The sequence below is a fragment of the Paraburkholderia sp. J69-1 genome (genome assembly GCF_905220255.1).
Taxonomy (GTDB): domain Bacteria; phylum Pseudomonadota; class Gammaproteobacteria; order Burkholderiales; family Burkholderiaceae; genus Paraburkholderia.
On sequence record NZ_CAJMZG010000002.1, the window covers coordinates 1 to 113953 of the forward strand.

The window sequence follows — 113953 nt, forward strand, 5'->3', positions numbered from 1 at the left end:
TATTTGGCGACGATGCTCAATGAGTCGCCACGTAAAACGCCATAGTTTTGCGCAGCCCTGTATAACGCGCCCAGCTTTCGACCGATCGACGCTGATCGCATCCCATCGACATCATCGACTCCATCACGCCTTATGGACGAAAACCGACGCCCAATCAAATCGCGCTCCAACACGGCCATTGTCGCGCTGGCGAAATTCCTGGCTGGCACGAGCGTGACGCCCAACCAGATTTCCGTCGCGAGCGCCGTGTTCGCAGCGATCGGCGCAATTGCGCTGCTGAGAATCGACAGCGTCATCGGCATGATCGTGGCGATTGTCTGCATCCAGTTGCGGCTGCTGTGCAATGTCATCGACGGACTGGTCGCCGTCGAAGGCGGTAAGAAATCGATCGTCGGGGCGATCTATAACGAATTCCCGGACCGCGTCGCGGACAGCGTGTTGCTGGTCGCGGCCGGCTATGGCGTGGGCCTGCCGTCGCTTGGCTGGGCCGCTGCGCTTTTTGCGGCGCTGACCGCGTATGTGCGCGTGTTCGGCGGTTCGGTGGGCGTGCCGCAGCGTTTCATCGGGCCGATGGCCAAGCAGCATCGCATGGCCTTGCTCACGCTCGCCTGCGTCGCGACGATCATCGAAATCGCGCTGCATCGGCATCCTGTTTGTTTGATTGCGGCGCTGTTCATTGTCGCGGCGGGCAGCGCGCTCACGTGCGTGACGCGTACGCGTGCGCTCGTGCAGGATCTTCACCGGATCACGGAGGAAAAGACTCATGCGTAACGTCATGCAGCGCTGGTTGCTGGGCGTCGTGCGTCTCGTGGTGGGCGCACGCGGGCGCTACGCGAGCACGCCGCCAACGGCCCAGCAGACGATCTATTTCGCCAATCATTCGAGTCACGTGGATACGCTTGCCATTCTGGCGGCGTTGCCGCCCGATCTGCGCGCGAGCGTGCGCCCTGCCGCAGCGCGCGATTACTGGGACGCTTCGCCCATGCGCCGCTTTATCGCGAATCGTGTGTTGGGTGTGGTGTATGTGACGCGCAAAAGCGCCGAAGGCGAAGACCCGCTGCAACTCGTGCGCGATGCTTTGGCGTCGGGCTGGTCGATCATTATTTTTCCCGAAGGCACGCGCAGTCAGAACGGCGAAATCGGTCCGTTCAAAAGCGGGCTTTACTGGCTTTCGCGTGAGTTTCCCGAGGTGCAACTCGTTCCCGTGCATCTGTCCGATCTGATGCGCGCGATGCCCAAGGGCAAGCTGTTGCCGGTGCCGATCAACTGCAGCGTCTCGTTTGGCGATGCCGTGCCGGGCGCTGCCGAACTCGACAAGGAAACCTTCCTTGCCACGGCGCGCGACGCCGTGATCAAACTTCAAAATTCGGTACGGGGTTAAGGATGCCGCACGTTTTCTGGATCACGATCGTGGGCGTGGTCGCCCTGCTCTGTTTCTTTACCGTGGTGGGCGCCGTGCTGCGCATGAAATTCGGCACGGCCAATACGACCGTCACCAATATGAACCAGCGCATTGCTGCGTGGTGGGTCATGATTGCCGTGGTCACGGCGGCACTCTGGCTTGGGCCGTATGCCACGCTGTTCCTGTTTTTCATCTGCTCGTTTTTCGCACTGCGCGAATTCATTACGCTCACACCGACCAAGCCCGCCGATTACTGGTCGCTCGTACTGGCCTATTACGTTGCGCTGCCCGGCCAGTTTCTGCTGGTGGCGCTGCACTGGTACGGGTTGTTTGCGATCTTTATGCCGGTGTATATGTTCTTCGTGCTGTCCGCGTCGGAGGCTTTTTCGCAGGACACGGCTGAATTTCTCGAACGTAACGCCAAGATTCAATGGGCCTTGATGGTGTGCGTGTATTCGTTCAGTTACGCGCCCGCGCTGCTCCTGTTGCCGCTGCCGCATTACTTCGACAATAACGGGCCGCTGCTGCTGTTCTTCCTGCTGGTCGTGCAATCGAGCGACGTGTTCCAGTATGTTTGCGGCAAGCTCTGGGGCAAGCGCAAGCTTTCGCCGCTCGTCAGTCCTTCGAAAACCTGGGAAGGCCTGATTGGCGGCGGCGCACTCGCAATCGGTCTGGGCACCCTGCTGCACGGTCTTACGCCGTTCAATATCTGGCAGGCCGCGTTGATGTCGGCGGTCACGGTGATTGGCGGCTTTATCGGCGGGCTCGTGCTGTCGGCCGTCAAGCGCTCGATGGGCGCCAAGGACTGGGGCGTGATGATCGCCGGTCATGGCGGCATGCTCGATCGCATCGATTCCATCTGCTTCGCCGCGCCGATTTTCTTTCACCTCACGCGCTATTTCTTCGCGACGCCAACCTGACGAGCGTGGCCGGCGTTCGCGCTGCGCCGTTCCACGCGAAGCGCGCTTACAGGTTATAGACTGTATTTTGCATTTACAGCTTTAAGGTTGTATTTTGCATTTACAGTCTATAGACTGTAAGCGTTGCCTGCCCTGTCCCCACTGCCGGAGCTTCGCGTGGACTACCCGCTCAAGACCGTCAGCCAGTTACGCCCCTTGCTGCTAGCCTTTCGCAAGAAAGCCGGCCTGACCCAGCAACAGGTCGCGCAGCGGCTCGGCATTTCCCAGCAAAGCTACGCGGCCTTCGAAGCCAACCCCGCCACCGCAAGCGTCGAGCGGCTTTTTCGCGTATTGCGGCTGCTGGCCGTCGATATGCGGTTGGCCGCTGGCGCTGCGGAAGCCGAACCGGCTCAACGCAAGGTTGCGGTGAAAATGGCCGCGGTCAAAAAACCTGTTGCGAGAAAACCGGCGCTGAAAACCGCAGCGAAGAAAACAGCCGTCAAAAAAGCCGCCGTCAAAAAGACCGTTGCCCGTAAAAGCGCGCCTGCAAAGACAACGTCCCGCAAGCCCGCTGCCGCCAGGCCATCAAAGCGCGAGGACTGGTAAATGGCGCGCACCCGCCAGACGAACCGCCTCGACCTGTGGATGAACGGCCTGCCCGTCGGCTACTGGGAAATCGTGCGCGGGGTCGAACGGCTCGTCTATCTGCCCAGTTGGCTCGACGACGAACAGGGCCGGCCGCTCTCGCTTTCGCTGCCGTTTACGCCGGGCAACCAGCCCTTGCGCGGGCGGATCGTCACCGATTATTTCGACAACCTGCTGCCCGATAGCGAACGCATCCGCCGCCGCATCGCGGCCCGTTACCGCACGGCGGGCATTTCGCCGTTCGAACTGCTGGCCGTGCTCGGGCGCGATTGCGTCGGCGCATTGCAATTGCTGCCGGCGGGCGAAACGCCGGTCGGGCTCGAATCGATCGAAGGCAAGCCGCTGAACGAAGCCGCCATCGCCCGGCTGTTACGCGAGACCACCTCCACGCCGCAGTTCGGCGAGCACGGCGAGCACGGCGAACCGGTGGACGATCTGCGTCTGTCGATTGCCGGTGCACAGGAAAAAACGGCACTGTTGCGCCGTAACGGCCGCTGGCTGCTGCCTGCGGGCAGCACGCCCACCACGCACATTCTCAAGTTGCCGCTCGGTCTGGTCGGCAATATGCGCGCCGATATGCGCACCTCGGTGGAAAACGAATGGCTTTGCGCAACCATCGTCGCCGCCTTCGGGCTGCCGATCGCGCCCTGTGAAATCGCTCATTTCGAGGATATGAAGGCGCTGGTGGTCGAGCGTTTCGACCGGCGCCTCGCGCGCGACAAACGCTGGATCGTGCGTCTGCCGCAAGAGGATCTTTGCCAGGCCACGGGCACGCCCGGCCTCTCCAAATACGAAGCCGATGGCGGTCCCGGCATCGACGCGGTGATGGCCGTGCTGGGCGGATCGTCGCGCGCGGCGCAAGACCGGCGGCACTTTTTTCTCGCGCAGATCATTTTCTGGCTGCTTGCGGCTACCGACGGCCACGCCAAGAATTGCAGCATCGCGCATCTTCCCGGCAGCCGTTTCGCGGCCACGCCGCTCTATGACGTGCTGTCCGCGCATCCGATCATCGGACGCGGGCGCAACCAGGTCGCGGCGCAGCGCGCGAGTCTCGCGATGGCGGTGCGCGGGCGCAACGCGCATTACCGCATCGGGCAGATTTTTCCGCGTCACTGGATCGCGCAGGGTCAGCGCGTGGGATTTTCGGTCGAGCAGATCGAGGAGATGATGGCCACGGTTGCGCAGCAAACCGGGCGCGTCATCGACGAAGCCGCAGCGCAGCTTCCGGAAGATTTTCCGCTCGATATCGCCGATGCGATCTTTGCCGGCATGCGCAGTCAGGCGAGGATTCTGGCGGGTCCGGCCTGAAGCCAGCGCCAGGGTTGTTCGGGCAAAAACGCACAAAAACGCGCGGGGCGCCGCGCAAACGACGCCCCGCGCACTGCCGAGACTTTCGTCTCACTGGGCGATCACCTTAGTGATGACGCTTGGTCATATCCTTGGCGGCCTCCTTCATATCGCCATAGTTCTTGCGTGCTTCACCCGCGGCCTGCTGCACGTCGCCCTTGAGCTCACGTTGCGGGTTGTCAGTGGCGCGGCCTACCGCTTCGTTGACCTTGCCCTTGATCTTTTCTGCCGTGCCCTTCACCTGGTCCTTGTTCATGGTACGTCTCCACGTAAAAGCGACGGTGTGTCGCGACGATCGACATAGCGCACGCGCTGTGCCCGCGACTGGACCGCAAAGTCGAGTGTCCAGTAACTGAACGCCTTTGCGCGCCCTGCCACGCGCCCACGGGCTATTGCGGCCCGGGAACAATTCCCGATTGTGACGCTGGCCCCCATTCCTTATCGTGGCGTCCTGGCGTGTTCCGGCGATATTCCCGCTACCGGCGACCGCCCACTGGGCCTATTTACCGGCTTTCGCACGCGATCAACAGGAGTCAGCATGAGCGTTACCACTTCCACCCGCCTTCTCGACAACGACGTCTGGCAAGGCCGTCTCTTCACGGGCGAATGGCGCGAAGGCACATCGGCGGCCGATGTGCTCGAACCGGCGACGGGCGAGCGCCTCGCGCGCATCGGCATGGCCGACGCGGCCTTGATCGCGGCATCGTCGAAGGCGGCTTTCGAGGCGCAGCAGGCCTGGGCCGCGCTGCCCTACGACGCGCGCGCCGCCGTGCTGCGCCGTGCCGCACGCCTCGCCGAAGATGCCGCCGACGAGATCGCCAGCTGGATCGTGCGCGAAAGCGGCTCCACGCGCGGCAAGGCCGGATTCGAAACGCACGCCGCCATCAAGGCGCTGCACGAAGCCAGCGCGCTGCCGTCGCGTTCGGCGGGCGAAGTGCTGCCTTCGGTGCCCGGCCGACTGTCGCTGGCGCGCCGCCGCCCGCTGGGCGTGGTCGGCGTGATTTCGCCGTTCAACTTTCCGCTCTATCTGGCGATTCGCGCCGTGGCGCCGGCGCTCGCGCTCGGCAACGCCGTGGTGCTCAAACCGGACCCGCGCACCTCGATCTGCGGCGGTTTCAGCATCGCGCGTCTGTTCGAACTCGCCGGTCTGCCGGCGGGCGTGCTGCATGTGCTGCCCGGCGACGGCGCGGCGGGCGCGGCGCTCACGAGCGATCCGCATATCGCCATGATCCAGTTCACGGGCTCGACGGGCGCGGGCCGCAAGGTGGGCGAAGCGGCGGGCCGTCATCTCAAGAAGGTTTCGCTGGAACTGGGCGGCAAGAATTCGCTGATCGTGCTCGACGATGCCGATCTCGAACTCGCCGTCGCCAATACGGCCTGGGGCGCCTATCTGCATCAGGGCCAGATTTGCATGGCGACCGGCCGCGTGCTCGTGCAGCGCAAAATTTACGATCAATTCGTGCAAAAACTGGTGGCGAAGGCATCGAGCCTCACGGTCGGCAATCCGGCGACCGGCGATGTCGCGCTCGGGCCGATCATCAACGCGTCGCAGCGCGACCATATCGCCCGCGTGCTCGCCGATGCGCAGCAGGCCGGCGCGCGCGTGGAAACCGGCGGCGGCTATCGCGACCTCTTTTTCGAGCCGACCGTGCTGAGCGGCGTCACGCAAAGCAACCCCGCGTTCAACGAGGAAATCTTCGGGCCGGTGGCCGTGGTCGTGCCCTTCGACACCGACGAAGAAGCCATCGCGCTCGCCAATGATACGGAGTACGGATTGTCGATGGCCGTCGTTACCGCCGACGTGGGCCGCGCGCTGCGCATGGGCGAGCGTCTGCGCACGGGCTTGCTGCACATCAACGATCAGACCGTGAACGACGAAGTCATCAACCCGTTCGGCGGAGTGGGCGCGTCGGGTAACGGCACGAGCATCGGCGGCCCGGCCAACTGGGAAGAGTTTACCCAGTGGCAATGGCTGACCGTCAAGGGCGAAGCACCGCTCTACCCGATCTGAGGAGACAGACACACATGAGCACGACAACGCAAACTCAGGCGACGGGCCGCACGGTCACCGCCGCCGTCGCGCGCGCCAAGGGCGAGCCGTTCACGATCCAGAAGGCGCGCCTGCGCGGCCCGCAGGACGACGAAGTACTGGTGCGCGTGGTCGCCACCGGCCTGTGCCACACCGACCTGATCGTGCGCGACCAGTTCTATCCGGTGCCGCTGCCGGCCGTGCTGGGCCATGAAGGCGCGGGCGTGGTCGAGGAAGTCGGCCCGAACGTGAAGAACCTCAAGCCCGGCGATCACGTGGTACTGACCTACGGCGCGTGCGGACATTGCCAGCCCTGCGTGGGCGGCCACGGCGCGTATTGCAGCCACTTCTTCGGTTTGAACTTCGGCGGCGGCGATCTCGAAGGCCGTACCGCCATCGAGGATGAAGAAGGCCGTCCGCTGCACGATCACTTTTTTGCGCAGTCGTCGTTTGCGAGCCACGCGCTGGCCCGCGAAAACAACGCGATCAAGGTGCCGCACGACGCGCCGCTCGAACTGCTCGGGCCGCTCGGCTGCGGCATCCAGACCGGCGCGGGCGCGGTCATCAACTCGCTCAAGGTCACGCCGGGCAGCCGCTTTGCGAGCTTCGGCGCGGGCGCGGTGGGGTTGTCCGCCGTGATGGCGGCGCGCGTGGCGGGGGCATCGACGATCATCGCCGTCGATATCGTGCCGTCGCGGCTCGAACTGGCGAAGGAACTGGGCGCGACCCACACGGTCAACAGCCGCGAAGTCGATATGGTCGAGACGATCCGCGAGATCACTGGCGGCGGCGTGGATTTCGCGCTGGAGTCGACCGGGCATCCGCAGGTGCTGGCCGGGGCGATCGAAGCGCTCGGCACGCTGGGCGCGATCGGCGTGGTGGGCGCGCCGCCGCTGGGCACCAAGGGCGAGTTCGATATCAACAGCCTGCTGCTGAACGGGCGCACGATTCGCGGCATCGTCGAAGGCGATAGCGTGCCGCAGCGCTTTATTCCGCAACTGGTCGAGCTATATCAGCAAGGGCGTTTTCCGTTCGACAAGCTGGTGAAGTTCTATCCGCTCGAGAAAATCAACGAAGCCGCCGAGGACAGCACGCGCGGCGTCACCCTCAAGCCGATCCTGCGCTTCGCGCACGCCTGAGGCACGAGTGGCGACCCGGCGCGCTGCAGGGTGCGCGCCGGCTGCGGTATCCTCGCTCTAGCCGACGGGCCGGCGCATCGCCATCGCCCCGCACGGGCGGCATGGTGCCCTTTCAAAGGCGCCCTGCCGCCCGTCCTTGTCTGGCCTTTTGCCGCCGTCGCGAACCGCTGTGAAGCCCCTCGCCCCTTACCCATCGCATGAGATCGCCTGATCGGGAGCCTGCATGAAGAGCAAATCCGCATCCCGGTTCACCTCGGATCGCGCGGCGGACAGCGCCCTTGCGCAACTGCATGCGGTGCGCGAGCGCTTCGGCGGCGGCGAACAACTGCCGGCCGCACTCATGCCGGGCCTGCTGCCCGATCCGGTTGCGCGTTCGTGGGCGCGCTCGCGCGATGCGGGCGTGCGCCCCTGGCAGGCGCCCGAATACGAACTGCTCAAAAGCACCCGCAGCGCGCGCGAATCGCACGAAGACCGGCGGCTTTACAGCTGTGTCGTCGATGAAATCGAGCAGCTTTGGGACGCTTTCGGCGGCGACGACTGGACCATCTTCTGCGTGAATCCGCAAGGCACGGTGATCCACGCGCGCCACAGCCCCGCCTGCGACGACGACCTGATCCTGCCGATCATCGCCGGGCGCCGCATTCTCGAATCGCACATCGGCACCACCGCGCCTAGCTGTGTGCTGCACGAAGGCGTCGAAGTGACGATCGGAAACGGCCAGCATTATCTCGACGAATTCGAGCGCGTGTCCTGCCTCGCGGTGCCGCTTTTCGGGCTGCATGGCGAAGTGATCGGCGCGCTCGATCTGACCGGCACGGGGCAGCGCGATCTTTCGCAGGTCAAGGAGCAATTCAGGCTGGCGGCGCTGGCCGCCGAGCAGCGCCTCTTCGCGACCTTGCGCGGATGCCATCTGCTGCGCGTGCAGCACGATCCGCGCTGGCTCGCCACGCCGCTCGCGGGCGTGCTGGCCGTGGAAGAAGACGGCACGCTGCGCGCCGCGAGCCGCATGGCGCGGCGCATGTTCGCGCTGGAGCACGGCGCGCCCTTGCCTGCGCTCGCGTTGCGCGATCTGTTCGCCGATACGCCCGCCGCGCAATTGAGCCGCGTGCTGCGGCCGCAGCGCAACCCGCTGCGTTTTGCTCGCGCCGATGGCAGCCGTGTGTGGGTGCAATACGCGCGTGCGCCGCTCAATCGCAGCACGGCGCGGCGGATGGCAATGCCGCTCGCGACGGACGGCGATCTGGCGCCGGTCGCGCCGGTGAGTGCGGCACAGAACGGCTCGACGCTGGAAGAACAGACCTTGATCGCCGTGCAGAACGCCATGCACGAGCACGGCGGCAACGTGGCGGCGGTCGCGCGGCAACTGCGCGTGTCGCGCACGACGGTTTATGCGCGTCTGAAGCAGCTGCGCGAAACGGGGATGTTGGGTGAGGCGGAGTGAACGTCTACCACTTGCCTCGCATCATTGCCTCTTCCAGCATACCGAGCGTCAAGGACTGACCGCCAAGTGTCCCGCGCGCGCTCGCGCTGAATGGCGACTTCGCCACTGTGATGAAAAACTTGCCCAGGCCGAGTTTCGCTGATGGGTAATATTCGTCGATCGAGAAACCCGAAATATCGACTGAGAAAGTTTTTGCCCATTGTTCGATAAGTCGTGCGATGTTTTTCGGCTCCATATCGAGATCGTGATAGAGGTCGGTTTCGCGCGTCAAATCGAGCTTGCCGATGAGAGGCTCGCCCCTATTCTTCGCAATGAATACAGCGAGATTGTTCCAGACATCTGTCATTACAGGCGATCCTCTTGCTTCGCGAGTCTGTTATAGGAATTGATTGACCGGAAAATAATTGACGACACGTCTGAGGCCAGCAAAATCCAACCGACTCCCGGAATAGCTCGCCCAACAAATACACCGAGACTGCGTGTGAATTTGACTCGCAAAAGAACCAGACTTTTGAACGACGTGACCGTCGGCAAAATTTTGTTCTTCAACTCGTAAGGTAGCAGGCGCCGAGAAACCACGGAAGCGATGGATGTACCCTTTACAGCACCGGCAAATTTTCCACGAGTCGGTATGAAGCGTTGACCGATCAAGATCATTCCAACGCTCACAGCGTCATCAATTCCTAGTTCTTTACATGTTTCGTCGATCGCAATAAGGAAAAATAATTCCTCACGAGTGAGGCCGGTATGAATTCCATACGAGTAGCTGTTGCTCATGGATCGTAGATTGGCGAGAGGACGGGCAACGCTACCTCAAAGTGTTGTATCAAACAAGGAACAGGTGCCCTGTTTTCCATGCCCGACAAACTACCGTGCATCGAGGCATTCGTTTTCCGGAGACGATAACACTACAATCAGCTACCGACGTAAAAACCCCGCGCAGCCCAGCCCCAAAGAACCAGACCCACGCGGGGTTCGCACAGCACCACCACAACAACGATTAATCGTGCGCCATGGCGCGCTCGACGCTGATCTGCGACGGCATCATATTGACGTTCGCGTTATGCATGACCCACAGCGACAAGCCGACGATCACCGCAATCAGAAACGCCGTGCAAATGAAAATGCCGGTATTCGCACGCTGGCTGCGCGCCGCGCCGATATGCAGGAAATACACCAGTTGCACAACCAGTTGCGCCACGCACAGCACGACGATCGCCGTGAGCCCCTGCGCGGGCGGAATCACATGAACCATGACCACGCCGAACGAAGCGAGCGTCAGCACGAGCGAAAGCACCGTGCCGATCATGTAACCCTTGAGGTTGCCATGCGAACCGCCGTGCTGGTCATCGTGACCGGCAGAATGAGAGACGTGGGAATGACTCACAGCATGCCTCGCAGATAAACAAAGGTGAAAACGCAGATCCACACGAGATCCAGAAAGTGCCAGAAGAGGCTCAGGCACGCGAGGCGCCGGCGCACCGTGCCTGTGAGGCCGAACTTCCAGGTCTGATGCATCATGATCGCGATCCACAGCAGACCCGCGCTCACGTGCAGACCGTGCGTGCCGACCAGCGTGAAATACGCCGAGAGATACGCGCTCGTATGCGGGCCCGCGCCATCGGCAATGAGTTTGGCGAACTCGTTGATTTCCATGCCGACGAAGCCCGCGCCAAACGCGAACGTCACCGCAAGCCAGCCAATCACCTGCGCGCGGCGCTGCGCGTGCAGGCTCAGCATCGCCATGCCGAAGGTGACGCTGCTGGCGAGCAGCAGCAGCGTTTCGCCGAGCACGTACGAAAGCTCGAATAGTTGCTTCGCACCGGGACCGCCTGCTGTCGCGTTCGCGAGCACGCCGAAGGTGGCGAAGAGCGTCGCGAAGATGAGGCAGTCGCTCATCAGGTAGATCCAGAACCCCAGCGTGGTTTTGGTGCTGTCGTCGTGGCCATGGTCATGGCCGTGATGTGTCGTTGCAGCGTGAGCCATGACTTACGCGACCTCCTTGAATTCCAGTTCGCCAAGCTGCTGGAAGCGCGCGTTTTCGATGCGCTCGACTTCCGCCGCCGGAACCCAGTAATCGACATCCTGGTTGTAGCTGCGCGCGATAAAGGTGCCGATCATGCCGATCAGACCCAGCGCCGCGAACGGCCACATATGCCACACCGCCGCGAAGCCGAACACGAAGCTGAACATCGCGATGATGAAACCCGCGCCCGTGTTGCGCGGCATATGGATGTCCTCATAGTGCTGAGCCTGCACATAGGCGCTGCCCGCTTCCTTGTTGTCCCAGTGCTGTTCCATCGAGGTGATCTTCGGCAGCACGGCGAAGTTGTAGAACGGCGCGGGCGAAGCCGTCGACCATTCGAGGCTGCGGCCGTCCCACGGATCGCCGGTGATATCGCGGTTCAGATCGCGGTCGCGCACGCTCACATAAAGCTGCACGATCAGCGCCAGAATGCCGAGGCCGACGAACACCGCGCCCACCAGCGCCACCACCAGCCACATATGCCAGCCCGGCTCCGAATAGTGGTTCATACGGCGCGTCATGCCTTCGAAGCCCAGGATATAGAGCGGCGTGAACGCAAGCCAGTAACCGATCAGCCAGCACCAGAACGACACCTTGCCCCAGAACTCGTTGAGCGTGAAACCAAACACCTTCGGGAACCAGAAACTCACGCCCGCAAGACAGCCGAACACCACGCCGCCGATGATCACGTTATGAAAGTGCGCCACGAGGAACAGCGAGTTATGCAGCACGAAGTCCGCGCCCGGTACGGCCAGCAGCACGCCGGTCATCCCGCCCACGGCAAACGTCACCATGAAGCCGATGGTCCACAGCGTCGCGCTGTGATAGCGGATGCGGCCGCGATACATCGTGAACAGCCAGTTGAACAGCTTCACGCCGGTCGGGATCGAGATGATCGTCGTCATGATGCCGAAGAAGGCGTTGACGTTCGCGCCCGAACCCATCGTGAAGAAGTGATGCAGCCAGACGAAGAACGACAGAATGCCGATCGAAGACGTCGCGTACACCATCGACTTGTAGCCGAACAGCGGCTTGCCCGAAAACGTGGCGATGATTTCCGAGAACGCGCCGAACGCCGGCAGGATCAGGATGTACACCTCCGGATGGCCCCAGACCCAGATCAGGTTGATGTACATCATCGCGTTGCCGCCTAGCTCGTTCGTGAAGAAATGCATGTCGAGATAGCGGTCCATCGTGAGCAGCGCGAGCGTGCCGGTCAGCACCGGGAACACCGCAACGATCAGGATGTTGGTGATCAGCGCCGTCCACACGAACACCGGCATCATCATCAGTTTCATGCCCGGCGCACGCATGCGCAGGATCGTCACGATGAAGTTGATGCCCGAAAGCGTCGTGCCAAGCCCCGATATTTGCAAGGACCATATGTAGTAATCCATACCAACGGTCGGGCTGTAGCCCAGTTCCGAAAGCGGCGGATACGCCACCCAGCCCGTCGCCGCGAAGTCGCCGACGAACATCGACACCATCACCAGAATCGCGCCCACCACCGAAAGCCAGTACGACAGCGAATTGACGAACGGATAGGCCACGTCGCGCGCGCCGATTTGCAGCGGCACCACCACGTTCATCAAGCCGAGGATGAGCGGCGTGGCCACGAAGAAGATCATGATGACGCCGTGCGCCGTGAAGATCTGGTCGTAGTGATGCGGCGGCAGATAGCCGGCCGCGTCGTTATAGGCGATGGCCTGTTGCGCGCGCATCATGATCGCATCGGCGAAACCGCGCAGCAGCATCACGATCGCGAGAATGATGTACATGACGCCGATGCGCTTGTGATCGACCGAGGTCAGCCATTCGCGCCACAGATAGCCCCACTTGCCCGCGAGCGTGATCGCCACGAGCAGCGCCAGGCCGCCGAGCGCCACGACGGCGCCGGTGCCCATGATGATGGGCTCGTGCCAGGGAACGGCATCGAGCGTGAGTTTTCCGAACATGATGTGATTTACTCCGCTGCCAGAACGGCGGGCGCATGCGCCACGCTGCTATCGAATGTGAGCGCCGGAACGTTCGTACCGGTGCCGCAGATCGGGTTGCCGTGCACGTCGCGCATGTATTTGTCGACGACGCCTTCGAAAAGGCCCGGCGCGACGTTCGAGTACAGCGCGACCGGCGCTTTTTCTCCCGGCACCGCGAGCTGCTCGTAAGCGCCGCGGCTGAGCATCGCGGGCGAGGCCTTGGCGCGCGCGATCCAGGCGTCGAAATCGGCGCGGCTGGTGGCGAGCGTGTCGAAGTGCATGTCCGAGAAGCCCGGGCCGCTGAATGCCGCCGAGCGGCCCGCGTACGTGCCGGGCTGGTTCGCGATCAGATGCAGCTTCGTTTCCATGCCCGACATCGCGTAGACCTGGCTGCCCAGTTGCGGGATGAAGAACGAGTTCATCAGCGATTCGGCGGTCAGGCGGAACGACACCGGCGTATCGACGGGAATCGCCAGCTGGTTCACCGAGGCGACGCCGTAATCGGGATAGATGAACAGCCACTTCCAGTTGAGCGCCACGACATCGACGCGGATCGGCTTGACCTGCGATTCGATCGGCTTGTACGGATCGAGCGAGTGTGTCGTGCGCCAGATCAGCGCGCCGAGCGTGATGACGATGATGCAGGGAATCGTCCAGACGACGATTTCGATCGCGGTCGAGTGCGACCACTTCGGCGCGTAGGTGGCGCCCGTATTGGACGCGCGATAGCGCCACGCGAACCAGAGCGTGAGCGCGATCACCGGAATCACCACGAGCAGCATCAGCCCGAGCGCGATGAGGATGAGGTTTTTTTCCTGCATGCCGATGTCGCCTTTCGGGTCCATCAACACGGAACTGCAACCGCCGAGCAGCGCGAGTGCGCCGGCCGATGCGATGCTGGCGGCGCCGCGCAAGGCGGAAAGTCGGGATGAGCGTGGTGGTTGGGAAAGCGGCGGGCCGGCTTCGACGGCCGGTCCTCTTCGGATGGAGTGGGTGCGCATGTCGGGTTCCATGGTTGACGATCGCGCAAACCCATCCATACGTGCCCACATCGACTTCGCAGACAGCGCCGTCAGGACGCCGGGCAAAGAACCCTACATAGCCTATATGTATGGATTTACGCGCTTCGTGTCCGCATGCTAGAGTAAGACATGACACATACATCTGCGACAGAATGACGCGAAAAGACCGCATCGATCCGGACAAGATAGGCGCAGCTTCGGCGTGGGCCACGGCAATGCAGGACGGCGACGGGCCGCGCTATCTGCGTCTGGTCGACTTTATCGAGCGCGCCGTGGCCGACGGCACGCTCTCGCCCGGCGAGCGCGCCCCGGCGCAACGCACGCTGGCCGATCTGCTCGACGTGGATCTGACCACCATCACGCGCGGCTTCAACGAAGCGCGGCGGCGCGGGCTGATCGAGGCGCGCGGGCCGCTCGGCACCTTCATTGCCGCGCCGCGCGCGGAACTGGCGCAGCGTGTCGATCTGAGCATGAACATTCCGCCGCCGCCGCAAGGTCTGGACGCCGACGCGCTGCTGCGCGAAGGGCTCTCGCGCCTTTTGCTGCGCAGCGACGCCGATCTGCTGATGACGTACCACGTCGGCGGCGGTGCGGCGGCCGATTGCGCGGCGGGCGCGAAGTGGCTCGAACCGGTGCTGGGCGCGCTCGATCCCGCGCGTATCGTGGTCTGTCCGGGCGCGCAGGCGGCGCTGGCCGCGCTGATCCTCGCCTTCACCGCGCCCGCCGATGTGGTGCTGAGCGAGCCGCTGGTCTATCCGGGTCTGCCGCACGCCGTCGCGCAACTGGGCCGCCGCCTCGAAACCGTGGCGACGGACGCCGAAGGCATGCTGCCCGATGCGCTCGACGCCGCCTGCCGCCTGCACGGCGCGCGCGTGCTCTACCTGAACCCGACGCTGCAGAATCCCACCGCCACCACGCTTTCCGAAGCGCGCCGCCGCGATCTGCTGCGCGTGGCGCAGCGCCATGGCGTGCGTATCGTCGAAGACGATCCGTACTGGCGTTTCGCGCCCGACGCCCCGCCGCCGCTCGCGCGCCTCGCGCCCGCGCAGGTCTGCTATGTCTCGACGCTGTCCAAGACGCTCTCGCCCGGTTTGCGCACGGCCTTCCTGACGCTGCCCGACGCCGACACGCGCATGCGCGTGCTGGCCGCGCTGCGCTCGTTTTCGCTGATGGCCGCGCCGCTGACCAACGCGCTGGCGATGCAGTGGATCGAAGACGGCGTCGCCGACGATATTTTCCAGGGCGTGCGCGCGGAAGCGCAGGAGCGCCAGCGCATGGCGGCGCAACTGCTGGGCACGGCAGCGGGCGCGAACGCCGGGATTCACCTCTGGTACACCTTACCGGCTTACTGGCAGGCGCGCGAACTGGCGGCGGCGGCCAGCACCGAAGGCCTGGCCGTGGCGCCCTCGACGGCTTTCGAATGCGGCCATGGCGGCGCCAATGCCATTCGCATCTCGCTGGGCGCGACGGCCGAACGTGCGCGACTTCAGGCCGCGTTACGACGACTATCGACATTGCTGGCGAGCGACCGCAGCGCCCACGCGCAGGTGATCGTCTAAGGCGTGCACGCCACCCTGGCATCGCGCTTGCTTCCGTTTCCCCTCTGACCTGCCGCGCGCGTGGCTGACACATTGGCGCAGACGCTGTCACGCAGCGCCGGTACACTCGTCGAATCGATTTTCTGCATTGCGCCACCGGCGCTTATTTTTCGGGAGGATGGAAGATGGCCAACGACAAGATGCTGCAGCAGATGCGCGAGAAGCCCGGTTTCATCGCCGCGCTCGACCAGAGCGGCGGCTCCACGCCAGGCGCGCTGCGCCAGTACGGCATCCCGGAAAGCGACTATAGCGGCGACGCCGATATGTTCCGCCTGATGCACGAAATGCGCGTGCGCATCATCAGCGCGCCGGCTTTCACGGGCGAAAAGGTAATCGGTGCGATCCTGTTCGAGCAGACCATGGACGGCCAGGCGCACGGCAAGCCGGTCCCCGCGTTTCTCTGGGAAGACCGCGGCGTGGTGCCGTTCCTCAAGGTCGACAAAGGCCTGGAAAGCGAAGCCGACGGCGTGCGTCTCATGAAGCCGAATCCGGGCCTGGACGCGCTGCTCGATCGTGCGCAGAAGGCCGGGATCTTCGGCACCAAGATGCGTTCGGTGGTCGAGCGTGCATCGGCATCGGGCATCGCCGCGATCGCGCAACAGCAATTCGAAGTGGGCGAGCAGATCAGCGCCAAAGGCCTCGTGCCGATCCTCGAACCCGAAGTGTCGATCAAGGCCCCCGACAAGGCCGAAGCCGAAGCGCTGCTGCGCGACGCCCTGCTCAAGGGACTCGACGCCCTGCCCGCTTCGCGCAACGTCATGATCAAGCTGACGATTCCCGACACGCCCGACTTCTACAAGCCGCTGATCGATCACCCGCGCGTCGTGCGCGTGGTGGCGCTGTCGGGCGGCTATTCGCGTACCGATGCGTGCGCGCGCCTCGCGCACAACCACGGCATGATCGCGAGCTTCTCGCGCGCGCTGATCAACGACCTCACGAAGCAGATGAGCGACGCCGATTTCGACGCCACGCTGGCGGCGAGCATCGACGAAATCTATCGCGCATCGGTCCAGAAAAGCTGAGCGATCTTGCGAGCGATCAGACCGCCGCGCGCCCAGAAGACGAGGCAAGGATAGCTGGGGTCGAATCCCGGCTGTCCTTTTGCATGGCCGGTTATACTGTGCGCCATCCATAGCTCACCACGCGCACTGCCCATGATGCGCCTACTTTGCCTGCTGGTTTTGCTGCCCGGCCTCGTGCAACACGCAGCAGCGCAGCAGGCTCCCACGCAAGGGGACGACAAAAAGCTCCCCACCTATCTGTCCCAGAAATTCGGTCTGGCGAAGGAAAAAGCCGTGCAGATTTCGCAGGCGGTCACCACGGCTGCGGCGAAATACTCGCTGCCGCCGGCCGTGCTGCTCGCGATTATCTCGGTTGAATCGCGGTTTCACGAGAAGGCGCATGGCGGCAATAACGCCACCGGGCTGATGCAGGTCGTGCCGTCGGCGCACCGCAATCTGCTGCGCAATGTGAAAGATCTCACCGACCCCGACGTCAATATCGATGTGGGCTCATCGATTCTCTACGGCTACAAGCGCGCGGCCGGCGGCGATCTCGATGCGGCGATGAAGAACTACGGCGGCTCGAAGGCGTATGCGGAAAAGATCCGCATGCGCGCCGCGGAATTCAGCCATGTGCTGGATAGCGCGAGCGGCACGCCCGCCGACGGTGCAGCAGAGGATGGCGCCGCGACAAATTTCAACGGGGCGTTTTCGGCCGATATCGCGGCTGGCAATGTGGCTAGTGGCGTGCCCGCCACTTCGGCGGCGCAGGCGGCTTCAGGCGCTGCCGTCGCGCAGCCCGCAGCGGAAGCCTCTGGCGCCGACGCTTCCGGCAAACGCAGCTATTCGCGCTCGCGCGAGCGTTGAACATCGCTCGCCGCTCACACTTTTAAACCGGACGTAAAACGCAAACAGCCCGGCGAGTTGAACTCGCTGGGCGTGTTTTGTCGTGCGATGCAAAGCGCCTGGGGCGCCTCGAGCGCTTAGGCGTCGGCTGCGGGCGCAGCGTCTTCGCTGCCCTTGGCTTCTGCTTCGGCGGCATTGCCGGTCTCGGCAGCCGGTGCGGCAGGCTCGGCCGGAGCCGGTGCTGCGGCTTCGATTGCCTCGGCGGCGGCTTCCGCTTGCGCGGGTGCTGCGGCCTCAGCCGGAGTGGCGGCGGTCGGTTGACCCGGTTTTGCGGCTTCCTGCGCCTTGGCTTGCGCTTCGGCCTTGGCCTTCTGACGCGCGAGCGCGGCATTGGCACGGCCGACGTGCGACGGATCGATGCCCGGGCCTTCCGACGCGGTGCCATCCAGCTCGTAACGCGCGCCGCCTGCGGCAACACGCTCGTGATAGCGCGGATGGTTCACGTGACGCTTGAGCACGGCGACGATCAGCGTGCGCTCGTAGTCCGGGTGACGCGTGACCAGATCTTCGGCCACGCCGATCTTCAGCGGCAGACGATCGCGGAACGCCGGATACAGCTTCGCAAAAACGTTCCAGACCGTGTTGAGCTGGCGGTTGCGCTCGATGCGCGCCTTTTCCGCTTCGCTCAGATTGGCCAGTTGCGGTTGCGGGCGCGGCTGACGCTGGCGGTGATTGCCACCATTGCCGCCATTGTTGCGCTCGCCGTCACGCGGGCCGCGCGACGGACGCGGGCCACGGGCTTCCTGCGGCTTGCCGCCTTCAGCGGCCGGCTTGCCCTGTCCCTGACCCTTGGCCTGCTGCGGACGGCCGCGGCCGCGCGCCTCGTCGGCACCTGCCGGACGAGGACCTTTCGGGCCCTTGTGGCCGGGCGCGCCTTGCGCGCGACGCTGGCCCTGTGCGCCTTTCGGTGCGCCCTTGGGCGCATGCTTGCCTTGCGGCGACTGCGCCTGTTCTTCGGGCGGCTGACCCGTGCCCAGCCCCATGCTCTTCTTGAGTTCGAGCAGCCCATCTTTGAGGCTCAGGGGTCGGCGTTGTTGCGATGCGGCTTTCACGTCCAGCTCTCTTCCTTATTGGATCGGACGCTATGATACAGAATCGCGAGCCGCATTTCTGTCTCGTCGCGCGATGCGCCAGATTTGGCGCTGCTTTTGAGGCCCGTACCGGCGCGAATTACGTGAATTTTGATACACCTCAAAAGGCCGGATTACGCCGATTTAAAGCGCGTGCTTTGCAAAAAGCCGGCCCTTTCTCATCGTGATCGGTCCGATTTGGCCCTACGATTCCACGATTTTATTTCGGCGTTCATCCCCGGATCATCGGCAGAAGTGTCGCGTTGACGCCGCGTTTTCGCCCACGATTTTTTCGATTTCTCCCAGTAAATCATGACTCAAACCGCTATTTCCCCTGCGCCGGTGCGCGCCATCGTGACCGGTCATTCGCGCGGACTGGGCGCCGCGCTGGCCGAATTGCTGCTCGAGCGCCAGATCGATGTCCTGGGCGTGGGCCGCAGCGCGCATCCGACGCTCGCGCAGCGCGAGCACCCTGCAAACTCCGCGAACGCTGCAACGGCAGCGAAATTTGTAGAAGCATCCCTCGACCTCGCCGATCCCGCCGCCGTCGAAAAATGGCTGGCCAGCGGCGCGCTGCAGGATTTCGCGCAAGGCGCGCAGTGCGTGCTGCTGTTCAACAACGCCGGGACCGTCGATCCGATCGCGCCGCTGGGCGCCCAGGACGCGAGCGCCATCGCCCGTGCCGTCACGCTCAATGTCGCGGCTCCGCTGATGCTCGCCAATGCGCTCGCCACCGTGCAGGCCGGCGAGCGCCGCATCGTCCATCTGTCGAGCGGCGCGGCGCGCAACGCATATTCGGGCTGGAGCGTCTACTGCGCCACCAAGGCGGCGCTCGATCACCACGCGCGCGCCGTCGCGCTCGATGCACCGGACGGCGTGCGCATCGGCAGCGTGGCGCCGGGCGTGGTGGACACCGGCATGCAGGCGACGATCCGCGCGACCAGCGTCGATCATTTCCCGCTGCGCGGCCGTTTCGAAGAACTCAAGCAAACGGGCAAATTGACCTCGCCCGAAGATTGCGCGCGCCAGTTGATCGACTATGCATTGAGCGACGCATTCGGCACGTCGCCGACTGCGGATGTGCGCGAGCTGGCGTAATCGTCACTCAACAAAGCTCCCGCAAAATCTCACCTTGAGTGTGGGAGCTTTGTCTTCGCACGGGGAATCTCTGCCCGCTCTTGCGCTAACAAGCGGCGACAGAAAGCTTCATCGATCCCGCAAACACTCACCTTCGCATCGCATCGTTTCACGTCGCCGCAACCGGAAGCCGCACGCCTTTCCATTTGCGCGCGCCGCCGGCGAGCATCAGTAGCGCTGCGATCGCCAACGCATCGCCTGCGAGACGCGCGGGCAGAAACGTATTCACATGCGTCGCGCGCAATAGCGTATCGATCACATTCGATGCCAGCGCGCCGCCCACGAAACACACCAGCCCCTGCTGCCCCACTGTGACGACGCCCGGCAAACGCCGTGCAAGCGCGCTTATCCAGCCTAGCCGCGTCGCCTGCGCCGCAAGCCACGCCACTGCAGCAAAACTGACGATGCGCAGGCTCGCGAGATTCTGTTTCATATATCCCGGCTGCGGATCGACTTCGACGAAAAGACGCACGAACGCAAAGGTGCCGACCAGCACGCAGGCAAGCACCGTCAACGCGTGTCCGGAACGCGAAGTCTGAAATGCATTCGACAGCGGATAAAGGCGGCACAGCAGGCCAAGCATGAACATCGCTTGCCACGCGAACGGATTGAACGGCCAGATCGAACCGGGCACGGAAGGCAGATAGCCGCCAAGCCAGCTACTCGCGAACCAGAGCGCGAAGCTGCCGGACAGGGCGATTTCAGGCGCGCGCCGCGCGAGCGGCATCACCCAGGGCAGCGCGAGCACGAGCAGCACATAGAGCGGCAAGACACCGGCCAGATAGGGCTGATCGCGAAAGACGGCGATATTGCCGAGCATCGCAAGCGGATGCGCCATGAAGCGCGCGAGCCCCGTTTCGCCGATCAACGGCGAATCCACATGTAAGGCCACAGCCGCCGCACCAGAAAGCAGCATCAATACCGCCGCGCACAGATAGGCAGCGTAGATTTCGCGGCTGCGGCGAAAAAAGCGCCAGTTTGCAGCATCGATGCCCTTGCGTGCAGCAATCGCAAGCCAGCTCGCAGCCGACACATAACCGCTCACGAACACGAAAACTTCCGCCGAATCGCAATACGCGAAAGTGTGCAGCATGCCGTGCGAAAGCACGCTGGAAGGAATATGGTCGAGTGCAATGGCGATCAGGGCGAAGCCGCGAAAGAAGTCGATTGCGGTCGATCGCTGCGCTGTGTGGCTCATCAATGAAGGCTCCCGCTCGGTTCGGATCGTACGGTGGAGAGACGAAAAATGACCGGATAGCGATGGCTCGAACGCTTCGCGCGTTCTGCACACGCGAAGCAATTCGTAAGGATTGCTGATCTAAAAACAAAAAACGGAATAACGCCGGAATACATTTGAAAGCCGCTGCGTAATTCGACTGAACGCGACGCGGCGCGATTTCGTATGCGAATTCAATGCCAGCTTTGATTCACGGCTTACGCCTGCCGATTGGCAGGATCGCATAGTCGGCGGATCGACTGCAGTTTCGACAACGTTGAGCCTCAATCCGAAAGATCGCCGTAAGTTTCGGCGTGCGTCAGGACTTACCCGCGCTCCCGGCTAATTACTTGACACCTAAAGTATTTAAGCCTACTCTGCCCTTACGGATCGAGCGAGGTAACGAGCATGCGCATTGTTTGCATCGGTGGCGGCCCGGCCGGCCTGTACTTCGGCCTGTTGATGAAGCGGCGTCATCCGGATTACGACATCAGCGTGATCGAGCGGAACCGCCCCTACGATACGTTCGGCTGGGGCGTGGTGTTTTCGGATCAGACGCTGGGCAATCTGCGCGCCGCCGACCCTGAAAGCGCCGCTGAAATCCTCGACGCGTTCAATCATTGGGACGACATCGAGATCCATTTTCGTGGCCGCGCGGTGCGATCGTCGGGCCACGGCTTTTGCGGAATCGGGCGTAAGCGCCTGCTGAATATCCTGCAGGCGCGTTGCGAACAGCTTGATGTAAAGCTGGTGTTCGAATCGCAGATCAGCGACGACGATATCCAGAACGCCGATCTCATCATCGCCAGCGACGGCCTGAATAGCGCCACACGCCAGAAATACGCGGCGACCTATCAACCCGATATCGATCTGCGCGATTGCCGCTTTGTCTGGCTCGGGACCTCGAAGCTATTCGACGCCTTTACGTTTGCATTCGAAGAAACCGAATTCGGCTGGTTTCAGGCGCATGCCTATCGTTTCGACGACAACACGTCGACGTTTATCGTCGAAGCGCCGGAGCCTGTCTGGCGCGCGGCGGGCCTTGAATCGATGAGCAAGGAAAACAGCATCGCGTTTTGCGAAAAGCTATTCGCGCGTTATCTGGACGGTCATGCACTGCGCTCGAATGCCGGGCATCTGCGCGGATCGTCGCAATGGATTCGCTTTCCGCGCGTGGTCAATCGCGAGTGGGTGCACTGGAAAACCCGTGCGGATGGCGAGCAGATTCCCATCGTATTGATGGGCGATGCAGCGCATACCGCGCATTTTTCGATTGGCTCGGGCACCAAGCTCGCGCTCGAGGATGTAATCGAACTGGCCAATAGCATGGACACGCATCCGCAAGATTTGCGCGCTGCACTCCAGCATTACACGAACGTGCGTAGCGTCGATGTGCTGCGTATTCAGAACGCCGCGCGCAATTCCACCGAATGGTTCGAGCACGTCGATCGATATGCGAAGTTCGAGCCCGAGCAGTTTGCGTATTCGCTGCTCACGCGCTCGCAACGCATTTCGCACGAGAATCTGCGTGCACGCGACGCGCAGTATCTGGGCGGTTTCGAATCGTGGCTCGCGCAACGCGCCGGTGCCGGCGCGCGCGCCGTGCCGCCGATGTTCACACCTTTTACGCTGCGTGGCGTCACGCTCAAGAACCGCGTCGTGGTCTCGCCGATGGCGCAATATTCCGCGCTGGACGGCGTGGCGGGCGATTATCACCTGATGCATCTGGGCGCGCGAGCGATGGGCGGCGCGGGTCTCGTGATGACGGAAATGACCTGCGTGTCGCCTGAAGCGCGCATTACGCCCGCTTGCCCCGGCATGTACACACCCGCGCATTTGAGCGCGTGGAAGCGCATTGTCGATTTCGTGCATGCGCAGTCGGATGCGAAGATCGGCATGCAGTTGGGGCATTCGGGCGCGAAGGGCTCGACGCGCGTGGCGTGGGAAGGCATCGACCAGCCGCTCGACGATGGCAACTGGCCGCTTGTGTCCGCATCGCCTCAACAGTACCTGCGTGACGTGAGCCAGTGGTCGCACGAAGCGAGTGTGGAAGAGCTGCGCGAAATCGAAGCGCAATTCGTGCGCTCGACGGAAATGGCTGCTGTTGCCGGTTTTGATTGGCTCGAATTGCACTGCGCGCACGGTTATTTGCTTTCGAGTTTTCTTTCGCCGCTCACGAATCAACGGGGCGACGAATATGGCGGCTCGCTGGAAAATCGGCTGCGCTATCCGCTGCAGGTTTTCAAGGCGGTTCGTCAAGCATGGCCGCAGGACAAGCCGATTTCCGTGCGGATTTCCGCGCACGATTGGGTAGAAGGCGGGATCACGCCCGACGATGCCGTCGAAATCGCGCGCGCCTTCAAGGCTGCGGGCGCGGACATGATCGACGTATCGTCCGGTCAGGTCAGCAAGGAAGAAAAGCCTGTATTTGGCCGTATGTTTCAGACGCCGTTTGCGGACCGCATCCGCAATGAAGCCGGTATCGCCACGATTGCCGTGGGCGCGATTTCCGAGGCCGATCACGTCAACGGCATCATCGCGGCAGGTCGTGCCGACCTTTGCGCGGTGGCGCGTCCGCATCTGGCCAATCCGGCGTGGACACTCAACGAGGCCGCAAAAATAGGCTATTTCGACGTGATGTGGCCGCCTCAGTATAGGGCGGCGAAAACGCAACTCGAACGCAATATCGAGCGCGAGCGCGCCGCCGCAGCGGCGGCCGCGGGTCTCTCGCCGCTCGAACGCGCGCAACGCGCCGAAGGGACGGTCTGAGATGAACGAGTCGATCCTGAGCGGACGCCATGCTGTCGTGACGGGAGGCGGCAGCGGTATTGGCGCGGCGACGGCGGCCATGCTGTTGCGCGCGGGCGCACGCGTCACGCTGATGGGACGCGATGCCGCCAGACTGGACGCGCAGCGTAGCGCGCTGGGCGGTGGTGAAAGCATTGCCTGCGTGAGCGTCGATGTCGCCGATGAAGCGGCGGTCAACGCCGCTTTCATGCATGCAACCGAAGGTCTCGGCGAAGTCGATATCCTCGTCAATAACGCGGGCCAGGCGAGCGCCGCGCCATTCATGCAAACCGATCTCGCGCTCTGGAAGCGCATGCTCGACGTCAATCTCACAGGTGCGTTTCTCTGCACGCGCGCGGCGCTGCCCGCGATGCTTGCAAAAAAGAGCGGCCGGATTGTGAACGTGGCGAGCACGGCGGGCCAGGTCGGTTATCCCTACGTGGCCGCATATTGCGCCTCGAAACATGGGGTAATCGGCATGACGCGCGCACTTGCGCTGGAAGTGGCGACGCAAGGCGTGACCGTCAATGCCGTTTGCCCGGGCTACACGGAAACGGAGCTTTTGCAGGCTTCGCTCGATCAGATCACGCGCAAGACCTCGCGTAGCGAAGCCGAGGCGCGTAGCATCCTGGTGCGCCACAACCCGCAGCAGCGCTTCGTCCAGCCCGACGAAGTCGCCCATGCCGTGTTGTGGCTGAGTGCGCCCGGATCGTCCGCGATCACCGGGCAATCGATATCTGTTTCCGGTGGAGAAATCACATGACCTCGCCCCTGCCCGCCCGCAAGAACGCTGCCGCCAGATCCACGCGCAAGGGTGTCGAAAAGCCGGCGGACAATGTCGTCGATATGGAAATGAGTACGGGCACCGATAGCCATATGGGATTGCGGCTGTGGCTACGACTGCTGACCACGACGAATCTGGTGGAAGCCGAATTGCGGCGCCGTTTGCGCGCGGAATTCGACACCACGTTGCCGCGTTTCGATCTGATGGCGCAACTGGAGCGGCATCCTGAAGGACTCCGTATGACTGAACTTTCTCGCCGCCTGATGGTGACGGGCGGCAACGTCACCGGTATTACCGATCAGCTTGAAAAAGAAGGCCTCGTCACGCGCGATGCGGATCCCGAAGACCGCCGCTCGATTGCCGTGCGGCTGACGTCCGAGGGCCGTGCTGCATTCGATCGCATGGCGGCGGCGCACGAGCAATGGGTCGTGGAGATGTTCGGCGGCTTGTCGCTCGATGAAAAATCGAAAATGCACGACCGGCTCGGCAAGCTCAAACAGCATTTGCGCAAAGGTATCGACGGCTAGCGCCGGCAGCCTGCAAACCCCGAGCCATTACAGAGATCAGGAAGGAGACACATCTTGACGACAGAACGCTCCGCTGCCCAGGCGCTTTTTGCAGGCAACCGCACGACGCTTGCGGGCTATGAAGCGACGCACTTCGGCTGGTCGGTGGACGCGAACGTGGCAACGATCACGCTCAACCGTCCCGAGCGCAAGAATCCGCTGACGTTCGAATCCTATGCGGCGTTGCGCGACCTGTTTCGCCAGCTTGCTTACGCAACCGATGTGAAAGCGGTCGTGCTGCATGGTGCGGGCGAAAACTTCTGCTCGGGCGGCGACGTGCACGACATCATCGGCCCGCTTGTCGATCTGCCGATGCCGGAATTGCTGATGTTTACGCGCATGACCGGCGACCTTGTGAAAGCGATGCGCCATTGCCCGCAGCCGATTATTGCGGCGGTAGACGGCGTTTGCGCCGGTGCAGGTGCGATTCTCGCCATGGCCTCCGATATGCGCTACGCGACGGCGCGCAGCAAACTTGCGTTTCTGTTTACGCGCGTGGGGCTGGCCGGTTGCGATATGGGTGCGTGCGCAATCTTGCCGCGCATTATCGGCCAGGGACGTGCTGCCGAATTGCTCTACACCGGCCGTTCCGCGAGCGGCGAGGAAGGCCACGCATGGGGTTTCTACAACCGCCTGTGCGAACCCGATGCCTTGCTGGCCGAAGCCCAAAAACTCGCCGCCGATCTGGCCAGCGGGCCAACGTTCGCGCATGGCATCACCAAGAAGATGCTGCATCAGGAATGGACCATGAGCATCGACGAAGCGATCGAATCCGAAGCGCAAGCGCAAGCCATCTGCATGGCAACGCGCGATTTTGGCCGCGCGTATGACGCTTTCGCTGCGAAATCGCGGCCGGATTTCAAGGGAGACTGAGCGGTGAGCGTATCGGCTGAAGAGCAACTGCACGGCGCGCTGGCGTGGCCGTTTTTCGAAGACCGCCACCGCACGCTAGCGACCGACGTGGAAGCGTGGGCGCGCGACCATCTCGCCCATGTGCCGCACGACGATGTCGATAACACCTGTCGCGCGCTGGTGCGCAAGCTGGGCGCGGCGGGATGGCTGCGCTACGGCGTGGGCGGTACGGCTTACGGCGGGCATGGCGACACCATCGATACGCGCGCCGTTTGTCTGCTGCGTGAAACGCTGGCGAAACATTCGGGTCTCGCCGATTTCGCCCTGGCGATGCAAGGCCTGGGTTCGGGTGCGATCTCGCTCGCGGGCACCGAAGCGCAGAAAGCGCGCTATTTGCCGCGCGTTGCACAGGGCGAAGCGATTGCCGCCTTCGCGCTGTCCGAGCCGGATGCCGGTTCGGACGTGGCCGCCATGGCACTGGCCGCACGCGACGAAGGCGATCATTACGTGCTCGATGGCGAAAAGACGTGGATCTCGAACGGCGGCATTGCGGATTTTTATGTGGTGTTCGCACGTACCGGCGAGGCCCCTGGCGCGCGCGGCATCAGCGCAATCATTGTGGACGCGGATACACCAGGCCTCGAAATTGCCGAGCGAATCGACGTGATTGCGCCGCATCCGCTCGCGCGTCTGCGCTTCACAAATGCGCGCGTGAGCAAGCAGCAATTGCTGGGCACGCCGGGCGAAGGCTTCAAGATCGCCATGCGTACGCTCGATATTTTCCGCACGTCGGTGGCGGCGGCATCGTTGGGATTTGCGCGCCGGGCAATGGCCGAAGGTCTCGCCCGCGCTGCCTCGCGCAAGATGTTCAACCAGACGCTGGGCGACTTCCAGTTGACGCAGGCAAAGCTCGCGCAGATGGCGCTCACCATCGACAGCAGCGCCCTGCTCGTCTATCGCGCCGCGTGGCTGCGCGACCAGGGCGAGAGCGTGACGCGCGAAGCGGCGATGGCGAAGTGGCATGCCAGCGAAGGCGCGCAACAGGTGATCGACGCGGCCGTGCAGCTTTGGGGCGGCATGGGCGTGCAGAGCGGCACGATGGTCGAATCGCTTTATCGCGAGATTCGCGCGCTGCGCATTTACGAAGGCGCGACCGAAGTGCAGCAATTGATTGTCGGCCGGGATCTGTTGAAGGAATATCACGCGGCGCAGTCATCGAACAAGGCGAAAACCTCATGAAACAAGCCCTACTTCCCGCTGGCTGGGTCAAGCCGCGCGGTTATGCCAACGGCGTGGCCGCGCGCGGCACGCAGGTTTTTATCGCTGGCCAGATTGGCTGGGACGAGAGCGCGCGTTTTACGAGCCGTGAATTCGGCGCCCAGGCGGTGCAGGCGCTGCGCAATATCGTCGCCGTGCTGGAAGCAGCAGGCGGCAAGCCCGAGCATCTCGTGCGCCTGACCTGGTATGTCATCGACAAGAAAGAATACCTTGCATCGCTAAAGGAAATTGGCTCGGCGTTTCGCGAGTTGATTGGTGACTATGATATTGCCATGAGCGCGGTTCAGGTGGTCGCGCTGGTGGAGGACGAAGCGAAGGTGGAAATTGAGGCCACCGCGGTGATTCCCGACGATGCGCGTCGCTCTGATTCATAGCGCTGAATGCGCGTCAGGGCACGTGTCAGCGTGAAAACACGCAGCAGTACTACACAAGAGAACTGTTCGACCAGCCAGCCGGAGATACCATGCAACCGACCGCTCATGGGGATACATTCGCACGCGATCATCTGCCGCCCGAATCGCAATGGCCCGTGCTGCTGCTGGACAATCCCGATGTTGACTACCCAGAACGGCTGAATTGCGCGGCCGAGTTGCTGGACGGCGCCATCGCCGCCGGATATGGCGATCGCCCCGCCATCTGGTCAGAAGTCGATGACCGGCCTGAAGCAACAACCTATGCGCAATTGCGCGAGATGGTCGATCGTAGCGCGCATGTGTTGATCGACAACATGGGCCTGGAGCCCGGCAATCGCGTGCTGTTGCGTGGCCCCAATACGCTGCAGATGGCCGTGGCGCTGCTGGCCGCGTTGAAGGCCGGCCTCGTAGCCGTGCCCACCATGCCGCTGCTGCGTGCAAAGGAACTCAAGCAGATCATCGATAAGGCGCAGGTTCGCGCGGCGCTTTGCGATGTGCGTCTCGCCGACGAACTCGCGCGCTGTACAAACCCGCAGGATGAGTTCTTCTGCGCAGACCTGAAGCAGGTCCTTTATTTTCACGACGACGCACCGGAGAGTCTGGAAAGCCTCGCAACTGCGAAACCCGCCACCTTCACCGCCTGCGATACGGCAAGCGACGACGTCTGCCTGATCGCCTTCACGAGCGGCACGACGGGCATGCCCAAGGGGTGCATGCATTTCCATCGCGACGTGCTCGCGATGTGCGATCTGTTCCCACGCCACGTGCTCAAACCCTCCGCCGCCGACGTGTTCTGCGGTACGCCGCCGCTCGCGTTTACGTTCGGGCTGGGCGGCCTGCTCTGCTTTCCGCTACGTGTGGGCGCTTCGACCGTGCTGATCGAGAAACTCACGCCTGCGCTGCTGTTGCAAACCATCGAGCGATTTCGGGCGAGCGTCGTGTTCACGGCGCCCACGTTCTACCGGCAAATGGCGCCACTCGTCAAGGATTCGGATATCGGCAGTCTGCGCAAGACCGTGTCGGCGGGCGAAGCGCTGCCGCAAGGCACGCGCGATCTGTGGCGCGCGGCGACCGGCATCGAGATGATCGACGGTATCGGCGGCACGGAGATGATCCACATTTTCGTGTCGTCGGCAGGCGACGATGTGCGGCCCGGTTCGATTGGCCGCGCGGTGCCGGGCTACATCGTTCAGGCGCTCGACGACGCGATGCAGCCCGTGCCGCCTGGCGTAACCGGCAACCTGGCGGTGCGCGGCCCGACCGGCTGCCGCTATCTGGCCGACGATCGTCAGAAAAAGTTTGTGCGCGATGGCTGGAATCTGCCCGGCGACGCAGTTTCGATCGACGCGGACGGCTACGTGTTCTACCAGGCACGCGCGGACGACATGATCGTTTCGTCCGGCTACAACATCGCCGGGCCGGAGGTTGAGACAGTGCTGATGCAGCACCCCGCTGTCGCCGAGTGCGGCGTGATCGGTGCGCCCGACGATGTGCGCGGTCAGGTGGTGAAAGCGTTTGTGGTGCTGCGCCCCGGATTCAAAGGCAACGCGGCGATGGTGGCGGAATTGCAGGCGTTCGTGAAAAGCGCCGTGGCGGCGTACAAGTATCCGCGGCTGGTGACGTTTATCGACGCCCTGCCTCGCACCGAGACGGGCAAGCTCAAGCGTTCGGTTTTGAGAGCCATGTGAGTTGTGGGGAAGTTTTCTTGAAATCCGATACGAAACTACGTCAAATCGTAAGTAATACGACGTAAACCGTTCGATATCCAACTATCATGGTCATATATTTAGACATTATTCATATAATGTTTTTATTCTGAGAAGGCGAGCGCAAAAAAAAACGCGGCGGCAAGCTTCCACGCTTGCCGCCGCGTTCCCAGTTTCCAATCCGATAAAAAGAAAACTTTCGTCGCGCAAACGAAACGAACCGCCGCAGCGCTTCAGCCTGCGCCCTGCGTCACGAACGCCATCTGCTTCTGCGTGGCGTCGTATCGGCACACGACCTTCGCGCCCTCCTTCACCGCTCCCTTGAGCATCTCCTTCGCCAGTTCGTTCTCCACACTCTGCTGGATCTGCCGCTTCAACTCGCGCGCACCGTATTCCGGCCGATAACCATCGGCAGCGAGGAAATTCACCACGCTGTCGTCGAAGCTGAGATCGATATCCTGGCTGCGCGCCATGCGCTGCACCTGCTCTAGCTGGAGACGCACGATCGCCCGCAATTCGTCGTCGGTGAGCGGCTTGAAGACGATGATGTCGTCGATACGGTTGAGAAATTCCGGTCGGAAATGCTGGCGCAATTCGCCGAGCACGGCGCTTTGCATCGACGCATCGGCGCTCGCCAGAAAGCCCGGCCCCGAACGCTTTTGCCCCGAAATCGACTCCGAGCCCAGATTGCTCGTGGCGATCACCACCGTGTTGCTGAAATCGACCACGCGGCCTTTGCCGTCGGTGAGGCGGCCATCGTCGAAGACCTGCAGCAGCACGTTATAGACATCGGAATGAGCCTTCTCGATCTCGTCGAGCAGGATCACGCAGTACGGCCGGCGGCGCACGCGCTCGGTCAACTGCCCGCCTTCGTCATGACCGACATAGCCCGGCGGCGAGCCGATCAGGCGCGACACCGCATGGCGCTCCATGTACTCGCTCATGTCGATGCGCACGATGGCGTCCTCGTCGCCGAACACGACTTCGGCCAGCGCCTTCGCCAGTTCGGTCTTGCCTACGCCCGTTGGCCCGAGGAACAGGAACACCGCCGTGGGCCGCCTGCCGCGCCGCAGGCCCGCGCGCGAACGGCGCACCGCATCGCTGACCGCGACGATCGCCTGCTCCTGGCCAATCACGCGCTCGTGCAGACGCTTTTCCATTTCGAGCAGACGTGTGCGTTCTTCGGCGGTCAGCTGCGTGACGGGCACGCCGGTGAGCTTCGAAACGATCTCCGCGACCTGCTCCGTCGTCACGTCGGATGTGACCGAGCCCAGACGGCTGCGCCATTCGCCGGTGGCATCGACGAGCGATTTTTCCTTATCGGCGATCGGTTCATCGAGCGCATGTGCGCGTTCGAAGTTTTTGCGTGTGGCCGCGTAGTCCTGCTCGCGCTTGAGCTGCGCGAGTTCGGCTTCGAGTTCGAGAATGGCAGCGGGCCGCGAGGTGGCGGAGAGATGCACGCGCGCGGCGGCCTGATCGATCAGGTCGATGGCCTTGTCCGGCAGGAAACGGCCGGTGATGTAGCGATCGGACAATTCGGCCGCGGACACCAGCGCATCGTCGCGAATCGTTACGTGGTGGTGCACTTCGAGCTTGTCGCGCAGACCGCGCAGGATGTTGATGGTCTGATCGACGCTTGGCTCGGCCACGAACACGGGCTGAAAACGGCGTTCGAGCGCCGCGTCTTTTTCGATGTACTTCTGGTATTCGGAAAGCGTGGTTGCGCCGATCAGGTTCAGTTCGCCGCGCGCCATCGCCGGTTTGAAGACGTTGGCGATATCGAGCCCGCCTTCGTTGCCGCCCTGACCCGCGCCCACGATCATGTGCACTTCGTCGATAAAGAGCACGAGGTTATCGCGCTGCTGCGAGATTTCCTCCATCACGCCCTTCACGCGCTCCTCGAATTCGCCGCGATACTTCGCGCCCGCAATCAGGCCGTTGACGTTGAGTTCGACCAGCCGGCGCCCGCGCAGCGATTCGGGCACATCGCCGTTGAGCATGCGCTGCGCGAGGCCTTCGGCGATCGCGGTTTTGCCCACGCCAGGCTCGCCGATCAGCACCGGATTATTCTTGCGGCGGCGCGCGAGCACTTCCACGACGGTTTCGATTTCGCTCGAACGCCCGATCACGGGATCGAGTTTGCCTTCGCTTGCCAACGCGGTCAGATCGCGGCTGTATTGATCGAGTTGCGGCGTGGGGCTGGGCGCTTTGGCGGCGGGCAATTCGCGCGAATCGCCTTGCGCTTCCACGAGTCGTTGCAGCACTTTTTGCGGCGTGACGCCGTAGCGCGCCAGCAGATGTCCCGCGAAACTGTCCGGCACCTGCGCGAGGCCCAGCAGCAGATGTTCGGGCGCGACGTAGCTATGGCCGAGTTCGCGCGAGATCAGATAGGCGCGGTCGAGCGCGCCTTTGAGGCGCGGCGAAACGGCCACGCGGCCTTCGTCGCCGGCGGCGATGGGTTCGCGCTTTTGCGCATTGGCGTCGATAAAGGCGCGCACGTCGGCGGGCTCGATGCCCAGACGCGCGAGGATCGCCGCGCCCGCTTCGTTGCCGGCGAGTTCGTAGAGCAGATGTTCCGTGTCCACTTCGCGGCGTCCGAACTGCAAGGCGCGCTCGGCGGCGCGCTGGAGCAATTCGCGCGCGACATCGCTGAAATGACGCTCGACGATCGCGCCGTCGCCGGCTTCCATCGTGTGGGTGGGATGCTGCCCGGGCGCGGCCGCCGCCTCCTGCTGCGCGGCGCGAAACAGCGATTCGAGCGGGCTGAGCGTGCGCTGATGGCGCGTGAGCTGGGCGTAGTGATAGTCGCAGACGTCGAGAAAGCGCCGCCTGCCGTCCTGCAACACGGCTACCCGCACGGTCGCGGGACGCACGCCGCAAATGTCGCAGTTGAACTGAGCCATTTCCCCTCCTGGTAGCGCGGCGCCGCGCATGCCCACGCAAGCGCTCCGAGGAAGCGGGACGACGTGTGCAGCGAGTCAGGCGCTAAGGCGCGCAAGTGAACGCGAAGACGCGAAGAACGCAAAGGCCAAGCGAAGTCCAGCCGTCATCGTAACGTCGATCCGGCGGGCGCGTCGGCAAGCTGTCTTGCGGCTTTGGGGGGCGGGGAAAGGAACGGTCTGACGAATCGGCCCATCGAGACGTTTTTCGTCTGGATGGGCCGATGAACGAGACGTCAGGCGTTTTCTGCGGTGGTGGACGGCGCCGTCTTGATCCACGCCGTCAGCAGCGTGGACGATACCGCGAGAATCACCGGCCCGATAAACAGCCCGACGATGCCGAATGCGAACATGCCGCCCAGCACGCCCGAGAGAATCAGCAGCATCGACAGATTGACGCCACGCCGGATCAAAACCGGACGCACAAAATTGTCGAGCATGACGACCATCACGGACCACACGGCAAGCAGGATCGCCGCCACGTGCGAGTCGTGCATGAACAGCCAGATCGCGCCGCCGAACAGCGGCAGGCCAGGGCCGATCTGCGCGAGACACAGCATCAGCATCAACGCCGTGAGCACACCCGCGCCCGGCACGCCCGCCACCGCGAGGCCGATACCGCCCAGCGCCGATTGCAGCACCGCCGTCACGACGATGCCCAGCGCCACCGCGCGAATGGCGGCACCCGCGAGGCGCACGGCTTCCGCGCCGTAACGCGGGCCGACGCGTTCCGCGAAGCGCAGCACGAAGGCGGCGGCGCTCTCGCCCTGCATATAGAGAATGCCCGTGATGATCACCGTGATGACCATGTGGATCACGAACACGCCCACCGAAGCCGCATGGCCGATCAACCAGTGCGCCGCGATCGACACATAGGGTTCGAGACGCGCGAGCAGGCCGCCGGGACCGGCATCGGAAAGCGATTGCCATTCGTTGGCGATACGCGCGCCAATCATCGGAATATCGTGAATCCACTGCGGTGGCGGCGGCAATTCGTAACTGGGCAGGCTGCGGATCAGGCCCATGATTTCGCTGCCGTGCTCTGCGAGCGTGGAGATCGCCGAATAGAGCGGCAGGACGATCACGACCAGCAGGATCAGCAGCATGATCAGCGTGGCGATGCCGCGCCGCTTGCCGCAGCGCCGCTCGATGGCGAGCATGGCGGGCCAGGTCGCGACGACGATCATGGTCGCCCAGATCAGCCCCGGAATGAACGGACGCATGACGTAGAGGGAACCGACCGTCAGTGCGCAGAGGATCGCGATGACGAACAGCGCGCGAGCGATATCTGGCAGTTCTTGCGGCTTCACGGAGTCTCCTCGCGGCAGGCGCCGCATCGACGTATGGATACGTGTAACAGGCTGCGGCGCCGCCTTCATCCGGCGGCAACCGCTGCGCGCTAGTCTATCTCCAATAGGTGCTGATCCGTCGCGAAATAGCGCGGCCTCTCTCATAATGGCCGCTGCTGTCGCATCCGTCTGCCTTCAACCCCTGAAAGAGACTTGCCATGTCCGCATCTGCATCCGCTTCTGTTTCAGCTTCAGTTTCTGCCAGCAAACTCCCCTGCGTGCTCCTCACCAACGACGACGGCATCGACGCGCCCGGCCTCGCCGTGCTCGAAGCCGTCGCCGCCGAACTCGCGCATGAAGTGTGGGTCGTCGCGCCGGAACACGATCAAAGCGGCACCTCGCATTCGATCAGCCTGCATTCGCCGCTGCGCGTGAGCCGGCGCGGCGAGCGCCGCTTCGGCGTGCTGGGGACGCCCGGCGACTGCGTGGTGATGGCCGTGCGCCACCTGATGGGCGATGTCACGCCGTCGCTGGTGCTCTCCGGCATTAATCGCGGCGCCAATCTGGGCGTGGAAACCATGTTCTCGGGCACGGTGGGCGCGGCCATGACGGGCTTGCTGCTCGGCCTGCCGTCGATCGCGCTGAGCCAGGCCTTTCGCGACCGCGACCACGTTCGCTGGGACACGGCGCGTGCGCTCGCGCCCGACGTGATCCGCCGTCTCGCGGCGATTTCGCACGAGGCGCCGGTCTGTCTGAACGTGAATTTTCCCGATGTCGACGCCGGCGCCGCCGGGCCGCTCACCGTCACGCGTCAGGGCGTGGGGCTCGTGCAAGGTATCGACGTGGTGCCGCAGATCGATCCGCGCGGTATCGACTATCACTGGCTGCGCTTTCATCGCGGCCCGCGCGACAACGGGCCGGACACGGAAACGGCCGTGGTCCATGCGGGCGGCATTGCGGTAACGCCGCTGCAGTTCGACCGTACCGACGAACGCACTTTCGCCACGCTGGAACAGGCGCTGGGCGTGCGCGGCTAATCCGCCAGGACGCTGTGCGGCGCGGATTCAGCCCCGCGCCGACGCCGCCACGATCGCATCGCGCAGATCGTCGGGAATGGCGATGGCCTTGTGCGTGTCGAGCGACGTGGTGACGATGGTCTGCGTCGCCCGCATGCGCAGCACGCCATCGGCGCCCGTACAGGCCCACGCGAGCGTGAGCGACGCCTGCCCGACGCGTTGCACGTCGAGCGACAGCGTGACTTCGTCGCCCATCTTGCTCACTGCGGTGAAATCCACGTCGAGATGAACCGTGGGCATGCCCACGCGCCGCCCGCCGAGAATCCCGTGGTAGCCTTCGGGCATCAGTTCGTCGATCCATGCCTCGATCAGATCGTTGAACAGCACGAAATACTGCGGATAGAACACGATCCCGGCCGGGTCGCATTCCGAAAAATGAATCTTGTGCCGGCGGCTGAATGTGGGTGCGCCGGTCTCGCCCGATCCGCCCGATTTCTGCATCTTGCTGACTCCTCCGTCCTTCGTGGTACGCGCGGCGATTATGCCAGCGCGCACCTTGCCAGGCGGATGCGCCCGCTCAGATCACCAGACGCGAGACCTTGACGCCTTCGAGCGAGACGCCCGCCATCAGGCCGGCATTGGTCAGCACGAAAGCCTCGACGGGGCTGGTTGCCGTAGCGGTATCGACGTTGCCGTTCGCGCCCACCGTTACGACCGCGACGGTGGCATCGGCGCCCGCCGCCCAGCCCTGGCTCTTCAGGAAGTCTTCCAGCGCGCCCTGGTTCATGAACGCGAAGATGATCGCCTTGGACTGCGCGCCGATCTGCAGGCCGAACGAGCCCGCGACCGTGCTGTAGTAACCGTCGGTGCGGCCGCCCACGCGCAGCGCGCCGGTGCCGTACTGGCCGCCGATCCAGAAGCCCGCCGAGATCACGTTCGGGAACACCAGCACGCCGCTGGCCTTGGAGATCAGCTCCTGCGAGCCGGTCACGGTGTTGAAGAGGCGCGTGAGCGTGGCGTCCACGCTGGCGTCGATCGAATTGCGTTTGGCCGCGTTCTGCGCGGCGCTGTTGCCCGAGCCCAGCGGGGTCGTCGTGCAGCCGGCGAGAGCAAGACCGCTCGCGGCCACGGCGGCGCTGGAGCTAAGAAGAAATTGACGTCGGCGCATGAAAAGTTTCCTGTAAAAGCGAGGCTTCGATGATCCCCGCGCAACTCGGGCCGCACAGCGCAATACCGCTGCGGACCACGGGTCGCGGGGCGCAACAGGGTAGCGCGTGTGGTCGCCGGCCGCATCGGCGGAACATGGCGGCTCATGGCGATGGCGGCTGGGCGGCAACGGCGGCCACGCTCGCTTCCCTGGCCGGTTAGGACCGCGCGCAACGCAGGGAGTTCGCGCCCTTTAGGGGAAACCCGCTCTGTTGGCGTCGTTTTGTCTTCGCTAATCCCTACATTGCTTCTCTGCAATTTCTCAGAATCATCCGATTTTCCCTGACAGCGCCCATCGCTAAAGTCGATCTGTGGCTTGCAAGACCCTGCGTGCCACGCCTCTTTTCAACCGATCGAGCTTCCGCCATGACCGCCGCCGCGTCTTTCCGTCCCACTCCCGCCATCCTGATGTCGTGGCTGCAGCGCGCCTGCGCGTGGGCGAGCCGCATCGGCGTCTATCTGCTGCCGGTTTATTACGTGGCCTTTTTCGCCACGCTGTTCCTGTTGTGGCGCGAACCGCAGGCCACCTTCTGGCTGATCGCGGCAGGCAGCGCGCTCGGTTGGGCGATGGCGGCCTGGGCGCTGGTTTTCTGTCTGGCCAGCGTGCGGCGCGCGGCGACGCCAGCCATCGCGCCCGCAGCGCCTGCGGCACACCCTGTTTCGCCGCGCCTCGTTCAAGTCTCCGCCCATGCCTGCAGCCACGCCTGCCCGCAGTCCGGCGGCGAAACCGGCCGTTTTTCGGCGGCGTGCTTTCACGCGCGCTGCACGGATGTGCCCAGCGTCGCCCGCCACGGCGCCGATGCTGCGCGACAGTCCCGTACCGACACCGTCCACTAAGGCGCCGCCCTTGCTCATCCGGCTTGCCCGTCTGACGGACAAGTCTCACATACCCACGTCATATAATGAGATAACCTTCAGAGGATGCCGAACGAAATATGGCACGGCGCCCCGCGCCGCCCCTCAGACTGCGATAGCCAGGCGACACGCTCACGCCCATGACCCATGCCACGCAAGACCTGCGGATCGTAGTGGCCGACGACCACCCGGTTGTCCTCACGGCCATCATCGACTATCTCGACAAACTGCCGGGCCACCGCGTCGTCGGCACGGCTAACTCGGGTGCCGATCTCGTCGATATATTGCGCAAGACGCCCTGCGACCTGCTGGTGACGGATTTTTCGATGCAGGGCGAGCTTGAAGACGAAGACGGCCTGCGCCTGATCGGCCGCGTGCGCCGGCTGTATCCCGATCTGCCCATCGTGGTTTTCACGATGCTGACCAACGGCGGCATCCTGCATGAACTCGCCGCGCTGGGCGTGGCGGGCCTGGTCGGCAAGGACGAGCCGATTCCGACGCTCGCCCAGGTTTGCCAGCGCGCGCTGGTCGAGCCGGGCACGACGCTGTCGGCGCGCATCGCCGAACGGCTGGCGAAAGAAGGCTCGACCACCGATGAATTTCGCCGCAGCAACCCGCTCTCGCCGCGCGAACTCGAAGTCGTGCGCCTGTTCGCGATGGGCCTGAGCGTCACGGATATTTCGAAGCGGCTGAATCGTTCGATCACGACGGTCGCCACGCAAAAGCGCGCCGCCATGCGCAAGCTGCATCTCGACTCCAATGCCGATCTGATCCGCTACGCGAGCGAACACGGGTTCGCATAATGGAACGGCGCATCGCCTCGCTCGCTTCGCCGCTCGGCGCGCTCAAGGCGCTGGAACGGAATCTGAAACACGAGCGGCGCGTGTTCGGCATGCTGATCGCGCTGCTGGCGTTCGCGGGCCTGTGCGCGGCGGCGGTGGCGGTGTTCAGCATCGGCGCGGCGGCGCTCTCGACCCAGGCCATGCAGATGCGCGCGGTCACGGCGCAGACCAACGAACTGCTGCTGCGGCGCTTCAATCTGATCGTGGGCCAGAGCCTGATGGTGGCCTTGCAGGAGAACGAGACGAGCGCGGCGGTCCTGCCGGAAGCGCCGGGCGTGCCCGTGACGTCACAACGCTGCACGCCGGCCTTCGACGGTCTCGATGGCAGCCCCGAACTGCACGCAGCGTGCGATCGCGCGGTGCAGATCGCGGAATTCGTCGGCGCCAATGCACCCATGCTGTTCCTGCTGCTTGACGGCAGCGCGGCCTGGAGCTACAAGCTCGCGCCCGGCGCGCGCAATCCCGCCGATACCTCGCTGCACAGCGGCGCCGAACATGCGCGCATGCTGGTCGACGAGGTGCTGCTGCGCATGAATGCGCCCGGCGTCGCGCCATCGGGTAAAGGTTTTGGGCGCAAGGTCACGTGGTTTCGTCCGCCTGCGCGGCTGAATTTCGCGCCGCAACTGGTGCTGGGCGGCTCCATCGTGCGCAGGAACGGCAAACCTTATGCGATTGCGCTGACCGCCATCGATCTCGACCAGTTGCCGCGCGTGCCGAACCCCGCGCATCCCGAGGCGGTGCCGACCCTGTTCGATCGTGATGGCGCCATGCTCGCCGGACCGCTGAGCACCGTGGCCGCGCAATACGTCGATCGTAAAATCGCCAACCTGCCGCTCGAACGCTTTCATCTGCTGCCGCGTTTCGGCTGGGTGATGCGGGAGCAGCCGCTCTACGACTTCGGCCACTACACGCTGGCGATTTCCTGGACCACGGAATTCGCGCTGATCCGCGTGCCGCTCGCCGTTATCGGGCTGATGACGCTGGCGTTGCTCGCACTGCTGGCGGCGCTGTCGCGCTACTGGAACCGTCACGTGCTCGAACGCACCTATCTGGAAGCGTCGCGCGCGCTCGAAGGCGAACTGCTCAACCATCTGCTCGTGCATGCCACGCCGGTTGGTCTGTGCATCGTGCGCCAGAGCACTTTCGAAATCGTGATCGCCAATCAGATCGTGCGCAATGTGCTGGGCCTCGACAGTCAGGCCACGCGTTTGCCGAGCGCATTGTGTGTCGAATTCGAAAAGCGCATGCCTTACCCGCCGCCCGGCGACGGCGAAATGCCGATCTACGATCTGCCCTTTTCGCTTACGCGCGAAGACGGCGCAAGCGTGCATCTGGAGATCACCTACGCACCGGCCACGATGCGTCGCGAAAACGTGATGTTCTGCGCATTCGCGGATCTGTCGAAGCATTACGAAGCCGAACGCCTGCTGCGCGAAGCCAAGCGCACCAGCGACGAAGCCGCGCGCAGCAAGGTCAGCTTCTTCGCGGCGATGAGCCATGAAATACGCACGCCGCTCGCCTCGCTCACCGGCAATATCGAACTGGTGGCGCGCGGGCCGCTCGCGCCCGAGCAGGAAGCGCGCGTGCAGGCGATGCAGATTTCCGCGTCCGAATTGCTGCAGATCGTGAGCGACGTGCTCGACTTCTCGAAGATCGATGTGGGCGCGATGACGATTTCAGAGGAATCCGAATCGATTGCTGCGATGCTGGTGCGCATCGCTCTCGCGCATGCGCCGCTCGCGACACGACAGCAGGTGCCCTTCTATCTGGTGATCGACCGCGCCATTCCTGCACGGCTTTATTTCGACCCGGTGCGGCTCGCGCAGATCATCAACAATCTGCTGAGCAATGCGTTCAAGTTCACGCACTCCGGCAAGATCGTGCTGCGCGCGAACTGGCACGGCGACGCGATTGAAATCAGCGTGGCGGATTCGGGTGTGGGCATGCCGGAGTCGCTCAAGGCCCGTCTTTTCCAGCCTTTTACGCAAGGCGACGCCCATCGTCTGACCGAGGCGCGCGGCACCGGGCTTGGCCTGTCGATCTGCGGGCGTCTTGCCACGCTGATGAAAGGACGCTGCGAAGTGGAAAGCACCCTGGGTGTAGGCACGCGCGTGATCGTCACCTTGCCGCTGCGCGTGGATGCCGACGCGACGGCCGGTGAAGAATGGACGCTGCCCGAAACCAATCCGGCCATTTTGTGCCGCGCGCCCGAAAATCACGAATGGTTGACGAACCTGTTCGACACGAAGATCAGCACGCCGGCGGATCTGGCTTCGGCACCGGTTTCATCGCGCGAGAGTGCGCTCGATTATCTGCTGGTGACAGGCGAATTCAGCATCGACGATGTGCTGCGTGTGTGGGGCGGCACGGCGAACGTGGTGTGGCTGCGCCAGGATGGACCGCTCGTGCCGCTCGCGCGCGCAGACGGCAGCGTGGAAGTGAGTCTCTATAGCCTCGCGGGCATTCGCACCGCGACGCAGATGCTGCGCGCGCGGCCAGTGCAGCGTGAAGGCGCGGTTGCCGCGTCGCGCGAACCCTTGCAAGGCAGCGATTTCCAGCGCCTGAACGTGCTGATCGCCGAAGACAATCTGCTCAATCGCAGCCTGCTGCGCGACCAGTTGCGCACGCTCGGCGCGAATGTGATCGAAGCGAAGGATGGCGAAGAAGCGCTCGCACGTCTGGACGATGCGCGCGTTGACGTCGTGCTCACCGACCTCAACATGCCGCGCATGAATGGCCTGGAATTGCTGCATGCCACGCGCGCAAAACATGGCACATTGCCGATTTACGCGGTGAGCGGCAACGCCTTGCCCGAACAGATTGCGCAAGGCCGTCAGTCTGGTTTTACGGACTATCTGAGCAAACCCGTGCCGCTTGCGGAACTGGCGCGCGTACTGGCCGATGTGGCGGGCGCACACGCGAACGCTGCGGTCGAGTCCACCGCGGAAGAAGATGCCGACGTGCCGCGCTTCCCTGCGCTATCGCCTGAAATTGCGCCGCTCTTTATCGAGCAGGCCGATCACGATATCGCCGATTACGCGGAGATCGCATCCGCATGCGATTTCAAGCGACTGCGCGAATGGGCGCATCGTGTTTCGGGCGGTCTTGCGGTGCTCGGCCCATCGATGCTTTATGAAGCGTGCCAGGAACTGCGCGCGACACTACGCGAGGCTGGCGCATGGAACGACGAAGCCGGCGAGCTTTCGGGCGCAGTCGTCGCCGAACTTGAAGCGCTGCGCGAACTGGCGGCGAGCCAGCATTCGGCGTAGTGATTTCAGGGGCTTTGATGGCGAGCGTTTTCTTCCGGGCATTGACCGTTTTGCCGGCGCACGCACCACTGACGCAGCGCATTGTCTGCAAGCGGGCAATTCACCGGATTGCGCGGCGTGGCATGCGTGCGCGCGCCGAGTTTCAGCGCGAACTTAATGGGCAATTCCAAGCCGCAACGGGTCGAATCGATACCGCTGCCGCGCGCGAGCGGCGCGTGCGACGTGCTGTCGCATGCGCGATGTTCGAGCCTTTGATCAGCGGGTTCGGCGGTACGGGCCATCCAGAGCAGGCTGGGCGAAGGGCGTAGGGAAAAAACGGACATGATCGCGTGCCGCCACGCAGGCGGCCCTCAATATTGTTCAGTTGAACATGCCGATCATGGTGACATTCGTATCGCTCGAGACCTATCGTAAAAGTACGAAAGCGCCTGTTTCAGGACATTTTCCCGCGAGCACAGCCAAATACGGGACTGCTTATGACCACTTTCAGCCTGCTTTCGCGCGTGCGTGAATCGCGCCTGGCGTGGTAGACTGCGCCGCGCAATCGCTCACTCCAATATGAAACTACGCAAGCACATTTTGCTGACCGCATGGCTTGGCCTCGTCGCCATGTGGCTCATCGTGCTTGCTCCGCTCGCGAGTCAGTTGATTGCCGCGCATCACGCGCACGAGCCGGACGCTACGCTTTGCTCCGCGCTCCAGCCGGCTTCCTCGGCCCCGCATCTTTCGCACGACGATGCGTTCGGCGCCTGCGGTTACTGCAATCTGCTCGAACATCACGTCGCCATGCCCGCTATTGCGGTGCCCGAAGCGCAACGCGCGCTCGTGGCCAATGTCGAGCGTGCAGCGACGCTGTCCACGCGTCATACGCCCTTCGGGGCCTTTCCCTCGGGCCGTCCACGCGCCCCTCCTGCTGTTTCCCGCGCATTCGCTTGACTGCTGTCGTCATCGGCCGCACGTTCGCGTCTTTTCTGCCTGATTACCGGTTGTTCGTTGCCTGATCTTCGCCTGGCCGTCGCTCGCTGATCGCTTGCAATTGTTTGTGATCGTTTGCGATCGCGCTCGGGCATCGGCCATGCATCGGCTCGACGCAGATAAAGACGCGCGCTGCACACACGCAATGGCTCGCCTGGAAGCGCCATCCGCGGCCGCACGTCTATTGCTCTGGGGAAACCTCACATGTTCACGCCCGCCTCGCGCGGCGCGCGGTTGCTTTCGCACGTCCGTATCTCGCGCACGCCTTTGTGCCTGCTCGCACCTTTCGCGGCTGCCGCCGCTGCTGCTTTCGCCACTGCATCGGCCCACGCCGCCGACGCCGATACCACCAGCGCGACCACGCTGCCCACGGTCACGATCAGCGCTTCAGGCACGGCCTCGCGCGGCGCGGCTACGCCCGCTGTCGATCCAAATCTGCCCGCCACGGTCGAAACCGTCACGCCCGAGCAGTTCAACAACTGGAACGTCGTCAATACCGAAGACGTGCTCAAGTACATGCCGAATCTGGCGGTGCGCAAACGCTTTGTCGGCGACCTGAATTCGATCATCGCCGTGCGCGGCACGAGCAATACGCAAAGCGCGCGCGGCCTCGTGTATTCGGATGGTTTGCTGCTGTCCAATCTGCTTGGCAACAGCTATGCGTTTCCGCCGCGCTGGTCGATGGTGTTTCCCGACCAGATCCAGCAGGTCGATGTGATTTACGGACCGTATTCGGTGCTTTATCCGGGCAATTCGCTGGGCGCGACGGTATTGATTACCACGCGCATGCCCTCGAAATTCGAGGCCAACGTCGATGTGAAAGCGTTCACGCAGCACTTCAGCCTTTACGGCGTGAACCAGAATTTCAACGGCAGCGAAATGAGTGCGTCGATTGGCGATCGCATCGGCAAGTTCTCCTGGCTGCTGGGCGTGAATCATCTGGAGAATACGAGCCAGCCGTTGCAGTTCGCTACGCTCGCGCAATCGAGCACGCCAGCGACGGCGAGCGACACGCCCGTGCACGGCGCGTACTTCTACAAGAACCAGACCAATACGCCGACTGTCGTGCTGGGCGTGAACGGCGAAGGCATCGAGCACACGGTACAGGACCAGTTCAAGCTGCGCACGCAATACGATTTCACGCCTACCGTGCAGGGCGGATTCACGCTCGGTTACTGGCATCAAACCTATAGTAGCCAGACATCGACGTTTCTCTACGACGATAACGGCAATCCCGTTTATAGCGGCAAGGTCAATATCGGCGGATACGAGTACACGATTCCCGCTTCTGCGATGGCGCCCAGCCGCGGCCAGAGCGAGAACTGGCTGTACGGTCTGAATCTGCGCACGCATCAGGCAACCGGCTGGAACGCGGAGGCACTTGCTTCGTACTACGACGTAAGTAATAGCGTCGCGCGTACGGCCAGTTCGGGTGGAACCGGCAACGGCGCGGGCACGATGACGCTCGGCGACGGCACCGGCTGGAAAACGCTCGACCTCAAGACCACGTGGACGCCCGCGCGACCCGATGCGGGCCTGGTCGCGCATTGGCTGACGTTCGGCTATCACTACGACAATTACTTCGTCGATAACCGTACCTACAACACGCTCGCATGGCGCGACGGTCCGGCGGGGAGTTTCGCCAACGCGTTCGCCGGCAAAACGCAAACGCAGGCCGTCTACGCGCAGGACGCGTGGCGCTTTCTGCCGCGCTGGAAACTGGTCTATGGCGTGCGTTACGAAGACTGGCGCGCGTATGACGGTTATCAGTCGCTGGGCGCTTCGACGGTGCCGTATGCGGGCGTGAGCGATCAGCACTTCTCGCCGAAAGCCTCGCTTTCTTTCGATGTCACCGACGATCTCACGCTGCGGGCCTCGATTGCGCGCGCCTATCGTTTCCCGACTGTGGGCGAATTGTTCCAGGGGCAAATCAACGGATCGTCGATCGTCAATAACAATCCCAATCTGAAAGCCGAAGACGATCTGTCGAAAGAACTCACTGCCGAATGGGCGCACTGGAATGGTCTGTTCCGTTTCACGCTGTTTCAGGACGACGTGAAGAACACCATCTTCAGTCAGACCGATACCACCGTGATTCCGAACGTCACCAACTTCCAGAACATCGGCAAGGTGCGTTCGCGCGGCGTGGAAACGAGCTATCAAGGCCAGGACGTGGTACTGCATGGGCTCGATTTTTCGGCCAGCGTCGCGTACACGCAGTCGAAAATTCTCGAGAACGCGCAGAACCCCGCGAGCGTCGGCAAATACTTTTATCGCATTCCGTTGTGGCGCGTAAATGCCGTCGCGACGTATCGCTTCGATGCCCATAGCGCGCTGACGCTGGCCGCCCGTTATTCAGGCCGTCAATACAACACGCTCACGAATACCGATACCAACCCGGACGTTTTCGGCGGCACCAGCAGCTATACGGTCGCCGATGTGAAGTACACGTATCGGCCGACGAAGAAGAGTGAGATTGGTGTAGGCATCGACAATATTTTCGGTGCGCGCTACTTCGTCTATCACCCCTATCCGGGCCGCACTTTCTATGTCGAAGCGAAGATCGGCATATGAGCGATTGCTCGCATTCGCCACATCGATAACAACAGGAACCCATCATGTCCGCTACGCTGCCTGCTTCCGGCACGCGCACTGCGCGCGCTGCCGGTGCCGTTCACCCTGGCTATCGCACACTATGGCGCTGGCATTTTTATGCCGGCCTTTTCGTCATGCCATTTTTGATCGTGCTGGCGATCACCGGCACGATCTACTGCTTTCAGCCGCAAATCGAGCCGCTGCTTTATCCGCATCGTCTGGTGGTGACACCGGCCGATTCTCCGCGTCTGCCTGCCGATACGCTGCTTGATAAAGCCCGCACAGCGCTGCCGCCCGAGGCAAAACCCATACGCGCGCATATCGAAGCCAGTCCTGCGCGCAGCGCGGAATTCGTTTTTGCGCTTGCCAATGGTCGCAAGGAAAGCGTCTATGTGAATCCGTATAGCGGCGGCGTGCTCGGCACGCTCGATGTCGATAGCCGATTCATGCAGGTGGATCGCATGCTGCATCGCAAGTTGCTGCTCGGCAAGCCTGGCGAATTGTTGATGGAACTGGCCGCGTGCTGGACGCTGGTGATGATCGGCACGGGCATCGCGCTCTGGTGGCCGCGTGTTGCGACCGACGGCAAACGGACTTCGCTGCGCAGTGCGCTTTGGCCGCGTTTCAGTACGAAAGGCAGACCGTGGTGGAAGAGTCTGCATAGCGTGATCGGCATCTGGCTCGCGGTGGGCGCGCTGGCGTTTGTCGTGAGCGGTCTGCCGTGGACGGGATCGTGGGGCAAACAGTTCAAGGCGCTGGCGACACGCGTGAATGTCGGCGCACCGCGCGGCGCATGGGGCGGCGGGTTGCCCTTGAAATCCACGCTGCCCGGCGCGTCTGCCCAGACGGATCACGCCGAACATGCGGGCCACGATATGTCCTCGATGCCCGGCATGGTGATGGACGATCTGCCCTTGCCCAACGTGCCGTGGGCCGTAGGCGCGGTCAAGGTGCCGCAATCGCCCGATACTGTGGCGCAGGAGAGCACGCGTTTTACGCTCGATCAGGTCGTCGCGCTGATGCGCGATTCCGGCGTGGCCAGCGGCTACGATATCGCGCTTCCCGCTACGTCTTCGGGCGTCTACACCGTGTCGTATTTCCCTGCGGACCCGCAAAAAGAGCGCACCGTCTATATCGATCAATACAGCGGCAAGGTGCTCAAGGATATTCATTACGCCGATTACGGCGCGGTTTCGCAGGTCATTTCGTACGGCACATCGCTGCATATGGGCCGCTATTTTGGCCTTGCGAACCAGATCGTCTGCACGGTCATTTCACTCGGCCTGGCCGCGCTTGCGGTGACGGGTTTCGTGATGTGGTGGCTGCGCCGTCCTTCGCGCACGGTGGGCGCACCGTCGCGCGAACGCGCTGCGCCGCCGATGCGCGCGTGGAAGATCGGCCTGGCCCTGCTGGCCGTGATTTTCCCGCTAATGGGCGCAACGATTCTGGCCGTTCTGCTGCTCGACTGGCTGGCTTTCGGTCGCTCGCGCAATCTTTCGTCTTCCTGACGAATCATCCGCAGATTACTGGCGTGCGTGCCAGTAATCTGCGGACACAATTGCCCGTGAACCTGTGCCCTCTCCGCGATGCCAAAGCAGTATCGAGGGGAGACCACCGTGTACCGTTTCATCTGCGTAATTGGAGCAATCGGCGCGGCCGCTGCACTCGCAGGATGTGCAGTCGCGCCCTATCCAGGCTACCCGGGCTATTACGACGCTGGCTATGGCTATTCGTATCCGTACGCCTACGGTTATCCGTATGGGTACGGCTATTACCCCGATTATTACTACGGGCCGAGTTTCGGCGTGGCCTGGTGGGGCGGCGGATGCTGTTACGGCGGACGCGGCTGGCATGGCGGCCACGGCAGCTGGCATGGAGGCGGTCATGGCGGCGGCACCTGGCAAAGCGGCGGTGGCCACGGCAGCGGCGGGCACGGACACTAGGCCCGTGCGAGCGCCATCACACTCCGATCAAACGCGCCCGTTCACCGCAATCGCAGCGCCCGTCACCGCGCGCGCATCCGACGAAATCAGAAACGCAATCACCGCGGCGATTTCATCGGACTGAACCCAGCGGGTGAAATCGGCGTCGGGCATATCGGCGCGATTTTGCGGCGTGTCGATAATACTCGGCAAAACCGCGTTGACCGTCACGCCCTTATCCTTGAGTTCTTCGGCCAGCGCCTCGGTCAGGCGCGCTACGCCAGCCTTCGAGGCCGCATACGCGCCCATCCCCATGCCCGCCTTCTGCCCCGCGCCCGCCCCGATATTGACGATGCGCCCCGCGCCGCGCGCGAGCAACGCCGGCAGCGCAGCCTTCGACGCATTCAGCGCGGTCTTCACGTTCAGATCGAACATCAGATCCCAGGTGCCTGCATCGCCATCGGCGATCGTTTCCCAGCGGAATGCGCCCGCGATATTGACGAGCGCGTCGAGTCCGCCCAGCGCCTCGGCGGCTCTGGCCAGCGCCGCGCCGGCGGCCTGAGCGTCCACCAGATCGACGCCGCCCAGGCACACGGCGTCCTTGAGTGCGGCCGGCAGCGCGTCGGCGCGAGGCGCCGCGCCTCGGCCGATCAGCGCCACGCGGGCGCCGCGCGCCGCCAGAAACTGCGCCGTCGCCAGTCCAAGGCTGCCGAAGCCGCCGGTGATCGCCACCGTCTTGCCGTTCACTGAGTTATCCATTCTGATTGCCTGCTTTCTGCGTAAAGTCGCCCGCATAAAGGACGACGGGTTCGAAAACGTTGCAGCGGCCCAAAGCCGCTGCGGGCCGCCACGTTAACCGAGCCGGCCGTTTGCGGCAACCGTGCTCGCGCATTTCATCGACATCATTCAAGCATCCGTGCGCACCGTCGCGAGACTGCGTTTGCGCAGCTCCTCGGTGGTTTCGCCCTTGCCGTCCGCGCTCCAGCCCGGCGGCAGGATCACATGACGCACAGCGGTCCACAGATTGGGCGCCGCCGCGATATCGCGAACGAGACTCACCCAATGCTCGAATTCGACGACCAGCGGATTGCGCGAACGCGTCGGCGTAACGAGGCCGTAGCGGCAAGGCTCATCGGCGCGCTCGGCCACATAGGTGCCAAACAGGCGATCGAATACGATCAGCACGCCGCCGTAATTCGCATCGAGATAATCGACATTCGACGCATGATGCACGCGATGCGCGGAAGGCGTATTGAACACGTACTCCAGCCAGCCGAGTCTGGGAATCCACGTGTTATGCAGCCAGAACTGATAAAGCAGATTGAACGAGAGAATCGCGAGCACGACTTCGGGACGCACGCCCAGCCACACCAGCGGCGCGAAAAACATCGCGGGGCCCGTGAGTTTGCCGGTCCAGCCGAGCCGATACGCCGACGAAAGCGTCAATTGATTCGGCGAATGATGAACGGCATGCGTGGCCCAGAAAAAGCGCATGCGGTGCGAAGCGCGGTGATACCAGTAATAGCAGAACTCCTGGCCGATAAAGACAAAGAACGCCAGCGTGAAGTTATCGATCGAGAGCGTGAAAAGCCGATGTTCCCACGCGAAATGAAAGATCGGCGCGGCGAGTGAAATGGGCAGGAGCGCGAACAGTTTTCGTCCGGCGAGATCGGCGAGTGAAATCCAGACATCGGACCAGTCGAACGCGGCATCGCCCGCGCGGCGCTTGCGGAAGGTGAGCCAGGCCGCTTCGATCAGCGAAGCGGTAACGATAAGCAGCGTGACGTAATACGCGAGTTTTCCAGTGGTGAGCATGATGACGATGTGCGAATGAGCGCTGGGTGAAAGAGGACGCGGGTTCGAATCGTGTGTGGTCGTCGCGTCGGATGAACGCACTGTAGAGGCGCGCTGCCCGAAACACCACGCGCGAATTATGTCGTCGTGTGTCATGCGGGAAATGGCCCGGCAAGCGGCCGCTTCGCCTTGCCCCGTGCGGGTTGGCGATGCCGGCAAAAGCCGCCGCGAGATGTAACACCGCGACATGGTTTTGCACGCGACTTGCGGCGGGCACCGCCCTATAGTTCGTTCCGCTGACACGCCGGAACGCCGGATACGTGTCCTGAAACGAACCGCCCCGCTCTCACCGCTGCAATCGCAAGGATCTCTGATGAAACCGCTCACCCTCGTCGCCGCCACGTTTATTGCGCTTGCCAGCGCCCCCGCTTTCGCAGGCTGGTCTGGCCACGGCACCGCTTATACGCCGCACGGCACCTATAACGCTGCGCATGCGGGTTCGTGCAGCGGCGGAAGTTGCCAGCATGCGGGCGGCGTGGGCGGTCCTTGGGGCGGCATCGCCACCAACACGGGCAACGTCACCCGCACCGCGCCGGGGCAGTTCTCGAATAGCGGCACGGCGGTCGGCCCGAACGGACGTTCGGTCCAGCATGCGGGCGATACGAGCTGCGCGGGCGGCACCTGCTCGCACACCGGCACGATGACCGGCGAAGATGGCCGCAGCGCCTCGACTTCGGGCAGCGTGACGCGCACGGCGCCCGGCCAGTATTCGTCGACGGGCACGGTCACGGCGGCCAACGGCAACAGCGTGAGCCACAACGCCTCGACGAATTGCGCAGGCTCGACCTGTTCGCGCTCCGGCACGGTCACGGGGACGGATGGCGGCACGTACACGCATTCGGGCAGCGCCACCCGCGTTGCACCCGGCGTGGTGACGACTTCGGGCGGCAGCACAGTCGTGCATGGCACGACTGTCGTGGCCGGCGGCACTACTGGCGGTACGACGGTCGTGACAGGCGGCAGTACGGTGGCAGTCGGCGCTACCGTTGCCGTCGCGCCTGTTCCCGCTCCGGTGCCGGCGCCCGTGATCGTCACGCCTGCGCCGCCGCCCGCGAACACGGCGGTCTATGTCACGCCCGCGCCGAAAGCCGTCTACGTGCCGCCGCCCCCGCCGAAAACGGTCTACGTCGCAGCGGCACCGAAGGTCGTCTATGTCGCCCCGCCGCCGCCCAAAGTCGTGTACGTAGGCCGTCCGCTGCCGCGTGCCGTCTATATCGCCCCGCGCCCCGTGTATGCCGCGCCGCGCGCCGCGATCTGGGTGCCGGGCCACTGGGCGGGCGCCGTGTGGGTCCCCGCGCACTGGGCCTGATGTATTTGCCGATGCCTTTATCCGATTTCCCCTGACCGGCCGGCACGCTATGTCGGCCACCCTACGGAGCACACCATGAAGAAGATGATCGTCCCCCTGATTTTGTGTATCGTTTCAGCAGCGGCTGCGGCGCAAGGCTTACCGGCGGCGCCCGCTGCCGCGCCCGCCACGAACGAGCGCATGGCCCGCGCGCTCTCGCAGTTGCAGACCCGCTTTGCGCAGGCCAACACCACGCACGACGGCAAGCTCACGCGCGAACAGGCGCAGGCGGGCATGCCGATGGTGGCGCAGCATTTCGACGCCATCGACACACAGCACGCTGGATTCGTTACGCTCGCGCAGATCGAAGACTTCATGCGCGCACGCGCCGCCGCGAGCCGATGACCGCGGCACGCGCAAACCCTGGTGCGAATGGTGCGCCTTTGACGGCGCATCATTCGCACCATCCGCATCGATCACCGCCGGAGGCGGCCATGGAGCAGGCAAACCGCATCATCGTGCTGGACGACGAAGCCGAGCTGCGCAACATGCTGCAACGCTTCCTGAGCGGCCACGGCTTCGAGGTGCGCGCTGTCGCGGACGGCAAGCGCCTCGACCGCATGCTGCAGCGCGAGCCCTACGACCTGCTCGTGCTCGATCTGATGATGGAGCCCGAGGACGGCCTGAGCGTGTGCCGCCGCCTGCGCGCCGAAGGCCACACCTTGCCGATCCTCATGCTCACCGCAAAAGGCGATGCGGCGGACAAGGTGATCGGCCTCGAAACCGGCGCCGACGACTATCTCGCCAAACCCTTTCTGCCCGACGAACTGGTTGCGCGCGTGAAAGCCTTGCTGCGCCGCCAGAAAATGGCCGCGGGCGACCCGACGGTGACCTCGCAGCGGCTGCGTTTCGGCGATTTCGTCTTCGATGTCGGCCAGCAGACGCTCATGCGCGACGGCGTGCCCATCGACGTGCATTCCGCGCAGATGTTGCTGCTGCACGCGCTCGGCTCATCGCCCAATCGCGCCGTGAGCCGCGAAAACCTGCTCGCGCGCGCACGCGGACGCGATCACAACGCGCTCGATCGCAGCGTCGATGTGCAGATTCTGCGGCTGCGCCAGATCGTCGAGGAAGATCCGGCCAAGCCGCGTTTCATCAAGACCGTCTGGGGCATCGGCTATATGCTGGTGGCCGGCGTCGATTCCTGATGGGCGCGCCTGTGTCGACCGCGCGAAGCTCGTCCGGCACGCCCCGCTCCTGGCTGCCGCGCTCGCTGCTCTCGCGCAATATCGTGCTGCTGGTGGCGCTCGTCGCGCTCACGCAGGTCTGTTCGCTCAGCGCGCTGCTGCATTTCGTGCAGCGCCCGCGCATCGACCGCGCGTCGATCATTTTTTCCGACTACGTGAAGGTGCTCGACGGCATGCTGGTGGCGATGCCGCCCGCCGAAAGCCGCGCCGCCGCCGCGCGTCTGCATGCGCAAAGCGCGGCGCCCGCGTCGAGCGTGGTCGCGCCCGCCATCAATCCGCTGCGTTTCTTTCGTAGCTGGCAGCGCGATGTTTTCCTGGACGCGCTGCGCCGCCATTTGCCTGCCGATATGCCGGTGCGCTGGGAAATCGCCGATTCCGACCGCGACGACGAAGCGCGCCTGTGGATACGCGTGCACACCGCAGACGCGCCGGTCTGGATCGCCCTGCCGATGACCGCCGACGCCCAGGCCAGCGGCATCACCACGGCCATCTTGCTGTCGATCGGCCTCGCGCTGCTCGCGGCGCTCACGGGCTGGCTGATCCAGATGCACCTGAACCGTCCGCTCGCCGATCTCGCGCATGCCGCGCGCGGCGTGAGCGCAGGCGACACGCCCGCGCCGCTGCCCACCGACGGCCCCACCGAAATCGCCGAAGTCAGCCGCGCCTTCAACCAGATGACCGCCGCGCTGCGCGAGGCCGAAGCCACGCGCGCGCTGATGCTCGCGGGCGTGTCGCACGACATCCGCACGCCGCTGACCAAGCTGCGCCTTGCCATCGCAATGGCGCTGCCGCGAGGCACGAACGACGCGCTGGTGGCGTCATCCGAAGGCTATCTGGATACCATCGACACGATTCTTCAGCAGTTTATGGACTACGCGGGCAGCGGCGAACGCGAAGCGCCGCAACAAGGCGATCTCAACGCGCTCGCAGGCCAGCTCGTTGCCGATTTTGCCGGGCTCGGACACGAGTTCGACTTCGAGGAAGGCCCACTGCCAATGTTTGCTTTCCGGCCCGTGGCCGTCATGCGCCTGCTGATGAATCTGATGCAGAACGCGGTCGTCTATGGAAAGGCGGGTTTGCTCATCCGCACGTGGCAGGAAGACGGCTTCGCCTGGGTGGCCGTGTGCGATCGCGGCAACGGTATTCGCGCCGCCGAACTCGAACGCCTCAAATCGCCGTTCAGCCGCGGCAGCAACGCGCGCGGACATTCGGGCGGCACCGGACTCGGGCTCGCAATCGTCGAACGAATCGCGCGTCAGCAAGGAGGTTCGCTAACCTTCCTCGATCGCGATGGCGGCGGCCTGGAAGCCCGCGTGAAGCTCTCGCTCAACCCTCCCCCATTTCCTCTCACCTTGCCCGGCGCGCCCCCGCGCACGTGACATAGATCGACATAATTGTTGCGTGGCATAAGCGCGCAGTTGCTCCCATACTTGCGCCTGTGCTGAGCGACGCACGCAGCCGAAAGGCGCAGCGACCTGCCAGCTTTCATGAACCCGCTTCGATAGTTCGGCATCCTGATTGATGCGCTCGTGTCGAAGACCCTTCAGGCGATTCGACATGTCCACGATCTTCAACGCTTTCATCAACCAGACCAAACGACTCGCAGGCGCAGCGCTGCTCGCAGGTTCGCTGTTCGCTTCGGGCTGCGCATCGGCGGCCAACACCTTGCAGGCCGCTGGCCCGCTGCCGCAGGTTCAGGCCGATGTCATCTATGTTTCCGCGTTCGAAATCTCGCCGGATCTGGTCAAGCTCGATAGCGGCATGGCGCAAAAGCTCAAGGCGATGGCCAGCGGCGAATCGTCGGCGCAACAGCAGCAGCAAGCGGCGCTGGCCGCACGCGAAAAGCTCGCCGACGATATCGTCGCGCAGCTTCAAAAGCAGGGTCTGCCCGCCCTGCGCGTGGACGGCCCGGTGCCCGCAGGCCGTGCCGCCATCGTCGTGGAAGGCCGTATCGATACGATCGATGCGGGCAGCCGTCGCCGCCGCATGTTGATCGGTCTGGGCGCGGGCAAGAGCGAAGTGGGCGCGACGATTGCCGTGTCGTATCTGCCGGCCAACGGCGCGCCGCAAACGCTCGTCACCTTCGAAGCCGATGCAAACAGCGGCCATATGCCCGGCGTCGCCGAAACGGCAGGCGTGGGTGCAGCAGCGGGCCATGTGGCGATGTCGGCGGCAGCGGGCGCGGGCGTGCATGGCGCATCGGAAGCGAAGAACGACACGATTTCCTCCGACGCCGGCAAGCTCGCCCGATCGATCGCCAGGCAGCTTGCGCAAGCGGCTCAGCAAAACGGCTGGGTGCCGGTGAGCAAGGCCGGCTGATTCCAGCCAGACGCTGGCGAATCAATCAAAAAGGCGGTGCATTGTGGATGCACCGCCTTTTTCGTTTTATTGCGCGCGCTCTTTGTAATGCGCGAACTTCGAAGTCTGCCCGATACCCGGATTAAAGCAGTTACACGGATCGAGTTTTTCGTAGAACGACTTCAATTCAGGCTTCGCGTGATAAAGATGGCCGACGTTGTGCTCGGCGGGATATTCGGCGCCACGCGCGTCCAGCAGCTTCCACATCTCGTGTTCCAGCGCGAGGCAATCGTGGCCTTTGCGCACGATATAGTCCTGATGAAACACATGGCAGAGGAAGTGCCCGTAATACAGCTTGATGGCGATCGGGCGTTCGACGGCATCGGGCAGCGTTTCGAACCAGTCGCGGTCGTTGCGGCGCAGCGCAATATCGAGCGCGACAATATCCTCGACTTCATCGCCATGCACGGCGCGATATCGCACGGCCGCGCCCGCTGCCGCGAAGCGATGCAGAAACGCCTTGCTGCCCTCTTGCGCCGTGCATTCGAAAAAGTCGCCGCTTGCCTGTCCGAAATAGCGCGTGAGGTACGCGCGCGTTTCGTCCACCGTATCGGCGGAAACTTTCAGCATCAGATGATGTTCGTAGCGCTGCCGATAATCCTTGAGTCGCGCGGGCAGATGGCCCGGAAACAATTGGCTCACGGCCTGCATCACGCGGTCGGTCAGATGCGCGGGCAGGAAAGAAAAGCGCTCGAAAAAGGCATCGAAACGGCTTTTCAGCGCAAACAGCCCCGGCAGACGTTGGGTGCCCAGATGCTGGATCAGCAGGAACATATCCTTGCCGTAACGCTCGGCGATATCGAAAGCGTCTCGATGCAGATATTCGCCCGCAATCGGCAGACTCGACAGTTCGCCTAGCAGATAGCGGCGCACGTCGGTGAGTTCGGCGGTTGCATTCGTGCCGATATAAAACACCTTCGCGCCCTGCTCGATCGGAAACGTATCGAGCCGCACCGCGAATACCATCACTTTGCCCGCGGAGCCGGACGCTTCGTGCAAGCGCAGCGGATCGGCGTTGTAGCGTGCGGGCGTGGCGGCGTCCACGTCGCGCACGTGTTCGGCGTAATGGCGGTCCGAGGCCGCGCCCGCGTCGTGGCGGATATCGGCTTCAGGAAGTTCGCCGCGATCGAGGCGCGCGAGAATCTGCTCGGGCGTGTCGCCGAGTTCAATACCCAAATGATTGACGAGGCTGAGCGTGCCTTGCGCATCGACCTGTGCGTAGATCGTCATTTCCGTATAAGCCGGCCCGCGCCGCACCAGCGCGCCGCCCGAGTTATTGCAGATGCCGCCCACCACCGAAGCGCCGATGCACGAAGAACCGATCACCGAATGCGGCTCGCGGCCCAGCGGCTTGAGCGTCTGCTCCAGTTGATCGAGCGTCGCACCGGGCAGACACACGACCTGTTTGCCTTCGTCGATCACATAGACCGTACGCATGCGCGTCATGCTGACGATCACCACGTCGCGGTCGTAATCGTTACCATCGGGCGTGGAACCGCCGGTCAAGCCCGTATTCGAGGCCTGCGAGATCACAACCGCGTTCGCCGCCACGCAGGCCTGCAAGACCTGCCATTGCTCGACCAGCGAGCCGGGCCGCACGACTGCCGCCACCTTGCCTTCGCCAAACCGGAAGCCCTTGCGGTAACGGCGCGTCGCTTCGTCGCCGGTCAGCACGAAACGATCACCGACGATAGCTTGCAGCGAGGCGACGAGCGACGCTCGCCCAACACCGGACGTCGTGCTGGACGAGACGGGGCGTTGAGGAATGGTGGACATGCGAACGACTCCAGATGGAAAGCGGATGCGAATCAAACTAGGATAATTTGTCGCAGCAACGCCCGTCCAATACTGTGTTTGCGCCGATCAAGACGAAAAAGATATCAATCGGCACGGGCCCCGCCGATCACTCGCGCTGCGCGTTTCGAGCCGTATCGCGCAGGATACGCACGAAGTTCTGCACGGTAGGCGCGCGCTCGCGTGGCCGGTGCACCAGCGCGATGGTCGTATGCAGCGAGCCGCCCTTGAGCGCGTGATAGGTGACGCCCTTGGCCTGAATCTGCCGCATCGAAGACGGAATCAGCGTGACGCCAAAGCCCGCCGCCGCCATATTGACCGTCGACGAAATCTGCGGCGACTCCATGCTGATGACCGGATTGAAACCCGACGCGCGGCACGCACTGATGATTGAATCGTAAAGATCCGGGCCGATGGGGCGCGGAAAGAGAATCAGCGGATCGCCCGCGAGATCGGCGAGATCGAGACTGCGCCGACGCGCGAGCCGATGGCGCGGCGGCAGCACGGCCAGTACGTCTTCTTCGACTAGCGGCTGCGTTTCCAGGCCGCGGCAATCGAGCGGCAGGCGCACGAAGGCGGCATCCACACGGGCTTCGCTCACGCGTTCGAGCAACACCGAGCTATTGCTCTCTTCGCAGCCGATTGCTACGCCCGGATATGCGCTGCGAAAGCGCTGAAGCAACGTGGCCACGAGCGGATGAAACACCGTCGATCCCGCGAACCCTAGATTCAGGCGGCCGGTTTCTCCGCGCCCGGCATTTTGCGCTTCGGCCAGCGCGAGATCGGCGTCTTCGACGATGCGCAGCGCGCGTTCGCGAAAGAGTCTGCCGGTGCCGGTTAGCTCGACATGCCGCGAATGACGCACGAAAAGCCGCGTGCCGATCTCCTTTTCGAGCTTGAGTATCTGCTGGCTCAACGGCGGTTGCGCAATGCCGAGCACGCGCGCGGCCTCGCTGAAATGCAGATGCTCCGCAACGGCGAGAAAATAGCGTAGCTGGCGCAGTTCCATATGTTTTTCGTCTTGATGCGCGTGTGATCGATGCGCGCAGTGTGGACCGGATCGACGCGCACGTCTATCGGCCGAATGGCGAACATACCGCTCTACAAGACGTAAAAGTGCAGTGGCTTCGGCCTGGGCGCGTCAGAAACTGCCGAACACCGAACCCAGCACGATCACCACCGCGAGCGCGAGAATCGCGCCCAGAATGCTCACCACCACGAGGTCGCGATAACTCTCGCGATGGGTCGATCCGCACACGGCCAGCAGCGTCACCACCGCGCCGTTGTGCGGCAGGCTGTCGAGCGTGCCGGACGACATCACGGCCACGCGATGCAGCAGCGCCGGATCGATATGATGCTGCGCGGCCAGTTGCATATAAGTGCCGCCGAGCGCATCGAGCGCAATCGTGAGACCGCCCGAAGCCGAACCCGTGAGGCCCGCGAGCAGATTGGTCGCCACCGCAAGCGAAACCAGCGGCCCGCCGCCGATGCCGAGCACCCAGTCGCGCACCGCCTCGAACGCCGGCAGCGCGGCGATCACCGCGCCATAACCCACCAGACTGCCGACGCTGAGCACCGGCAATACCGCTGCGTTCGCGCCCGCATCGACGCTTTCGCGCAGCGCGCCCAGCCGTGCGCGATTGAGCGCGACCAGCACGACGATGCCCAGCGTCAGCGCCACCGAAACGCCCCAGACGCCGGATACCGCATGCAGCGTCGTCGCGCCCCAGATCGGCTCGGCGAGATACGAGGCGTCGATGCGCGGGAACACCACCACGTTCATCACGAAGTTCATCGCCACCACGACCGCGAGCGGCGCGAGCGCGACCCAGGCGGGCTGCGGCCCGGCATCGGCGCGGGCGTGCGCGCCGCTGTCGATTTCGGCGGGGTCGAAGGTCTGCGCGACGCTCGCGCGTTCGCGCACGAGCGGGGATTTGCCGCGCGTGTCGTCGTCGGCGCCGCCGCCTGCGGGTTCGACGAAGCCTTCGCCGTTGCGTCGCGCCGCCGCGGCCGCGCGGCCGAGCCACCAGAGGCCGAAGCCCGCCATCACGATCGTCGCGACGATGCCGAGGCCCGGCGCCGCGAACGGCGTGGTGCCGAAGAACGGCATCGGAATCGCGTTTTGCAGCGCGGGCGTGCCGGGCAGCGCGGACATCGTGAAAGTAGCGGTGCCGAGCATGATGGTTGCGGGCATCAGGCGGCGCGGGATATCGGCGGAACGGAACAGCGCCTGCGCCATCGGCGCGAGGACGAAAAAGGCCACGAACAGGCTCACGCCGCCATAGGTTACGAGCGCGCCGCCCAGCACCACGGCGGCGAGCGCGTGGCGCGTGCCGAGGCGATCGATCATGAACTGCGCGACGGCATCCACCGAACCGCTGTCCTCCATCAGCTTGCCGAATAGCGAGCCGAGCAGAAAAAGCGGGAAGAACTGCGCGAGAAAACGGCCCGTGCTGGGCATGAAGGTCTGGGTCCAGTGCGCGAGCACCGGCTGGCCGGAGATCGCAGCGGCCAGCATTGCGCAAAGCGGCGCGAGCAGCAGCACGCTCCAGCCCCGGTACGCCAGCCAGATCAGCAGCGCGAGGCTCGCCAGCATGCCCGTGAGACCGAGTGCCAGTGCGCTTGCGTTCATCGATCGACCCCGCACGGCAACGATGCGAGGCGGATTGCGCAAGACGTCGTGTCGCGTTCGGCGGGCATGGCGGCTCCGTGGTGGGCGGTGCGGGCGTGGCAGTCGAGTGACAATCGAGTAGCAAGAACCAGCCGCGAGATTACAGGAAAACCCGAATACGGCTCGCACAAGTGCCATTCGGGCGTTTGCTAGACTGGAAGCGCTTTTTTCGCTTCAACTTTCAGCAAAGGGAATCGACGAAATGAGCGCAGCGAAGATCGCGCTACAGCGCGTCTATGAAGCGCTGCCGGAAGGCAGAGAACATCGCTTTCTGGTGGATCGGCTGTGGCCGCGCGGCATCAGCAAGGAGCGGCTTGCGGGCGTGACATGGGCGAAGGAAGCGGCGCCCAGCACCGCGCTGCGCCAGTGGTTTCACGCCAATCAGAACGATCCGGCGCATTGGGACGAATTCGAGCGGCGCTATCTGGCCGAGCTCGCTGCGAATCACGACGCGTGGGCACCGCTCGCCGAAGCCGCGCACGCTGGCCCGATCGTGCTGCTCTACGGCTCGCACGACGCCGAACACAATCACGCCATCGTATTGCGCGACTTCCTGCTGAAACACTTGCCGAAAAAGCGGCGCCACGCATAGCGCCGCTTTTCCAAGCAAACGCGCCGGTCAGAACAGATACATCCCGGCGACGAATACCACGCCCGAAAACAGCAGCGTAGTCACGCAATACCCCATGATGTCGCGCACGCCCAGGCCCGCGATCGCCAGCGCGGGCAGCGCCCAGAACGGCTGAGCCATATTGGTCCACGCCTCGCCGTAAGCGATCGCCATCGCCGATTTGCCGAGGTCGACGCCCAGCGCCTGCGCCGCCGGCATCACGAACGGGCCCTGCACGACCCAGTGGCCGCCGCCCGAAGGCACCGCGAAGTTAATCAGCGCCGAACTCAGGAACGCGAGCAGCGGAAACGTGTGCACGTTGGCGATATCGACGAACCATTTCGTGATGACGCCCGCGAGGCCCGAGTGGTCCATCAGCGCCTGAATGCCGGCGTAGAACGGAAACTGGATCATGATGCCCGACGCGCCGCGGGCCGCACCCGCGACGGCGCGCGCATAGGCCATCGGCGTCTTGTGCAGCACGAGGCCGGCAGCGAGGAACACCAGATTCACGGTGTCGATATCGAGCGCGAAGCCCTTCTCGTGAAAACGCACGCCGAGAAACACCACGCACAATGCGGCCACCAGCAGCGACAGCGCGCGGCTTTCCTCGATGCGTTCGGCAAACGTGGCGTCGGGGCCGAGCTGGCGCTCGACCGTGGGCGGATCTTCGAGCAGCGCGGGATCGACCGAAACGACGTCCTCGGGCTTGGGCATCATCAGGCGCACGAGAATCGGCAACAACACGATCAGGCCAATCGTGATGAAGGCGTTATAGCCCGTGAAAATGGTGTGCGAGACGGGAATCAGGCCGATGGTCTTTTCCATCGGATTGCCCTTGGTGGCGGCTACCAGCGGCACCGAACCCGACAAGCCGCCGTGCCACGTCAGAAAGCCCATATATGCGGCCGCGACCAGCAGCCGGTAATCCGTGCCGCGCACGCGGCGCGCCACTTCGCGCGAGAACATCGCGCCGAGCACGAGGCCAAAGCCCCAGTTGATCGCACAGGCCACCGCGCCCACGAAAGCCACCAGCATCACACCCTGACCGGGCGTGCGCGCACAGCTTGCGAGCGCAACCAATAGCCGTTTGACCGGCGCGGAGCTGGCCAGCGCGTGGCCGGTCACGAGGATCAGCACCATCTGCATCGCAAACGCGAGCAGATTCCAGAAACCCGAACCCCACATCATGATGAGCGCTTCGGGCGGTTGCGGCGTCAAGGCGAACGCCAGCACGAAGGTCACGACGGTGAGAAGAATGGCAAAAATGAGCGGGTCCGGCAAAAACCGGTGCACCACGCCCGTGAAAAATCCCGAAATGCGTTGAATCACTTGTCTGCTCCTGGTCTTTCTGACTTTCTGATAATTCTGTTTCGCTTTGTTGCTTCGATTTGCTGCTTCGATTTGCTGCTTCGATCCCGGCTACGCACGCACGATGTAACGTGCATGGGCCGAGCCGCGATTCTTGCACAAGGCGTTTTTTTGCGTGTGACACGCAGCAATTCGCTCGACTCCTTCCAGATCCCGAAATATTGCGTGCCCTGCCGCAATGCGACGAAATACGCCGTAACATGCGCAGCCGCGGCGAAAAATCCATATCTGCTACCTTACTGGCTGATATCGCAATAAAAATTCAACGGGCAGTTCAACCTCGGAGAAACCGCGATGCGCAAACAGCTCGTGGGTGCGGTGCTTGCCGGTCTGGTCGCGGTCGTCGCAGCGCCGGCACACGCACAAAGCCAGGCGTTCACCAGTACCACCGTCAATCTCTACGCCGGGCCTGCCGGCGACTATCCCGTCGTGGCGCAGGTGCCGGGCGGCGTCTCGCTTGCCGTGATGGGTTGCGTGTCCGGCTATAGCTGGTGCGACGTCAGCCTGCCCGGCCTGCGCGGCTGGGTTTATGGCGGCTATCTCTCGTATCCGTACCAGGGTGCACGCGTACCGCTGATGAATTACGGCGCGACCATCGGCCTGCCGATCCTCACGTTCACGCTGGGTGCGTACTGGGGCAGTTATTACCGCGATCGGCCGTGGTATGGCAATCAGGCGCGCTGGAATCGTCATCCGGGACCGCGCCCCGGACCGCCGCCCGGCGTGCGGCCGCCTTCACATGGCGCACGGCCGCCGGGCCATGGGAATCGGCCGGGAATGGGAAATGGGCATGGAAATGGCCACGGGAACGGGCATGGCAACGGCAATGCCAATCGGCCGCCGAATAACGGCGCCCGCCCGCCGGGCAACAATGGCGCGCGGCCTCCGGGCAACAACGGAGCCAGACCGCCCGGCAATAGCGGCGCCCGGCCACCGGGTCAGAGCGGCGGCAGGCCTCCCGGCGGCGGCGGTGGAAATCGGCCTCCAGGCGGCGGAGGCGGCGGCCGTCCCGGAAACTGAGCGGTCAAACCGCGGCTACCGCGCGTGACGATGGGGTTTCACGTCACGCGCGCGAATCATCTCGATGCAGCGATACGTTTTATCGCATCGAATTTAATCTGCATGACTAACGAATTCGAGCCAAAAAAACCGCATCGAAATGCGGCTTTTTATCGATCAGTGTGCGCGATGGCAGACACGCACAGCATGATGGCCGTGGTGTTCGATGTGACACACTTCGTGATGACCCGGTGCCGCAACGGCAACCAGCGGTGCGGCCAGCGCGGCGCAAAGCATCAGGGCGGACAGACGGGCGAACGGCTTGACAACAGCTTTCATGGACAGATTCTCGAGCGATACAAAGGTGGATCGAAATGCGAGCCGGAACTGTATCGCAGAGTGCGCGCGCTTTCGTTACCAATTTATTACCGGTTTGTAACGAGCGTAGCGCTGGATGTCATGCGCTTGACAAGGCCGTATAGGCGCCCTCGCTGAAATCAGCTTACGCGCTGCCTTGAACGGGCCCGTCGTGCGTGAGCCGCTGCAGTAATTCCTGACCGCGTCTTGTCAGGCGAGGCGCGTAGCCGCTTTCGTCTTCGTCCATTTCGACGAGCTGGTAGCGCGCAAGCGCCATGAAATCGGCATCGAGTGTCTGGAGCGGCGCGTTAGCGTCGCGAATCAGCAGCAGTGCCGCCAGTTCGTGATGACTGAGCATCGCATTTCTCCTGTTAAAAACTCACCGTGCCAATCAGCATAGCGGGCAAAACGTACAGTTTCGCTACAGTCGTGTTTCACTGCGTTACCGCGCGTTTTTTTGCGCTGGGGGGAATAATGTATTGCGCTCAAAGACAAATATCGGATTCCTGATTATTGATTGAGGGCACGCAGCGTATTCGCGACATGCCATCGTTTGAATTAGTGCATATGCATACCGCCGTTGATCGCGATATCGGCACCCGTGATAAAACCGGCGTCGTCCGAACACAGGAACGCGACCAGCGCCGCCACTTCGTCGGGTTGGCCCAGCCGGCCTACGGGAATCTGCGGCAGGATGCGTTGCTGCATGACATCGGCGGGCACGGCTTCGACCATCTGCGTGGCCAGATAGCCCGGCGAAACCGTGTTCACCGTCACGCCCTTCTTCGCCACTTCCAGCGCCAGCGCTTTTGTGAAGCCGTGCAGCCCGGCTTTCGCGGCCGAATAATTGGCCTGCCCGTAAGCGCCGCGCGAACCATTCACCGAACCGATGTTCACCACGCGTCCAAACCCGCGCTCGATCATGCCGGGCACGAAGGGCTTGGTCACATTGAAGAGCGCGTCGAGATTGATACGCAGCACGCTGTCCCAATCGACCTTGGTCATTTTGGCGAAGCTGCGGTCGCAAGTGATGCCCGCGTTATTCACGAGCACATCGACACGGCCGAGATCGGCCAGCACGCGCGCCGCCGTCTGCTGGCAGGCATCGAAATCGGCGACATCGAGCGAATACGCGTGAAAATGCCGCCCCACCGCGCGTTCGGATTCCAGCCATGTGGCCATGCGGTCGTTGCCTTTCGAGCAGGACAGCACGACCGTCATGCCCGCGTCGGCCAGACGCCGGCTGATCGCCGCGCCCAGCCCGCCCATGCCGCCCGTGACGAATGCAATGCGTTCAGCGCCCATGCTGACCTCCGTGCGCTTGCGCTGCGTCCTTAAAGGCCGCCGTGCCCGCGCTGCCCGTGGCCGACATCGCCCGTTCGAAGGCGGCCATCCATTCGCGCATCGGCAGTGCAGCGCCGCTCTGGCCCGGCTGGGCAACAGCGCCCGGCTTCAGCTTTTCCAGCGTGTCCTGCCATTGCTGCGACATGTCGCGAACGGCATTGGCCCAGACTCCCGTGCCCTGCACCGTGGCCGCGACGTTTTCCTGCCAGAGCGCGGCGCTCGCGAGCAGATAGTCGCGCCAGACCGTCTGCGTCGCCGCGCCGAAATCGCTCCAGTCCTGCGCACCGTGCAGCGATTCCAGCGTACCTTCGAGCGCGGCACGGTCGCGTTCGATGCGGCGTTGCAGCAGATTCGCCGCCTGCTCGCGCCATTGCTGCTGCTGAACCAGCCATTGCAGCGCCGCGGACGTGCTGGTTTTATACGCATTGAACGACGGATGGGAAGCATTGGGCATGATCGATTTTCCTTTCGACAGTGCTTGGGCAGGCGCGGGAGACGGCAAAACAAGGCATTTTCATGCGCGCGCTGGAGGCAACGAGTGTTGCGAGCAGCGCAGAAGCGAGGCGCGTTACACGATGGCACAGTGCAAAAATTGCAGTGCAGCAAATCGCAATAGCGCGCACAAAAAATTCGGACTCCGGTGCAATTTATCGCCGCGACGACAAAACCACATCATAGGCACGATGCACGACCAGTGCGCGAATAATGGCCTCGATCTATTTGATCAAAATCTAATTTCAAGATATTTGATCGGCACGCAATGCTCGATGAATCGGCTTATGCGCCTATTTTCCGATTTAATTATGCGGCGGCGATAAACCGGTCAGACTGCCTTGTCTGCGTTTTCGCGTACCAGCATCACCGGACGGTCGGCCATGCGCAAATACGACTCCGCCACGCTGCCGATCAACAAGCGCTTCACGCCCGATAAGCCACGCGTGCCGAGCACCACGAGATCGACTTCGTCTTCCGCGGCGATGCGATGAATGACCGCGGCGATTTCCTCGCCGTTCGAATCGGCGGCGCGGATGGTGCCCTGGATGCCGGTCTGCGCGAATACCGTTTTGGCTTCTTCGAGCGCCATGGTCGCAACGTCGGCTTCGGCGGATTGACGCGTTTGCTCTTCCGCAAAGCCCGCGCTGATATCGACCAGCCGCGCCGGATGCTGGACCACGCAGAGCGCCTGCACGGTGCCGCCGGTGGCCGTGGCGATCTTCACGGCTTCGTCGAGTGCGCGGCGCCCGCTGCGGCTGCCGTCGATTGCCACCAGAATCTGCTTGTACACGATCACCTCCCGGGCTTTGCCCATGTTGTCGCGCTGTGTGTCGAACTGTGTGTCGTGCTGCGGCACGTCGTCGCCCATCGGGCATCGATCACGTTTTTTAGCGCTCTTTTCATGGTACGCGGTCGGCAGGCCGGCTGCGAGGCGTGTGTGCGCCCACGCCGCAGCCGGGCGTGGGCGATTGAGATTGCAGATGGAGATCTAGCGCGGCATCGCGCGGCCGAAGACGCGCGCGAACGCGGAGCAGAACTGGTCGAGACGCTTCGAGTCCAGGCAGTCGATGCCCGCCGCGCTCACCCGGCCATTGCCGCCGGGGAAGGCGCGGCAGAGTTCGTCGGCGCCGCGCGGGCGTTCGAGCGGCGCGCGCACGCTGACGGCGTAGTTGCCGTCGGGATTGACGCTCAGAACTGCGTGCGCGTATTCCGGTTCCTCGATCGCCAGCGCGTTGGCGAACACCCCGCGCACGCGCCGCGCCCACGGTTCGTCGGGCAGCACGCAGACGCTGCCGTACTGCAGCGTGAGCAAAGGCGTGATTTCCTGGGCGCGCTCGAGATCGTCGTGACGGCACGACGAAAGGCGTTCGAGCAGCGGCTCGCTGGCGATGAACTCGAACGGGTCGGCATAGGGTTTGAGCGACTCGTAAAGCGCCGTGGGGGCGATGAACAGATCTTCGACGCTATCGCCGTAAGCGTTGTAGTTGATCGATTCACCCAGTTCGCGCAGTTGTTCGATCTGCGTTTCCGACAAACCGGCTTGCTGCGCCAGCCCGCGCGCGGTCTCGGCCAGGTTGTCGCCGAACGCCGCCGCAATCGCCCAGCGGCGATATTCGCCGTGCAGATGGCGATCGACCAGCACGCTGGTGCAGACCTGCGCCGTGGTGTCGATGTGCGCCATCAGGTTGACGTTCATCGGCAGATCGCCGGCGTGGTGATGATCGAAATATTCAACGTGAATGCCCTTGTCGAGCAGCGAGCAGACCGCTGCACGATTGGTGTCGAAGGAAATATCGAGCACGGTGAGCGAGTCGCCCGGCTGGGCCTCCACGCGCTTGACGAGCGCGATGTCACGTTTCGCGCCGGTGATCAACGTGGCCTCGCGCGGCCGGGCGAGACGAAGCTGGTGGAGCGCGCAGATGCCGTCCGCGTCGCCATTGAATACGTCGAAATGCGCCATGTCCTCTGGGTTCCGTTGCGTTGAGCCCAACAGTATCGCGCACAGGGGGCCATTCCCACAAAGGCCGGATAAGAACGACGCGTTTTCAGACAACCGGAAGCGCGAAATCCACTGTGCGCGGCGTAGAAATGCGAAACGGGCAGCAGAGTTCTTCTGCTGCCCGCCTGTGATGTCAGACAGTTCCGCGAGTCGGCCCGCGCTCAGGTGCGCGCGAGCGGCCAGCGCAACGAGAAAGCGACCGGGAAACGCGGCGCACGGCGACCGGCCGGCGCGCGCCACGGCTGCATGCGCGCATTCATGGCCGCGCACATTGCCAGGCCTTCGTCGCCGTAGAGGCGTTCCATGGCTTGCTGCACGAGGCCCGCATCGAACCACACCTTGAAACGGCGATGGCAGGTGCGGAAGTCGGGGTAGCGCTCGGGCAGCTTGGCCCAGACCGAACCGGTCGAGAGCACCCAGAGAATCGCTTCGAAAACGGCGCGGGGACAATGCGCCGGACGGCCGCGGCGCGGACCGTTGGAGCGGCTGTCGTTAAAAATCGGCTCGACGCTGCGCCACTGCGCATCGTTCAGCTCGCGAGAAGGACGAGACTGCATCTGATATTCCAAGTGAGGTTGTCTGACACACAACGACTAAATTAGCCTCACGCCTGTTCGGAAAATATCGGACTATGCTGAAAACGCTATTTTCGCCTGCCGGCGGGTAGTCTGGGCTCCCGCGCTACGCCCTCGAAAGCCCGCATCAGTAACGTTTTTTGACGATTTTCGTGGCGCCCAAGCCGCGCTAAACTGCCGCATCCTGAATCGACGGCGCTTATTCGATGACACGCTCCTCTGCTGCTCAAGCTGCGACTTCCGTTAAAGCCGGCCGAATTCGCGTCGGCATCGGCGGCTGGATTTTCGCGCCGTGGCGCGGCACCTTCTACCCAGAAGGTCTTGCGCAGCGTCTCGAACTCGATTATGCGAGCCGCCACCTTGGCTCGATCGAGATCAATAGCACGTACTACGGCGCGCAGCGGCCCGACAGCTTCAAACGCTGGCACGACGAAACGTCCGATGACTTCCAGTTTTCGCTCAAAGGCCCCCGCTTCGCGATGAACCGCCGCGTGCTCGCCGAAGCCGGTGCCTCGATCGAGCGCTTTCTCACGGGCGGTTTGCTGAATCTGGGCGCCAAGCTCGGCCCGATCAACTGGCAGTTGATGCCGGGCAAACAGTTCAATCCCGAGGACTACGCGCGTTTTCTCGATCTCCTGCCGGACGAAGTCGACGGTCACCCTTTGCGTCACGCGCTGGAGGTGCGCCACGCGAGCTTCTGTGCACCGGAATTCGTCGCGCTCGCCCGCAAGCGCAAGGCGGCGATCGTGGTATCGGGCGACTCCGATTACCCGCAGATCGCGGATGCGTCCGCGCCCTTCGTCTACGCGCGCATCATGGGCACGGCCGCCAATCGCAAGCTGGGTTACGGGCCCGCCGATCTCGACCGCTGGGTCGAGCGCGCGCTGACCTGGGCGCAAGGCGGCACGCCGGACGATCTCGACACCTTCGGCAAGCCGCTGGCGGCCAAAGCAAGCCGCGACGTCTATCTCTACGTGATCAGCGGCCACAAGGAACGCAATCCCGCCGCCGCGATGGCGCTGATCGAGCGCCTGCGCAAGCGCGGCGCGTCCTGAACAACGGCCCTGAAGCAACGCGAAAGGTTCAGCGCGGCGTTTCGCTGCGCCACAGATAGCCGACCACGGCACGCGTCGCGCGTGCTTCCAGCGCGAGCGCGTCCGTTTCGCCGCGCGCGCCTGCGGCGTCCACCATGCCGCGCACGATCGCGAACACGTCGTAAGCCGCCGTCGATGGATCGTCGAGACGCGGCGCATCGGGCATCCCGAACGCACGCACGAGCGTCGCGTGAATCCGGTCGCCGATCCGCGCATCGCGCTCGCCAAGCGGCAAGCGTTCCTCCTCGAAATCGAGCAGACGCGCCAGCACGGGCCGCTGCATCTGATGCGCCACCGACGCGCGGATCAAACCGCACAACGCCGCCTCGCAACTCGACGCCGCGCCCGCCTCTTCGAGCGCTGCCATCAACGGCGCGCTTTCTCGCTCGATCAACGCGGCGGTGAGCGCATCGCGATTCGGAAAGTATTGATAGAGCGAGCCGACACTCACGCCGGCGCGCTCGGCGATGGCATTGGTGGTGTAGCCGCTGAAGCCGCGCTGCTCCAGAATGCGAGCGGCGGCTTCGAGAATGGCGACGACCGTGGCCGTCGAGCGGCGCTGGACCGGCTGCTTACGCGCGTCGAGCGGGGCTGGGCGGCGACGGCCGCGAGGCGTGGGCGTCATGATCGGAATGCGAGTATCGAATGTGAGCAAACGCTCGTATTCTAGACACGTCTACTCCCGTTCAGGAAATTGCCGTGAAATCTGTGTTGACCGTCTTCATGCTCGTCAAGAGTTTGCCTGCCTGGCTCGAACTGCCACCGGACGCACGCCAGCGTGCATTGCGCGACCATGTGATGCCTTTGCTGGAACGCCATCGCGATCAGGTGCGCCTGCGTTTGTACGACGTGGAGTTTTACGCCACACGCGTCACCGATGTCTGGATGTGGGAAGCCGAAAGTCATCAGGCCTACGAACAGTTGGTCGAGACCTTGCGCGATACGCCGTTCTGGGACCGCTATTTCGAAATCGTCGAGATTCTGCCGGGCGTGGAGAGCCATCACACAGGCGAAGGCGTGACGGCTTGACAATGCAAAAAGCGCATGGGCTCAACCCCATGCGCTTCATCGCCCTGCAGACACTATCAGCGGATAGTCAACGCCTCAAATTTGCCGACGCATTTCCGCCGCCGGCAGCTTCATCATCTGTCGATACTTCGTCACGGTGCGGCGCGCGACGCGCACGCCCTGCTTTTCCAGTTCCTGCGTGAGCACCACGTCCGAAAGCGGATCGCGCGGATTTTCGGCGTCGATCATTTCCTTGATCAGCGCGCGCACGGCCGCCGCCGAACACGTGCCGCCCGTGCGCGTTTCGAGTTCGCGCGGGAAGAAGCGCTTGAATTCGAAAATACCGCGCGGCGTGGCCATGTACTTGTTGCCGGTCGCGCGCGACACGGTCGATTCATGCAGGCCGAGTTCATCGGCGACATCGCGCAGCAACATCGGACGTAGCGCGATTTCGCCGTACTGGAAAAACGCCTTCTGACGCGCGACGATACATTCGCCCACGCGCAGAATGGTTTCGCAGCGCTTGTGCGCATTGCGGATCAGCCAGCGCGCTTCCTGCAACTGCTGCGCGAGCGGCGAGCGGCTGGTTTGATCGGAACGCGCGAACATTTCGGCGTACAGCTTGTGGATGCGCGCGCGCGGCTCGATCGCCGGATTCACGCTCACCACCCACTTGCCGCGCACCTGACGCACGATCACATCGGGAATCACGTAGCCGCCATCGGCGCGGCCATAGTGATTGCCGGGCTTCGGATCGAGGCGGCGCACCAGCGCGGTCGCGGCCTGCAGCGACGCCGCATCGCATCCGAGTTGACGCTGCAGTTCGCCGTTCTCGCGGCGTGCGAGGCGTTCCAGATGATGCGTCACGATCATGAGCGCAAGCTCGCGATGCGGCGTGTCGTGCGGCATCGCTTCGAGTTGCAGCGCAAGGCATTCGGACAGCGAGCGCGCGCCGATGCCCGGACGATCGAGCATCTGCACCACTCGCAGCGCCACGCGCAGATGATCTTCGTCGAGGATATCGGCGACGCCTTCGAGTTCGACCAGATCGGCCAGTTCCTGACGCAGATAGCCGTCGTCGTCGAGCGCTTCGATGATGATTTGCGCCGCCGCACGATCGAGTTCGGCGAGCGGCGAAAGGCGCAGCGCTTCGTGCAACTGGTCGCGCAGCGAAACCGGCACGCGCACCCAGTCGGACGCTTCGGAGTCGCCGTCTTCGGAACCGCGATAGCTCGACGAGCGCAGCGCGCCCGGCGAGGGCAGATCGGCCGTGTAGCCGCCGCCGTCGTCCTGATAGCCCGAACCATCGTCGCTGTAGTTCGACGATTCCTCGCCGTAGCTCGACGTCTCCTGGGCCACGCCGCCGTCCATGCCGCTTTCGATGCCGCCGCCCGGCACATCGGCGAGCGCCGCGGGCGCTTCGTTGGCTGCGGCGCCAATGCCGGCCGCGCCTTCGGCGGCCTCGGCGGCTTCACCGGTCTCGGAAGCCGGCGGCACATATTCAAGGAACGGATTGGTGTCGAGCGCTTCGCGCAGTTCCTGCTGGAATTCGAGGGACGAAAGTTGCAGCAGTCGCACGGCCTGCTGCAGGCGCGGCGTCAGCGCCAGATGCTGGCGGGCTTGTAACGCGATGGAAGGCATGGCAGTCCCGTTCTTGAGATTGAGGTCAATGCGCCCTGATACGCAACACCCATGCCAGTTTTTACAAACGCTTGTTTTATAACGGGATCGGGGCTTGCTAAGGGCCGAAACACGCCAGCGTGCCCACCTACTCTGCAGACGTTTTTACAATCGCCCGGAAAAATTACGTGCCCGATGATCGTCGATTGAGCCGTTGCCGGATCACGCGATTGCGCGCCTGCTTTCCCAGATAGTGCGTGCTCGAACCCCTTGCCGATGGCGTTTGCGCGACGTTTGCGACCCGCGAGCCGTAGCGCGGCACGCACCTTGCGGTACTGGTGCACGATCATCAACCCACACAAGGAGAATTCCTATGAAGCGCACTCTGATGCTCAAGACCGCTGCCGGCGTGGCCTGCATGACCTTCGCGCTGATGGCCGGCGCACAGACCACGGCGGCTTCGGCGCCGTCGGGCAGTTCCGAAAGCGTCGGTCAACACGTTGACGACGCAACCATCACCACCAAGGTGAAGGCCGAACTGCTCGGCGCGAAGAACGTGAAGTCGGAACATATCCACGTGAAGACGCGCAAGGGCACCGTCTCGCTGACCGGCACGGTGCCGACCGCCGAAGACCGCGACAACGCCAAGCAAGTGGTGGAAGGCGTGTCGGGTGTGAATTCGGTGAAGAACCACTTGAAGGTGGTGGCGGCGCAGTAATGCAACTGTGTGCCTGAGAGAACGCGGCGCCTTTTACGGCGCCGCGTTTTTTTGCGTGCGGCTTGTGTATTACCGCTCGCTTTGGCGTAACTGTTCGAGCCGCGCATCGCCCTGGCGCGCGAGCATCCAGCCCGGGTATTCGGCGGGCAGATGGCTTACATCGTCGAGGATCGCCAGTTCTTCGGTCGAGAGCTTGACCTTTGTGGCCGCGACGTTGTCGTCGAGTTGATCGACGCGTTTGGCGCCCACGATCACCGTCGTCACCGCGCGCTGATGCAGCAGCCACGCCAGCGCGATCTGCGCGACCGGGACGCCCTTCTGGTTCGCGATCGATCGCATTGCATCGACGCAATCCCACGCGCGCTCGCGCTCGACCGGCGGAAAGTCGAACGTGGTGCGGCGACTGCCCGCCTCGCCCTGCTGCTCGCGCCCATATTTGCCGCTCAGCAGCCCGCCCGCGAGCGGACTCCACACCATCAGCCCGAGGCCTTCGCTTGCCAGCATCGGCACGATTTCGCGCTCCAGATCGCGGCCCGCGATCGTGTAATACGCCTGCAGCGACTCGAAACGCGCGAGACCGTGATGATGCGCAATGCCCAGCGCCTTGACGATCTGCCACGCCGCCCAGTTCGACACGCCCACATAGCGCACATGGCCGTGCTGCACGAGCGTATCGAAGGCGCGCACGGTTTCCTCGATCGGCGTGACGGGATCGAAACCGTGAATCTGATAAAGGTCGATATGGTCGAGCTGCAGGCGTTTGAGGCTGGCCTTCACGCCTTCCATGACGTGATAGCGCGTCGCGCCCCGCTGGTTCGGCGACGGCCCCATTTCGCCGAGCACCTTGGTCGCGACCACGACCTGATCGCGCGCGATCTTGAGGTTTTTCAGCGCCTGGCCGGTGATTTGCTCCGAGACGCCTTGTGAGTAAATATCCGCCGTATCGATGAAATTGATGCCCGCGTCGAGCGCGCGGCCGACGAGGCGTTCGGCATCGGCCTGTTGCAGATCGCCGATCTGGTTCCAGATGCCCGAACCGCCGCCGAAAGTCATGGTGCCGAGGCAAAGCTCGGAAACTAACAGGCCAGTGCGGCCGAGTGTGTTGTATCGCATGGGGAAACTCCGTCGTGAACCGAGGGAACATCGAAGAGACATCCAGCGGGGCGAGGATACTGCGTTCGGGCGGGGCTTGCTTGAGACGGGGATGAGCCGGGTTGAGCGAGGTTCGACGCGCCTGCGCGAAATTTGCGAGACTGTAAGCGATGCGCGCACGGTTCGCGGCTTGAAACTGGCCCCGCGCGCGCCCCAAACCTTGAGCCCATGGCCTCGCTCCCCACGCCCCCCGACGACCCGCTCGATCTCTTCCATCCGGCCGTGGCCGCCTGGTTCCGGCGCAGCTTCGACGCGCCAACGCCCGCCCAACGAGCCGCCTGGCCGCTGATCGAAAGCCGCCGCGCCACCCTGGTTGCCGCGCCGACGGGTTCGGGCAAAACGCTCACGGCCTTTCTCACCGCCATCGACGCGCTCGTGCGCGAAGGTCTCGCCAGCGACGGCGCGCTGCCCGACGCGACGCTCGTGGTCTACGTTTCGCCGCTCAAGGCGCTATCGAACGACATCCGCCTGAATCTCGAACGCCCGCTCGAAGGCATCGGCGAAGAACTCGCGCGGCTTGGCCTGCCGGGCGTCGCGATTCGCGCGGCGGTGCGCACCGGCGACACGCCGCAGCCCGAACGCGCCGCGCTGCGCCGTCGCCCGCCGCATATTCTCGTGACCACGCCCGAATCGCTCTACGTGCTGCTCGGTTCCGCGTCGGGTCGCAGCATGCTGGCGAGCACGCGCACCGTGATCGTCGACGAAATTCATGCGGTCGCGGGCAACAAGCGCGGCGTGCATCTGGCGCTGAGCCTCGAACGGCTCGACGCGCTCTGTGCCGGACGGCCGCTGCGCATCGGGCTTTCCGCGACGCAAAAGCCGATTGAAACCGTCGCGCGCTTTCTGGTCGGCATGGGCGACGATCCGGCCACGCCGCCCGCCTGCGAGATCGTCGATGCGGGCCACGTGCGCGCCCGCGATCTCGCGCTCGAAGTCCCGCCCGTGCCGCTCGAAGCGGTCATGGCGAACGATGTCTGGGAGCGCGTGTACGACCGCATCGCCGAGCTGGTGGCGATGCATCGCACCACGCTCGTGTTCGTCAACACGCGGCGCATGGCCGAGCGCGTCGCGCGTCACCTGACCGACCGTCTGGGCGGCGAGGCCGTGGCCGCGCATCACGGCAGTCTCGCGCGCGAGCATCGTTTCGATGCCGAACAGCGCCTCAAGCGCGGCGATTTGCGCGTGCTGGTGGCGACGGCCTCGCTGGAACTCGGCATCGATATCGGCGATGTGGATCTTGTCGTGCAGATCGGTTCGCCGCGCTCGATTGCGGCCTTCCTGCAGCGCGTCGGGCGCTCCGGCCATCAGGTGGGCGGCACGCCGAAGGGCCGTCTGTTCGCCACCTCGCGCGACGATCTGATCGAATGCGCCGCCCTGCTCGATTGCGTGCGGCGCGGCGAACTCGATCGCATCACGCTGCCGCATGCGCCGATCGACGTGCTGGCGCAGCAGATCGTCGCCGAAGTGGCTTGCGAGGCGTGGCGCGAAGATGCGCTCTTTGCGCTGGTGCGCCGCAGCGCGCCGTATGCGCAACTCGAACGCGCAACGTTCGACGCGGTGCTGCGCATGCTCGCCGATGGCTTCACGAGCCGCCACGGACCGCGCGCCGCCTATCTGCATCGCGACGTGGTGAGTCGGACGCTGCGGGCGCGGCGCGGCGCACGCCTGACCGCGCTCACGTCCGGCGGCACGATTCCCGATAACGCCGATTACGCCGTGCTGCTCGAACCGCAGAGCATGCAGATCGGCACGGTGAACGAAGATTTCGCCGTCGAAAGTCTGGCCGGCGACGTGTTCCAGCTGGGCAATGCGTCGTACCGGATCTTGCGCATCGAAGCGGGCCGCGTGCGTGTGGAAGATGCGCAAGGTCAGCCGCCCAATATTCCGTTCTGGCTGGGCGAAGCGCCGGGCCGCAGCGACGAGTTGTCATTCGCGATTTCGCGTATGCGTGCGCAGATCGACGCGAAACTCAGCGAATTATCGATTCATTCGGATGACGAATCGTCTATCGATCATCGAGCCGCGATCGAGGACACCACGGCATGGCTTTGCGACACGCTCGGCCTCGACGATGCGCCCGCGCGCCAGATCGTCGAATACCTCGCCCGCGCGCGTCAGGCGCTCACGGTCCTGCCGACACAGAACACGCTCGTGATGGAGCGCTTTTTCGATGAATCGGGCGGCACGCAACTCGTGATTCATTCGCCGTTCGGCAGCCGCATGAACCGTGCGTGGGGACTCGCGCTGCGCAAGCGCTTTTGCCGTCAGTTCAATTTTGAACTGCAGGCGGCCGCCACCGAAGACGCCATCATCCTCTCGCTGACCGGCGCGCACAGTTTCGCGCTCGACGAAGTGTGGCGCTATCTGCACTCGAATACGGCCGAACATCTGCTGGTACAGGCGCTGCTCGACGCGCCGCTGTTCGGCGTGCGCTGGCGCTGGAACGCCACGGCTGCGCTCGCGCTGCCGCGTCAGACCGGCGGGCGCAAAACGCCGCCGCAGATCCAGCGTATGCGCAGCGAAGACCTGCTCGCCGCGGTGTTTCCCGATCAGGTCGCCTGCGTCGAAAATCTGGCGGGCGAGCGCGAGATTCCGCCGCATCCGCTGGTCGATCAGACGCTCGACGATTGCCTGCACGATGCGATGGATACCGAAACATGGCTCGCGCTGCTGCGTCGCATGGAGCGCGGCGAGGTGCGGCTGGTGACGCGCGAATTGTCGGCGCCCTCGCCGCTTGCGGCTGAAATTCTCACCGCGCGCCCCTACGCATTTCTCGACGATGCGCCGCTCGAAGAACGCCGCACCCAGGCGGTGCTCTCGCGCCGCTGGAGCGACCCGGAATCCGCCGACGATCTGGGCGCGCTCGATGCCGAAGCCATTGCGAGCGTGCGCGAAGAGGCCTGGCCGCAGGTGCGCAACGCCGATGAAATGCACGACGCGCTCAACGCGCTCGGGGCGCTCGCGCACAGCGAAGTGCAAACGTCGCCGTCATCGGACTGGACTGGCTGGCTCGACGAACTGGCCAAAGGCGGCCGCGCGACGCGCGTGCCCATCGACGACCGGGAAGCGCTGTGGGTGAGCATCGAGCGGCTCGCCTGCGTGCTGGCGATCTATCCGCACGCGCAGTGCGAACCGCCGCTCGCGCCGCTCGATGATGCGCGCGCCGAAGCATGGACCGAAGACGCCGCGCTCGTCGAACTGGTGCGCGCGCGGCTTTCGGGTTTCGGACCGCTTACCGTCGCGCAGGTGGCGCGGCCGCTCGCGCTGGAAGCCAGCGTGGCCGCGCTGGCGCTAACGCGACTCGAAGCCGAAGGTTCGGTGATGCGCGGGCGCTTTACGCCCGGCACGCGCGACGAGGAATGGTGCGAGCGGCATTTGCTCGCGCGCATTCATCGCTATACGGTGCGCAAGCTGCGTCGCGAAATCGAGCCGGTCGAACGCCACGATTTCATGCGCTTCCTGTTCGAATGGCAGCACATTGCGGCGGGCTCGCGCGGCTCGGACCGCGACGCGCTCGTGGCGATGCTCGATCAGCTCGAAGGCTGGGAAGCGTCGGCGCTGGCGTGGGAGGACGAAATCCTGCCCGCGCGTATCGACGATTACACGCCCCTGCTGCTCGACGATCTGTGCCGCTCCGGGCGCATCACATGGGCGCGGCTGCCGGCGCGCACCGCGGCGTCGACGACCGTGCGCAGCACGCCGGTCGTGCTGCTGCCGCGTCGGGAACTGGCGCGCTGGACCGCCTTGCTCGACGCGCCCGAAGCAGAAATCGCGGCACGCGCGCGACGCGTTTATGACGCGCTGATGCATCACGGCGCGATGTTCTTCGACGAACTCGCCGCCGATGCGCATCTGCTTGGCGTCGAACTGGAAAGCGCGCTCGGCGAACTGGTCGCGGCCGGTCTTGTGAACGCCGATAGTTTTGCGGGCCTGCGCGCCTTGGTGCGGCCAGCGGCGAAACGCCCGGCGTATCACGGCAAGCGCAGACCGCGTGGCTTCGGGCCGCTCGTGGGTTCGATGGCCGACGCGGGGCGCTGGGCGGTTTTGCGGCGCGTGACGCTGACGGCCGACACCGCTGCCCCCAAACCTGTTGCGCCGACGCGCCGCGCGCCGATGGACAGCGACCTGCTCGAACACATCGCGAGCGTTTTGCTGCGCCGCTATGGCGTGATCTGCTGGCAACTGTTGGCGCGCGAGGCGTCCTGGCTGCCGCCGTGGCGCGATCTGCTGCGCGTGCTGCATCGTATGGAAGCGCGCGGCCATGTGCGCGGCGGGCGTTTCGTGACGGGAATCTCGGGCGAGCAGTTTGCGCTGCCTGAAGCGATTCCGCTGCTGCGCGAGGTGCGGCGGCGCGGTGCAGCGGATAACACCGATCAACCGGATCACGTCGACGAAGCCGCCGTGGTTTGCATCGCCGCTTCCGATCCGCTCAATCTGCTCGGGACGCTGCTGCCGGGCGATAAAGTGCCCGCGGTGGCGGGCAATCGCATCGCGTTTCGCGACGGCTTGCCCGTCGCCACGCTGATTGCCGGGCGTGTGGAGTTTCGCGGCGATGTCGACCTGGCTACCCAGGCGATGTTACGTGCGGCCCTGCTGCGCTCTATCTGATGTGCGTCGCGCGAGTTCGCATTGATGTCCGCTGATAAGGATTCAGTGCGACGGAATTCGAACTTCGTGGAAAAGGTTGCGCTTGGCTGTTAGTTGCATAAGAGGGATTGAAAAAGCGAGCCGTCATGGCCCGCCTCTTCGTTGAAGCTTTGATGCTTCAGTCCGCCAGCATCGTCCGCCGATCCGCGAAATGCCGCCGCACCCGCAGGCCATTGGCCACGACCAGCAGGCTCGCGCCCACATCGGCGAACACGGCCATCCAGAGCGTCGCCTCGCCCGCCAGCGCGAGCGCCAGGAACACCACCTTGATGCCGAGCGCGAGCACGATGTTCTGCATCAGCACCGCCGACACCTTGCGGCTGAGCCCGATAAACGCCGCGATCTTGCGCGGATCGTCGTCCATGATCGCGACGTCGGCGGTTTCCAGCGCCGTCGCCGTGCCCGCCGCGCCCATCGCGAAGCCGATGTCGGCGCGAGCCAGCGCGGGCGCGTCGTTCACGCCGTCGCCGACCATCGCCGTCATGCCGCGCTGCGTGGCAAGTTGCGCAATCGCATCCTGCTTGTCCTGCGGCAAGAGATTGCCGCGCGCATCGTCGATTCCGAGCGGGCCCGCAATCGCACGCGCCGTGGTCGGGTTATCGCCGGTCAGCATCACCGGCGTCACGCCCAGACGCTTGAGTTCGCGGATGGCCGGCGCGCTCTCGGGCCGCACCGCGTCGGCGACCGCAAAAAGCGCCACCGCTTCGCGCGACGAGCACAGCACGATGGCCGTCTTGCCCGCCCCTTCCAGCCGCGCAAGCTGCGCCTCGAGCGCGTCCGAACAAAGGCCGAGCGACTCCACGAGCCGATGGTTGCCAAGATGCCAGGCCTCGCCGCCGATGCGCCCCGTCACACCCAGACCGTTAAGTACCGCGAAATTGGTGACGTTTTCCAGCGCCGATTGCCCATCGCGCTCGCGCCAGCCCGCGACGACGGCGCGCGCAACCGGGTGCGTGCTCGCATCGTCGAGACTCGCGGCGAGGCGCAGCGCTTCTGCCTCGGGCATGGCCGTCAGCGCCAGTACGTCGGTGAGTTGCGGCGCGCCGCGCGTGAGCGTGCCCGTCTTGTCGAGCGCCACCGCCTTGAGCAGACGGCCGCGTTCGAGCCACACGCCGCCCTTCACCAGAATGCCGTTGCGCGCCGCCGCCGCGAGGCCGCTCACGACCGTCACCGGCGTCGCCACGACCAGCGCGCACGGGCACGCGATCACCAGCAGCACGAGCGCCTTGTAGAGCCATGCGCTCCACGCGCCGCCCAACACGAGCGGGCCGCCTACCGCGATCAGCACCGCGAACGCGACCACGGCGGGCGTGTAGTAGCGCGCAAACTGATCGACGAAACGCTGTGTCGGGGCGCGCTGCGCCTGGGCGTCCTGCACGGCGGCGGCAATGCGGGCGAGCGTGCTGTCGCGCGCGGTCGCGGTGACAGCCGCCTCCACCACGCCATCGACGACGATACTGCCTGCGAAAAGCACATCGCCTTCGAGCTTGTCGACGGGCAGGCTTTCGCCGGTGATCGGCGCCTGATCGAGCGCCGCGCGGCCCGCCACGACGCGGGCATCGACGGGCACGCGCTCGCCCGTACGCACGCGGATGCGCGCACCGACGGCGACTTCGGCCACCGCAAGCGAGCGCCATTCGCCTTGCGACGCCGCGGCGTCGAACCAGACTTCGGCCGTTTCGGGCGCGAGCGCGGTGAGCGAGCGGATCGCGTGACGCGCACGTTCCAGCGATAGCGCCTCGATTTCCTCGGCCAGCGCAAACAGGAACACGACCATGGCCGCTTCCGGCCACTTGCCGATCACGATCGCGCCGGCCACCGCCAGCGACATCAGGAAATAGATGTTAATCGTGAAATTCCTGAGCGCGATCCAGCCTTTCTTGAGCGTCGGCAGGCCCGCGCACAGCAGCGAAATCGCCGCGCAGATCAACACGGGCGCGCCCGCTTCGTGGCCCGTGGTCCACGCGAGAATTTCCGCACCGGCTGCGGCGATACCGCTGGCTGCGAGCAGCAACTTCTGGCGCAGCGCGAGGCCGGGCTTGACGGCGCTTTCGCTTGCGTTGGTGTCGTCGCCATCGGCGAGCGCGCGCGGCGCCATGTCGAGTGCGCGCAGCGCGGATTCGAGCGGCTGGGCGTCCGCCAGCGTGTGATAGACGGTCAGCTCGCGCGCGAGCAGGTCGAAGTCGAGACGCGCGACGCCTGCCATCGGTTCGAGCCGATTGCGGATCAGCCGCTCTTCGGTCGGACAATCCATGTTGTCGATCCGATACCGCGCGCGTTGCGTGCCTTCCGGCGCGGGCGCTGCCTGGCGGCTCTGCGCGGTTTGTGGAGACGCGCCGTGGCAACACGAGTCACCGGCGTGTGCAGCGTGATCGTGCGCATGACCATGACCGTGTTCATGCCCGCTGTGGTCGTGCGCGCTGTCGTGACCGCATGCATGGCCAGGTTCGCCGTGATCGTGATCATGGTCGTGTGCATGCGCGTGGTCGTGGCGATGACCCGCTTTGGCCCCACAGTCGGCGTGATCGTGCCCCGTGTGAATTTCATCGAGCGCCGATCCCGCCGCGCCGGTATCTCGCCCGTCGGCACGCGCCCGATAGCGCTGCGACAGCGCAACCCACGACATGAAAACCTGGACCATGGCCGATTTCTCCCAAAGATGACAGAATCATTGAACAGCCTGTAGCCGCTACAGGGTCAAGCCATTTTTGGGGAACCGCGACGATGAGAATCGGAGAACTGGCGCGCCACGCGCATTGCGATGTCGAAACGGTGCGCTTCTACGAGCGCGAAGGCCTGCTGGACGAACCCGCGCGCGAAACCAACGGATACCGCAGCTACACGGCCGCACACGCTGCGCAGTTGAACTTCATCCGCCATTGCCGCTCGCTGGGCATTGGGCTGACCGATATCCGCATGCTGCGGCGCTATCAGGCCGATCCGGCCCAGCCCTGCGACGAGGTGAATGCGCTGATCGACTGCCAGATCGCCCGCATCCACGAGCAGATCGAGACCATGCGCGTGCTGGAGCAACAACTGCGCACGCTGCGCGATAGCTGCAACGAGCGTCACAGCAGCGCCGAGTGCGGCATCATGAAAAATCTGGAACAGCCGATCGACGAGGAAAACTGCTCCTGTCACGCCGATGCAGTGCATGCGGAGCACGCCGGCAGCGACGCGCCGACCGCCGCAAAGGCGCCCAAAAAACACGCGCCGCACTAGCAGCACCGATGCGGGCCACGCGCGGCCCGCATCGCGTCATGCCGGGATCAAGGTGCCGAAGAAATGACTTCGGCGACCGTCGCCGTGAGTTTCTTCGCGTACGGCACATGCAGGAACTCGTTGGGCCCGTGAGCGTTCGATTTCGGACCAAGCACACCGCACACCATGAACTGCGACTTGGGGAAGCCGGCCTGCAGCACGTTCATCAGCGGGATCGTGCCGCCCTGACCGAGATACGCACAGTCGGCACCGAAGTGATTGCGCGAGGCCGCATCCAGCGCCTGAGAAAGCCACGGTGCGAGATCCGGTGCACTCCAGCCGTTCGCCGCGCCCATGTCGGGCTTGAACGTCACACGCGCGTTGTAGGGCGGATCGAGTTCCAGCAGCGACTTGAGTTCCGCCACGGCCTTGCCTGCATCCAGCAGCGGCGGCAAGCGCAGCGAAAGCTTGAACGCCGTGCGCGGGCGCAGCACATTGCCCGCATTGGCGAGCGCCGGCAACCCGGCCGCACCTGTCACGGAAAGCGAAGGCCGCCACGTGGAATCGAGCAGCGCCTGCTGCGGATCGGTCGTGGTAGGTAGCACGCGGCGCCCATCCAGACCGCACGCCCACGGCATGCTCTTCCAGACGTTCTCGCCGAGGATTTTCGCCGTGGCTTCCGCTTCGGCCAGGCGCTGGGACGGAATCGGAATATGGAAGCCTTCCGGCAGCAGCGTACCGGTGCGGGAATCCTCCAGACGCTCGAACAACTGGCGCATCACGCGGAAGCTCGACGGCGCGATGCCGCCATACGAACCCGAGTGAATGCCCTCTTCGAGCACTTCGACTTCCAGGTCGCCGGTCACAAGACCGCGCAGCGAAGTGGTCAGCCAAAGCTGATCGTAGTTGCCCGCGCCCGAATCCAGACATACGACGAGGCCGACGCTACCCAGACGGTCGCGCAACGCATCGACATAAGGCAGCAGGTCGTAACTGCCCGACTCTTCGCAGGTTTCGATCAGACCCACGCAGCGCGGACGCTCGACACCCTGCGCGTCCAGTGCGGCCAGCGCCGTGACGCTCGCGTAGATGGCGTAACCGTCGTCTGCACCGCCGCGGCCGTAGAGGCGGCCGTCTTCGAGCTTGGGCGTCCAGGGACCGAGGTCGTTGCGCCAGCCGTCGAATTCCGGTTGTTTGTCGAGGTGACCGTATAGCAGCACGGTTTCGCTGCTGCCCGAGCGCGTGGCCGGCGCTTCGAAGAAAATCACCGGCGTGCGGCCCGGCAGGCGCACGACTTCGAGCTTCAGGCCGCGCACGGGCTGCGACTCGGCCCACTTTGCGGCTTCCAGCACCACGCGCTCCAGGTAGCCGTGCTTCGCCCAGTCGGCGTCGAAGGCGGGACTCTTCGCGGGCACCGCGATGTAGTCCGTGAGCGCGGGAACGATTTCGTCGTTCCATTTACGCTCCACGAACGTGCGCAGTTCGTCGTGATCGAGTTGACGGGTGACCTCTGTGGTGTCTGAGCTCATGGTGTGGGGGATCTTTGCCTGAAAAACCTCGATCATAGACCCGAACGCCCGTTCACCCAAAGGCCCAGGCATCGACATTGGCCGTTCGGCCAGGGCCTGCCCGGCCGGCGCGCGCCATCGTGCACCAATACCCCGGGATCGAAAGGTCATTGTCGGCGCGCGGGCCCGATCCGCGCGACAATGAATGTTCGAGGGCAACGCCCTGATGCGGAGGTTTCACCATGGCGAGCCATTCCATCTTCGAAATGCTGGTCCTGCTGATCGCAGTGATGGTGTATTTCCTGCCCGCAATGATCGCCGACCGCCGCAAGCGGCACGATCTGCTGATCATCGCCCTGTTCAATGCGGTGGTGGGCTGGACGGTGCTCGGCTGGTTTCTCGCGCTGTTCTGGTCGATGCAGCCAAACCCGCCCAGAGACATCGGCGACAACGTCAAGGAAAAGAAGAAAATCATCGGCATGCAGCTGTTTTCGCGTCGCCTCGACGCGCGCGCGCAGGCCCGCCAGTCGCGTAACGCCGAGCGCGATGCGTCTTCGAAGCGCTCCTAGGCTTGCTGTCCCTGGCCGGATGGCCAACGAGACGTCCTCGCCACGCACGAACGTCTTTCGCGTGAAATAATTAACGAATACACCGCTGCACCCGTTGCTTCCATCGCGCGTGCGCCTCCCCCAGCCGTCTGACCGCATCATCACGGAGCCCGCCATGCCTCATGTCGCCCCGCTGTTCGCTTTTGCCGCTGTCGCTCTTGGCATGGCGCTCACGCCCGGACCCAACATGATCTATTTGATCTCACGCTCGATCTGCCAGGGGCGCAAGGCGGGTTTGATTTCGCTAGGCGGCGTCGCGCTGGGCTTTATCTTCTATATGTTGTGCGCCGCGTTCGGCATTACCGCGCTGCTGATGGCCGTACCGTTTGCCTACGACGCGTTGCGCCTGGGCGGTGCGCTCTATCTGGCCTGGCTTGCGTGGCAGACGCTCAAGCCCGGCGGCCGCTCGCCGTTTCAGGTGCGCGAACTCACACCCGACCGGCCCGGCAAGCTGTTCCTGATGGGTTTCGTCACCAACCTGCTGAACCCGAAGGTCGCGATTCTTTATCTTTCGCTGCTGCCACAGTTCATCGATCCGAGCCAGGGCAGCGTGCTCAAGCAGTCGATCGAACTGGGCACGGTGCAGATCCTGCTGTCGATTACGATCAACGCCGCAGCGGCGATCACGGCAGGCACGATCGCATCGTTCCTCGCCGGGCGTCCGAAGTGGCTGGCGATCCAGCGCTATCTGATGGGTACGGTACTGGCCGGGCTTGCCGTGCGCATTGCCGCTGAAGGGCAACGCTAAAAGCAGGCGGCGGATGAAACGGGGCGCCAGCGCCTGAAGTGCTCAGGCGCCCTGGCGTCCGCCGATGCGCGCGGCAGGCATGCGCATCCGCACCGAGCCTGCCGATATCAGGCGCGGTTCCATTTTCACCATGTCCTGCGCGAACATGTCCTGGCGAAGTTCGCCTTGTTCGTCGAACCACTGGCAGATCAGCCAATGGCCGCTGGCAAAGCCAACCGGTCCTGCGTACATCACAGTCATGCGCGGGCCACCCGATTTGAGGGTGACCACGTCGCCAATACCCGCTTCGGCGTGATGCGGGCTTTCGGCGACCTCAACGGTCGTATCAAGCATTGGAATTCCCCGAGTAAAAAGCTCGTGCCTCGAATAGTCCCCGAAGCGGGTCTGAAACCCGCCTTCTACCGCCCCTTTTCGATAATGTTTTTGGGCGGCTTTCAATAAAGTCCGGCAAGGCTATCAATGCGGAATAAATCGTGCAAGCGATTTTATCCCGCCTACGGGAAAACCGCATTTTAGGTGCTCCGCCGATCCGGCTAATTGTCGTACTCGTAACGGCCGATCCGCGGCACGGCCACCGCCCTGCACGCGGCCACGGGCGCCACGCGGCACAAACAGTCTTATTATTTCCGCATCGACGTCATATTGCTGCAGAGAACGATTTAGCAAATAAACAACTCAGACCATCAACGGGAAAACACCTGAAAAACGTTCAGTCAACGGATTAACTGGACAGTCCAAATCGACAGAAAATCAGGCAGGAATATGCATGGAAACGTTTCCCGTCAAAAAACGTTCATACGTTTTATTTTTTACCCAGCGAACGATCAGATATTTAGTTTATGCGCCCAGCGTAATTAACCGACCGATTGGTAAATCACGCCGCCGAAATATGGCCGTCACGTCAGGCAAACAAAAAACGCCCCATACGGCGATAACCGCATGGGGCGCTGATCCCGCAACGCGGCGCGCAGGTCGCCGGGAAGTTGCCGTAAAGCCGCCGTGAAGCCGGGCTTACTCGGGGAACGGCAACGTCGTCTGGCCTTCCGCGCGCATGCCGAAGACATTGAGCGTCATCGCCACGAGCGCGTAGTAGCCCAGCAGACCAACGAGGTTGATCGTCGTCTCGTGGCCGAATCGTTCCACGGCTCGCGCGTAGATGGCATCGGATACGCGCTTCGTGTCGTAAAGCTCGGTCGTGAAGGCGTAGATCAGCGCGTCGTCGGCTTCGTCGAAGACGGGCTCGGCGCCCGTGCGGATCTGCTCGGCCAGCGCTTCGGGCACGCCCGCCCCGATCGCGATCGGATAGTGGATGTACCACTCTGCCTGCGCCTGCCAGCGCGACGCCGTCACGAGGATCGCCAGTTCCGAAAGGCGCAGCGAGAGCCCCGTGCTGTAGCGGCAGAACGCGCCCAGACGCTGGGCGTTCTGCGCCAGTTCCGGGCTATGGATCCAGCCGAGGAACGGGCCGTTCAGATTGCCGCGCGGGCCGGAGAGGATTTCGTCGAGCACCGCTTTCTGCTCGGGGGTCGCGCGCGCGGCCTCGAAGGCCGGCAGGCGCGGGTTCTGGGTTTGCGTCATCTGCGTCACTGATCTGCTCCGAATAAGGTTTCTGGCAAGCCGCCCGCGTCAGGCCGTCTGCATCACGCCCGTCGCCTGCAGCGCCGCGCCCACTGCCGCCGCAAGGCGCTCTTCGATCGTATCGATATCCTGCGCCGTGCAGATAAACGGCGGCGCGAGCAGGATGTGGTCGCCGTTCTGGCCGTCCACCGTGCCGCCCATCGGATAGACCATCAGGCCGCGCGCGAACGCTTCGCGCTTGATCGCGGCGTGCAGCTTGAGCGACGGGTCGAAGCTGGCCTTCGTCGCGCGGTCCTTGACCAGTTCCACGCCCACGAACAAGCCGCGCCCGCGCACGTCGCCGATATACGGATGCTCCGCGTAACGCTCGCGCAGCCGCGCGCGCAGTTGTTCGCCGCGCGCGAGCACGTTGTCGAGCAGTTTGTCTTCGGCGATCACGTGCTGCACTTCGAGCGCCGCCGCGCAGGCCGTCGCGTGGCCGATATACGTGTGGCCGTGCTGGAAATAGCCGCTGCCGCCCACGATGGTTTCATAGATGCGCTGGCTCACGAGCGTCGCGCCGATCGGCTGATAACCGGCGCCCAGCCCCTTCGCGATGGTCAGCAGATCGGGCGCCACGCCATCTTCGTCGCAGGCGAACAGATGGCCGGTGCGGCCCATGCCCGACATGATCTCGTCGAGAATCAGCAGCACGCCGTAGCGGTCGCACACCGCGCGGATCTTGCGGAAATACTCGCGCACCGGCGGCACCGCGCCGGCCGTCGCGCCCACCACGGTTTCGGCGACGAAGGCCGCGACGTTTTCCGCGCCCAGTTCGAGGATTTTCTGCTCGAGTTCGTCGGCCAGACGCTGTGCGTAGGCTTCGTCGCTCTCGCCGTCGAGCCGCTCGCGGTAGGCGTAGCACGGGCTCACGTGATGCGATTCGATCAGGATCGGCAGGAACGGCTCGCGGCGCCAGGCGTTGCCGCCGATCGCCAGCGCGCCCAGCGTATTGCCGTGATAGCTCTGGCGGCGCGCGATGAAATGACGGCGCGAGCGCTCGCCCTTCTCGACGAAATACTGGCGCGCGAGCTTGAGCGCAGCCTCGATCGCCTCGGAGCCGCCCGAGACGAAATAGACGTGATCGAGGCCCGCGGGCGCGCGCTCGATCAGGTAATCGGCGAGTTGTTCGGACGCTTCGGTCGTGAAAAACGACGTGTGCGCATACGGCAGCGCCTGCGCCTGGCGCTTGATCGCGTCGATCACGCGCTGGTTGCTGTGGCCGAGGCACGAGACGGCCGCACCGCCGCTCGCGTCGATATAGCGCTTGCCGGTGGAATCGATGATCTCGATGCCCTCGCCTGCGACCGCAACGGGCAGGGTCTGGCGGGGCATCCGGTGAAACACTTTGCTGGACATGGGTTTTCTCGCTGGAAGCGGATCTATCCGGGAAATCTGGGGGAATCCGGTCAAAAAATTCGGTCGAACCTTGCGGAAATGACGGGTGCGCTGCTCGGAGCGCGCCCGCCATCGTCATCGGATCGTCATCGACAAGGTGCGCGCGCCGTCTTGCCAGACGTCGAAGTTCACGCCGCCGGGCGCGATCTCCATGCAGGCGGTGGCGAGCGTGTTTTCATCGTCGGGATCGTGCGGATCGTCGCGGAAGATCGGCAGACCGGCGCCGCCGCGATCCTGCAGCGTGCGCACGAACGCCGCGCCGTCGGGCTGCGCGCCGAGTGCGGGCACGAGATCGGCGAGACGGGCCTGCCGGTCGCGCGAGGATTCGGTGACGATCTGCGCCTCGTTGGCGTGACCCGCGTGGATCAGGTGATTCGCGTGGCCCGAAGGCGCGCTCACTTCGAGCACCGAGGTGCGCTGCGCCGTGGCTTCCACGCTGTAGACGCGCACCGCGCCGGTTGCGTCGAGGCCGCCGACGGTATGGTGGAAGCCGCTCGCGCGCGGCGTATCGCGCAGCAGCGCGAGCGCGTCGTCGAGCGTGGCGGCGTCGAGCACGGCGCGCGCGAGAATCATGCGCGGCACGCCGGCGCGCGGTGCGCGGATACGCACGTTGTTGATCGCCTGCGCCACACCCGCGCGCGAAGCCGCGAACGTGTGGCCCGGCAGCGAGCCCGGATAGTAGAAGCTCACGAAGCCCGGCTTGCCTGCCGGCGCGACGTCGACCACCGCGCAGCGGCCGCGCAGATACGGGTCGCCATCTTCGTTATGGGCGATCAGCCCGCCAGCCGCATCGGCGCGCACGGCGAGCGTGGTGCAGCCGTCGGGCGCGTTGTGGATCAGTTCGCCGCGGCAGTTCCAGAGAAACAGATCGTGCGCGGGCCAGCCGAGCGCGGCCGCCATTGCGTCGAGTTCGGCCACATAAGCCGGGAAATGCTGTTCGGCCGCGGCGCGCAGTTGCGCCACGAACGGATGGCCGCGCCAGCGGCTCACGGCCTGCCAGGCGCTGCTCTGCGCCATATAGGGCCCGAAAACCGGCAGCGCGAGTTCGCCGAGCTGTTGCCCGATCTGTGCGGGCGTGCCGCCCATCTGGAAAGTCTTGAGTGCCTGCATCGTTTGACTCGCTGGTTGGCCAGTCCGAAGGTGTCGATGAGCGATTTATACGCTTCGCAACATATGTTGTCAAATGAATATCGACTTGCAACGAATGAATAACGGACAGGCGCAAAAAAGCCGCCTCGCAGGCGGCTCGTTCAGCGGCGAAATGCGTTATTCAAGGCACATAGGCGCCGCGCGCATTGAGCGAGCGCTCGGCCTCTTCGAGATGCGCCACCGCGCCCGTGCCTTCGAGCGCCAGCAGATGCGCGACCAGCGATTCCGCCAGCGCCGTCGCCGCTACCAGCGAGGGGAAAAACGACGGGCTCTCGTGCGTGAAGATCAGCACCTTTTCCGCGTTGAGCGCGATGGGCGAGACGGCGCTATCGGTGATCGCAATCAGCTTGCTGCCCTTTTCGAGCGCCGCTTCGGCCACGCGCACCGCTTCGACCGAGTACGGTGCGAAGCTGACAACGATCGTTGCGCTGTCGCGCTCGATGCCCAGCAACTGCATCTCCAGCGTGCCCGCCTCGCCACCGAGCAGCGAGACCTGCGGCCGGAACAGCCGATAGCCGTAGACAAGCCCGAACGCCACCGCGTAACACGAGCGGAAGCCCGCCACGTGCACATGTCTGGCCTTCTTGAGCACGCGCGCGGCTTCGATCATGGCGCGGGTGTTGTGCGCCGAACTGGCGTCGAGATTGTGCTGCTGGGCGGCCAGCAGATCGCGCGCGAGCGCGTCTTTCGCGCTGCCCGCGACCAGCGAGCGGGCGCGGCTCGACAACGGTTCGGGACGCGTGCGCACCCGCGCGACGAACAGATCGCGCAATTCGTTCCAGCCCGGAAAGCCAAGCTGCTGGGACAAGCGCACGAGCGACGCGGGCTGCACCTGGGCGCGTTCGGCCACCTTGCGCATCGACGACACCGCGACTTCGTCGGGATGGTCGAGCAGGAAGGCCGCACCGGTCTGGAATTGCGGGCTCAGTTCGGAGAAGCGCGCGCGGATGAGCGCGGCGAGCTGGTCGAAGCTTTCGGGCATATCGATGAGCGGATCAGGCCGGACAGTGGGCGACAACAAATGTTACCACTGGTGTTGCGGGGTGTTGCAAGCGAGTGGGCGCCGCTTTGCCCCGCGATCAAGCCCGCGCGCCGGAAAATGCGCGCGCCGCGTCAGCCGGTCTATAGTGCATGCCAACCACGCCCGCCCATAGAGAACGATCCCACGTATGTCCGCCCTCGACCTTTCCTCCGGCGCCCCGCGCGCCTCCCTTTTCGAGCAGATCAAGGCGCGCGTCGTGCTGCTCGGGCTGTTCGTCGGCTCGATGTGGGCGGTGTTTTTTGTCTCGGCGGCGCTGCCGTTTCTGCAACTCACTCGCCACGGCGTCGTGCCGCGCACGTTCAGCGGCCTTCAGGGCATTCTGTTTGCGCCGTGGCTGCACGCGGGCCTTTATCACATCGCCGCGAATACGCCGGGCCTGTTGGCGCTCGGCTGGCTGTGCATGTGGCCGCGCATCGCCAACTTCTGGCAGGCGACCATCGGTGCGATGCTCGGCGCCGGGCTATGCGCGTGGCTGCTCGGCGCGCCGTACTCGGTCCATATCGGCGCGAGCGGGATCGTGTTCGGCTATGCGGGCTATCTGGTGGCGTATGGCTTTTACAACCGTAAGCCCGTGCCGGTGCTCGTCGCGCTGTTTGTGGCGTTCAGCTACGGAGCGAGCATGTTGAGCGGCGTCCTGCCGATCACGCCCGGCGTGTCCTGGCAAAGCCATCTGGGCGGCGCAATCGGCGGCATTCTGGCGGCGAAAGCATTCCGCCAGCGCCGGGTGCTGCAGCCCTGAGACCGTTCAGGCCGCCGCTTCCCGAACGAACTGATGCTCGACGCTCGCACGCGCCACGCCGTCGAGTGCCGCGAGTTGCTCGCGCACCTCAATGGCCTGCCGCTCCGTCATATCGACGAGGACGATGCGCTGCTCGAGCAATCCCGCGCAACGGGTCACGGCCCATTGCTCGACGTTCGCGCGGCGCGTTTCGAGCGCGGCGGCAGCCGTCGATACCACCGAGGGATTGAGGCTCGACACGAGCCGGACCGTATGCGTGAGCTTGAGACCAGGAAGCCGCTGCAGCCCGCTTTCGACGCTTGCAGGACAGAAGGAAGAGAGATCGTTGCGCATAGTTGCTCCCGGATGATGGGTTATCGAACCGGTGCCGGCTATGCTCCCGTTTCGTTGCCATGAATTGGCCGCATCGCCCCAAGGGCTTCCACCTTGCCCGGGTGGGCAGGTTGGCGTCGGCTGAGCCGACTCTAGATGCATCAGATTTTGCATGTTCGAGATACCGAACATGCAATCTATTATAGCGAATATTTTCGCCATTAGGGCAAGGACAAAAAACCGTCGCGCGCGATCGGCCTGGTCACGGTTTTTGCGGTGCTGTCCGGGCGTAACCGGTTTATCGATTAAGAACGCAAACCCATGAATAACGTATTGATCCGAATCGCCGATGCCTTCGCGCCTTATGGCGACGCGATCCGCGCCGCCCTCCTGCAAACAGGCATCGACGATTCGAGCGGTGACGGCTCGCACGACTGGTCACATCTGGTGCGCGTGTGGAAGCTCGTGAAGCAAATCTCGGCGCATGAAACGGCTGTCGATCTGGAGATGCTGGCCATCGCCACACTGCTGCACGATTGCGTGCCGGTCGAAAAGTCTGACCCGCGCCGCGCGCTGGCCTCGCAGTTATCCGCGGACAAAGCGCGCGATGTGCTGAAAGCGATCGGATGGGACACGGCGCGCATCGAGGCCACGGCACACGTGATCGAAGCGCACAGTTTTTCGGCGAATATCGCGCCGCGCTCGCTGGAAGCACGCATTCTGCGCGATGCGGACCGCCTCGATGCCATCGGCGCCATTGGCATCGCGCGCACGTTCTATGTGGCGGGCCGCATGGGTTCGCGGCTCTACGATTTCGACGATCCACTCGCGCGCGAACGCAGGCCGGACGACACAACGTTTGCGCTCGATCATTTCGACGTGAAGCTGCTGAAACTGGCCGATGGCATGAGCACCGAAGGCGCGCAACGGATTGCGCAGAAGCGTGTTGCCATCATGCGCCAGTTCGTTCAGGACCTCGCGGACGAAATCACCGCCTGAAATTAGCGCCCGAAATAAGCGTCAGAAATCAGCACCTCAAAGCCAGGTGCCGCCCTGACGCTCATCCGGTTCTTCCGCCAGCGCGTCGAAATCGTGAATCCAGTCGAGATGGTGCAGCAGGCTCTCGCGCTCGCCGAGCCGCGCGTTGCGCGCCTGCGCCGCCGGACCATCCGGCAGATGCAGCACGTCCGCTGTCGTGATCGACGCGTATTGCACCTTGCGCGTGCGGCCGCGCCGCAGACGTTCATACGCTTCCTGCGCCTCGCGCCAGTTGCCCGGTCCCGCCTTCGCCAGTTGCGCGGCCAGCACCACGGCATCCTCGATCGACTGGTTCGCGCCCTGACCGTGATGCGGCACGAGCGCGTGGGCCGCGTCGCCGATCAGCGTCACGCGCCCCTTGCTCCAGCGCCCGAGCGGCGGCCGATGAAAAAGCCCCCAGCGCTGGCTGATCGGCACCGCCGTGATCATCTCGACAACCGCCGGATGCCAGTCCTTGAACAGGCGTAGCTGCTCGCCTTCCGTCGCAGGCAACACCCAGTCGCGCGACGGCCACGGCGAAGGATGCCGCTCGACCAGCAGAAAGTTCTGGTCGCCTCGATCGCCGATCGGATAGTGCAGCAGGTGGCCGCCGGGCCCGACCCAGAACTGGATCGTCTCGGGGTCCGGCAAGCGCGGCATGCGTTCGGCCGGCACGACGCCGCGAAAGCCCGAGCAACCGGAATACAGCGCGTCGTCGTAACCCAGCATCCAGCGGCGCGTGATCGAGCGCGCGCCGTCCGCGCCAATCACCAGATCGGCATCGACACGCTCGCCGTTATCGAACCCAAGCGTCACGCGATCGGCGTGCTGCGTCAGTTCCGTCAGCCGATGACCGAGCTTGATGTGCTCGAACCCCACCGCCGTGGACAGCACCGCCTGCAAATCGGCGCGATGCACGCCCCAGTAAGCACCGCCGAACTGCTCGCGATAATCCGGCGAGCCGCGATGATGGCCGATCACCTCGCCGCTGCGGCCATCGCGATAGATCAGGCCCGGCACATCGGCGCACATGCGCTCGAACGCCGCGCGCAGGCCCATTCGTTCGTAGAAGCGCGTCGCGTTGGCGGAGAGCGCGACGGCCGCGCCGACCTCGCGCAGTTCATCGGTCTGCTCGAAAAGTTGCGCATCGATGCCGTGCTCGCGCAGCGCGAGCGCCAGCGTCAACCCGCCGATGCCCGCACCGACGATCGCAATCTTCAGATTCATTCGCGTCATGAATGTGTCTCCTGTGTCTCGATTTATACGTACAGGCCGCACGTCGATTCCGTGGACCGTGTCGGTATTTTCAGCACTGGACTTTCATTGCTCAATAAGATGCAATGAATCGTCTTCATCACTGAAAAGAATGAGACCCGCGCGGGCGGACGCTCAGACGAACAATCAGACGAACACCATGGAACTGGCCGATCTCGACCTCAATCTGCTGCTGCTTTTCCAGCGCCTCATGCAGGAGCGGCGCGTGGCGACAGTCGCCGAGCAGATGAACATGAGCCAGCCCGGCGTCAGCAATGCGCTCGCCAAGCTGCGCCGTCTGCTGGGCGATCCGCTGTTCGTGCGCGCGCCGGGCGGTGTCGTGCCCACACCGTATGCGCTGCGTCTTTCCGAGCCGGTGTCGCAGGCGCTCGCGACCTTGCACGCGGCGCTCAATCCGCTGACGGGTTTCGATCCGCTGCGCGCGTCGCGAACCATCACGATCGGCATGACCGATATCGGCGAAGTGGTGTTTCTGCCTGCGCTGGTCGAGCGGCTGTCGCGCGAAGCGCCCGGCGTCGCGCTCAATACCGTGCGCAATACCAGCGTCAATCTCGCCGATGAAATGGCCGATGGCCGCGTCGATCTGGCGATCGGCCTGCTGCCGCAACTCAAGGGTGGGTTCTATCAGCGCCGCCTGTTCGATCAGCGCTATGTGTGTCTGATGCGCCAGGGGCATCCGCTCGAAGAGGCGCCCATGACGCTCGCGTCGTGGCGCGAGGCCGAGCATCTGGTCGTGGTGTCGGCGGGCACCGGTCACGGCCAGGTGGACGAATGGCTGAAGCGGCGCGGCGTGCGCCGGCAGGTGCGGGTGACCGTGCCGCACTTCATGAGCGTGGGCTACATCCTGCAACGCACCGATCTGATCGCGACCGTGCCGGAAACGCTGGCCCAGCAACTCGCACCGCTGTTCTCGCTGAGCCTGCGCGCGCTGCCGATCAACCTGCCTTCGGCGCCGATCCATCTACTCTGGCATTCGCGCGTCCAGCAGGACGAAGGCAATCGCTGGCTGCGCGAGCGGGTGATCGAGCTGTTTGCGGATACCACGGCGCGCGCGCCGCGCCGTGGTTAAAAGCTGGCGCAGCGGCGAGCGTCCCCCTCAATTCACCTTCTTCGCCTGCCCTTCCCAGAACGGCGCGCGCAGATCGCGCTTGAGAATCTTGCCCGCGCCGGACAAAGGCATCGACGTGCGGAACTCCACGCTCTTCGGGCATTTGTAGTTCGCAATCAGCGTGCGGCAATGCTCGCGAATCTGCTCTTCTGCCAGATCCTCACCCGGCCGCAGCACGACGATCGCATGTACGGTTTCGCCCCAGGCCGCGCTCGGAATGCCGATCACCGCGCACATCGCCACCGACGGATGCCGGCCGATCGCGCTTTCCACTTCCGCCGAATAGACGTTCTCGCCGCCGCTCACGATCATGTCCTTCATGCGATCGACGATGAAAATGTAGCCCGCGTCGTCCATATACGCGCCGTCGCCGGTATGCAGCCAGCCGTCGCGCAGCGCGCTGGCGGTTTCGGCCGGCTTGTTCCAGTAGCCGCGCGTGACGCTCGGCCCGCGAATGACGATCTCGCCCACCACGCCGCGCGGCACTTCCTGGCCCAGTTCGTCGACGATTCTGACCGAGGTGCCCCATGCCGCGCGCCCGACCGATAGCGACAAGCCCTTCGCCCGCCCCGCTTCGCCGTGGTTCTCGGGCGGATTCGTCGTGACGACCATCGCCTCGGTCAGCCCGTACGACTGCGAAAATTCCACGCCCGGAAACAGCGCCATGGTGCGCTCCAGCACCGAAGCGACAATCGGCGACGCGCCATACACAAGCCGCTTCACGCTGCTCAAATCGCGCCTGCCGAATTCGGGATGGTCGATCAGCGCCTGGATCATGGTCGGCACGAGGCCGACTTCGGTGACGCGTTCGCGCTCGATCGTCTCCAGCACTTCCAGCGCGTTGAACGCCGGAATGACGACGTGCGTTTCGCCCGCGATGAACTGGTTGATCGCCCGCGACAGCGCTGCCATATGAAACAGCGGCGCGGCGTGCAGGCTGCGGCCATGCCGGATGGGCGGCGCTTCCGCCACGCGTTGCACGCAGCCGCTCCAGATATTGCGATGACTCTGCATCACGCCTTTCGGAAAGCCCGTGGTGCCGCCCGTGTACATGACGATGGCGAGATCCTCGTAGCCGCGCCACGCGTCTTCGACCGGCGCGGTCTGCGCGATCAGCGCTTCGTAGGACTGCATGCCGTCCGGCGCGTCGCGCTCGCCCATGTAGATGAACAGCGGCGCACGCTTCGCCGTCTTCGCGATGCCCGCCGCCATCGGCAGAAAATGATCGTCGATCAAGAGGATGCCCGTATCGCAGTCGTCGAGCGAATAGACGACTTCCGGCACGCTCCAGCGGATATTCACCGGATTGAGCACGCCGCCGCCCCACCAGACGGCCATGCAGGTTTCGAGGTAACGGTCCGAGTTGAGCGCGAGCACGCCGACGCGGTCGTCGGTGGCCATGCCGGACGCCTTGAGCGCGCCCGCCAGCCGCGCGACGCGCGCGGCGAATTCGCCGTAATGGCGCACGCGGCCGCGAAAGATCGTGGCGATCCGCTCCGGTGTCTGCTGAAGGCAGCGATGGATGCTATTGGTGAGATGCAACTTCGTCTCCTGATAATGTGTCTTTCAGACTTGCCGATGCGCGTAGCGACGCGCGGGCGGCTATCGGATTCAGGCAGGGTTCAGGCCGCCATGGCTGCGCAGTAGCGCTCCATGTGGGCGTCGGTATCGCCGAGCAGCACGTCCGTCATGGTCAGATAGCGGAAATAATCGCTCACTTCGAGTTCGTCCGTCACGCCCATGCCGCCGTGCAGTTGCACCGCCTGCTGGCCGACGAAGCGCGCGGCGCGCGCCACGATCACCTTGGCCCCGGACACCATGCGACGGCGCGCCGAAAGATCGGGCTCGTCGAGCGCTTTGGCGGCCACATACGCCATCGACAGCGCGCATTCCTTTTGCACCAGCATATCGGCGAGACGGTGCTGCAGCGCCTGGAACGCCGCGAGCGGCTGGCCGAACTGGCGGCGCGTGAGCAGATAATCGCGCGTCAGGTCGATCAGACGTTCCATCGCGCCCGCCGCCGCCGCGCATTGCGCCGCAATGCCGTGATCGAGACCGTGTTCGAGCGCTTCCAGACCTTGATCCTGCCCGCCGAGCAGCGCATCGGCGTCGAGCCGCACGCAATCGAAGCGAAGATCCGCGCCGTGCTGGCCGTCGATCGCCGGGTACTGCGCGATCGTCACGCCCGCCGCGTCGCGCGGCACCAGAAACAGCGCCAGTTTGCCGTCGAGCCGCGCGCTGACGATCCACGCATCGGCGCTATGGCCGTGCCAGACCAGACACTTTACGCCGCTCAATTCCCAGCCCGCGCCCGCGCGCGTGGCCGTGCATTGCGCCGCATCAACGCGATAACGCGAGGCCGGTTCGAGCCACGCGGCCGTCAGCACGCGCTGACCGGTGGCGATGGCGGGCAGCCAGTGCGCCTTGTGCGCGTCGCTGCCGTAGCGCGTCAGGATCGCCGCGGCAATGACCGCGCACGGAATCACCGGCTCCAGCACGATGCCGCGCCCCAGTTCGCGCTGCACGACGAGTTGCGTCGCCGCGCTTTCCTCGAAGCCGCTGAACGCGGCCGGAATCGTGAGCCCGAGCACGCCCATTTCCGCGAGCGTCGCCCACATGCCGCGATCGAAGCTGGCACCCGCGCGCATGATGGTGCGCCGCCGCGCAAAACCGTAATCCGTTTCGATCAGGCGGCGCAGGCTGTCGGCCAGCATCTGCTGCTCTTCGCTGTAGTTGAAGTCCATGTTCGCCTCGCTGCGCTCAGGTGTTCAGAATCATGCGGGCGATGATGCCGCGCTGCACTTCGTTCGTACCGCCGTAAATCGAGGTCTTTCGCATATCGAAGTAACTCGCGGTGGCGGCGCTCGCCCATGCCGGACTGCCTCGCTCCATGCACCTGAATGCGTCGCGGGCGAACAGCACCGTTTCGCCCTTACGTTGCGGCACCGGCACCGGGACGACTTCGGCTTCGAAACGGCCGCTTTTCCAGCCATCGCTTGCGCGTTGATGGCTGCGCGCCGCGTAGAGATCGCTTTGCGCACGCGTGATGCCGTAGTCGCGCGCGAGGTTTTCGGCGGTTTCCGCCGCGCCGCCCGCCATCACGCCGTACCGGCTGACCGGCTGCGAATTCACGCGGCCACGGTCGAGACGGTCGTGCAGCGCCACGTCGCCCAGCCGCGCGCCCCAACGCATGCGCGTGCTGTAGTACTCGATATTGCTCATGCTTTCGACGCCCGCGACCAGCACGCAATCGGCCGCACCGGTCTGGATCTGCATGGCCGCATCGATCACGGCCTGCAAGCCCGAGCCGCAGCGGCGATCCACCGCGTAGCCCGAAACATGTTCCGGCAGCCCCGCCAGCGACGCCGCATAACGGCCGATGCAAGGCGCCTCGCTCGACTGGTACGACTGCGCGACGATCACCTCGTCGACGGATTCGGCCGGCGCGCCCGAACGCTGCAAGACCGCACGCAGGACGTGCGCGGCGAGATCGGCGGCCGAAAGCGGCGTGAGCGAGCCGCCAAACTTGCCGACCGGCGTGCGGAGCGGGGAAACGATATAAGCGTGAGCCATGACGGGTCCGGGAAAAGCGCGGCAGACGGCGGCGCGATGGGGACCAGTAGGCCAGTGCGGCAGATGCAGGAAGCCACCGCGCATGGGGGGGTTAGCGGGGGCACGACTGTCAGATTCTTGGAGGTGTCATTCACACCCCTCACGGAGACGACCACCATGCCCGCATCCCTGCGCAACTTGCGCCACGCCACGCTCAACATCGAGGACGGCATCGCCGAATTCACCCATCAGCGGCCCGAGGCCCGCAACGCGCTTTCGATGGAACTGCGCGACGATTACGCCGATCTCCTCGACACCGTGGAGCGCGATCGCAGCATCCGCGTGCTGATCGTGACGGGCGCGGGCGGCAGCTTCTGCGCGGGCGGCGATCTGAAGTCGATGACCGGCGCGCGCGAGCGGCCGGAAACGGGCGCGCCCGAGGCGATCCGGCGTCGCGTGCTGCAGGCGCACGGCTGGATGCAGCGCTTGCGCAATCTCGAACTGCCCGTGATTGCGGCGGTGGACGGCGCGGCGGTGGGCGCCGGCTTTTCGCTCGCGCTGGCCGCCGATTTCGTGCTGGCTTCGTCGCGCGAGTTCTTCTGCATGTCATTCGCGAAAGTCGGCCTCGTGCCCGATCTGGGCGCGGCCTGGCTGCTGCCGCGCGTGATCGGCATGTCGGCGGCGAAAGAACTCGTGCTGACGGCGCGCAAACTGGGCGCGGAAGAAGCGCAGCAGCTTGGCATCGTGCACGCGATCCACGCGCCCGAAACGCTCGCCGACGATGCACGCGCATTCGCCCAGCGCTTTGTCGCGGCGCCGCGCGAAGCGTTGGGTCGCGGAACTGGAATGCGCGGCGCAAGCGGTGGCGTCGAGCGTGCCGTTCCACGCCCAGGCAATCGAAGCCTTTCTCGAAGGCCGCCCGCCGCTGTACGACTGGGAGCGACAGCCGCACGCCTGAGCAAGCGCCTTTGAAGAGCCTTAGACGGCAGGTGCCTCGCCTTCGTGCGGGGCCCATTCGAGGTCGCGCATGCGTTCGACGGCCTCGTCGCGCCCGCTCACGCCGAGCTTGCCGTAGATATTGGTCAGATGCCACTTCACGGTTTCGGGCGACAGGCCCAGCGTGCGCGCGATTTTCTTCGTGCTGAGCGCTTCGGCCAGCAGCTTCACCACGTCTATTTCGCGCTCGCTCAAAGCCTTCATGCCGATGGGCGCAGCGCGACGGCGCGCGCTTGCCGCGCCATTGCTGCCTGCTTCGGCGGCTTCCGCGCGCGGCGGACGTGCGGCCCGAAGCCGCTCGACGTAAAACGCCAGCACCGGATCGAGCGGCGCTTCCCGCGCCACTTCGCCGATCAGATCGAGCGCCGATGCATCGGCGTCCAGCAGGCTGCGCAACAGCCCCAGCCGATGCCCAAGGCGCAGCGCTTCCAGCACGTTGGCCCGCGCCGGCACGGCACGGCCAAGTCGCCGGTCGACCACGGCGCGCTGCAAACGCAGCGTCGCCACCAGGCCGAGACGGCCGCGCGCCTCGCACCAGGCAATCAACGCATCGAGTTGCAAGGCGGCCGGTTCGAGATCGCCGGTAGCGATCAGAAAGCGCACGGTTGCCGTGCGCTACGCGAAACGCAATCCATTGAACGTGGCCGATGCATCGTCTTGCGCAGCGCCGTCGTCGAGTGCCTGCAGGCGTTGCAGGCAGGCCTGCGCCGTATTGATCTCGCCCAGCGCGAGACGGCGGAACACCTGCGTGGCGAGGCTCACGCCCAGCACGCGCGGCAAACCCGTCGCCACGCCGATTTCCTCGAGCCGTTCGAGCCACGCAAACGCATCGAGCCGATGTCCCGCCGCCCAGCGCGCGCCCGAGAGCACCAGCAGCCCGCGCAGCACGACATCCGATACCGCCACGCGCTCCAGCACGTCGACGCGCCGCTCCAGCAATTCGCGCGCTTCCTCGTTCTGGTTCTGCTCGTAGAGCACTTCGCTGAGCAACGCCGCCGCCACGCAGGCGGGCTGATTGCACGCGCGGCCGTGGCGTTCGGCTTCGCGCAGCACGGCGCGGTAGATGCGTTCGGCCTGATTCATCTGGCCTTCCATCGCATAGCTCAGGCCGACGAAACAGCGCCCCATCAAGGCGCCCGCGCCCGTGCCGAGCAAGGGCGCGCCGGCGTTGCCGCTATCGGCGGCGGTCGGCAACTGAATATCGCGGGCCTGCTCGTATTCGCCGCGCTGCATGTGGATCCACGAGACGATGTTGTTGCGCCCCGCAATCGAGACGCGATCCGCGGCGGGCGGCGGGTCGAGCAGCTTCGGCAGCAGCGCGATTGCCGCGGCGGCGTTGTCGCGCTGGATCGCGAGCGCGGCGCGCAGCACCAGCACGGTGAAACGATCGGCGGCGGCGTTGGCGGGCAGATCGGCGTCGAGCGCGTTCAGACTCGCGGTGCAGGCGTCCCATTCGAAATGGAACAGTTGCTGGCGCGCCATCCAGATGCGCAGCGTCAGGCTCGACTGCACCTGCGCAAGCGGCAACTGCCGCACCAGCGCGGCCAGCGTGCGCATCTGCCCGTTCACGAACAGCGACTGCGCGAACTGCTCGATCAGCGCCGCTGCGCGCGCGGCCTCGCCGGCCTTGAGCGTGTGATGCACCGCCTCGCCCAGATGACCGTGCTCCAGAAACCATTGCCGCGCGCATGCATGCACCTCGCGCTGCGCGCCATCGCTCCAGCTTTCGAACCGTTCGAGCAAGGTCTGCTGCAACAGCGGATGCAGCCGATACCAGGTCTCCTGCCCGGTCTGATTGAGCGGCGTGATAAAGAGATTGTCGTTTTCGAGGCGCTCCAGCAGCGCCATTGTGCCGGGCGCATCGGGCACGTCGCGCGCGAGCAGCGCGGTACACAGCGATGCACAAAAACGATCACACGCCGCCGCGCGCGTGAGCAGATTCAGTTCGGCGGGCGCGAGCTTCGACAACACCTCGCGTTCGAAGAACAGCGCGAACGTGCGCGCGTCGCGCACCTGTTCCTGAATCGCCATATCGACGGCGCCCGCCGTGGCCGCGCGGCGCTTCTTTTTCAGGCTCAGCGAAAAAAGTTGCAGACCCGACACCCAGCCATCGGTCAATTCATTGAGACGCCGTGCGCTGGCGACATCGACATCGCCCAGTTGCGCTTTCAGGAAACCTTCCGCTTCGTCGGCGGAGAGTTTCAGGTCGCTCATATTGAGTTCGAGCGTCATGTCCTGGGCGCGCAGGCGATCCATTGCGAGCGGAATCGGGCCGCGCGACGCGAACGCCAGATGCAGATTTGGCGGCGCGTAATCGAGCAGCCATTGCAGCGCTTCGAGAATGCGCGGCTCGGTGACGTGATGCAGATCGTCGAGTGCGATGACCAGTTCGCGCCGATGGCTCACGATACCGCGCACGAGCGCAATCACCGTGCGCTCGACGCCATCCTGATCCATGCCGAAATCTTCGAGCAGCATGGCTTCGCGCGAGATCGCCGGATCGACGCGCGCCACGCTCGATAGCAGATAGTCGAGCCAGACGCCGGGATCGTTGTCGTCTTCGTCGAGCGAGAGCCAGGCGACGTCGTAGCCGAGCGGCGCGAGCGCCCGGCACCAGGCCGACAACGAAGTGGTTTTGCCGTAGCCCGCAGGACTTTGCAGAACGAAACAACGGCGCTTGCGCTCCGCAAGCAGGCGCGCGATCAGCGCGTCGCGCGCGAGCGTGCGCTTGTTGCTGCGCGGCACCGCCAGCTTGCTGCTGACGAGCGGTTTGAGCGTGGCCGCGCCTGCGTGATCGCACGCGCTTGCGCCATGGTCGGACAGAGTGGAATCGTGCTTCATGAAGTGCGACGGCGTAAACATCGATCCTCTGGATACTACACTTCGCTGCGCGCAGTGACTCTGGTGGCGTACCCTGGTCACAGGGCATTTTGTCGCCGGGCACCGGTCGCCTAACACGATCTCAAAAAGCAAAAACGCAAAAAGACAGAGACTGCGGACAGTCTCTGTCAAACATCGTTTCCGATGAAACCTGCGTTAAAACACCACGTTTACAGCGCTGCGACGAGTTCAGGCACCGCTTCGAAAAGATCGGCCTCGAGACCGAAATCGGCTACTCCGAAAATAGGTGCTTCGGCATCCTTATTGATTGCGACGATCACCTTCGAATCCTTCATGCCGGCAAGGTGCTGGATCGCGCCGGAAATGCCGCACGCGAAATACACCTGCGGCGCGACGATCTTGCCGGTCTGCCCCACTTGCCAGTCGTTGGGCGCGAACCCGGCGTCGACGGCGGCGCGGCTCGCACCCAGCGCAGCGCCGAGTTTGTCGGCCAAAGGCGTTAGCACGGCGTTGAATTTATCGCTGCTGCCCAGCGCCCGGCCGCCGCTGACGACAATGCGCGCATCGGCCAGTTCGGGACGCTCGTTCTTCGTCACGACACGTTCGACGAAGGCGCTCAAGCCGCTATCCGCAACCGGCGCGATACTTTCGACCGCAGCCGCACCGCCTTGCGCCGAAGCGGCATCGAAGCCCGTCATGCGAACCGTGATGACTTGCACCGCTTGCGCGCTTTGCACCGTTTGAATCGCGTTGCCCGCGTAGATCGGGCGCTCGAATGTATCCGCGCTCACCACGCGCGTGATTTCGGAGATCTGCGCGACGTCGAGTTGTGCGGCCACGCGCGGCGCGACGTTCTTGCCGGTGCTCGTCGCCGCAAAAAGGATGTGCCCGTAGCCAGGCGCGCTGGCCAGCACCTGTGCGGCGAGATTTTCTGCCAGCGAATCCGCCAGCGCCGCGCCATCGGCGTGCAGCACCTTCGCAACGCCCGCGATGCGCGCCGCCGCTTGCGCCGCGCCCGCAGCGTGATGACCGGCCACCAGCACATGCACTTCGGCGCCGCATTGCACCGCGGCCGTGACCACATTGAGCGTCGCCGATTTAATCGAAACGTGATCGTGTTCCGCCACGACCAGCACTGTTTTACCCGCAGTCATTTGCCTGTCCTCAGATCACTTTCGCTTCGTTTTTCAGCTTCGCCACCAGCGTGGCGACATCGGGCACCTTGATGCCTGCCGCGCGTGCTGCGGGTTCGGCGGTGTTCAGCGTGGCCAGACGCGGCGTCACGTCCACGCCAAGCTGCGCGGGCGTGGTCGTGTCGAGCGGCTTTTTCTTCGCCTTCATGATGTTGGGCAGCGTGGCGTAGCGCGGCTCGTTCAGCCGCAGATCGGTGGTGACGATCGCCGGCAGCGCAATCTGCACCGTTTCCAGCCCGCCGTCGATCTCGCGCGTGACGCGCGCCTTGCCATCGACAATGTCGAGCTTGCTTGCAAACGTGGCCTGCGGGCGCCCAGCCAGCGCCGCCAGCATCTGCCCGGTCTGGTTGCAGTCATCGTCGATGGCTTGTTTGCCGAGCAGCACCAGTTGCGGCGCTTCCTTGTCCATCAGCGCCTTGAGCAGCTTCGCAACGGCCAGCGGTTCGAGCGCCGTTTCCGTTTCGATCAGTACGCCGCGGTCCGCGCCGATCGCCATCGCCGTGCGCAGCGTTTCCTGGCAGGCCGCCGGGCCGCACGACACGGCGACCACTTCGCTGACCACGCCCTGCTCCTTCAACCTCACCGCTTCTTCCACGGCGATTTCGTCGAACGGATTGAGGCTCATCTTGACGTTCGCGAGATCGACGCCCGAGCCGTCGGCCTTGACGCGCACTTTCACGTTGGCGTCCACCACGCGCTTGATTGCTACCAACACCTTCATGTCTTCCTCCAGATCATTGCGATCGATGCCGCCATGCCGACAACCATAAGGTGGGGCGCGTGCATTGCACCCACCCGGAAGCGGTGGGCGGTCCGGCTCGCGGCATCGGGAGAGATAAAGGGCGCGATCGCGCCGTGTGACTCAGGCTAAGCGCAGCGCGCAATGGCCGTCAGGCCAGGCGATTTATCGGAATTTCCTCATATTTCGGCGGCGCGCTGTGCGCTTCAATTGAGCGGCCTTTCAACCAGATGGGAGAAATCGTCATGAAGAAAACGCTCATCGCAGCGGCACTCGCGATCGCCTCGCTTGCCGCGCACGCGCAAGGTTCACTGGAATTGCGCGAGCTGCGCGGCGTCGTCGACCCCGGCGGCATCACGGGCTATATCAGCGGCATCGCCACCAACACGTCCGGCGCGCGCATCGATCACGCCACCATCACGATCAATCTGCTCAACGCGCAAGGCGAGATTCTGGGCACGACATCGGCGAGCGGTTCCGGCCTTGCGCCGGGCCAGCACTGGCGCTTTCGCGCGCCCACTTCGATGCCTTACGACGTTTCGGTCGTGGCGATGGTGAAAGCGTCCTGAGCGAGCCGCGATCCACCGGCGCCGCCCGTCATGATCCGGCGCCCTTTATCGTCCCCGAGCGCGCCACGAGCCGCAGAAACGCCCGCACCGCAGGCGCGCGTTCATGCTTGCGGTACACGAGCGCGAGTTCGGAAGTGATCGGCTTGCCGGCGATCGGCCGGTACACGATGCCCGGCAAGGTCACGCAACCGGCCAGCGCGTCGGGAATCACGCCCACCCAGCCGTTCACCGACACGCACGCGAGCACCGCCAGCAAGCCGCCCGGGCGCGCCGCAATGCGCGGCACGAAGCGCCCGCGCCGCGCCAGTTCCATCGTGCCGAATTCCTGTTCCGGCACGGCAAAACTGGCTTCGGCGAGATCGGCGGCGCGCAGCGTCTCGCATTCGGCGTAGCTCGATCCGGCGGGCACCGCCGCCACGAAGGCATCGCGCTGCAGCGTGAACATGCACAGGGAGTCCGGCAGCGCGAGCGGCGGGCGCACATAGGCGATGTCGAGCAAGCCGGTTTCCAGACGGCGCCCCACATCGTCCATGGCGATTTCGGTCACGCTCACTTCCACGCGCGGCCAGGCGGCGCGGAATTCGCCGATCGAGCGCTGCAACGCGCCCGAATACACCGCCGACGACACATAACCCGCCACGATGCGCCCCGCCTCGCCGCGCGCGGCCAGCGCCGCCATTTCCTCGCCGCGCTGCAGATGCTCCAGCGCTGCCGCCGCTTCGGGCAGATAGGCTTCGCCCGCCGCCGTCAGCGTGACCGCCGTGCGCGAGCGGTGAAACAGGCGCGTGCCCAGATGCCGCTCGGCCTCCTGGATATGGCGCGTGAGCGCAGGCGGCGCCATGTCCAGTTCCTCGGCGGCGCGTGCGAAATGCAGATGGCGCGCCACGCTCAGGAACGCTCGCAGGTGGCGCAGTTCGATACGGCTCATGATTGTTAATTTTGCGAAGCAAATCGCTATTTTATGGCAATGACTGCTAAGCGTCGATGATGCGACGATGCGTTCGGATCTTTCGCTCATCTGCCCGCCCACTTTCATGTCCGACACTGCCGTTTCCAGCGCGCCCGCCGATACCGCATCAATCGACGCAACCCCCGCCAGCGCTACCAGATTTTCCCAGCGCCATCCGCACATCACGCTCACGGTCGCCTCCGCCACTTGCGCCTTGATCGTGCTCGACACCAATGTGGTCGCGGTTTCGCTGCCCTCGATCGCACACTCGTTCCACGCGAGCTTCGCGCAGATCGAGTGGGTCGTGAGCGCCTACATGACCGCGTTCGCGGCCTGCCTGCTGCCAGCGGGCGCGCTAGCCGACCGATTCGGGCGCCGCCGCACGCTGCTCGGCGGTCTCGTGCTGTTCGCGCTCGCCTCGCTGGCTTGCGGCGCGGCGCCCACCGCCAGCGCGTTGATCGCCGCGCGCGCCGTGAAAGGCGTCGGCGCGGCACTGCTGCTCACCGCCGCGCTTTCCGTGATCGCGCACCGCTTTGCCCACGGACCGGCGCGCGAGCGCGCATGGGCGATCTGGGGCATGTGCATGGGCATCGCCACCACGCTCGCGCCGTGGATCGGGGGCGCCATCACGCAATGGGCGGGCTGGCGCTGGATTTTCCTGATGAATCCGCCGATCTGCCTCGCGCTCGGCATCGGCGCATGGCTGGCAATCGACGAATCGCGCGATCCGCATGCAAGACGCCTCGACGCGCCCGGCAGCCTGCTGTTCGCCGCCGCGCTCGCCTGCGGCGTGTGGGCCTTGATCGGCATTCCCGCGCATGGCTGGGATTCGGCAGCCACGCTTGGGCGCGTCGCTGCGAGCGCCGTGCTGATGGGCGCGTTTATCTGCGCCGAACGCTTGCAGAACCGGCCGATGGTCGATCTCGCGCTATTTGGCCGCGCGCGCTTTGTCGGCGCCTTGCTGGCGATGTTCGGCTATGCGGCCTGCGCGCAGGTCATGATGACCTTCCTGCCGCTCTATCTGCAGATTGCGTTCGGCTTTTCCGCGCTGGCTGCGGGGCTCGGCATGCTGCCGTTCGCCGTGGCGATGATCGTCGGGCCGACGCTGGGCGCCGCGCTCTCGCGCCGGATCGCGACGGGCGGCGTGCTGAGCGTGGGACTCGCGCTGATCGGCGCAGGCAATCTGGCGACGGCGGCCTGCGCCGCGAGCGGTCACTACGCCTATGTGGCGCTGGCGATGCTCGTGACCGGCACCGGCGCGGGCATCATGAATGGCGATACGCAAAAAGCCATCATGGCTTGCGTGCCGCCGCAGCGAACCGGCATGGCGTCGGGTATCAGCACGACGACACGTTTTGCGGCCATCGTCACTTCGGTCGGCGTATTGGGCGCGGTGCTCGCGGCGCGCACGCATGGCGCGCTTGCGCATCTCGTGGCCGCATCGCCTGCCGCCGCGCGTGCCGTCGACGCGCATTTCATGGCAAGCCTGCTTGCGGGCGATCTCGCCGATACACTGCGCACGCTCGACGCATCCGTCGTCCAGGTGCTTGCAAAAGCCGCCCCGCTTGCATTCGCGCAGGGTTTTGCGTGGGCCTTGTTGCTGAGCGGCGGTTTCGCGCTCATCGCTGCCGCGGCGGTCAAACTGCTCATGCGCGCCAACGAAGCTTGATACTTCGTTGTACGCGCAACCAAAACAAAACGGGCCCGCTAAAAAAAGCGGGCCCGTTTTTCAGTCGACCATCACGCGCGGTAAAACCACACCGCGCGATTCAGGCGATCAGAATGCGTGACGCATGCCGACCGTGACCGCCACCTGCGTGTCCGTCGACGACGGCGACAGCGTGTTGATCATCGCGTGCGACAGGACCGAACCTTCCGGCGCGCCGTGGACGTTCTGGTACACGCCTTCCAGGTAGAAGTCGGTGCGCTTGCTGATCGCGTAGTCCGTCTGGATCATGCCCGTGTTCCAGCCCGGGTTCGAGCCGTTGTACGCGCCGTGCGTGTACGTGTAGGCGCCCGAAACCGACCATGCCGGCGTGATCGCGTACTTGATGTTCGCTTCGTAGTTGTCCAGACGCAGCGAGCCCGCGAGCGAGCCTGCCGACGAATCGCCGCTGCCCAGGTACGTGCCCGTGCCGAACGAGAACACGCCCGACGCGTTGTCGATCTGCGAGTGGCTCCACACGAGGCCGGCCGTGACCGGGCCGTACGTGTAGTTACCGCCCACCGACCAGACACGCTGGCGTTGTGCGATGAAGTTCGCGCTGGTGTCGCCCGACGTCACTGCGCCGCTGCTGGTGCCTGCGCTGTTCAGTTGCAGGTAGCCTGCTGCGAGGTTCAGCGGGCCTTGTGCGTACGACACTGCGAAGCCATACGAGCGGTTGTTCGCGAAGTTGGTCTGGTTGCTGAACGAGTACATCGTCTCGAACGTCACGCCGTACCACGTCGGGCTTGCGTACTTGACCGAGTTGTTGATGACGACCGAGTTAGCTGCGAGGTTGTCGTTCTCGAACGGGTGCGCTGCGAGGCTGCCGCCCCACGTGTTGAATTCAGCCGTGAGCGGGCCCACGAGGTCGTTCATCACGTCGAACTGGCGGCCGAACGTCACCGTGCCGTATTGATCCGTCTGCAGACCGACCCATGCCTGCGAGCCAAACATGTCGCCCGAGAATGCCTGCGCGCCGTTGTTCAGGATAAAGCCCTGCTCGAGCTTGAAGATCGCCTTCAGGCCGCCGCCGAGGTCTTCCGTACCCTTGAGGCCGAACACCGTGTTCTGCGTGGAGCTGCTATTCAGTTGCCAGTTGCTGTGGCCCATCTGGTTGTTCGTGTAGACGAGACCGGTATCGATGAGGCCGTACAGCGTGACACTGCTTTGCGCGTGAGCGGAAACTGCGAACGCGCCGGTCAGTGCGAGGGCGATTAGCGATTTTTTCATGTTTTATGGCTCCGAGTTTGGGCGTTAATTCATTGAATCGAATGCGCTTTCCACGTGACACATGCCGCTGCGCAAACCTCATTGGCAGATCGATGCGAATGAGGCTTCAATTGCGCAACACCCCGATAATGACGAGCGATTATTGCGGACAATGCAATGGCCGCGCCGGCTTGCAGGGACACAAAAAAGGCAGGCTTGCACGTACGCTCGTGGCGTCGTGCCGCGTGGCAGGAAATACGATCACGCGAATCATAAGGCTTCGAAAATAAAAATTGCGTCGAAATTGAATTGGCGTTGCGCCAAAAGAACACCCCACTATGAAGTACACAAAAGACTGTGCTTGGCGGGTCCCGAATAAGCATTGAGGCAATCGTCCGGCAGCGCTTATGCAGTGCAATAGCGCCCCAAAAAAGCGCATAAAAACACTAAATCGGCGATTCAGACTGCGACGTAAAGCAAATGAAATGTTGAGAACCGGAAAATTGAATTCGCATCGATTTTGATGGTTGTGAACATCCACATCGATCAATGAACGTTCAATGAATATTCAATTGGGAATTCGAATGAGGAATAGCGTCACGCAATAACGTTAGAATTCGCGGTATCAGAATCGCCCGGCACGCAAGCGGCATTCGATCCGCCAGGCTCACGGAGACACACCATGACCACCGATTTTTCGCAGACCGCTGCCGTTGTGTATCGCGGCGGTATCGTCGAGAGTACGCATCGCGCGCATATTGCCGTGGTCGAGGCGAGCGGCCAGATGCTGCAGGCCTTCAACGATCCGCATCGGCTCACGCTCGTGCGCTCGGCGGCCAAGCCCGCGCAGGCGCTGGCCGTGATCGAAACCGGCGCGCTGGAACGTTTTGGTTTCGACGATGGCGATCTCGCGCTCATGTGCGGGTCGAACAGCAGCGAGCCGCGCCATATCGAACGTACGCGCAGCATGCTGGCCAAAGTGGGCGTGAACGAAGACGCCATGCGTTGCGGCGGCCACGCGCCCCTATCGGACGCGGTCTGGCGCGACTGGATCAAACGCGGTTTCGAGCCCACGCCGGCGTGCAGCAACTGCTCGGGCAAGCACGCGGGCATGCTCGCGGCGGCGAGCGCGATGGGCGCACCCGTCGAGGATTACCACGCGGCCGGGCACCCGCTGCAATTGCGCGTAAAACAGACGGTCGCGTCCGTCTGCGATCTGCCCGACGACGACGTGCAATGGGGTATCGACGGCTGCAATCTGCCGACGCCGGCCTTCCCGCTCGACCGCCTCGCGCGGCTTTACGCGAAGCTCGCGCAGGCCGCCGATACGGATACGGATACCCAAACGCAGGACGCACGCACGCAAGCGCTCGCGCGCATCTATCGCGCGATGACGACGCACCCGGAGATGGTCGCGGGCGAGCAGCGCTTCTGCACGACGCTGATGCGCGCGTTTGGCGGCGATCTGGTCGGCAAGGTGGGCGCGGATGGGAGTTACGCGATTGGCGTGCGGCGCGCCGCCCTGAGCGGCGCGTTGCCGGGCGCCACACGCGCGATCGGCATTGCGGTCAAGGTGGAGGACGGCAATGTCGGCGCGCTCTATGCGATCGTCGTGGCCGTGCTCAGGCAACTGGGCATCGGCACGACGGCACAGCTGGACGCGTTGCGCGCCTTCGACCAGCCGCGCATCCGCAATACGAAGGGCGTGGAAACCGGCGGCATGGACGTGCGCGGCGACCTGATCAAACGCTGATCGCCGCGCGTCGCGGATGCGTTAGAGCACCGCGACCACCTTCACGTCGCTGCGATCCGCCGACGCCACGACCTTGCCGTCCACGCGACGGAACGTGAGCGTCACGGCCGCATTGCCCACGCGCAAGTGCCCCACTTCGAGCCAGTCGATGCCTTCGGGCAGCATCGGCTGCTCGACGCGTACTTCGTGACGCGAGGCGTCGATGCTCACGCCCAGACACGCCTCCAGCATCATGAACGGCGAACCCGCCGCCCACGCCTGCGGCAGACACGCGACCGGATACGCCGTAGGCGGCTCGCCACGGCGGCGCGGGAAGCCACAGAACAGCTCGGGCAAACGCATATCGAAGGTCACCGCCGCTTCGAACAGCGCCTGCAACAGGCGCACCGCCGCTGTCTTGCGTCCATAGCGCGCGAGGCCGCGCGCGCACAACGCGTTATCGTGCGGCCAGACCGAACCGTTGTGATACGCCATCGGATTGAAACGCGCCTGGCCGGCCGCCAGCGTGCGCACGCCCCAGCCCGTGTGGAACAGCGCGGATTCGAGCGTCTCCGCCACAGCGCGCCCGCGCTCGTACTCGGGCAGACCGAACGCCAGCAGATGCCCCGCGTTCGATGCGAGCACACGGCACAACTCGCCGTGCCCATCGAGCGCGATACCGTAGAAGTCCGACTCCGGCATCCAGTAGCGATCCTCGACACAGCGACGAATCTTCGCCGCGCGGCCCGCGTAACGCGCCGCCTCCTCCACCAGACCGCGATGCGTGGCGAACTTCGACATCGTTTCGAACGCCGCGCTCGCATAGGCCTGCACTTCGACCAGCGCAATCGGGCCATCGGGAAAGCGGCCATCGGCGTGGAATACGGAATCGTGACTGTCTTTCCAGCCCTGATTCGCAAGCCCGCCTTCCGATTCGCGCCGATAATCGAGCAAGCCGAGTTTGTTGCGCTCGCACACACCTGCCACCCACGCGGCGGCGCGCTCCAGCGCGGGCCAGAGTTCGTCGATCAGCGCCATGTCGCCGGTGCGCTCCGCGTAGGCGCCCGCCAGCACGACAAACAGCGGCGTGGAATCCACCCCGCCGTAATAGAGCGCGAACGGCACTTCGCCGGTGGCCGCCATTTCGCTCTTGCGCATCTCGTGCATGATCTTGCCGACCGCCGCATCGCGGAACGCCGAATCCTCCTGCGCCTGATGCGCCGCGAGAAAGCGCAGCACGCCGCGCGCGAGCGCCGGTTGCAGCCACAGCGTCTGCAGCGAAGTGATGATGGCGTCGCGGCCGAACGGCGTGGAGAACCACGGAATGCCCGCGTATGGATACGGACCGGTCGGCAGATCGGTGGTCAGCAGGCCGAGATCGGCGATCGAGCGGTTGATCCACGCATTGAAAAGCGGATTGCTCGAACGCACGCGCGCAGTCTGGCGGCGCCGCTCGCGCATGACGATGTGCGCATCGACGAGCGCGGCGCGCACGGCCGCGCGGCCCACGCTCTGCCCGTTCGAATCGGCGAGACAATGGTGCGGCTTGATGATGCCCGCGCTGGGCGTATTCGGCGCGACGCCTTCGAGCGCTTCGAGCTCGATCGACACGGTCAGATAAAGCGAGACGCAGGCCTGCGCGGGCAGTTCGACGGAAAAGTCGGCGCGATCGGCGAGCAGTTTACTGGGCGTCGGCGAGAACTCGATGCGCACGCGCCGCGCCACTTTATCGAGGCCGATATATTCGAGCCGCACGGTATTGCCTTCGATACGCGGCGCTTTCAGTTCGCCGCGCACTTCGCGCTTGAGGCCGCGCACTTCGAACATGTCGCGAAAGTCGCTGGCGAACGACACCGAAAGCGGCACGACCGCGTCTTCGGTGCCGTAATTCGTGAGCTCGATCGCTTCGGTCATCATCGTGCCCGAGAGCACGCGCTCGCGTTCGACGTGAATCACGCCTTCGGGCGTGCTCGTGCCGCCGAGCGGCGGCAAGGGACGATTGGTGAGATGCGCGGTGAACGCGGTGTTGTCGCTGCTCACGCTGCCCGAGAGCAGCGAAGGCACGCGCCCGCCGAAGGTCAGACGCAGCGACGACAGCACGCGCGTGTCGTTGACGAACAAGCCGTCGTCGATACCGGTGATATCGCCGAGCGGATCATTGACGATGAAGGTGTCGCCCGACTTCAGCACATGCTGGTCGGCGCTTGCGACTTCGGGCGTTTCGGGCGCGATGAATGCGCCATCGGGAGATTGATCGGGATGATCCACGCCGCTTGAGCGCGTGACGCCGCCGAGTGTTTCAGGATCTTGCATTGAACGCCTCCTCTCTAACCACTGCCTGATCAGACCATCAAGGTGCTTCGTCCGAACGATTGTAGTGGCTATGCGGCGGTTCGCGCGAATACCTGGCAATCAGCGGCCAGACGCTGGGACAAACATCGAAAGCGCTTCGGAAAAAATTACGGGCGCCGGCACGGTAAAACGTGCGGGCGCCCGTCGATCGCTGCACGGCGGCTTGTGGCCACCGTGCGCGCGGCACAACGTTATGCGTCGATGCGCGGCATGGCGATCATCGCTTTGACGATATCGATTAGCGTTGCGAGATGGGCTTCGCTTCGCGCGGCGTATTGCCGATGAACAGCTGACGCGGACGGCCGATCTTCTGTTCCGGGTCGCCGATCATTTCGTTCCATTGCGCGATCCAGCCCACCGTACGCGCCATCGCGAAGATGCAGGTGAACATGGCCGTGGGGATGCCCAGCGCGCGCTGCACGATGCCCGAGTAGAAGTCGACGTTCGGGTACAGCTTGCGCGAGACAAAGTATTCGTCTTCCAGCGCGATCTTTTCGAGCGCCATCGCCAGCTTGAACAGCGGATCGTCGTGCAGGCCCAGTTCGTTGAGCACTTCGTGGCACGTTTCGCGCATCAGCTTCGCACGCGGATCGTAGTTCTTGTAGACGCGGTGACCGAAGCCCATCAGCTTCACGCCCGAGTTCTTGTCCTTCACCTGCTTGATGAACTCGGGGATGTTCTCCACCGAGCCAATTTCTTCCAGCATGTTCAGTGCGGCTTCGTTCGCACCGCCGTGCGCCGGGCCCCACAGACAGGCGATACCGGCCGCGATACACGCGAACGGGTTGGCACCCGACGAACCCGCCAGACGGACCGTCGAGGTCGAGGCATTCTGTTCGTGGTCGGCGTGCAGGATCAGGATACGGTCGAGCGCGCGCACCAGCACGTCGTTGACCTTGTACTCCTCGGCCGGGTTCGAGAACATCATCTGCATGAAGTTCGCGCTGTACGAGAGGTCGTTACGCGGATACACGAAAGGTTGGCCAACCGTGTACTTGTACGCCATCGCCACCAGCGTCGGCAGCTTGGCGATCATGCGGATCGCCGAGACTTCACGATGCTTCGGATCGTTGATGTCGAGCGAGTCGTGATAGAACGCCGACAGCGCGCCAACCGCGGCAACCAGAATCGCCATCGGGTGCGCGTCGCGACGGAAGCCGCGGAAGAAGAAGTGCATCTGCTCGTGAACCATCGTGTGGTTCGTGACCATCGCAACGAATTCGTCCTTCTGCGCTTGCGTGGGCAGCTCGCCCTTGAGCAGCAGGTAGCAGCTTTCGAGGAAGTCGGCGTTTTGCGCGAGGTTGTCGATCGGGTAGCCGCGATAGAGCAGCTCGCCCTTGTCGCCGTCGATATAGGTGATCGCCGAGTTGCACGCCGCCGTGGACATGAAGCCCGGGTCATACGTGAACATGCCGGTCTGGCCGTACAGCTTGCGGATGTCGATCACGTCCGGGCCTTGCGTGCCCTTGTAGACCGGCAGTTCGACGCCTTCGGCGTGACCGGGGATCGTGAGTGTGGCGTGTGTCTTCGAATCGATCATTGTCCTGTCCTTGCATTGCATTGAATTGCGTTACTTCGCAGGACGCAGCGCGCTCGGCACCCGGTTCCCCGAGCGATTCTGCGGCATTTCCACAGACCGACTCCGCTGCGACCACTTGCCGCATTTTACGCCGCGCCGCACCATCGATTCATAGCGATACTGGCAACAATGCCTCTTCGGATCAACAACATTGAATGCTTGCAGCTTCCTTAATCCCGATTTGTGCAACAATATTTTGCCTGTGCAGCGCAACATTCACGCTCCGTATCTGCGATACTGCGTCACATGTCATTGACTTCCCCTGTCAGGCATGCATCTTTGGCCCGCCTTCCTTCTGGCGGGCCTTTTTTACTTAGGCCACACGCGCTGTACGCAAAACGTAAGGAAAGAACAGATGAACATCTCGATCGACACCCTGTTCGCTGAAGACGAACTTGCAGAGGGCGCCGTCGTCACGGCTCTCAATCACCAGGACATCGTCGTCGCGCTTTCGGCGGCCCTCGCCCCCGAACGTGTCGCCGTGCTCCACATGCTCTACCCGCGCACCGACGCGCGCACGCACCACAGCCTCGACGCGCTGGTTGCCGCGCTGCACGGTCACGGCCTGCACCAGGTCGCGCGCCTCGTCTCGCAGGAAGCGCACTACCTCGTGTTCAAGGACCCGGTGAAGGCATGGAAGGCCTTCCACGAAATCCGCAACGACTCGCTCGCCATCGGCGTGCACCTGTACTACGCAGGCCTCGTTGGCGAAGCCGCCGAAAACAAGCTCGACGCGCACGCGCACGGCCGCGACTAAGCGGTTCGACGAACCCGCACGCTCGCCCGGCTGACCGCGCTGCTCCGCTCTTGCGGCGGCGCTTCGGCCAGCCGGGTCGACTGCCTGTTTTACGGTGTTTTTACGCGATTTGCGCGCGATTTTCTCGTGCACTAATTAGTTCGGATTGCTACGTTTTATCGATGAAACGACAGCGGCCGCTCTACGCGGCCGCCATCCGTTTCAGCGCTTGCTTCGGCGAATCAGCGGCCGTGGCCGCTCGCGAAGTGGTCGATCAGATCGTTGAACGCGCCCGGACGTGCGAGGTTCATGCCGTGCGAAGCGCCCTCCACCGTCGCGCGGCGCGCGTCCGGCATCCACTCTTCGAGTGCGGCGGCAGCGCGCTGGAACATCACCGGGCTCAATTCGCCGTCGATCAGCAGCACGGGGCACGTGACCTCGGCGGCCTCTTCGCGCGTGTACGCGGCAAGCGGATCGAGGAACTGCGGCCCCAGCGTGTGCGCATTGTCGATCGCCATGCGGCGGAACGACTGCGTGCTCTTGGCCCAGAAGCCCGGACGGCTCACCGAATCGACGAACAATTCGAGCCCCGCATCGACCTCGCCCGAGTCGATCAGCTGCACGGCGCGGGCGCGCAGCGCATTGACCGTCTCCGGCAGCTTGGCAAGGCTCTGGCCCGGCTGCTGCACGGGGCCGCCCGGATCGGCGAGCGTGAGCGAATGCAGATGCTGCGGATAGCGGCGCGCGAAGTGATACGCAACCGAGCCGCCGCGCGAATGGCCGATCACGTGCGCCGGCCCGGCGCCGAAGGCGTCGATGAACTGCGCGATCTCGTCGGCGTGGCGGCTCCAGCTAAACGGCTGGCCGCCGGCGGCTGCGGCAGGCGCGGGCCAGTATTGCGTGAGGCTCACGGAGACGCAGCGATAGTGCTCGCCCAGGCCCGCAAGCTGCGGCTGCCAGTAGCGATAGTCACAAAGCGACCCGTGGATGAACAGGAGCAAATCGCCCTTGCCGGTTTCGACATATGGCATGGGCTGCCCGCCGGGCAGTTCGACGAACGACCCGGGAGCGGGGAATACGGCTTGATTCACGGCTGGATGATCTACTGACGAATGCTGAACAATGCTGATGAACCAGCGGCACGAAAAAACCTGCGCCGCCTCACGTCATTAAGCGTAATAGAGAAACGAAAGGGGACGTATTGTCGCACGAGCGCGGCCTGGCCGCCTGGGGCGGCTTAGGATTGACTCTCGGTCGGCCCTCGGTTGCGCTTTCAGAGGGCGTCGGGCGGCAAGCGCAACCGGCGTTCGACGCGTCAGTCGTAAGCGCAGAAAGCCGGCTGATCCGCCACCACGGCGCCCGCGGCGGCCGCGCCTGCACCGCGCACGGCGCAGGTCAGCGGCGCTTCGGCCACCCGCACCGGCACGCCCAGCTCGGCCGCGAAACACTGGTCGAGGCGCCCCAGCAACGCGCCGCCGCCGGTCAGCACGATGCCGCTATCGGCGATATCGGTGACGAGTTCGGGCGGCGCGGATTCGAAAACCTGACGCACCACGGCGATCACCTGACGCAGCGGCAGCGCCAGCGCATCGGCTATATCTTCGCTCGTGATCTCGACGGTACGCGGCAGGCCGTCTTCCAGGCTGCGGCCGGTCGCGCGCAGACGCTCGATGGGTTCGCCGCGCAGCGCGCTGCCGATGGTCGTTTTGAGGTGCTCGGCGGTCTGCTCGCCCAGAATCACGCCGTAGAGATTGCGCACGTGCTCGATGATGGCGCGGTCGAACTGGTCGCCGCCCACGCGGATCGAGCCGCCGCACGCCACGCTGCCCAGCGCGATCACGCCCACTTCGGTCGTGCCGCCGCCGATATCGACCACCATCGAACCGGTCGCCGACGCCACCGGCAGGCCCGCGCCCAGCGCCGAAGCCAGCGATTCGTCGATCAGGTTCACGCTGGCCGCCCCCGAAGCGAAGGCCGCCTCGCGGATCGCGCGGCGCTCCACGCGCGTAGCGTCGCCCGGCACGCAGACCGTGAACGCCGAACGGCGCGCCAGCATTCGGCGCGGCCGCGCCATCGCGACGAAGCGGCGCATCATGTGCTCGGCCGCGTCGAAGTTGGCGATCACGCCATGCGAAAGCGGCTTCACCGTTTCGAGATTTTGCGGCGCACGCCCGAGGAGCGCTTTGGCTTCCACACCGACAGCCGCGACGCCCGCGTCACTGCCTTTGCGGCGGCTCGTGCCGCGATCGAAACAGACGACCGACGGCTGGTCGAGGACGATGCCGCCCTCTGCCGTGTAGATCAGCGTATTGGCCGTACCCAGGTCGACCGCCACCGCGTTGTGCGCGGTGTGGCGGGACAGCTTGTGCAGAAATGATGATTGCCGCGTGGCTCGGGCCATGTCGTCTTCGTGTGTGGGTCACGCGTGCGGACACGCGCATTCCCGGAATTCCAACCCGGCACTGCTCGCTCAATCAATCGTCTGAATAAGGAAACCTTCAGACGTTAACAATCAAACGGTAACAATCAGAAATAATCAGCTGAACTATTCAATCCCCGATTGAACCATTCGGCTGAAGATTGCGCGTAAAGCGCCGGGCGCATGGGGCCTGAACGGCCCACTGGCTCTGTTTACGGCATAAGCCGGGCGAGACTTTAACCGCAACAGAAATAACCGGGCAGCTTAAACGCGAAGTGTGGAAAAAATGCGTCAGGCCGCGAGCTTGGACG

General features: G+C 64.2%; 103 protein-coding genes, 1 pseudogene and 1 riboswitch. Of the genes and pseudogenes, 51 read left to right on the plus strand and 53 right to left on the minus strand.

The features are described 5' to 3' along the window. Positions 1–224: hypothetical protein (locus U5A67_RS03165; RefSeq protein WP_321813017.1), on the minus strand; the 224-nt coding region annotated here is incomplete at its 3' end. On the opposite strand from U5A67_RS03165, the gene U5A67_RS03170 reads away from it, so the two are divergent. The 5 genes from U5A67_RS03170 to U5A67_RS03190 all read left to right on the plus strand — a co-directional run bounded on the left by U5A67_RS03170 (position 214) and on the right by U5A67_RS03190 (position 4254). Then, complete coding sequence (locus tag U5A67_RS03170) at positions 214–771, plus strand: CDP-alcohol phosphatidyltransferase family protein (protein WP_321813018.1); 558 nt, start codon at positions 214–216, stop codon at positions 769–771. The genes U5A67_RS03165 and U5A67_RS03170 overlap by 11 nt on opposite strands. Then, positions 764–1381: a lysophospholipid acyltransferase family protein gene (locus U5A67_RS03175; protein ID WP_321813019.1), complete on the plus strand. Its 618-nt coding sequence runs from the start codon at positions 764–766 to the stop codon at positions 1379–1381. The genes U5A67_RS03170 and U5A67_RS03175 overlap by 8 nt, the downstream gene beginning before the upstream one ends. 2 nt (positions 1382–1383) lie before the next feature. Continuing rightward, positions 1384–2322: a phosphatidate cytidylyltransferase gene (locus U5A67_RS03180; RefSeq protein ID WP_205982584.1), complete on the plus strand. Its 939-nt coding sequence runs from the start codon at positions 1384–1386 to the stop codon at positions 2320–2322. Positions 2323–2478: 156 nt separating this feature from the next. Continuing rightward, positions 2479–2907 carry a helix-turn-helix domain-containing protein gene (locus U5A67_RS03185; protein WP_321813020.1) on the plus strand — a complete coding sequence of 143 codons (429 nt, stop codon included), beginning with the start codon at positions 2479–2481 and terminating at the stop codon, positions 2905–2907. Next, positions 2908–4254, plus strand: coding sequence for a type II toxin-antitoxin system HipA family toxin (locus U5A67_RS03190; protein ID WP_321813021.1), 1347 nt, complete (start codon positions 2908–2910; stop codon positions 4252–4254). It abuts the gene before it with no gap. A 106-nt stretch (positions 4255–4360) separates the two neighbouring features. On the opposite strand, the gene U5A67_RS03195 is transcribed toward U5A67_RS03190, so the two are convergent. Then, a complete protein-coding gene (locus U5A67_RS03195; RefSeq protein ID WP_167061375.1) occupies positions 4361–4549 on the minus strand; it encodes a CsbD family protein in 189 nt (62 codons plus the stop codon). Between the two features lie 282 nt (positions 4550–4831). Between U5A67_RS03195 and U5A67_RS03200 the strand changes: the two genes are divergently transcribed. The 3 genes from U5A67_RS03200 to U5A67_RS03210 all read left to right on the plus strand — a co-directional run bounded on the left by U5A67_RS03200 (position 4832) and on the right by U5A67_RS03210 (position 8902). After that, complete coding sequence (locus tag U5A67_RS03200) at positions 4832–6304, plus strand: benzaldehyde dehydrogenase (protein WP_321813022.1); 1473 nt, start codon at positions 4832–4834, stop codon at positions 6302–6304. Between the two features lie 14 nt (positions 6305–6318). Beyond that, entirely contained in the window at positions 6319–7461 is a 1143-nt protein-coding gene (locus U5A67_RS03205) for an NAD(P)-dependent alcohol dehydrogenase (RefSeq protein WP_321813023.1), read from the plus strand. 223 nt (positions 7462–7684) lie between these two features. Further along, on the plus strand, positions 7685–8902 hold the full coding sequence (locus U5A67_RS03210; protein ID WP_241023339.1) for a helix-turn-helix domain-containing protein: 1218 nt from the start codon (positions 7685–7687) through the stop codon (positions 8900–8902). Between the two features lie 4 nt (positions 8903–8906). Here U5A67_RS03210 and U5A67_RS03215 read toward each other — a convergent pair whose 3' ends face one another. From U5A67_RS03215 to cyoA, 6 genes are all read right to left on the minus strand, one after another. After that, positions 8907–9248 carry a DUF1493 family protein gene (locus U5A67_RS03215; RefSeq protein WP_321813024.1) on the minus strand — a complete coding sequence of 114 codons (342 nt, stop codon included), beginning with the start codon at positions 9246–9248 and terminating at the stop codon, positions 8907–8909. After that, positions 9248–9679 (minus strand): STM2901 family protein, encoded by a 432-nt coding sequence (locus U5A67_RS03220; RefSeq protein ID WP_321813025.1) that lies wholly within the window; start codon positions 9677–9679, stop codon positions 9248–9250. Before U5A67_RS03220 ends, U5A67_RS03215 begins: the two co-directional genes overlap by 1 nt. 223 nt (positions 9680–9902) lie before the next feature. Continuing rightward, positions 9903–10289: a cytochrome o ubiquinol oxidase subunit IV gene (cyoD, locus tag U5A67_RS03225; RefSeq protein WP_321813026.1), complete on the minus strand. Its 387-nt coding sequence runs from the start codon at positions 10287–10289 to the stop codon at positions 9903–9905. Further along, positions 10286–10888, minus strand: coding sequence for a cytochrome o ubiquinol oxidase subunit III (gene cyoC, locus U5A67_RS03230; RefSeq protein ID WP_205982579.1), 603 nt, complete (start codon positions 10886–10888; stop codon positions 10286–10288). The genes cyoD and cyoC overlap by 4 nt, the downstream gene beginning before the upstream one ends. A gap of 3 nt (positions 10889–10891) precedes the next feature. Next, a complete protein-coding gene (cyoB, locus tag U5A67_RS03235) occupies positions 10892–12883 on the minus strand; it encodes a cytochrome o ubiquinol oxidase subunit I (RefSeq protein WP_205982578.1) in 1992 nt (663 codons plus the stop codon). 8 nt (positions 12884–12891) lie between these two features. Then, positions 12892–13905: a ubiquinol oxidase subunit II gene (gene cyoA / locus U5A67_RS03240; protein WP_205982577.1), complete on the minus strand. Its 1014-nt coding sequence runs from the start codon at positions 13903–13905 to the stop codon at positions 12892–12894. Between the two features lie 173 nt (positions 13906–14078). Here cyoA and U5A67_RS03245 point away from each other — a divergent pair, with 173 nt between their 5' ends. The 3 genes from U5A67_RS03245 (at position 14079) to U5A67_RS03255 (ending at position 17392) form a co-directional block, all read left to right on the plus strand. After that, a complete protein-coding gene (locus tag U5A67_RS03245; protein ID WP_415767700.1) occupies positions 14079–15485 on the plus strand; it encodes a PLP-dependent aminotransferase family protein in 1407 nt (468 codons plus the stop codon). 164 nt (positions 15486–15649) lie between these two features. Beyond that, positions 15650–16546: a fructose bisphosphate aldolase gene (locus tag U5A67_RS03250; RefSeq protein ID WP_205982575.1), complete on the plus strand. Its 897-nt coding sequence runs from the start codon at positions 15650–15652 to the stop codon at positions 16544–16546. 132 nt (positions 16547–16678) lie between these two features. Then, a complete protein-coding gene (locus U5A67_RS03255; protein WP_321813027.1) occupies positions 16679–17392 on the plus strand; it encodes a transglycosylase SLT domain-containing protein in 714 nt (237 codons plus the stop codon). Between the two features lie 116 nt (positions 17393–17508). Here U5A67_RS03255 and U5A67_RS03260 read toward each other — a convergent pair whose 3' ends face one another. Continuing rightward, a complete protein-coding gene (locus tag U5A67_RS03260; RefSeq protein WP_321813028.1) occupies positions 17509–18483 on the minus strand; it encodes a ProQ/FINO family protein in 975 nt (324 codons plus the stop codon). A 330-nt stretch (positions 18484–18813) separates the two neighbouring features. On the opposite strand from U5A67_RS03260, the gene U5A67_RS03265 reads away from it, so the two are divergent. Continuing rightward, on the plus strand, positions 18814–19599 hold the full coding sequence (locus U5A67_RS03265; protein ID WP_321813029.1) for an SDR family oxidoreductase: 786 nt from the start codon (positions 18814–18816) through the stop codon (positions 19597–19599). Positions 19600–19747: 148 nt separating this feature from the next. On the opposite strand, the gene opgC is transcribed toward U5A67_RS03265, so the two are convergent. Further along, positions 19748–20836 carry an OpgC domain-containing protein gene (opgC, locus tag U5A67_RS03270; protein ID WP_321813030.1) on the minus strand — a complete coding sequence of 363 codons (1089 nt, stop codon included), beginning with the start codon at positions 20834–20836 and terminating at the stop codon, positions 19748–19750. 426 nt (positions 20837–21262) lie between these two features. Between opgC and U5A67_RS03275 the strand changes: the two genes are divergently transcribed. From U5A67_RS03275 to U5A67_RS03305, 7 genes are all read left to right on the plus strand, one after another. Continuing rightward, positions 21263–23623, plus strand: coding sequence for a bifunctional salicylyl-CoA 5-hydroxylase/oxidoreductase (locus tag U5A67_RS03275; protein WP_321813031.1), 2361 nt, complete (start codon positions 21263–21265; stop codon positions 23621–23623). A 1-nt stretch (position 23624) separates the two neighbouring features. Then, on the plus strand, positions 23625–24404 hold the full coding sequence (locus tag U5A67_RS03280; RefSeq protein WP_321813032.1) for an SDR family NAD(P)-dependent oxidoreductase: 780 nt from the start codon (positions 23625–23627) through the stop codon (positions 24402–24404). Further along, on the plus strand, positions 24401–24952 hold the full coding sequence (locus tag U5A67_RS03285; RefSeq protein WP_321813033.1) for a MarR family transcriptional regulator: 552 nt from the start codon (positions 24401–24403) through the stop codon (positions 24950–24952). Before U5A67_RS03280 ends, U5A67_RS03285 begins: the two co-directional genes overlap by 4 nt. 54 nt (positions 24953–25006) lie before the next feature. Then, complete coding sequence (locus tag U5A67_RS03290) at positions 25007–25864, plus strand: enoyl-CoA hydratase family protein (RefSeq protein ID WP_321813034.1); 858 nt, start codon at positions 25007–25009, stop codon at positions 25862–25864. Positions 25865–25867: 3 nt separating this feature from the next. Next, entirely contained in the window at positions 25868–27082 is a 1215-nt protein-coding gene (locus tag U5A67_RS03295) for an acyl-CoA dehydrogenase family protein (protein WP_321813035.1), read from the plus strand. Next, on the plus strand, positions 27079–27495 hold the full coding sequence (locus U5A67_RS03300; RefSeq protein WP_205982560.1) for a RidA family protein: 417 nt from the start codon (positions 27079–27081) through the stop codon (positions 27493–27495). Before U5A67_RS03295 ends, U5A67_RS03300 begins: the two co-directional genes overlap by 4 nt. Before the next feature lie 89 nt (positions 27496–27584). Continuing rightward, complete coding sequence (locus tag U5A67_RS03305; protein WP_321813036.1) at positions 27585–29222, plus strand: AMP-binding protein; 1638 nt, start codon at positions 27585–27587, stop codon at positions 29220–29222. Positions 29223–29473: 251 nt separating this feature from the next. Here U5A67_RS03305 and U5A67_RS03310 read toward each other — a convergent pair whose 3' ends face one another. Together U5A67_RS03310 and ydiK are read right to left on the minus strand one after the other, a co-directional pair. After that, on the minus strand, positions 29474–32143 hold the full coding sequence (locus U5A67_RS03310) for an ATP-dependent Clp protease ATP-binding subunit (protein ID WP_321813037.1): 2670 nt from the start codon (positions 32141–32143) through the stop codon (positions 29474–29476). 272 nt (positions 32144–32415) lie between these two features. Continuing rightward, on the minus strand, positions 32416–33489 hold the full coding sequence (ydiK, locus tag U5A67_RS03315) for an AI-2E family transporter YdiK (protein ID WP_321813038.1): 1074 nt from the start codon (positions 33487–33489) through the stop codon (positions 32416–32418). A gap of 197 nt (positions 33490–33686) precedes the next feature. Here ydiK and surE point away from each other — a divergent pair, with 197 nt between their 5' ends. After that, positions 33687–34505, plus strand: a complete 819-nt coding sequence (gene surE / locus U5A67_RS03320; RefSeq protein ID WP_321813039.1) for a 5'/3'-nucleotidase SurE — start codon at positions 33687–33689, stop codon at positions 34503–34505. A 27-nt stretch (positions 34506–34532) separates the two neighbouring features. Here surE and U5A67_RS03325 read toward each other — a convergent pair whose 3' ends face one another. Beyond that, entirely contained in the window at positions 34533–34985 is a 453-nt protein-coding gene (locus U5A67_RS03325) for a thioesterase family protein (protein ID WP_321813040.1), read from the minus strand. Positions 34986–35061: 76 nt separating this feature from the next. Then, positions 35062–35652, minus strand: a complete 591-nt coding sequence (locus U5A67_RS03330) for a YSC84-related protein (RefSeq protein ID WP_205982555.1) — start codon at positions 35650–35652, stop codon at positions 35062–35064. A gap of 404 nt (positions 35653–36056) precedes the next feature. Between U5A67_RS03330 and U5A67_RS03335 the strand changes: the two genes are divergently transcribed. The 3 genes from U5A67_RS03335 to U5A67_RS03345 all read left to right on the plus strand — a co-directional run bounded on the left by U5A67_RS03335 (position 36057) and on the right by U5A67_RS03345 (position 40656). Further along, complete coding sequence (locus tag U5A67_RS03335; RefSeq protein ID WP_321813041.1) at positions 36057–36527, plus strand: hypothetical protein; 471 nt, start codon at positions 36057–36059, stop codon at positions 36525–36527. Positions 36528–36685: 158 nt separating this feature from the next. Continuing rightward, positions 36686–37348, plus strand: coding sequence for a response regulator transcription factor (locus tag U5A67_RS03340; RefSeq protein ID WP_321813042.1), 663 nt, complete (start codon positions 36686–36688; stop codon positions 37346–37348). After that, positions 37348–40656 carry a hybrid sensor histidine kinase/response regulator gene (locus U5A67_RS03345; protein WP_321813043.1) on the plus strand — a complete coding sequence of 1103 codons (3309 nt, stop codon included), beginning with the start codon at positions 37348–37350 and terminating at the stop codon, positions 40654–40656. The genes U5A67_RS03340 and U5A67_RS03345 overlap by 1 nt, the downstream gene beginning before the upstream one ends. A gap of 5 nt (positions 40657–40661) precedes the next feature. On the opposite strand, the gene U5A67_RS03350 is transcribed toward U5A67_RS03345, so the two are convergent. Next, positions 40662–40979: a hypothetical protein gene (locus U5A67_RS03350; RefSeq protein WP_321813044.1), complete on the minus strand. Its 318-nt coding sequence runs from the start codon at positions 40977–40979 to the stop codon at positions 40662–40664. A 235-nt stretch (positions 40980–41214) separates the two neighbouring features. Here U5A67_RS03350 and U5A67_RS03355 point away from each other — a divergent pair, with 235 nt between their 5' ends. The 4 genes from U5A67_RS03355 to U5A67_RS03370 all read left to right on the plus strand — a co-directional run bounded on the left by U5A67_RS03355 (position 41215) and on the right by U5A67_RS03370 (position 46169). Then, positions 41215–41592 (plus strand): DUF2946 domain-containing protein, encoded by a 378-nt coding sequence (locus U5A67_RS03355; RefSeq protein WP_321813045.1) that lies wholly within the window; start codon positions 41215–41217, stop codon positions 41590–41592. Positions 41593–41835: 243 nt separating this feature from the next. After that, a complete protein-coding gene (locus U5A67_RS03360) occupies positions 41836–44205 on the plus strand; it encodes a TonB-dependent receptor (protein ID WP_321813046.1) in 2370 nt (789 codons plus the stop codon). A 44-nt stretch (positions 44206–44249) separates the two neighbouring features. Continuing rightward, complete coding sequence (locus tag U5A67_RS03365; protein ID WP_321813047.1) at positions 44250–45734, plus strand: PepSY domain-containing protein; 1485 nt, start codon at positions 44250–44252, stop codon at positions 45732–45734. Between the two features lie 108 nt (positions 45735–45842). Continuing rightward, entirely contained in the window at positions 45843–46169 is a 327-nt protein-coding gene (locus tag U5A67_RS03370; RefSeq protein WP_321813048.1) for a hypothetical protein, read from the plus strand. Positions 46170–46196: 27 nt separating this feature from the next. Here the strand turns inward: U5A67_RS03370 and U5A67_RS03375 are convergent, their stop codons facing one another. Together U5A67_RS03375 and U5A67_RS03380 are read right to left on the minus strand one after the other, a co-directional pair. Beyond that, positions 46197–46907, minus strand: a complete 711-nt coding sequence (locus U5A67_RS03375; RefSeq protein WP_321813049.1) for an SDR family NAD(P)-dependent oxidoreductase — start codon at positions 46905–46907, stop codon at positions 46197–46199. 147 nt (positions 46908–47054) lie between these two features. Further along, the gene (locus U5A67_RS03380) at positions 47055–47963 is read right to left on the minus strand and encodes a sterol desaturase family protein (protein WP_321813050.1); all 909 of its coding nucleotides are present in this window, start codon (positions 47961–47963) and stop codon (positions 47055–47057) included. 352 nt (positions 47964–48315) lie between these two features. Here U5A67_RS03380 and U5A67_RS03385 point away from each other — a divergent pair, with 352 nt between their 5' ends. From U5A67_RS03385 to U5A67_RS03405, 5 genes are all read left to right on the plus strand, one after another. Next, positions 48316–49311, plus strand: a complete 996-nt coding sequence (locus U5A67_RS03385; RefSeq protein ID WP_321813051.1) for a hypothetical protein — start codon at positions 48316–48318, stop codon at positions 49309–49311. A gap of 75 nt (positions 49312–49386) precedes the next feature. Next, positions 49387–49695: an EF-hand domain-containing protein gene (locus U5A67_RS03390; protein WP_205982497.1), complete on the plus strand. Its 309-nt coding sequence runs from the start codon at positions 49387–49389 to the stop codon at positions 49693–49695. Between the two features lie 89 nt (positions 49696–49784). Next, entirely contained in the window at positions 49785–50498 is a 714-nt protein-coding gene (locus tag U5A67_RS03395; protein ID WP_205982496.1) for a response regulator, read from the plus strand. After that, a complete protein-coding gene (locus U5A67_RS03400) occupies positions 50498–51916 on the plus strand; it encodes an ATP-binding protein (protein WP_321813052.1) in 1419 nt (472 codons plus the stop codon). Before U5A67_RS03395 ends, U5A67_RS03400 begins: the two co-directional genes overlap by 1 nt. 178 nt (positions 51917–52094) lie before the next feature. Then, the gene (locus U5A67_RS03405) at positions 52095–52856 is read left to right on the plus strand and encodes a DUF4410 domain-containing protein (protein WP_321813053.1); all 762 of its coding nucleotides are present in this window, start codon (positions 52095–52097) and stop codon (positions 52854–52856) included. 66 nt (positions 52857–52922) lie between these two features. On the opposite strand, the gene dld is transcribed toward U5A67_RS03405, so the two are convergent. The 3 genes from dld to U5A67_RS03420 form a co-directional block, all read right to left on the minus strand. Then, complete coding sequence (gene dld / locus U5A67_RS03410) at positions 52923–54671, minus strand: D-lactate dehydrogenase (protein ID WP_321813054.1); 1749 nt, start codon at positions 54669–54671, stop codon at positions 52923–52925. Positions 54672–54798: 127 nt separating this feature from the next. Beyond that, positions 54799–55698, minus strand: a complete 900-nt coding sequence (locus U5A67_RS03415; protein WP_321813055.1) for a LysR family transcriptional regulator — start codon at positions 55696–55698, stop codon at positions 54799–54801. 132 nt (positions 55699–55830) lie between these two features. After that, positions 55831–57321, minus strand: a complete 1491-nt coding sequence (locus U5A67_RS03420; RefSeq protein WP_321813056.1) for a GntP family permease — start codon at positions 57319–57321, stop codon at positions 55831–55833. Between the two features lie 241 nt (positions 57322–57562). Here U5A67_RS03420 and U5A67_RS03425 point away from each other — a divergent pair, with 241 nt between their 5' ends. Then, positions 57563–57952 carry a DUF488 domain-containing protein gene (locus tag U5A67_RS03425; RefSeq protein WP_205982490.1) on the plus strand — a complete coding sequence of 130 codons (390 nt, stop codon included), beginning with the start codon at positions 57563–57565 and terminating at the stop codon, positions 57950–57952. 27 nt (positions 57953–57979) lie between these two features. Here the strand turns inward: U5A67_RS03425 and U5A67_RS03430 are convergent, their stop codons facing one another. Then, positions 57980–59302: a TIGR00366 family protein gene (locus U5A67_RS03430; protein WP_205982489.1), complete on the minus strand. Its 1323-nt coding sequence runs from the start codon at positions 59300–59302 to the stop codon at positions 57980–57982. 333 nt (positions 59303–59635) lie between these two features. Between U5A67_RS03430 and U5A67_RS03435 the strand changes: the two genes are divergently transcribed. Further along, positions 59636–60361 carry an SH3 domain-containing protein gene (locus U5A67_RS03435; RefSeq protein WP_321813057.1) on the plus strand — a complete coding sequence of 242 codons (726 nt, stop codon included), beginning with the start codon at positions 59636–59638 and terminating at the stop codon, positions 60359–60361. 156 nt (positions 60362–60517) lie between these two features. Here U5A67_RS03435 and U5A67_RS03440 read toward each other — a convergent pair whose 3' ends face one another. The 7 genes from U5A67_RS03440 to U5A67_RS03470 all read right to left on the minus strand — a co-directional run bounded on the left by U5A67_RS03440 (position 60518) and on the right by U5A67_RS03470 (position 65092). Next, on the minus strand, positions 60518–60679 hold the full coding sequence (locus U5A67_RS03440; protein ID WP_321813058.1) for a hypothetical protein: 162 nt from the start codon (positions 60677–60679) through the stop codon (positions 60518–60520). A 163-nt stretch (positions 60680–60842) separates the two neighbouring features. Continuing rightward, positions 60843–61055, minus strand: a complete 213-nt coding sequence (locus U5A67_RS03445) for a hypothetical protein (RefSeq protein ID WP_205982486.1) — start codon at positions 61053–61055, stop codon at positions 60843–60845. A 200-nt stretch (positions 61056–61255) separates the two neighbouring features. Then, entirely contained in the window at positions 61256–62002 is a 747-nt protein-coding gene (phbB, locus tag U5A67_RS03450; RefSeq protein ID WP_321813059.1) for an acetoacetyl-CoA reductase, read from the minus strand. Continuing rightward, positions 61992–62495, minus strand: a complete 504-nt coding sequence (locus U5A67_RS03455) for a hypothetical protein (protein ID WP_321813060.1) — start codon at positions 62493–62495, stop codon at positions 61992–61994. The genes phbB and U5A67_RS03455 overlap by 11 nt, the downstream gene beginning before the upstream one ends. Positions 62496–62864: 369 nt before the next feature. Then, positions 62865–63326 carry a universal stress protein gene (locus U5A67_RS03460; protein WP_321813385.1) on the minus strand — a complete coding sequence of 154 codons (462 nt, stop codon included), beginning with the start codon at positions 63324–63326 and terminating at the stop codon, positions 62865–62867. Between the two features lie 198 nt (positions 63327–63524). Then, complete coding sequence (locus tag U5A67_RS03465) at positions 63525–64496, minus strand: acetyltransferase (protein ID WP_321813061.1); 972 nt, start codon at positions 64494–64496, stop codon at positions 63525–63527. Positions 64497–64696: 200 nt separating this feature from the next. Beyond that, positions 64697–65092, minus strand: a complete 396-nt coding sequence (locus U5A67_RS03470; protein WP_205982481.1) for a transposase — start codon at positions 65090–65092, stop codon at positions 64697–64699. 224 nt (positions 65093–65316) lie between these two features. Here U5A67_RS03470 and U5A67_RS03475 point away from each other — a divergent pair, with 224 nt between their 5' ends. Further along, positions 65317–66165, plus strand: a complete 849-nt coding sequence (locus U5A67_RS03475; protein WP_321813062.1) for a DUF72 domain-containing protein — start codon at positions 65317–65319, stop codon at positions 66163–66165. Positions 66166–66193: 28 nt separating this feature from the next. On the opposite strand, the gene U5A67_RS03480 is transcribed toward U5A67_RS03475, so the two are convergent. After that, entirely contained in the window at positions 66194–66829 is a 636-nt protein-coding gene (locus tag U5A67_RS03480; RefSeq protein WP_205982479.1) for a TetR/AcrR family transcriptional regulator, read from the minus strand. 74 nt (positions 66830–66903) lie between these two features. Between U5A67_RS03480 and U5A67_RS03485 the strand changes: the two genes are divergently transcribed. Continuing rightward, on the plus strand, positions 66904–67233 hold the full coding sequence (locus U5A67_RS03485; protein WP_321813063.1) for a darcynin family protein: 330 nt from the start codon (positions 66904–66906) through the stop codon (positions 67231–67233). Between the two features lie 75 nt (positions 67234–67308). Here the strand turns inward: U5A67_RS03485 and U5A67_RS03490 are convergent, their stop codons facing one another. Then, a complete protein-coding gene (locus U5A67_RS03490) occupies positions 67309–68853 on the minus strand; it encodes an RNA polymerase factor sigma-54 (RefSeq protein WP_321813064.1) in 1545 nt (514 codons plus the stop codon). Positions 68854–69205: 352 nt separating this feature from the next. Here U5A67_RS03490 and U5A67_RS03495 point away from each other — a divergent pair, with 352 nt between their 5' ends. After that, positions 69206–69550 (plus strand): BON domain-containing protein, encoded by a 345-nt coding sequence (locus tag U5A67_RS03495; RefSeq protein WP_205982476.1) that lies wholly within the window; start codon positions 69206–69208, stop codon positions 69548–69550. A 69-nt stretch (positions 69551–69619) separates the two neighbouring features. Here the strand turns inward: U5A67_RS03495 and U5A67_RS03500 are convergent, their stop codons facing one another. Next, positions 69620–70663: an aldo/keto reductase gene (locus U5A67_RS03500; protein WP_321813065.1), complete on the minus strand. Its 1044-nt coding sequence runs from the start codon at positions 70661–70663 to the stop codon at positions 69620–69622. A gap of 207 nt (positions 70664–70870) precedes the next feature. On the opposite strand from U5A67_RS03500, the gene U5A67_RS03505 reads away from it, so the two are divergent. Beyond that, a complete protein-coding gene (locus tag U5A67_RS03505) occupies positions 70871–75310 on the plus strand; it encodes a DEAD/DEAH box helicase (RefSeq protein ID WP_321813066.1) in 4440 nt (1479 codons plus the stop codon). A 157-nt stretch (positions 75311–75467) separates the two neighbouring features. Here U5A67_RS03505 and U5A67_RS03510 read toward each other — a convergent pair whose 3' ends face one another. Next, positions 75468–77603 (minus strand): heavy metal translocating P-type ATPase, encoded by a 2136-nt coding sequence (locus tag U5A67_RS03510; protein WP_321813067.1) that lies wholly within the window; start codon positions 77601–77603, stop codon positions 75468–75470. Between the two features lie 126 nt (positions 77604–77729). Here U5A67_RS03510 and U5A67_RS03515 point away from each other — a divergent pair, with 126 nt between their 5' ends. Continuing rightward, positions 77730–78035, plus strand: a complete 306-nt coding sequence (locus U5A67_RS03515) for a hypothetical protein (protein ID WP_321959671.1) — start codon at positions 77730–77732, stop codon at positions 78033–78035. Between the two features lie 38 nt (positions 78036–78073). Continuing rightward, complete coding sequence (gene cadR, locus U5A67_RS03520; protein WP_205982471.1) at positions 78074–78571, plus strand: Cd(II)/Pb(II)-responsive transcriptional regulator; 498 nt, start codon at positions 78074–78076, stop codon at positions 78569–78571. Positions 78572–78618: 47 nt separating this feature from the next. Here the strand turns inward: cadR and U5A67_RS03525 are convergent, their stop codons facing one another. Beyond that, complete coding sequence (locus U5A67_RS03525; RefSeq protein ID WP_205982470.1) at positions 78619–80079, minus strand: M20 family metallopeptidase; 1461 nt, start codon at positions 80077–80079, stop codon at positions 78619–78621. 221 nt (positions 80080–80300) lie between these two features. On the opposite strand from U5A67_RS03525, the gene U5A67_RS03530 reads away from it, so the two are divergent. Together U5A67_RS03530 and U5A67_RS03535 are read left to right on the plus strand one after the other, a co-directional pair. Beyond that, complete coding sequence (locus tag U5A67_RS03530; protein ID WP_205982469.1) at positions 80301–80627, plus strand: superinfection immunity protein; 327 nt, start codon at positions 80301–80303, stop codon at positions 80625–80627. Positions 80628–80781: 154 nt separating this feature from the next. Continuing rightward, on the plus strand, positions 80782–81414 hold the full coding sequence (locus tag U5A67_RS03535; RefSeq protein WP_205982468.1) for a LysE family translocator: 633 nt from the start codon (positions 80782–80784) through the stop codon (positions 81412–81414). A 42-nt stretch (positions 81415–81456) separates the two neighbouring features. Here U5A67_RS03535 and U5A67_RS03540 read toward each other — a convergent pair whose 3' ends face one another. After that, the gene (locus U5A67_RS03540; RefSeq protein ID WP_205982467.1) at positions 81457–81747 is read right to left on the minus strand and encodes a YodC family protein; all 291 of its coding nucleotides are present in this window, start codon (positions 81745–81747) and stop codon (positions 81457–81459) included. Positions 81748–82180: 433 nt separating this feature from the next. Between U5A67_RS03540 and U5A67_RS03545 the strand changes: the two genes are divergently transcribed. After that, positions 82181–82417, plus strand: a complete 237-nt coding sequence (locus U5A67_RS03545; protein ID WP_321813069.1) for a hypothetical protein — start codon at positions 82181–82183, stop codon at positions 82415–82417. A gap of 8 nt (positions 82418–82425) precedes the next feature. On the opposite strand, the gene U5A67_RS03550 is transcribed toward U5A67_RS03545, so the two are convergent. The 4 genes from U5A67_RS03550 to U5A67_RS03565 all read right to left on the minus strand — a co-directional run bounded on the left by U5A67_RS03550 (position 82426) and on the right by U5A67_RS03565 (position 86560). Next, positions 82426–82992, minus strand: a complete 567-nt coding sequence (locus tag U5A67_RS03550; protein WP_321813386.1) for a carboxymuconolactone decarboxylase family protein — start codon at positions 82990–82992, stop codon at positions 82426–82428. Positions 82993–83040: 48 nt separating this feature from the next. Next, complete coding sequence (locus U5A67_RS03555) at positions 83041–84390, minus strand: aspartate aminotransferase family protein (RefSeq protein WP_321813070.1); 1350 nt, start codon at positions 84388–84390, stop codon at positions 83041–83043. A gap of 114 nt (positions 84391–84504) precedes the next feature. Beyond that, the gene (locus tag U5A67_RS03560) at positions 84505–85539 is read right to left on the minus strand and encodes a C45 family peptidase (RefSeq protein ID WP_321813071.1); all 1035 of its coding nucleotides are present in this window, start codon (positions 85537–85539) and stop codon (positions 84505–84507) included. A 160-nt stretch (positions 85540–85699) separates the two neighbouring features. After that, positions 85700–86560: a MurR/RpiR family transcriptional regulator gene (locus U5A67_RS03565; protein WP_205982665.1), complete on the minus strand. Its 861-nt coding sequence runs from the start codon at positions 86558–86560 to the stop codon at positions 85700–85702. Between the two features lie 187 nt (positions 86561–86747). On the opposite strand from U5A67_RS03565, the gene U5A67_RS03570 reads away from it, so the two are divergent. Beyond that, a complete protein-coding gene (locus U5A67_RS03570) occupies positions 86748–87359 on the plus strand; it encodes a rhomboid family intramembrane serine protease (RefSeq protein ID WP_321813072.1) in 612 nt (203 codons plus the stop codon). 6 nt (positions 87360–87365) lie between these two features. On the opposite strand, the gene U5A67_RS03575 is transcribed toward U5A67_RS03570, so the two are convergent. Next, positions 87366–87692, minus strand: coding sequence for a hypothetical protein (locus U5A67_RS03575; RefSeq protein WP_205982463.1), 327 nt, complete (start codon positions 87690–87692; stop codon positions 87366–87368). Between the two features lie 40 nt (positions 87693–87732). After that, positions 87733–87836, minus strand: a riboswitch (SAM-I-IV-variant riboswitch). Between the two features lie 156 nt (positions 87837–87992). Between U5A67_RS03575 and U5A67_RS03580 the strand changes: the two genes are divergently transcribed. Further along, a complete protein-coding gene (locus U5A67_RS03580; protein ID WP_321813073.1) occupies positions 87993–88670 on the plus strand; it encodes an HD domain-containing protein in 678 nt (225 codons plus the stop codon). Positions 88671–88706: 36 nt separating this feature from the next. Here U5A67_RS03580 and U5A67_RS03585 read toward each other — a convergent pair whose 3' ends face one another. Next, the gene (locus U5A67_RS03585) at positions 88707–89924 is read right to left on the minus strand and encodes an FAD-dependent monooxygenase (RefSeq protein ID WP_321813074.1); all 1218 of its coding nucleotides are present in this window, start codon (positions 89922–89924) and stop codon (positions 88707–88709) included. Positions 89925–90102: 178 nt separating this feature from the next. On the opposite strand from U5A67_RS03585, the gene U5A67_RS03590 reads away from it, so the two are divergent. Then, positions 90103–91032: a LysR family transcriptional regulator gene (locus U5A67_RS03590; RefSeq protein ID WP_321813075.1), complete on the plus strand. Its 930-nt coding sequence runs from the start codon at positions 90103–90105 to the stop codon at positions 91030–91032. Positions 91033–91059: 27 nt separating this feature from the next. Here U5A67_RS03590 and U5A67_RS03595 read toward each other — a convergent pair whose 3' ends face one another. From U5A67_RS03595 to U5A67_RS03605, 3 genes and pseudogenes are all read right to left on the minus strand, one after another. Next, a complete protein-coding gene (locus U5A67_RS03595) occupies positions 91060–92613 on the minus strand; it encodes a long-chain fatty acid--CoA ligase (RefSeq protein ID WP_321813076.1) in 1554 nt (517 codons plus the stop codon). 80 nt (positions 92614–92693) lie between these two features. Continuing rightward, a complete protein-coding gene (locus U5A67_RS03600; RefSeq protein ID WP_321813077.1) occupies positions 92694–93815 on the minus strand; it encodes an acyl-CoA dehydrogenase family protein in 1122 nt (373 codons plus the stop codon). A 160-nt stretch (positions 93816–93975) separates the two neighbouring features. Beyond that, positions 93976–94644: pseudogene (locus tag U5A67_RS03605) on the minus strand (acetyl-CoA C-acyltransferase); the annotation flags it as partial. A 156-nt stretch (positions 94645–94800) separates the two neighbouring features. On the opposite strand from U5A67_RS03605, the gene U5A67_RS03610 reads away from it, so the two are divergent. After that, a complete protein-coding gene (locus U5A67_RS03610) occupies positions 94801–95595 on the plus strand; it encodes an enoyl-CoA hydratase/isomerase family protein (RefSeq protein ID WP_321813078.1) in 795 nt (264 codons plus the stop codon). A 6-nt stretch (positions 95596–95601) separates the two neighbouring features. Here the strand turns inward: U5A67_RS03610 and U5A67_RS03615 are convergent, their stop codons facing one another. From U5A67_RS03615 to U5A67_RS03630, 4 genes are all read right to left on the minus strand, one after another. Then, positions 95602–96222 (minus strand): helix-turn-helix transcriptional regulator, encoded by a 621-nt coding sequence (locus tag U5A67_RS03615; RefSeq protein WP_321813079.1) that lies wholly within the window; start codon positions 96220–96222, stop codon positions 95602–95604. A gap of 12 nt (positions 96223–96234) precedes the next feature. After that, positions 96235–98481, minus strand: a complete 2247-nt coding sequence (locus U5A67_RS03620) for a helix-turn-helix transcriptional regulator (RefSeq protein WP_321813080.1) — start codon at positions 98479–98481, stop codon at positions 96235–96237. Between the two features lie 188 nt (positions 98482–98669). Further along, entirely contained in the window at positions 98670–99614 is a 945-nt protein-coding gene (locus tag U5A67_RS03625) for an electron transfer flavoprotein subunit alpha/FixB family protein (RefSeq protein WP_321813081.1), read from the minus strand. 10 nt (positions 99615–99624) lie between these two features. Next, complete coding sequence (locus tag U5A67_RS03630; RefSeq protein WP_321813082.1) at positions 99625–100374, minus strand: electron transfer flavoprotein subunit beta/FixA family protein; 750 nt, start codon at positions 100372–100374, stop codon at positions 99625–99627. A gap of 263 nt (positions 100375–100637) precedes the next feature. Here U5A67_RS03630 and U5A67_RS03635 point away from each other — a divergent pair, with 263 nt between their 5' ends. Beyond that, a complete protein-coding gene (locus tag U5A67_RS03635) occupies positions 100638–100961 on the plus strand; it encodes an FxLYD domain-containing protein (protein WP_321813083.1) in 324 nt (107 codons plus the stop codon). A gap of 28 nt (positions 100962–100989) precedes the next feature. Here U5A67_RS03635 and U5A67_RS03640 read toward each other — a convergent pair whose 3' ends face one another. Beyond that, positions 100990–101889 (minus strand): LysR family transcriptional regulator, encoded by a 900-nt coding sequence (locus U5A67_RS03640; RefSeq protein ID WP_321813084.1) that lies wholly within the window; start codon positions 101887–101889, stop codon positions 100990–100992. 106 nt (positions 101890–101995) lie between these two features. Between U5A67_RS03640 and U5A67_RS03645 the strand changes: the two genes are divergently transcribed. Continuing rightward, positions 101996–103579: an MFS transporter gene (locus U5A67_RS03645; protein WP_321813085.1), complete on the plus strand. Its 1584-nt coding sequence runs from the start codon at positions 101996–101998 to the stop codon at positions 103577–103579. A 108-nt stretch (positions 103580–103687) separates the two neighbouring features. Here U5A67_RS03645 and U5A67_RS03650 read toward each other — a convergent pair whose 3' ends face one another. Next, a complete protein-coding gene (locus U5A67_RS03650) occupies positions 103688–104845 on the minus strand; it encodes a porin (protein ID WP_205982432.1) in 1158 nt (385 codons plus the stop codon). A 661-nt stretch (positions 104846–105506) separates the two neighbouring features. Here U5A67_RS03650 and U5A67_RS03655 point away from each other — a divergent pair. Then, positions 105507–106577, plus strand: a complete 1071-nt coding sequence (locus U5A67_RS03655) for an asparaginase (RefSeq protein WP_321813086.1) — start codon at positions 105507–105509, stop codon at positions 106575–106577. 21 nt (positions 106578–106598) lie between these two features. Here the strand turns inward: U5A67_RS03655 and U5A67_RS03660 are convergent, their stop codons facing one another. Further along, positions 106599–108869 carry an amylo-alpha-1,6-glucosidase gene (locus U5A67_RS03660; RefSeq protein ID WP_321813087.1) on the minus strand — a complete coding sequence of 757 codons (2271 nt, stop codon included), beginning with the start codon at positions 108867–108869 and terminating at the stop codon, positions 106599–106601. Positions 108870–109146: 277 nt separating this feature from the next. Next, positions 109147–110448 carry a citrate synthase gene (gene gltA / locus U5A67_RS03665; RefSeq protein ID WP_321813088.1) on the minus strand — a complete coding sequence of 434 codons (1302 nt, stop codon included), beginning with the start codon at positions 110446–110448 and terminating at the stop codon, positions 109147–109149. A 394-nt stretch (positions 110449–110842) separates the two neighbouring features. On the opposite strand from gltA, the gene U5A67_RS03670 reads away from it, so the two are divergent. Next, complete coding sequence (locus U5A67_RS03670) at positions 110843–111244, plus strand: hypothetical protein (protein ID WP_205982428.1); 402 nt, start codon at positions 110843–110845, stop codon at positions 111242–111244. A gap of 221 nt (positions 111245–111465) precedes the next feature. On the opposite strand, the gene U5A67_RS03675 is transcribed toward U5A67_RS03670, so the two are convergent. After that, a complete protein-coding gene (locus U5A67_RS03675; RefSeq protein WP_205982427.1) occupies positions 111466–112254 on the minus strand; it encodes an alpha/beta fold hydrolase in 789 nt (262 codons plus the stop codon). A 284-nt stretch (positions 112255–112538) separates the two neighbouring features. Continuing rightward, on the minus strand, positions 112539–113624 hold the full coding sequence (locus tag U5A67_RS03680) for a rod shape-determining protein (RefSeq protein WP_205982426.1): 1086 nt from the start codon (positions 113622–113624) through the stop codon (positions 112539–112541). Positions 113625–113953 lie beyond the last annotated feature (329 nt).

Excerpts from the sequence above, each read along its gene's own strand:
- U5A67_RS03210 (WP_241023339.1), top strand. The coding sequence starts at position 7,685 with ATGAAGAGCAAATCCGCATCCCGGTTCACCTCGGATCGCGCGGCGGAC.
- U5A67_RS03200 (WP_321813022.1), top strand. The coding sequence starts at position 4,832 with ATGAGCGTTACCACTTCCACCCGCCTTCTCGACAACGACGTCTGGCAA.
- U5A67_RS03275 (WP_321813031.1), top strand. The coding sequence starts at position 21,263 with ATGCGCATTGTTTGCATCGGTGGCGGCCCGGCCGGCCTGTACTTCGGC.
- U5A67_RS03360 (WP_321813046.1), top strand. The coding sequence starts at position 41,836 with ATGTTCACGCCCGCCTCGCGCGGCGCGCGGTTGCTTTCGCACGTCCGT.
- U5A67_RS03285 (WP_321813033.1), top strand. The coding sequence starts at position 24,401 with ATGACCTCGCCCCTGCCCGCCCGCAAGAACGCTGCCGCCAGATCCACG.
- U5A67_RS03585 (WP_321813074.1), bottom strand. The coding sequence starts at position 89,924 with ATGACGCGAATGAATCTGAAGATTGCGATCGTCGGTGCGGGCATCGGC.
- U5A67_RS03535 (WP_205982468.1), top strand. The coding sequence starts at position 80,782 with ATGCCTCATGTCGCCCCGCTGTTCGCTTTTGCCGCTGTCGCTCTTGGC.
- U5A67_RS03565 (WP_205982665.1), bottom strand. The coding sequence starts at position 86,560 with ATGCCCGAAAGCTTCGACCAGCTCGCCGCGCTCATCCGCGCGCGCTTC.
- surE (WP_321813039.1), top strand. The coding sequence starts at position 33,687 with ATGTCCGCATCTGCATCCGCTTCTGTTTCAGCTTCAGTTTCTGCCAGC.
- U5A67_RS03550 (WP_321813386.1), bottom strand. The coding sequence starts at position 82,992 with ATGACGCAAACCCAGAACCCGCGCCTGCCGGCCTTCGAGGCCGCGCGC.
- U5A67_RS03670 (WP_205982428.1), top strand. The coding sequence starts at position 110,843 with ATGAACATCTCGATCGACACCCTGTTCGCTGAAGACGAACTTGCAGAG.
- phbB (WP_321813059.1), bottom strand. The coding sequence starts at position 62,002 with ATGGGCGCTGAACGCATTGCATTCGTCACGGGCGGCATGGGCGGGCTG.
- gltA (WP_321813088.1), bottom strand. The coding sequence starts at position 110,448 with ATGATCGATTCGAAGACACACGCCACACTCACGATCCCCGGTCACGCC.
- U5A67_RS03400 (WP_321813052.1), top strand. The coding sequence starts at position 50,498 with ATGGGCGCGCCTGTGTCGACCGCGCGAAGCTCGTCCGGCACGCCCCGC.
- U5A67_RS03190 (WP_321813021.1), top strand. The coding sequence starts at position 2,908 with ATGGCGCGCACCCGCCAGACGAACCGCCTCGACCTGTGGATGAACGGC.
- U5A67_RS03500 (WP_321813065.1), bottom strand. The coding sequence starts at position 70,663 with ATGCGATACAACACACTCGGCCGCACTGGCCTGTTAGTTTCCGAGCTT.
- U5A67_RS03480 (WP_205982479.1), bottom strand. The coding sequence starts at position 66,829 with ATGACGCCCACGCCTCGCGGCCGTCGCCGCCCAGCCCCGCTCGACGCG.
- U5A67_RS03415 (WP_321813055.1), bottom strand. The coding sequence starts at position 55,698 with ATGGAACTGCGCCAGCTACGCTATTTTCTCGCCGTTGCGGAGCATCTG.
- U5A67_RS03175 (WP_321813019.1), top strand. The coding sequence starts at position 764 with ATGCGTAACGTCATGCAGCGCTGGTTGCTGGGCGTCGTGCGTCTCGTG.
- U5A67_RS03380 (WP_321813050.1), bottom strand. The coding sequence starts at position 47,963 with ATGCTCACCACTGGAAAACTCGCGTATTACGTCACGCTGCTTATCGTT.
- U5A67_RS03330 (WP_205982555.1), bottom strand. The coding sequence starts at position 35,652 with ATGCGCCGACGTCAATTTCTTCTTAGCTCCAGCGCCGCCGTGGCCGCG.
- U5A67_RS03465 (WP_321813061.1), bottom strand. The coding sequence starts at position 64,496 with ATGGCGCATTTCGACGTATTCAATGGCGACGCGGACGGCATCTGCGCG.
- U5A67_RS03455 (WP_321813060.1), bottom strand. The coding sequence starts at position 62,495 with ATGCCCAATGCTTCCCATCCGTCGTTCAATGCGTATAAAACCAGCACG.
- U5A67_RS03265 (WP_321813029.1), top strand. The coding sequence starts at position 18,814 with ATGACTCAAACCGCTATTTCCCCTGCGCCGGTGCGCGCCATCGTGACC.
- U5A67_RS03635 (WP_321813083.1), top strand. The coding sequence starts at position 100,638 with ATGAAGAAAACGCTCATCGCAGCGGCACTCGCGATCGCCTCGCTTGCC.
- U5A67_RS03675 (WP_205982427.1), bottom strand. The coding sequence starts at position 112,254 with ATGCCATATGTCGAAACCGGCAAGGGCGATTTGCTCCTGTTCATCCAC.
- U5A67_RS03340 (WP_321813042.1), top strand. The coding sequence starts at position 36,686 with ATGACCCATGCCACGCAAGACCTGCGGATCGTAGTGGCCGACGACCAC.
- U5A67_RS03445 (WP_205982486.1), bottom strand. The coding sequence starts at position 61,055 with ATGCTCAGTCATCACGAACTGGCGGCACTGCTGCTGATTCGCGACGCT.
- U5A67_RS03640 (WP_321813084.1), bottom strand. The coding sequence starts at position 101,889 with ATGAGCCGTATCGAACTGCGCCACCTGCGAGCGTTCCTGAGCGTGGCG.
- U5A67_RS03420 (WP_321813056.1), bottom strand. The coding sequence starts at position 57,321 with ATGAACGCAAGCGCACTGGCACTCGGTCTCACGGGCATGCTGGCGAGC.
- cyoA (WP_205982577.1), bottom strand. The coding sequence starts at position 13,905 with ATGCGCACCCACTCCATCCGAAGAGGACCGGCCGTCGAAGCCGGCCCG.
- U5A67_RS03625 (WP_321813081.1), bottom strand. The coding sequence starts at position 99,614 with ATGACTGCGGGTAAAACAGTGCTGGTCGTGGCGGAACACGATCACGTT.
- U5A67_RS03395 (WP_205982496.1), top strand. The coding sequence starts at position 49,785 with ATGGAGCAGGCAAACCGCATCATCGTGCTGGACGACGAAGCCGAGCTG.
- cyoC (WP_205982579.1), bottom strand. The coding sequence starts at position 10,888 with ATGGCTCACGCTGCAACGACACATCACGGCCATGACCATGGCCACGAC.
- U5A67_RS03280 (WP_321813032.1), top strand. The coding sequence starts at position 23,625 with ATGAACGAGTCGATCCTGAGCGGACGCCATGCTGTCGTGACGGGAGGC.
- U5A67_RS03570 (WP_321813072.1), top strand. The coding sequence starts at position 86,748 with ATGTCCGCCCTCGACCTTTCCTCCGGCGCCCCGCGCGCCTCCCTTTTC.
- U5A67_RS03580 (WP_321813073.1), top strand. The coding sequence starts at position 87,993 with ATGAATAACGTATTGATCCGAATCGCCGATGCCTTCGCGCCTTATGGC.
- opgC (WP_321813030.1), bottom strand. The coding sequence starts at position 20,836 with ATGAGCCACACAGCGCAGCGATCGACCGCAATCGACTTCTTTCGCGGC.
- U5A67_RS03555 (WP_321813070.1), bottom strand. The coding sequence starts at position 84,390 with ATGTCCAGCAAAGTGTTTCACCGGATGCCCCGCCAGACCCTGCCCGTT.
- U5A67_RS03345 (WP_321813043.1), top strand. The coding sequence starts at position 37,348 with ATGGAACGGCGCATCGCCTCGCTCGCTTCGCCGCTCGGCGCGCTCAAG.
- cadR (WP_205982471.1), top strand. The coding sequence starts at position 78,074 with ATGAGAATCGGAGAACTGGCGCGCCACGCGCATTGCGATGTCGAAACG.
- U5A67_RS03405 (WP_321813053.1), top strand. The coding sequence starts at position 52,095 with ATGTCCACGATCTTCAACGCTTTCATCAACCAGACCAAACGACTCGCA.
- U5A67_RS03530 (WP_205982469.1), top strand. The coding sequence starts at position 80,301 with ATGGCGAGCCATTCCATCTTCGAAATGCTGGTCCTGCTGATCGCAGTG.
- U5A67_RS03645 (WP_321813085.1), top strand. The coding sequence starts at position 101,996 with ATGTCCGACACTGCCGTTTCCAGCGCGCCCGCCGATACCGCATCAATC.
- U5A67_RS03655 (WP_321813086.1), top strand. The coding sequence starts at position 105,507 with ATGACCACCGATTTTTCGCAGACCGCTGCCGTTGTGTATCGCGGCGGT.
- U5A67_RS03220 (WP_321813025.1), bottom strand. The coding sequence starts at position 9,679 with ATGAGCAACAGCTACTCGTATGGAATTCATACCGGCCTCACTCGTGAG.
- U5A67_RS03590 (WP_321813075.1), top strand. The coding sequence starts at position 90,103 with ATGGAACTGGCCGATCTCGACCTCAATCTGCTGCTGCTTTTCCAGCGC.
- U5A67_RS03560 (WP_321813071.1), bottom strand. The coding sequence starts at position 85,539 with ATGCAGGCACTCAAGACTTTCCAGATGGGCGGCACGCCCGCACAGATC.
- U5A67_RS03245 (WP_415767700.1), top strand. The coding sequence starts at position 14,079 with ATGACGCGAAAAGACCGCATCGATCCGGACAAGATAGGCGCAGCTTCG.
- U5A67_RS03355 (WP_321813045.1), top strand. The coding sequence starts at position 41,215 with ATGAAACTACGCAAGCACATTTTGCTGACCGCATGGCTTGGCCTCGTC.
- U5A67_RS03650 (WP_205982432.1), bottom strand. The coding sequence starts at position 104,845 with ATGAAAAAATCGCTAATCGCCCTCGCACTGACCGGCGCGTTCGCAGTT.
- dld (WP_321813054.1), bottom strand. The coding sequence starts at position 54,671 with ATGTCCACCATTCCTCAACGCCCCGTCTCGTCCAGCACGACGTCCGGT.
- U5A67_RS03495 (WP_205982476.1), top strand. The coding sequence starts at position 69,206 with ATGAAGCGCACTCTGATGCTCAAGACCGCTGCCGGCGTGGCCTGCATG.
- U5A67_RS03250 (WP_205982575.1), top strand. The coding sequence starts at position 15,650 with ATGGCCAACGACAAGATGCTGCAGCAGATGCGCGAGAAGCCCGGTTTC.
- U5A67_RS03490 (WP_321813064.1), bottom strand. The coding sequence starts at position 68,853 with ATGCCTTCCATCGCGTTACAAGCCCGCCAGCATCTGGCGCTGACGCCG.
- U5A67_RS03365 (WP_321813047.1), top strand. The coding sequence starts at position 44,250 with ATGTCCGCTACGCTGCCTGCTTCCGGCACGCGCACTGCGCGCGCTGCC.
- U5A67_RS03305 (WP_321813036.1), top strand. The coding sequence starts at position 27,585 with ATGCAACCGACCGCTCATGGGGATACATTCGCACGCGATCATCTGCCG.
- U5A67_RS03475 (WP_321813062.1), top strand. The coding sequence starts at position 65,317 with ATGACACGCTCCTCTGCTGCTCAAGCTGCGACTTCCGTTAAAGCCGGC.
- U5A67_RS03470 (WP_205982481.1), bottom strand. The coding sequence starts at position 65,092 with ATGCAGTCTCGTCCTTCTCGCGAGCTGAACGATGCGCAGTGGCGCAGC.
- U5A67_RS03180 (WP_205982584.1), top strand. The coding sequence starts at position 1,384 with ATGCCGCACGTTTTCTGGATCACGATCGTGGGCGTGGTCGCCCTGCTC.
- U5A67_RS03575 (WP_205982463.1), bottom strand. The coding sequence starts at position 87,692 with ATGCGCAACGATCTCTCTTCCTTCTGTCCTGCAAGCGTCGAAAGCGGG.
- U5A67_RS03425 (WP_205982490.1), top strand. The coding sequence starts at position 57,563 with ATGAGCGCAGCGAAGATCGCGCTACAGCGCGTCTATGAAGCGCTGCCG.
- U5A67_RS03215 (WP_321813024.1), bottom strand. The coding sequence starts at position 9,248 with ATGACAGATGTCTGGAACAATCTCGCTGTATTCATTGCGAAGAATAGG.
- U5A67_RS03350 (WP_321813044.1), bottom strand. The coding sequence starts at position 40,979 with ATGTCCGTTTTTTCCCTACGCCCTTCGCCCAGCCTGCTCTGGATGGCC.
- U5A67_RS03525 (WP_205982470.1), bottom strand. The coding sequence starts at position 80,079 with ATGAGCTCAGACACCACAGAGGTCACCCGTCAACTCGATCACGACGAA.
- U5A67_RS03440 (WP_321813058.1), bottom strand. The coding sequence starts at position 60,679 with ATGAAAGCTGTTGTCAAGCCGTTCGCCCGTCTGTCCGCCCTGATGCTT.
- U5A67_RS03630 (WP_321813082.1), bottom strand. The coding sequence starts at position 100,374 with ATGAAGGTGTTGGTAGCAATCAAGCGCGTGGTGGACGCCAACGTGAAA.
- U5A67_RS03505 (WP_321813066.1), top strand. The coding sequence starts at position 70,871 with ATGGCCTCGCTCCCCACGCCCCCCGACGACCCGCTCGATCTCTTCCAT.
- cyoB (WP_205982578.1), bottom strand. The coding sequence starts at position 12,883 with ATGTTCGGAAAACTCACGCTCGATGCCGTTCCCTGGCACGAGCCCATC.
- U5A67_RS03435 (WP_321813057.1), top strand. The coding sequence starts at position 59,636 with ATGCGCAAACAGCTCGTGGGTGCGGTGCTTGCCGGTCTGGTCGCGGTC.
- U5A67_RS03205 (WP_321813023.1), top strand. The coding sequence starts at position 6,319 with ATGAGCACGACAACGCAAACTCAGGCGACGGGCCGCACGGTCACCGCC.
- U5A67_RS03335 (WP_321813041.1), top strand. The coding sequence starts at position 36,057 with ATGACCGCCGCCGCGTCTTTCCGTCCCACTCCCGCCATCCTGATGTCG.
- U5A67_RS03515 (WP_321959671.1), top strand. The coding sequence starts at position 77,730 with ATGACCATGACCGTGTTCATGCCCGCTGTGGTCGTGCGCGCTGTCGTG.
- U5A67_RS03310 (WP_321813037.1), bottom strand. The coding sequence starts at position 32,143 with ATGGCTCAGTTCAACTGCGACATTTGCGGCGTGCGTCCCGCGACCGTG.
- U5A67_RS03600 (WP_321813077.1), bottom strand. The coding sequence starts at position 93,815 with ATGGACTTCAACTACAGCGAAGAGCAGCAGATGCTGGCCGACAGCCTG.
- U5A67_RS03255 (WP_321813027.1), top strand. The coding sequence starts at position 16,679 with ATGATGCGCCTACTTTGCCTGCTGGTTTTGCTGCCCGGCCTCGTGCAA.
- U5A67_RS03385 (WP_321813051.1), top strand. The coding sequence starts at position 48,316 with ATGAAACCGCTCACCCTCGTCGCCGCCACGTTTATTGCGCTTGCCAGC.
- U5A67_RS03545 (WP_321813069.1), top strand. The coding sequence starts at position 82,181 with ATGGAAACGTTTCCCGTCAAAAAACGTTCATACGTTTTATTTTTTACC.
- U5A67_RS03195 (WP_167061375.1), bottom strand. The coding sequence starts at position 4,549 with ATGAACAAGGACCAGGTGAAGGGCACGGCAGAAAAGATCAAGGGCAAG.
- U5A67_RS03660 (WP_321813087.1), bottom strand. The coding sequence starts at position 108,869 with ATGCAAGATCCTGAAACACTCGGCGGCGTCACGCGCTCAAGCGGCGTG.
- U5A67_RS03610 (WP_321813078.1), top strand. The coding sequence starts at position 94,801 with ATGCCCGCATCCCTGCGCAACTTGCGCCACGCCACGCTCAACATCGAG.
- U5A67_RS03510 (WP_321813067.1), bottom strand. The coding sequence starts at position 77,603 with ATGGATTGTCCGACCGAAGAGCGGCTGATCCGCAATCGGCTCGAACCG.
- U5A67_RS03375 (WP_321813049.1), bottom strand. The coding sequence starts at position 46,907 with ATGGATAACTCAGTGAACGGCAAGACGGTGGCGATCACCGGCGGCTTC.
- U5A67_RS03300 (WP_205982560.1), top strand. The coding sequence starts at position 27,079 with ATGAAACAAGCCCTACTTCCCGCTGGCTGGGTCAAGCCGCGCGGTTAT.
- U5A67_RS03325 (WP_321813040.1), bottom strand. The coding sequence starts at position 34,985 with ATGCAGAAATCGGGCGGATCGGGCGAGACCGGCGCACCCACATTCAGC.
- U5A67_RS03620 (WP_321813080.1), bottom strand. The coding sequence starts at position 98,481 with ATGTTTACGCCGTCGCACTTCATGAAGCACGATTCCACTCTGTCCGAC.
- U5A67_RS03680 (WP_205982426.1), bottom strand. The coding sequence starts at position 113,624 with ATGGCCCGAGCCACGCGGCAATCATCATTTCTGCACAAGCTGTCCCGC.
- U5A67_RS03390 (WP_205982497.1), top strand. The coding sequence starts at position 49,387 with ATGAAGAAGATGATCGTCCCCCTGATTTTGTGTATCGTTTCAGCAGCG.
- U5A67_RS03540 (WP_205982467.1), bottom strand. The coding sequence starts at position 81,747 with ATGCTTGATACGACCGTTGAGGTCGCCGAAAGCCCGCATCACGCCGAA.